This is a genomic window from Salmonirosea aquatica (genome assembly GCF_009296315.1).
Classification (GTDB): Bacteria; Bacteroidota; Bacteroidia; order Cytophagales; family Spirosomataceae; genus Salmonirosea; species Salmonirosea aquatica.
Genome location: NZ_WHLY01000002.1, coordinates 2,830,172 through 2,945,514, shown reverse-complemented (window position 1 = coordinate 2,945,514; position 115,343 = coordinate 2,830,172). Strand labels below are relative to the sequence as shown.

At 51.4% G+C, this 115,343-nt stretch carries 100 protein-coding genes, 1 tRNA gene and 4 pseudogenes (2 of these 105 running past the window's edge); 40 read left to right on the top strand and 65 right to left on the bottom strand.

Annotated elements, in window-relative coordinates; all coding sequences use genetic code 11:
• The 5 genes and pseudogenes from GBK04_RS13405 to GBK04_RS13385 form a co-directional block, all read left to right on the top strand.
• Nucleotides 1-1,036, top strand: a pseudogene (locus tag GBK04_RS13405) (serpin family protein); it begins 211 nt to the left of the window's first position.
• 83 nt (nt 1,037-1,119) lie between these two features.
• Nucleotides 1,120-1,554 (top strand): hypothetical protein, encoded by a 435-nt coding sequence (locus GBK04_RS13400; RefSeq protein ID WP_152760439.1) that lies wholly within the window; start codon nt 1,120-1,122, stop codon nt 1,552-1,554.
• 209 nt (nt 1,555-1,763) lie between these two features.
• Nucleotides 1,764-3,077: an LVIVD repeat-containing protein gene (locus GBK04_RS13395; RefSeq protein ID WP_152760437.1), complete on the top strand. Its 1,314-nt coding sequence runs from the start codon at nt 1,764-1,766 to the stop codon at nt 3,075-3,077.
• A gap of 5 nt (nt 3,078-3,082) precedes the next feature.
• A complete protein-coding gene (locus GBK04_RS13390) occupies nt 3,083-3,676 on the top strand; it encodes a hypothetical protein (RefSeq protein ID WP_152760435.1) in 594 nt (197 codons plus the stop codon).
• Nucleotides 3,677-3,688: 12 nt separating this feature from the next.
• Nucleotides 3,689-4,150: an META domain-containing protein gene (locus tag GBK04_RS13385; protein WP_152760433.1), complete on the top strand. Its 462-nt coding sequence runs from the start codon at nt 3,689-3,691 to the stop codon at nt 4,148-4,150.
• A 23-nt stretch (nt 4,151-4,173) separates the two neighbouring features.
• Here GBK04_RS13385 and GBK04_RS13380 read toward each other — a convergent pair whose 3' ends face one another.
• A complete protein-coding gene (locus tag GBK04_RS13380; RefSeq protein WP_152760431.1) occupies nt 4,174-5,319 on the bottom strand; it encodes a glycosyltransferase family protein in 1,146 nt (381 codons plus the stop codon).
• A gap of 2 nt (nt 5,320-5,321) precedes the next feature.
• The gene (locus GBK04_RS13375; protein ID WP_152760429.1) at nt 5,322-6,215 is read right to left on the bottom strand and encodes a UDP-2,3-diacylglucosamine diphosphatase; all 894 of its coding nucleotides are present in this window, start codon (nt 6,213-6,215) and stop codon (nt 5,322-5,324) included.
• A gap of 275 nt (nt 6,216-6,490) precedes the next feature.
• Here GBK04_RS13375 and GBK04_RS13370 point away from each other — a divergent pair, with 275 nt between their 5' ends.
• From GBK04_RS13370 to gatC, 3 genes are all read left to right on the top strand, one after another.
• Entirely contained in the window at nt 6,491-7,345 is an 855-nt protein-coding gene (locus GBK04_RS13370) for an SPFH domain-containing protein (RefSeq protein ID WP_152760427.1), read from the top strand.
• A gap of 2 nt (nt 7,346-7,347) precedes the next feature.
• A complete protein-coding gene (locus GBK04_RS13365) occupies nt 7,348-7,515 on the top strand; it encodes a type II toxin-antitoxin system antitoxin (RefSeq protein WP_152760425.1) in 168 nt (55 codons plus the stop codon).
• An 80-nt stretch (nt 7,516-7,595) separates the two neighbouring features.
• Nucleotides 7,596-7,883 carry an Asp-tRNA(Asn)/Glu-tRNA(Gln) amidotransferase subunit GatC gene (gene gatC, locus GBK04_RS13360; protein ID WP_152760423.1) on the top strand — a complete coding sequence of 96 codons (288 nt, stop codon included), beginning with the start codon at nt 7,596-7,598 and terminating at the stop codon, nt 7,881-7,883.
• Nucleotides 7,884-7,907: 24 nt separating this feature from the next.
• Here the strand turns inward: gatC and GBK04_RS13355 are convergent, their stop codons facing one another.
• From GBK04_RS13355 to ruvX, 3 genes are read right to left on the bottom strand one after another with little or no spacing between them, the layout of a single operon-like run.
• Nucleotides 7,908-8,735 carry an amidohydrolase gene (locus GBK04_RS13355; protein WP_373330957.1) on the bottom strand — a complete coding sequence of 276 codons (828 nt, stop codon included), beginning with the start codon at nt 8,733-8,735 and terminating at the stop codon, nt 7,908-7,910.
• A gap of 22 nt (nt 8,736-8,757) precedes the next feature.
• Nucleotides 8,758-9,336 (bottom strand): peptide deformylase, encoded by a 579-nt coding sequence (gene def / locus GBK04_RS13350; protein WP_152760419.1) that lies wholly within the window; start codon nt 9,334-9,336, stop codon nt 8,758-8,760.
• A 44-nt stretch (nt 9,337-9,380) separates the two neighbouring features.
• Complete coding sequence (gene ruvX, locus GBK04_RS13345) at nt 9,381-9,809, bottom strand: Holliday junction resolvase RuvX (protein WP_152760417.1); 429 nt, start codon at nt 9,807-9,809, stop codon at nt 9,381-9,383.
• Nucleotides 9,810-10,033: 224 nt separating this feature from the next.
• Here ruvX and recJ point away from each other — a divergent pair, with 224 nt between their 5' ends.
• Genes recJ through lptB form a run of 3 tightly spaced genes read left to right on the top strand, consistent with a single transcriptional unit; the run spans nt 10,034 to nt 13,034 of the window.
• The gene (recJ, locus tag GBK04_RS13340) at nt 10,034-11,770 is read left to right on the top strand and encodes a single-stranded-DNA-specific exonuclease RecJ (protein ID WP_152760415.1); all 1,737 of its coding nucleotides are present in this window, start codon (nt 10,034-10,036) and stop codon (nt 11,768-11,770) included.
• Nucleotides 11,752-12,306: a GNAT family N-acetyltransferase gene (locus tag GBK04_RS13335; protein WP_152760413.1), complete on the top strand. Its 555-nt coding sequence runs from the start codon at nt 11,752-11,754 to the stop codon at nt 12,304-12,306. Before recJ ends, GBK04_RS13335 begins: the two co-directional genes overlap by 19 nt.
• Entirely contained in the window at nt 12,303-13,034 is a 732-nt protein-coding gene (gene lptB / locus GBK04_RS13330) for an LPS export ABC transporter ATP-binding protein (protein WP_152760410.1), read from the top strand. The genes GBK04_RS13335 and lptB overlap by 4 nt, the downstream gene beginning before the upstream one ends.
• A gap of 54 nt (nt 13,035-13,088) precedes the next feature.
• Here the strand turns inward: lptB and GBK04_RS13325 are convergent, their stop codons facing one another.
• From GBK04_RS13325 to GBK04_RS13290, 8 genes and pseudogenes are all read right to left on the bottom strand, one after another.
• A complete protein-coding gene (locus GBK04_RS13325; protein WP_152760408.1) occupies nt 13,089-13,805 on the bottom strand; it encodes a hypothetical protein in 717 nt (238 codons plus the stop codon).
• Nucleotides 13,806-13,913: 108 nt separating this feature from the next.
• Complete coding sequence (locus GBK04_RS13320; protein ID WP_152760406.1) at nt 13,914-14,300, bottom strand: hypothetical protein; 387 nt, start codon at nt 14,298-14,300, stop codon at nt 13,914-13,916.
• A 22-nt stretch (nt 14,301-14,322) separates the two neighbouring features.
• Nucleotides 14,323-14,750: pseudogene (locus GBK04_RS31595) on the bottom strand (phosphatase PAP2 family protein).
• A gap of 1,065 nt (nt 14,751-15,815) precedes the next feature.
• Nucleotides 15,816-16,511, bottom strand: a complete 696-nt coding sequence (gene recO, locus GBK04_RS13310; protein WP_152760402.1) for a DNA repair protein RecO — start codon at nt 16,509-16,511, stop codon at nt 15,816-15,818.
• A gap of 78 nt (nt 16,512-16,589) precedes the next feature.
• Nucleotides 16,590-17,198, bottom strand: a complete 609-nt coding sequence (locus tag GBK04_RS13305; protein WP_373330956.1) for an arsenate-mycothiol transferase ArsC — start codon at nt 17,196-17,198, stop codon at nt 16,590-16,592.
• A gap of 26 nt (nt 17,199-17,224) precedes the next feature.
• A complete protein-coding gene (locus GBK04_RS13300; protein WP_152760400.1) occupies nt 17,225-18,124 on the bottom strand; it encodes an arsenite methyltransferase in 900 nt (299 codons plus the stop codon).
• A 62-nt stretch (nt 18,125-18,186) separates the two neighbouring features.
• Complete coding sequence (locus GBK04_RS13295) at nt 18,187-18,513, bottom strand: ArsR/SmtB family transcription factor (protein WP_152760398.1); 327 nt, start codon at nt 18,511-18,513, stop codon at nt 18,187-18,189.
• Nucleotides 18,514-18,654: 141 nt separating this feature from the next.
• Nucleotides 18,655-21,690: a WD40/YVTN/BNR-like repeat-containing protein gene (locus GBK04_RS13290; protein WP_152760395.1), complete on the bottom strand. Its 3,036-nt coding sequence runs from the start codon at nt 21,688-21,690 to the stop codon at nt 18,655-18,657.
• A 256-nt stretch (nt 21,691-21,946) separates the two neighbouring features.
• Here GBK04_RS13290 and GBK04_RS13285 point away from each other — a divergent pair, with 256 nt between their 5' ends.
• On the top strand, nt 21,947-24,433 hold the full coding sequence (locus GBK04_RS13285) for a TonB-dependent receptor domain-containing protein (RefSeq protein WP_152760393.1): 2,487 nt from the start codon (nt 21,947-21,949) through the stop codon (nt 24,431-24,433).
• 68 nt (nt 24,434-24,501) lie between these two features.
• Here GBK04_RS13285 and GBK04_RS13280 read toward each other — a convergent pair whose 3' ends face one another.
• From GBK04_RS13280 to GBK04_RS13265, 4 genes are all read right to left on the bottom strand, one after another.
• On the bottom strand, nt 24,502-24,906 hold the full coding sequence (locus GBK04_RS13280; RefSeq protein ID WP_152760391.1) for a hypothetical protein: 405 nt from the start codon (nt 24,904-24,906) through the stop codon (nt 24,502-24,504).
• A gap of 510 nt (nt 24,907-25,416) precedes the next feature.
• Nucleotides 25,417-26,784, bottom strand: a complete 1,368-nt coding sequence (locus GBK04_RS13275) for a methyltransferase RsmF C-terminal domain-like protein (protein WP_373330955.1) — start codon at nt 26,782-26,784, stop codon at nt 25,417-25,419.
• 76 nt (nt 26,785-26,860) lie between these two features.
• On the bottom strand, nt 26,861-28,456 hold the full coding sequence (locus tag GBK04_RS13270) for a M28 family peptidase (RefSeq protein WP_152760389.1): 1,596 nt from the start codon (nt 28,454-28,456) through the stop codon (nt 26,861-26,863).
• 156 nt (nt 28,457-28,612) lie between these two features.
• Entirely contained in the window at nt 28,613-28,906 is a 294-nt protein-coding gene (locus GBK04_RS13265; RefSeq protein ID WP_152760387.1) for a hypothetical protein, read from the bottom strand.
• Nucleotides 28,907-29,160: 254 nt separating this feature from the next.
• Between GBK04_RS13265 and GBK04_RS13260 the strand changes: the two genes are divergently transcribed.
• Complete coding sequence (locus GBK04_RS13260; RefSeq protein ID WP_152760385.1) at nt 29,161-30,651, top strand: SLC13 family permease; 1,491 nt, start codon at nt 29,161-29,163, stop codon at nt 30,649-30,651.
• A 10-nt stretch (nt 30,652-30,661) separates the two neighbouring features.
• On the opposite strand, the gene GBK04_RS13255 is transcribed toward GBK04_RS13260, so the two are convergent.
• A complete protein-coding gene (locus GBK04_RS13255; protein ID WP_152760382.1) occupies nt 30,662-31,045 on the bottom strand; it encodes an HNH endonuclease in 384 nt (127 codons plus the stop codon).
• A complete protein-coding gene (locus GBK04_RS13250) occupies nt 31,042-31,281 on the bottom strand; it encodes a hypothetical protein (RefSeq protein WP_152760381.1) in 240 nt (79 codons plus the stop codon). The genes GBK04_RS13255 and GBK04_RS13250 overlap by 4 nt, the downstream gene beginning before the upstream one ends.
• Nucleotides 31,282-31,544: 263 nt before the next feature.
• Here GBK04_RS13250 and GBK04_RS13245 point away from each other — a divergent pair, with 263 nt between their 5' ends.
• Both GBK04_RS13245 and typA read left to right on the top strand, forming a co-directional pair.
• Nucleotides 31,545-32,420: a bifunctional transcriptional activator/DNA repair enzyme AdaA gene (locus GBK04_RS13245; protein ID WP_152760379.1), complete on the top strand. Its 876-nt coding sequence runs from the start codon at nt 31,545-31,547 to the stop codon at nt 32,418-32,420.
• A 247-nt stretch (nt 32,421-32,667) separates the two neighbouring features.
• Nucleotides 32,668-34,482, top strand: coding sequence for a translational GTPase TypA (typA, locus tag GBK04_RS13240; protein WP_152760377.1), 1,815 nt, complete (start codon nt 32,668-32,670; stop codon nt 34,480-34,482).
• Between the two features lie 59 nt (nt 34,483-34,541).
• Here typA and GBK04_RS13235 read toward each other — a convergent pair whose 3' ends face one another.
• Nucleotides 34,542-34,982 carry an NUDIX domain-containing protein gene (locus tag GBK04_RS13235; RefSeq protein ID WP_152760375.1) on the bottom strand — a complete coding sequence of 147 codons (441 nt, stop codon included), beginning with the start codon at nt 34,980-34,982 and terminating at the stop codon, nt 34,542-34,544.
• A 195-nt stretch (nt 34,983-35,177) separates the two neighbouring features.
• On the opposite strand from GBK04_RS13235, the gene GBK04_RS13230 reads away from it, so the two are divergent.
• The gene (locus tag GBK04_RS13230) at nt 35,178-35,930 is read left to right on the top strand and encodes a ThuA domain-containing protein (protein ID WP_152760373.1); all 753 of its coding nucleotides are present in this window, start codon (nt 35,178-35,180) and stop codon (nt 35,928-35,930) included.
• On the opposite strand, the gene lpcA is transcribed toward GBK04_RS13230, so the two are convergent.
• Entirely contained in the window at nt 35,931-36,512 is a 582-nt protein-coding gene (gene lpcA / locus GBK04_RS13225) for a D-sedoheptulose 7-phosphate isomerase (RefSeq protein ID WP_152760371.1), read from the bottom strand. It lies immediately after the preceding gene.
• A gap of 130 nt (nt 36,513-36,642) precedes the next feature.
• Here lpcA and GBK04_RS13220 point away from each other — a divergent pair, with 130 nt between their 5' ends.
• Entirely contained in the window at nt 36,643-37,452 is an 810-nt protein-coding gene (locus tag GBK04_RS13220; RefSeq protein WP_373330954.1) for a polysaccharide deacetylase family protein, read from the top strand.
• Here the strand turns inward: GBK04_RS13220 and GBK04_RS13215 are convergent.
• Entirely contained in the window at nt 37,449-38,564 is a 1,116-nt protein-coding gene (locus GBK04_RS13215; RefSeq protein ID WP_152760367.1) for an acyltransferase family protein, read from the bottom strand. The two genes, GBK04_RS13220 and GBK04_RS13215, sit on opposite strands and share 4 nt — an antisense overlap.
• Nucleotides 38,565-38,608: 44 nt before the next feature.
• On the opposite strand from GBK04_RS13215, the gene GBK04_RS13210 reads away from it, so the two are divergent.
• On the top strand, nt 38,609-39,859 hold the full coding sequence (locus GBK04_RS13210) for a hypothetical protein (protein WP_152760365.1): 1,251 nt from the start codon (nt 38,609-38,611) through the stop codon (nt 39,857-39,859).
• A gap of 18 nt (nt 39,860-39,877) precedes the next feature.
• Nucleotides 39,878-41,899 carry a T9SS type A sorting domain-containing protein gene (locus tag GBK04_RS13205; RefSeq protein WP_152760363.1) on the top strand — a complete coding sequence of 674 codons (2,022 nt, stop codon included), beginning with the start codon at nt 39,878-39,880 and terminating at the stop codon, nt 41,897-41,899.
• Nucleotides 41,900-41,964: 65 nt separating this feature from the next.
• On the opposite strand, the gene GBK04_RS13200 is transcribed toward GBK04_RS13205, so the two are convergent.
• A complete protein-coding gene (locus tag GBK04_RS13200) occupies nt 41,965-42,675 on the bottom strand; it encodes a glycosyltransferase family 2 protein (protein ID WP_152760361.1) in 711 nt (236 codons plus the stop codon).
• 102 nt (nt 42,676-42,777) lie between these two features.
• Nucleotides 42,778-44,499 (bottom strand): hypothetical protein, encoded by a 1,722-nt coding sequence (locus GBK04_RS13195; RefSeq protein ID WP_152760359.1) that lies wholly within the window; start codon nt 44,497-44,499, stop codon nt 42,778-42,780.
• Nucleotides 44,500-44,648: 149 nt separating this feature from the next.
• On the opposite strand from GBK04_RS13195, the gene upp reads away from it, so the two are divergent.
• Both upp and GBK04_RS13185 read left to right on the top strand, forming a co-directional pair.
• Nucleotides 44,649-45,293, top strand: a complete 645-nt coding sequence (gene upp / locus GBK04_RS13190; RefSeq protein ID WP_152760357.1) for a uracil phosphoribosyltransferase — start codon at nt 44,649-44,651, stop codon at nt 45,291-45,293.
• Nucleotides 45,294-45,457: 164 nt separating this feature from the next.
• A complete protein-coding gene (locus tag GBK04_RS13185) occupies nt 45,458-45,955 on the top strand; it encodes a pyridoxamine 5'-phosphate oxidase family protein (RefSeq protein WP_373330953.1) in 498 nt (165 codons plus the stop codon).
• A 142-nt stretch (nt 45,956-46,097) separates the two neighbouring features.
• Here the strand turns inward: GBK04_RS13185 and GBK04_RS13180 are convergent.
• Nucleotides 46,098-48,478 (bottom strand): annotated as a pseudogene (locus tag GBK04_RS13180) (M1 family metallopeptidase).
• A 45-nt stretch (nt 48,479-48,523) separates the two neighbouring features.
• Nucleotides 48,524-49,150: a HupE/UreJ family protein gene (locus GBK04_RS13175; RefSeq protein WP_152760355.1), complete on the bottom strand. Its 627-nt coding sequence runs from the start codon at nt 49,148-49,150 to the stop codon at nt 48,524-48,526.
• A 221-nt stretch (nt 49,151-49,371) separates the two neighbouring features.
• Here GBK04_RS13175 and GBK04_RS13170 point away from each other — a divergent pair, with 221 nt between their 5' ends.
• Nucleotides 49,372-50,343 (top strand): zinc-dependent alcohol dehydrogenase family protein, encoded by a 972-nt coding sequence (locus GBK04_RS13170; RefSeq protein ID WP_152760353.1) that lies wholly within the window; start codon nt 49,372-49,374, stop codon nt 50,341-50,343.
• Between the two features lie 40 nt (nt 50,344-50,383).
• Here the strand turns inward: GBK04_RS13170 and GBK04_RS13165 are convergent, their stop codons facing one another.
• The 8 genes from GBK04_RS13165 to GBK04_RS13130 all read right to left on the bottom strand — a co-directional run bounded on the left by GBK04_RS13165 (nt 50,384) and on the right by GBK04_RS13130 (nt 61,592).
• Nucleotides 50,384-51,748, bottom strand: a complete 1,365-nt coding sequence (locus tag GBK04_RS13165) for a dipeptidase (protein ID WP_152760351.1) — start codon at nt 51,746-51,748, stop codon at nt 50,384-50,386.
• 172 nt (nt 51,749-51,920) lie between these two features.
• Nucleotides 51,921-52,571: a glycerol-3-phosphate 1-O-acyltransferase PlsY gene (gene plsY, locus GBK04_RS13160; protein WP_152760348.1), complete on the bottom strand. Its 651-nt coding sequence runs from the start codon at nt 52,569-52,571 to the stop codon at nt 51,921-51,923.
• A 133-nt stretch (nt 52,572-52,704) separates the two neighbouring features.
• Nucleotides 52,705-55,110 carry a hypothetical protein gene (locus tag GBK04_RS13155; protein ID WP_152760346.1) on the bottom strand — a complete coding sequence of 802 codons (2,406 nt, stop codon included), beginning with the start codon at nt 55,108-55,110 and terminating at the stop codon, nt 52,705-52,707.
• Nucleotides 55,062-57,404, bottom strand: a complete 2,343-nt coding sequence (locus GBK04_RS13150) for a hypothetical protein (RefSeq protein ID WP_152760344.1) — start codon at nt 57,402-57,404, stop codon at nt 55,062-55,064. Before GBK04_RS13150 ends, GBK04_RS13155 begins: the two co-directional genes overlap by 49 nt.
• An 86-nt stretch (nt 57,405-57,490) precedes the next feature.
• Complete coding sequence (prmA, locus tag GBK04_RS13145) at nt 57,491-58,321, bottom strand: 50S ribosomal protein L11 methyltransferase (protein WP_152760342.1); 831 nt, start codon at nt 58,319-58,321, stop codon at nt 57,491-57,493.
• 136 nt (nt 58,322-58,457) lie between these two features.
• The gene (locus GBK04_RS13140) at nt 58,458-59,711 is read right to left on the bottom strand and encodes an OmpA family protein (RefSeq protein WP_152760340.1); all 1,254 of its coding nucleotides are present in this window, start codon (nt 59,709-59,711) and stop codon (nt 58,458-58,460) included.
• 99 nt (nt 59,712-59,810) lie between these two features.
• Nucleotides 59,811-60,560: a DUF5672 family protein gene (locus GBK04_RS13135; RefSeq protein ID WP_373330952.1), complete on the bottom strand. Its 750-nt coding sequence runs from the start codon at nt 60,558-60,560 to the stop codon at nt 59,811-59,813.
• Between the two features lie 54 nt (nt 60,561-60,614).
• Nucleotides 60,615-61,592, bottom strand: coding sequence for a glycosyltransferase family 2 protein (locus GBK04_RS13130; protein ID WP_152760336.1), 978 nt, complete (start codon nt 61,590-61,592; stop codon nt 60,615-60,617).
• Between the two features lie 337 nt (nt 61,593-61,929).
• Between GBK04_RS13130 and GBK04_RS13125 the strand changes: the two genes are divergently transcribed.
• From GBK04_RS13125 to GBK04_RS30615, 4 genes are read left to right on the top strand one after another with little or no spacing between them, the layout of a single operon-like run.
• A complete protein-coding gene (locus tag GBK04_RS13125) occupies nt 61,930-62,478 on the top strand; it encodes a hypothetical protein (RefSeq protein WP_152760334.1) in 549 nt (182 codons plus the stop codon).
• A gap of 49 nt (nt 62,479-62,527) precedes the next feature.
• Nucleotides 62,528-63,325, top strand: coding sequence for a cysteine hydrolase family protein (locus tag GBK04_RS13120; protein WP_152760331.1), 798 nt, complete (start codon nt 62,528-62,530; stop codon nt 63,323-63,325).
• 41 nt (nt 63,326-63,366) lie between these two features.
• Nucleotides 63,367-63,666 (top strand): SDR family NAD(P)-dependent oxidoreductase, encoded by a 300-nt coding sequence (locus tag GBK04_RS30620; RefSeq protein WP_373330951.1) that lies wholly within the window; start codon nt 63,367-63,369, stop codon nt 63,664-63,666.
• A 32-nt stretch (nt 63,667-63,698) separates the two neighbouring features.
• The gene (locus tag GBK04_RS30615) at nt 63,699-64,127 is read left to right on the top strand and encodes an SDR family oxidoreductase (RefSeq protein ID WP_373330950.1); all 429 of its coding nucleotides are present in this window, start codon (nt 63,699-63,701) and stop codon (nt 64,125-64,127) included.
• A gap of 69 nt (nt 64,128-64,196) precedes the next feature.
• Here GBK04_RS30615 and GBK04_RS13110 read toward each other — a convergent pair whose 3' ends face one another.
• The 3 genes from GBK04_RS13110 to GBK04_RS13100 all read right to left on the bottom strand — a co-directional run bounded on the left by GBK04_RS13110 (nt 64,197) and on the right by GBK04_RS13100 (nt 66,292).
• Entirely contained in the window at nt 64,197-64,556 is a 360-nt protein-coding gene (locus GBK04_RS13110) for a DUF6970 domain-containing protein (RefSeq protein ID WP_373330949.1), read from the bottom strand.
• A gap of 81 nt (nt 64,557-64,637) precedes the next feature.
• On the bottom strand, nt 64,638-65,909 hold the full coding sequence (locus GBK04_RS13105; RefSeq protein ID WP_152760327.1) for an alpha/beta hydrolase family protein: 1,272 nt from the start codon (nt 65,907-65,909) through the stop codon (nt 64,638-64,640).
• Nucleotides 65,910-65,971: 62 nt separating this feature from the next.
• On the bottom strand, nt 65,972-66,292 hold the full coding sequence (locus tag GBK04_RS13100; RefSeq protein ID WP_152760325.1) for a hypothetical protein: 321 nt from the start codon (nt 66,290-66,292) through the stop codon (nt 65,972-65,974).
• A 231-nt stretch (nt 66,293-66,523) separates the two neighbouring features.
• Here GBK04_RS13100 and GBK04_RS13095 point away from each other — a divergent pair, with 231 nt between their 5' ends.
• Nucleotides 66,524-67,342: a transglutaminase domain-containing protein gene (locus GBK04_RS13095; protein WP_152760323.1), complete on the top strand. Its 819-nt coding sequence runs from the start codon at nt 66,524-66,526 to the stop codon at nt 67,340-67,342.
• Between the two features lie 87 nt (nt 67,343-67,429).
• Here the strand turns inward: GBK04_RS13095 and accC are convergent, their stop codons facing one another.
• From accC to GBK04_RS13050, 9 genes and pseudogenes are all read right to left on the bottom strand, one after another.
• The gene (gene accC, locus GBK04_RS13090) at nt 67,430-68,773 is read right to left on the bottom strand and encodes an acetyl-CoA carboxylase biotin carboxylase subunit (protein WP_152760321.1); all 1,344 of its coding nucleotides are present in this window, start codon (nt 68,771-68,773) and stop codon (nt 67,430-67,432) included.
• Between the two features lie 18 nt (nt 68,774-68,791).
• Nucleotides 68,792-69,268, bottom strand: coding sequence for an acetyl-CoA carboxylase biotin carboxyl carrier protein (accB, locus tag GBK04_RS13085; RefSeq protein ID WP_152760320.1), 477 nt, complete (start codon nt 69,266-69,268; stop codon nt 68,792-68,794).
• Nucleotides 69,269-69,311: 43 nt separating this feature from the next.
• Nucleotides 69,312-69,878 carry an elongation factor P gene (gene efp / locus GBK04_RS13080; protein WP_152760317.1) on the bottom strand — a complete coding sequence of 189 codons (567 nt, stop codon included), beginning with the start codon at nt 69,876-69,878 and terminating at the stop codon, nt 69,312-69,314.
• 209 nt (nt 69,879-70,087) lie between these two features.
• Nucleotides 70,088-71,077 carry a beta-ketoacyl-ACP synthase III gene (locus GBK04_RS13075; RefSeq protein ID WP_152760315.1) on the bottom strand — a complete coding sequence of 330 codons (990 nt, stop codon included), beginning with the start codon at nt 71,075-71,077 and terminating at the stop codon, nt 70,088-70,090.
• Between the two features lie 25 nt (nt 71,078-71,102).
• Nucleotides 71,103-72,019 (bottom strand): annotated as a pseudogene (gene plsX, locus GBK04_RS13070) (phosphate acyltransferase PlsX).
• Nucleotides 72,020-72,171: 152 nt separating this feature from the next.
• The gene (gene rpmF, locus GBK04_RS13065) at nt 72,172-72,366 is read right to left on the bottom strand and encodes a 50S ribosomal protein L32 (RefSeq protein WP_152760313.1); all 195 of its coding nucleotides are present in this window, start codon (nt 72,364-72,366) and stop codon (nt 72,172-72,174) included.
• A gap of 41 nt (nt 72,367-72,407) precedes the next feature.
• Entirely contained in the window at nt 72,408-72,983 is a 576-nt protein-coding gene (locus tag GBK04_RS13060) for a YceD family protein (RefSeq protein ID WP_373330948.1), read from the bottom strand.
• 77 nt (nt 72,984-73,060) lie between these two features.
• The gene (locus GBK04_RS13055) at nt 73,061-73,696 is read right to left on the bottom strand and encodes an acetyltransferase (RefSeq protein ID WP_152760311.1); all 636 of its coding nucleotides are present in this window, start codon (nt 73,694-73,696) and stop codon (nt 73,061-73,063) included.
• A 95-nt stretch (nt 73,697-73,791) separates the two neighbouring features.
• Nucleotides 73,792-74,451: a hypothetical protein gene (locus GBK04_RS13050; RefSeq protein ID WP_152760309.1), complete on the bottom strand. Its 660-nt coding sequence runs from the start codon at nt 74,449-74,451 to the stop codon at nt 73,792-73,794.
• 116 nt (nt 74,452-74,567) lie between these two features.
• Between GBK04_RS13050 and GBK04_RS13045 the strand changes: the two genes are divergently transcribed.
• The 3 genes from GBK04_RS13045 (at nt 74,568) to GBK04_RS13035 (ending at nt 78,785) form a co-directional block, all read left to right on the top strand.
• The gene (locus GBK04_RS13045; protein ID WP_152760307.1) at nt 74,568-76,049 is read left to right on the top strand and encodes a M61 family metallopeptidase; all 1,482 of its coding nucleotides are present in this window, start codon (nt 74,568-74,570) and stop codon (nt 76,047-76,049) included.
• Between the two features lie 50 nt (nt 76,050-76,099).
• Nucleotides 76,100-77,605, top strand: coding sequence for a bifunctional metallophosphatase/5'-nucleotidase (locus GBK04_RS13040; protein ID WP_152760305.1), 1,506 nt, complete (start codon nt 76,100-76,102; stop codon nt 77,603-77,605).
• Between the two features lie 94 nt (nt 77,606-77,699).
• Nucleotides 77,700-78,785, top strand: a complete 1,086-nt coding sequence (locus GBK04_RS13035) for a glycoside hydrolase family 130 protein (protein ID WP_373330947.1) — start codon at nt 77,700-77,702, stop codon at nt 78,783-78,785.
• 101 nt (nt 78,786-78,886) lie between these two features.
• Here GBK04_RS13035 and GBK04_RS13030 read toward each other — a convergent pair whose 3' ends face one another.
• Both GBK04_RS13030 and GBK04_RS13025 read right to left on the bottom strand, forming a co-directional pair.
• Nucleotides 78,887-79,273, bottom strand: a complete 387-nt coding sequence (locus tag GBK04_RS13030; protein ID WP_152760301.1) for a T9SS type A sorting domain-containing protein — start codon at nt 79,271-79,273, stop codon at nt 78,887-78,889.
• A gap of 902 nt (nt 79,274-80,175) precedes the next feature.
• On the bottom strand, nt 80,176-82,635 hold the full coding sequence (locus GBK04_RS13025; RefSeq protein WP_152760299.1) for a bifunctional YncE family protein/alkaline phosphatase family protein: 2,460 nt from the start codon (nt 82,633-82,635) through the stop codon (nt 80,176-80,178).
• Nucleotides 82,636-82,816: 181 nt separating this feature from the next.
• On the opposite strand from GBK04_RS13025, the gene GBK04_RS13020 reads away from it, so the two are divergent.
• Nucleotides 82,817-83,797, top strand: coding sequence for a pyruvate dehydrogenase complex E1 component subunit beta (locus tag GBK04_RS13020; RefSeq protein ID WP_152760297.1), 981 nt, complete (start codon nt 82,817-82,819; stop codon nt 83,795-83,797).
• A gap of 144 nt (nt 83,798-83,941) precedes the next feature.
• Here GBK04_RS13020 and GBK04_RS13015 read toward each other — a convergent pair whose 3' ends face one another.
• Nucleotides 83,942-84,460, bottom strand: a complete 519-nt coding sequence (locus GBK04_RS13015; protein WP_152760295.1) for a Dps family protein — start codon at nt 84,458-84,460, stop codon at nt 83,942-83,944.
• 114 nt (nt 84,461-84,574) lie between these two features.
• Between GBK04_RS13015 and GBK04_RS13010 the strand changes: the two genes are divergently transcribed.
• Both GBK04_RS13010 and GBK04_RS13005 read left to right on the top strand, forming a co-directional pair.
• The gene (locus GBK04_RS13010; protein ID WP_152760293.1) at nt 84,575-86,083 is read left to right on the top strand and encodes an ATP-binding cassette domain-containing protein; all 1,509 of its coding nucleotides are present in this window, start codon (nt 84,575-84,577) and stop codon (nt 86,081-86,083) included.
• Between the two features lie 186 nt (nt 86,084-86,269).
• Nucleotides 86,270-86,602 (top strand): hypothetical protein, encoded by a 333-nt coding sequence (locus tag GBK04_RS13005; protein WP_152760292.1) that lies wholly within the window; start codon nt 86,270-86,272, stop codon nt 86,600-86,602.
• 8 nt (nt 86,603-86,610) lie between these two features.
• On the opposite strand, the gene GBK04_RS13000 is transcribed toward GBK04_RS13005, so the two are convergent.
• From GBK04_RS13000 to ubiE, 11 genes are all read right to left on the bottom strand, one after another.
• The gene (locus tag GBK04_RS13000; RefSeq protein ID WP_152760290.1) at nt 86,611-87,804 is read right to left on the bottom strand and encodes a 4Fe-4S binding protein; all 1,194 of its coding nucleotides are present in this window, start codon (nt 87,802-87,804) and stop codon (nt 86,611-86,613) included.
• Nucleotides 87,805-87,837: 33 nt separating this feature from the next.
• Nucleotides 87,838-88,455 (bottom strand): thioredoxin family protein, encoded by a 618-nt coding sequence (locus GBK04_RS12995; RefSeq protein WP_152760288.1) that lies wholly within the window; start codon nt 88,453-88,455, stop codon nt 87,838-87,840.
• 46 nt (nt 88,456-88,501) lie between these two features.
• Nucleotides 88,502-88,951, bottom strand: a complete 450-nt coding sequence (locus GBK04_RS12990) for a methylglyoxal synthase (protein WP_152760286.1) — start codon at nt 88,949-88,951, stop codon at nt 88,502-88,504.
• A gap of 171 nt (nt 88,952-89,122) precedes the next feature.
• The gene (locus tag GBK04_RS12985) at nt 89,123-90,346 is read right to left on the bottom strand and encodes a glycosyltransferase family 4 protein (protein ID WP_152760284.1); all 1,224 of its coding nucleotides are present in this window, start codon (nt 90,344-90,346) and stop codon (nt 89,123-89,125) included.
• A 30-nt stretch (nt 90,347-90,376) separates the two neighbouring features.
• Complete coding sequence (locus tag GBK04_RS12980) at nt 90,377-92,308, bottom strand: heparinase II/III family protein (protein WP_373330946.1); 1,932 nt, start codon at nt 92,306-92,308, stop codon at nt 90,377-90,379.
• A gap of 56 nt (nt 92,309-92,364) precedes the next feature.
• A complete protein-coding gene (locus GBK04_RS12975) occupies nt 92,365-94,485 on the bottom strand; it encodes a bi-domain-containing oxidoreductase (RefSeq protein WP_152760282.1) in 2,121 nt (706 codons plus the stop codon).
• A 5-nt stretch (nt 94,486-94,490) separates the two neighbouring features.
• Complete coding sequence (locus GBK04_RS12970; RefSeq protein WP_373330945.1) at nt 94,491-98,378, bottom strand: Eco57I restriction-modification methylase domain-containing protein; 3,888 nt, start codon at nt 98,376-98,378, stop codon at nt 94,491-94,493.
• Nucleotides 98,369-101,785 (bottom strand): helicase-related protein, encoded by a 3,417-nt coding sequence (locus tag GBK04_RS12965; protein WP_152760280.1) that lies wholly within the window; start codon nt 101,783-101,785, stop codon nt 98,369-98,371. Before GBK04_RS12965 ends, GBK04_RS12970 begins: the two co-directional genes overlap by 10 nt.
• 209 nt (nt 101,786-101,994) lie before the next feature.
• Nucleotides 101,995-102,069, bottom strand: a tRNA-Val gene (locus GBK04_RS12960).
• A gap of 110 nt (nt 102,070-102,179) precedes the next feature.
• Nucleotides 102,180-102,917 carry a type IX secretion/gliding motility protein PorT/SprT gene (gene porT, locus GBK04_RS12955; RefSeq protein WP_152760279.1) on the bottom strand — a complete coding sequence of 246 codons (738 nt, stop codon included), beginning with the start codon at nt 102,915-102,917 and terminating at the stop codon, nt 102,180-102,182.
• Nucleotides 102,866-103,588 (bottom strand): bifunctional demethylmenaquinone methyltransferase/2-methoxy-6-polyprenyl-1,4-benzoquinol methylase UbiE, encoded by a 723-nt coding sequence (gene ubiE, locus GBK04_RS12950; RefSeq protein WP_152760277.1) that lies wholly within the window; start codon nt 103,586-103,588, stop codon nt 102,866-102,868. Before ubiE ends, porT begins: the two co-directional genes overlap by 52 nt.
• A 164-nt stretch (nt 103,589-103,752) precedes the next feature.
• Between ubiE and GBK04_RS12945 the strand changes: the two genes are divergently transcribed.
• Nucleotides 103,753-104,958: a thrombospondin type 3 repeat-containing protein gene (locus GBK04_RS12945; protein WP_373330943.1), complete on the top strand. Its 1,206-nt coding sequence runs from the start codon at nt 103,753-103,755 to the stop codon at nt 104,956-104,958.
• Between the two features lie 184 nt (nt 104,959-105,142).
• On the opposite strand, the gene GBK04_RS12940 is transcribed toward GBK04_RS12945, so the two are convergent.
• Nucleotides 105,143-105,871: an IS5 family transposase gene (locus GBK04_RS12940; RefSeq protein ID WP_373330942.1), complete on the bottom strand. Its 729-nt coding sequence runs from the start codon at nt 105,869-105,871 to the stop codon at nt 105,143-105,145.
• 93 nt (nt 105,872-105,964) lie between these two features.
• Nucleotides 105,965-107,857, bottom strand: a complete 1,893-nt coding sequence (locus tag GBK04_RS12935) for an amidophosphoribosyltransferase (RefSeq protein ID WP_152760275.1) — start codon at nt 107,855-107,857, stop codon at nt 105,965-105,967.
• 341 nt (nt 107,858-108,198) lie between these two features.
• Here GBK04_RS12935 and GBK04_RS12930 point away from each other — a divergent pair, with 341 nt between their 5' ends.
• Together GBK04_RS12930 and GBK04_RS12925 are read left to right on the top strand one after the other, a co-directional pair.
• Entirely contained in the window at nt 108,199-109,077 is an 879-nt protein-coding gene (locus GBK04_RS12930) for a TraB/GumN family protein (protein ID WP_152760273.1), read from the top strand.
• A gap of 116 nt (nt 109,078-109,193) precedes the next feature.
• The gene (locus tag GBK04_RS12925; protein WP_152760271.1) at nt 109,194-109,739 is read left to right on the top strand and encodes a DUF2911 domain-containing protein; all 546 of its coding nucleotides are present in this window, start codon (nt 109,194-109,196) and stop codon (nt 109,737-109,739) included.
• A 58-nt stretch (nt 109,740-109,797) separates the two neighbouring features.
• Here GBK04_RS12925 and GBK04_RS12920 read toward each other — a convergent pair whose 3' ends face one another.
• The gene (locus GBK04_RS12920) at nt 109,798-110,490 is read right to left on the bottom strand and encodes a response regulator transcription factor (protein WP_152760269.1); all 693 of its coding nucleotides are present in this window, start codon (nt 110,488-110,490) and stop codon (nt 109,798-109,800) included.
• A 55-nt stretch (nt 110,491-110,545) separates the two neighbouring features.
• Complete coding sequence (locus GBK04_RS12915) at nt 110,546-111,790, bottom strand: sensor histidine kinase (protein WP_152760267.1); 1,245 nt, start codon at nt 111,788-111,790, stop codon at nt 110,546-110,548.
• A 227-nt stretch (nt 111,791-112,017) separates the two neighbouring features.
• Here GBK04_RS12915 and GBK04_RS12910 point away from each other — a divergent pair, with 227 nt between their 5' ends.
• Nucleotides 112,018-112,416, top strand: a complete 399-nt coding sequence (locus GBK04_RS12910; protein WP_152760265.1) for a DUF1573 domain-containing protein — start codon at nt 112,018-112,020, stop codon at nt 112,414-112,416.
• Between the two features lie 113 nt (nt 112,417-112,529).
• Here the strand turns inward: GBK04_RS12910 and GBK04_RS12905 are convergent, their stop codons facing one another.
• Nucleotides 112,530-112,751, bottom strand: coding sequence for a hypothetical protein (locus GBK04_RS12905; protein WP_152760263.1), 222 nt, complete (start codon nt 112,749-112,751; stop codon nt 112,530-112,532).
• A 173-nt stretch (nt 112,752-112,924) separates the two neighbouring features.
• Here GBK04_RS12905 and GBK04_RS12900 point away from each other — a divergent pair, with 173 nt between their 5' ends.
• The 3 genes from GBK04_RS12900 to gcvP all read left to right on the top strand — a co-directional run.
• Nucleotides 112,925-114,181, top strand: a complete 1,257-nt coding sequence (locus GBK04_RS12900; protein WP_152760261.1) for a metallophosphoesterase — start codon at nt 112,925-112,927, stop codon at nt 114,179-114,181.
• Between the two features lie 132 nt (nt 114,182-114,313).
• Complete coding sequence (locus GBK04_RS12895) at nt 114,314-114,550, top strand: hypothetical protein (protein WP_152760259.1); 237 nt, start codon at nt 114,314-114,316, stop codon at nt 114,548-114,550.
• 217 nt (nt 114,551-114,767) lie between these two features.
• Nucleotides 114,768-115,343, top strand: the 5' portion of a protein-coding gene (gene gcvP / locus GBK04_RS12890; RefSeq protein WP_152760257.1) for an aminomethyl-transferring glycine dehydrogenase. Its footprint extends 2,307 nt past the window's final position; the window shows 576 of its 2,883 coding nt (coding positions 1-576); it begins with the start codon at nt 114,768-114,770; the stop codon falls past the right edge of the window.

Sequence of the window (115,343 nt, the reverse complement as noted above, 5' to 3'; positions counted from 1 at the left end):
CTGCCACTGAAAATGTCTTTGCGTCGCCCCTGAGCCTGCACATGGCCTTAGGCATGTTACTGAACGGCGCCGAAGGCGAAACCGCCCAGCAAATCGCCAAAGCGCTGAAAACAGAAGGCGTCGCCCAGGCCGACCTTAACCAGGCGTATCAGGCCCTGATCGAAGGCCTGCCTAAGGCCGATCCCAACGTACAACTGGGGCTGGCCAATTCAATCTGGTCCCGTAATACTTTTAAGGTCGAGGATAATTTCCTGAATGTGTTGCGGCAGTCTTTTCAGGCCGAGGTAGGGGGCTGGATTTTAACGATCCCGGCGCCAAAGACAAAATAAACGCCTGGGCCAGTGACCAGACTAACGGGAAAATCAAAAAAGTGATTGATGAGATCAAGCCCAGCGACGTACTCTTCCTGATGAACGCGCTCTATTTCAAAGGCGACTGGAAGTACCAATTCGATCCTAAGAAAACCAGCGACGCACCTTTCCGCCTCGCCGATGACGGTGAGAAAACGGTGAAAATGATGCGTGTGAAGGAGAACTTCAAGGTAGCGCAGCAAAACGACTTCGCGGCTGTACAGCTCCCCTATGCCAACGGCCAGTTCAATCTGACTTTGCTGATTCCCAGTGAGCAGTCGAGTGTGGAAAAAGTAATCAACGGCCTGGACGCCACGGCCTGGACTAATCTACAGGGTACCCTGAAGGAGCAAAAGGTTGACGTGGGACTACCCCGCTTCACGCTTGATTATGAGATTAAGCTCAATGATATTCTGAAGGCGATGGGCATGTCCCAGGCTTTCACCGATGCCGCCCAGCTCGGCAAGATCAACCCCAACGCATCCCTATTCGTCAGTTTTGTAAAGCAGAATACCTATCTGGGTATCGATGAAAAGGGCACCGAAGCTGCTGCTGTTACCTCCATTGGGGTAGACGTAACTTCGGCCGGCCCTGATCCCTACGTCTGCGACCGCCCCTTTGTACTGCTAATCAGTGAAAACACCTCCAAAACGATCCTGTTTATGGGCAGGATTATGAATCCTTAAATTAAAATTTGAGTGGGTAGGTAAGAATTTTTTACTAAGCACTCCACACATTTTTCTATTCAATTCCAATTAACTTTTTAGTCATGAAAAATCTGCAAAAGTACTTCGTCCTCACCATGGCGGCAGCCGCCCTGATGCTTACCAGCTGCGAAAAACACGACAGCGTGAATGCCATAGATACCCAGCTCACCGGTACCTGGAAACTCGACGCTATCATCTATGGCCTCTCGCAGATACGGGTGGAAGGCGACAGCCTTCCCTACACCGAAACCCTGACCTACCAAGCTGGCGGGGACTACACCATTAGCCGCGACGGCAAGCTGGTGGAGGCGGGTGAAGCCTATACCGGAAAAAACACATCGGGCTTGGCAGCTGACAAGGCCATATTTTACAAAAAAGACAATACCTATCAAACCTATGAAATTACCGAAAACCGATTGTCCATGTACCAGCGGGCGGATCAGGGTTCGGTGATAGCCGACGGATCAACCTATGAGTACGTCAGGGTAGGTCAATAGATACAACGGCAGGTCCAACGGCCTGCTTACAATTACAAGCGTCAGTGATTGCTCTGACGTTTCGGGGTGCGTTATCGTCCGAGAGCCTTGCTTTCGGACGATTTTTTTTTGTTTTCTTCCAACCCTTTGGTCACAGGTTGGATCATTACCCTACTTACAAACTACCTATACCTACCTGATTGTCTAGCAATGCCTAAACTTTTACACCCATGAAAACAGTCTTACGTACTTTCATCATTGCCCTGCTCGCTCTGACCGTATGGTCCTGCAACGACAACTGCACCGAAACCCGTGTCCGGCAACAATTCACGCCCGTTACGCTCTCCCTGCTCGAAATTCGCAACGACCTGAAAACCGAAGCACCGCGTGCTTTGGAACATCCGGGCAAAATTTACGTCAAGGATAAGTACCTTTTTATCAATGAAGTGAAGGAAGGAATCCACATCATCGACAACAGCGACCCGACTAGTCCGCGCGCGGTGGCCTTCGTCAATATTCCCGGCAACGGCGACGTGGCCGTACGCGGTAACATCCTCTATGCCGATAGCTACTCGGATCTGGTGGCCCTGGATATTTCCGATCCTAAGAATCCAAAAGAAGTAGGCCGGATTGGAGAAGTATTCCTGAGCGGCCAGTTCGAGGGTGGGTCATGGAACTATAATCCGTCCATTCGGGCCATTAACGCCCAGGACGTCACCTACATCACTGAAACCATCCAAACCAATTGCGAAGACAACCCAACTGTTCCCGGTGGCTGGTGGGGCGGCTGGGGCTGGCAGACGCTGGCCTTCGCCGATGCTGCCTTCAACCGTAGTGGCGGAAGCACGGCCTCGGCACCCGGTGGTGGTGGCAACGGACAAGCAGGCTCGATGGCTCGCTTCGCCCTGTACGATCAGTACCTTTACACCGTAGGACAAAATGAGCTGCACCTTTTCGACATATCCACCCCATCCAAGCCTGCCGACTTCTCCACCATCAATCTGGGTTGGGGCATCGAAACTATTTTTCCGTATAAAGACAAACTGTTCATCGGTTCCAGCACGGGCATGTTCATCTACGACAACAGCAACCCTGCCAAGCCTCAGCAGTTGTCCACATTCCAGCACGGCCGTGCCTGCGATCCGGTCGTCGTGCATGATAACGTGGCCTATGTGACCCTGCGTACGGGCACTGCCTGCGGCGGCGGGCAGAATCAGCTCGACTTGGTGGATATCAGTGACCTGACACGCCCGCAACTGATCAAGAGCTACCAGATGGAAAATCCGCACGGGCTGGGCATCGACTTCCCTACCCTCTACCTTTGCGAGGGCAAGTACGGCCTGAAAGTATTCAATGCCCAGGATCCATTCAGCGTGGACGGTCATTTGATCACGCACTTCAAGGATATGGATGCCTACGATGTGATTCCTTTGGGAAAAACACTGCTCATGATCGGTAAAGACGGCTTGTACCAGTTCGACGCCAGTGATCCGAAACAATTACGGCAGCTGAGCAAGATTCCCGTGGGTCAGCCCTTAATCTAATAGCCATGAAAAAGTTATTGACGATTATAGTACTGGCGCTGGGGGTACCTTTTGCTCATGCCCAGGAGGGTACCTTCAAAAAGCATTACCTCAATCATACCGAAGTAGGCATCATGCTCGGGCGCGTCAAGTACGACCCTTACGCCGGACAGGGGGGTACCTCACAGAATATCAGCGAGAACCGGACCAATCTGACTTTGCAGCTTTTCAATGGCATACAATACACGTCTCGGCTGGGGCTAGGCATCATCACTGGCCTGGACTGGTACAATTCCGCCCTGGTCAATCCGGTGGGCCTGGGGCTGCGGTACGATTTGGCGGGTAAGAAAAATACCCGACTGTACGCCAGCGCCGATGCCGGGTATGGCTTCACCTGGTTTCATCAGAATTCCGATGGCTTCGACACGCAGGGCGGACTGATGCTCAATCCGGGCCTGGGCCTGCGCGTGGGCAAACCCAATGGGGCAGCTTTTACGCTCTCATTTTCGTACAAGCATCAGGACGTAACCGTGGATAAGCCGTTGTTCGTTGATCAAACCTCCCGCGTGGAGGATCGGAATTATAATCGGCTGTTGGTACGAATGGGCATAAGTTTTTAATATGAATTGATTATGAGAGGATTGACATCGGTATTGTTATCTTTTTTATTGTTGGGGTTTGTGGGCTGCGAAAAGAAAGACGTATTGCCCGAACCAGCCGCGTGTGGTACCTTACCTACCCTCGAAGGTATCTGGCGCTTACGAGCCTATCAGAAACCAAGCGATGGTACCTCTGAAACCGATCCCGACCCCAAAGGCCGGGGCGTGGTGCTGACCTTCACCGAGGAAGGTAACGCTGTTCGATTCGAAGGCCACACGGTGGCTAATACCGTAAGCGGAGGGTATCAGAAAAGCGACTCCTGCCGCCTGGAGCAAGGTACCTTTGGTGGTACCAAAGTAGCCGAGCCCACGGAATTCAGTAGCAGGGCCTGGGTAGCCATGAACGGCGCGGAAGCCTACGGGCGCACGACTGACAACCTGTTCATTTACTTCAATAGTAAATCGGAAGTAATGATTTTTGACCGGCAACATTAATTTATGCTACCTCAGATAGTAGTCTAAAACGCTGTCTGAGGTAGCAATTCCCCTAAACCAGGCGCAAAAGTTTCTTTGTTTTTCACGCGCGCGACCGCTTCCAGATGCTTCACAAAAAGCCGGTCGCTTTCCTGACACCACGCCTGAAACTCCACTTTCGGACTTTGGAAGTAAGGCAGGAAATCGGTAAGCACGGACAGATCGAACGTGCGGGACGAAGCTCCGGCACCAGATAAAACTCCGTCGATGGCATTGCACGCTTGCTCAAAATGCTTAGGAACGGGTACCATCAGCACGGGCTTACCCAGGTACATCGCCTCGCATACCGATTCAAAGCCCGCCGTGGTGACCAAAGCTTTGCACGACGCCATCATGCGCAGGTACTTGGGGCCATTGAGCCGGTGAAATGTAAGCGTATCGTCAATACGCTGTTCTTCAGGGGCGTCGGAATTGTCCCAAAAACAGTGTAGACATAGTTCGGGATGCTGCTCGTGCCAGGCCACAATTTGGCGGCTCAGGCTCGGATGGGTCATGTATACTAGGGCAAAACCTTCATCCGTAGGTTCCGATTTCTTCATTTCCCGCCGCAGCAGAGGGGGTACCATTGTAAGTCCGTATTCGGTTTCCCGGGCAAAACAGCGGAACGAGAGGGCCAGTTTCTGAGTGGCGCCAAGGGCTGTCAAACGGGTATTGAAATTAACGATCTGGCGCGCCAGCCAGCTATTTTTAGGAAAAGGAAACTGCGGATGCAGTAACAGGTACTGATGCGCTACGCACACCATAGGTACCTCGGGTCGATATACGAATTTATAAAGACCGCCCAGTACTTCATAAAAATTTACGATCAAATCCGGCTGAATGGCTTCTACCTGTTCATGAATTTCGCGCAGGCTAGCCATATAGGCCGACGCTCGCATCAAATGCGTTCGGATAGTCCTACCCACACAGATACTACCCTTATTACCATTGTACAGCAAATTGGGACTTAGAAACGGGTGGACTGGCGCCTGAATCTGCTCCAAGAAAAAAGCGGGTATTTCGCGACCACGGGCTTGGCCTACCAGCACCGCCGCTACCTCATGTCCGGCGCTGTGCAGGATTTGGCGCAGCGAAACCGCCTGCGTGAGATGCCCCCGGCCTTCGCCCTGAACGATGAAAAGGACTTTCATGGTCAATTGATTTTCCGGATGGGATGGCTTTCTTCAATGGGATTCTGGCGCGCCGATTTTATGGATGAAAAGGCAACCTGACGCTCGCGGCGACCAAAGAACTCCGATACCGCAACCTCCTCGTTGCTTTCGCTGCTCTCGCCTGCCTGGTTTGATTCATTATAGTATAACAGACTCCAATTGCCCTCAAAGTCTTCGACCAGTGCGCTCAGCGACTCTACCCAATCCCCCGAGTTCATGTAGGTGATACCGTCGATAGTGCGGATGGCGGGCTGGTGGATGTGTCCGCAGATAATGCCGTCGCAGTCGCGCGAGCGGGCAAGTTCGGTGAGCTTTTCCTCAAAATCAGAAATATAGCTGACCGCCATTTTCACGCGCTGCTTGATTTTCTGTGAGAGCGAAAAGTAAGGTAGCCCACGCCAGGCCCGATAATTATTGTACAGTTTGTTGAGCCACAATAGAAAGGTATAACCCACATCACCCAGATAGGCCAGCCATTTGAAGCCCGTCGTGACGGAGTCGAACACATCGCCGTGGGTAATGTAAAACTTCTTATCACCCGATTTGAGAATATAGTCCTTACGAATCTGAAACTGCTTTCCCAATCGGAGTGGCATGATCTGATCCAGAAAATCGTCGTGATTTCCCCGCAGGTAGATCACCCGGGTATGGTGATCGTCCATCATTTTCAGCATGGTTTTGAAGAAAGCCGTATGCCTGCGTTTCCATGCGCCGTATTTCTTTAGCTGCCAGCCATCAATGATATCGCCGTTCAGAATAAGTTTTTTACACTTATACTGTTTGAGGAAGTTAGTGACCTCACGGGCTTTCGAACCGCTTGTTCCCAAGTGCAGGTCGGATATGACAATGGTCCGGAATTCAGTCTGTATTTTCATAGTACAAAGAAGCCCCGCACATATTACCTGATCATTATTGCTTTATCATATGTATATGAAGTTTACTCTACTCGGTAAAGTGCTCCGTAACAATTCATTAACATAAGCCTACACGAATTTTTCGCTAGTCGATCCTTTTTTATCGCCTCCTGTTTCCATTTATCCCTCCCCCTTTCTCTCATTGATCCTTTTTTCCCATTCCTCCCAATTTCCTTACCTAATACCCCTTAATCTGCTAGGTTTGTGATATCATTTTACTATCAACCCTGTCAATCATGAAAGAGAAAGAATTACGTTCGATGTCGGGCTATCTGCTGTTTGCAATCGGCCTGCTCATGCTGGGTGGCGGTGTGGTATACGCCATTTCCGGCTCAGTTTTCCCTGGTGGCCTCATCGCCTTCGTCGGCCTGATTATTCTGATCGGCCTCTCGGTCATCAATCCCAATGAGGCCATCGTCACCACATTTTTTGGCGATTACATGGGTACCATGCGTCAGAATGGTCTGCGGTGGGTCAATCCGCTGTTCCGGCGGCGCAAGATTAGCCTGCGGGCCCGCAACCTCAACGGCCAGAAGCTTAAAGTAAATGACAAACTCGGCAACCCCATCGACATCGCCGCCGTGGTGGTATGGCGCGTGGGCGATACCGCCAAAGCCTATTTTGAAGTGGATGACTACATGAAATTCGTAGAAATCCAATCCGAAGCGGCCGTGCGTCATCTGGCGGGCATATACGCTTATGACACCATGGACGATGAAATACCCGACGAAGTGACATTACGCGACGGCAGCGGCAAAATCAACGAAATGCTGGAAGGCGAACTCACCGAGCGCCTCAGCCGCGCTGGCGTGGAGGTACTCGAAGCCCGTATCAGTCACCTGGCCTATGCCTCCGAAATCGCCGGGGCCATGCTACAACGGCAGCAGGCGAGCGCCGTAGTGGCCGCGCGGCGGCAAATTGTCGATGGCGCTGTGGGTATGGTGGATATGGCCCTGGCCCAGTTGGCCGAAAAAGGTATCGTACAGCTGGACGAAGAGCGCAAAGCTGCCATGGTAAGCAATCTATTGGTAGTTTTGTGCAGCGACAAGGCGGCGGCTCCCATCGTGAACGCCGGAACTCTGTATCCCTAAGTATGGCGGAGAAGAAAGCATTTGTGTTACGGGTAAGCCCTGAGCTGCTCAAGGAATTGGAAGCCTGGGCACAGGAAGACTTTCGCAGCGTCAATGGGCAGATCGAGTTTCTGCTCAGTGACGCCCTGCGAAAGCGTCGGCGTACGCGGGGAAAAGATGGGGAGAAATGAGAGCCTGACGACTCGTGGGCCTTTCTCCCTGCCTTAAAAATGGTATCTTTGCGCCTTGGAGAAAATATTGACTCTGACCCATGAAAATCGACCACGAAGCATTACAGAAAATTGCCCACCTGGCCCGCCTGGAAGTAAAACCTGAGGAAGAAGCGGCGTTGCTGACTAGCATGGAAAGTGTGCTAACCTGGATGGAGCAGCTTAATGAACTGGATACCGAAGGTGTAGAACCCCTCACGCACGTAACCGACGCGGTCAACAACTGGCGTGAAGATGTGGCTAGCAATACGCTTTCACGGGAAGAGGGCTTGAGCAATGCGCCCAGCCACGATGATACCTACATCAAGGTACCCAAGGTAATCGAGTAGTGAGGTGAGGTACCCTGGGTACTTTCATTGTCCAACCAGGGAAAAATCATCAGCATCGAGATGAGCCGGAAAGCGCTGCCGGTATTTTTCCAGCGGCTCTTTGGCCAGATGCACCACTTTCTCGCTTTCGGCTTCGCCCAGGTCGGTGCTCACTTCGCCCAGGAAATCCACGACGATTGAACCTCCCCGATGGTCAATGCCGTTGCCGTCAGTTCCGATACGGTTTACGCCCACCACATAGCACAAATTCTCGATGGCTCTGGCGCGCAGCAAAGTATTCCAGGCATAGGATCGGGCAGCTGGCCAGTTGGCCACATACAAAAGCAGGTCGTAGAGGTTTTGGCTGTTTTGCCGGCTCCAAACCGGAAACCTCAGATCATAACATACCAGCGGGCAAATCCGCCAACCTTTCCAGTCGACGATCAGGCGCTGACTACCTGCTTTAAAAACTTCGTGCTCGGCACCCATGCGGAAAAGATGCCGCTTGTCGTAAACCTCATAGGTACCATCGGGCCGCACACAGAGTAGCCGGTTGTAGTAGGTACCCTCTTCTTTGACCTGGAAACTCCCGATCACCAGGGCTTGGGTCTGGGCAGCGATGAGTTTCATCCAGCGCGTGGTTGTGGTGTTCATCACTTCGGCCAGCGCGGGAGCATCCATACTGAATCCCGTTGAAAACATCTCGGGCAGCACAATCACATCGGCCGCCTCGGAGAGGGAAGCCAGCTTTTCTTCCAGCACCGCCAGATTGGCCGTTACATCTTCCCAGACCAGATCGGTCTGAATCAGAGCGACAGAAAGATTGGAGAAATGCTCGTCCTTTTCCAAAGCATTTACAAGTACCAAGTTCAAAAAAATCTTTAAATCAAAAGGGCTACTTGCGGCTATAGAATCGCATGCGGTAGTCCACATCTACGATGCCCTTGGCGATGTCGTTGAGCTTACGCTTGAGGAGTTGTTTTTTGAGCGTGGGCAGGTAGTCCGTAAAAAGCTTTCCTTCCAGATGGTCGTACTCGTGCTGAATAATGCGCGCGGCGGTACCTTCATACTCTTCCTCGTGTTCGTTCCAGTCGAGGTCGCGGTACCTGATCCGTAATTTTTCGGGCCGGAACACATCGCCCCGAATCCCAGGAATACTCAGGCAGCCTTCTTCAAAAGACCATTCCTCGCCCTCCTCCTGTAGGATCTGCGGATTGATGAACATTTTCTTGAATCCTTCCAGCGACGGGTCTTTGTCCTCTTCTTCCTCACCCTCATTCATCGCAGTGCCATCCACCACAAACACGCGAAGGTTCAACCCTACCTGCGGAGCAGCCAGTCCCACGCCCGACGCATCGTACATGGTTTCGAACATGTCCTCCGACAGTTTTTTCAGATCCACTTCGTCTTTTTCAATCGGCCTCGTTACTTTCCTCAGAATAGGGTCACCGTAGGCCACTATGGGGTAAATCATTGTCAATTAACTATATATGAAAAAATCGCTTCGTAACAGGTGCATTACCGTAACGGATTCAGACGCTGACTTTCCATGTACGACTGTAGGATAATAGTAGCGCTCACTTTGTCAAGATTTCCCTTTTCTCGGCGTTCGCTCTTCTTGCTGCCCCCCGCAATCATGGCTTGCAGTGCCATTGAGGAGGTAAACCGCTCGTCATGCGCGTGGATGGGAATATCAGGAAAGGTACCTTCCAGTTTTTTTATGAACGTCCTGACGGGCTGCGTGTTGTGCGTATCGGAGCTGTCCAGCCGGCTCGGCATCCCAATCACGATGGCTTCGACTTCTTCCCGGCCGATGTAATTTTTCAGGTAGTCCAGCAACAGATGCGTCCGCACCGTTTCCAGCGCCGTCGCAATAATCTGCAGCGGATCTGTTACGGCCAGGCCGGTTCGTTTGGTACCATAATCGATCGCCAGGAGTCGGGGCATGTGTTAATTTTGAGTGATGGAATGAGTGAATGATAGAATATTTGCAGTCAGATTCTATCCACTCATTCAAAATTGGAAAATGCAAAGATAGTTGCTTTCGTTTGCTTTTGGCAACAGTTACGTACCTGAACAGGAATCGATTCCCTGATGTTAAAGTTTCTTAATACGTTCGCCGGCCTGCCGGCTTTATCCCACAGACTGGCCTTTTCCCTATCTTTGCCCTCATGATTGAAAAACGCTGGATACCTGTCGCCGAACCTACTTCCGAACAGCGGGCCACTGCCGTGGATCTGGCCGCCCAACTCAACGTCAGTCCGTTTCTGGCCACGTTGCTGGTGCAGCGCGGTGTGGGTGATTTCGAAGCGGCGCGGAGTTTCTTCCGACCCGATCTGTCATCCCTGCACGATCCTTTCCTGATGCGGGACATGGACAAAGCTGTGGAACGCCTCACCTCGGCGATGGCGGCGGGCGAGAAAATACTGGTATATGGCGATTATGACGTGGATGGTACCACGTCGGTGACGATGTTCTATGGCTTTCTGCGTACTTTGTACGACCAGCTCGACTACTATATTCCCGACCGCTACACCGAAGGCTACGGGATATCCACCCAAGGCATCGACTGGGCAAAGGAAAACGGTTTCACCCTGATCGTGGCCCTGGATTGTGGCATCAAGTCAGTAGATAAGGTAGCCTATGCCAACACCCTGGGTGTCGATTTCATCATCTGCGACCACCATCGTCCCGGTGAGGTACTACCCGCCGCGGCCGCCGTCCTGGACCCCAAGCGCGACGACTGCGCTTACCCTTATAAGGGACTCACCGGCTGCGGGGTAGGTTTCAAATTGCTGCATGCTTTTTGTTTGCAAAACGGCCTGGATCTGGAGGTACTTTACCCCTACCTGGATTTACTGGTGGTGAGTATTGCCTCCGACATTGTACCTGTTACGGGCGAAAACCGGGTGCTGGCTTATTACGGCCTGCAGCGGCTGAACACCTCGCCCCGCGCTGGTTTGAAAGCCCTGATCCAGATCGCTGGCCTCCGCAATGTGCTGGATATTACGAATGTGGTATTTGGCCTGGGGCCGCGCATCAATGCCGCCGGGCGCATCAAGCATGCCCGGGAGGCTGTACGGCTGTTGTTGTGTGAGAATGAGGAGGAAGCGGGCGAATTTGCCACGCAAATTAACAAGCATAACGCCGACCGACGCAAGTTCGACACCAGCATTACCGATGAAGCCCTTTCCATGATCCAGCAGGATGCCTGGATTTCGGGCGCCAAAAGTACCGTCCTCTATAAAGAAGACTGGCATAAAGGCGTCATCGGGATTGTGGCGAGCCGTTGCATCGAGCATTTTCACCGCCCTACCATCATCCTCACCAAATCCAACGGCAAAGCGGCCGGATCGGCCCGTTCGGTGCCGGGGTTCGATGTGTATGAGGCCATCGAGGAGTGTTCCGAGCTATTAGAACAGTTTGGCGGACATACTTTCGCCGCGGGCATGACTCTCCCTATCGAAAACATCGAAGCCTTCCGACAGCGTTTTGACAAAATCGTGAGCAGTCGCATCTTGCCGGAACAGCTCACGCCCATGATCGGGGTGGACATGGAAATCGAACTGGAGGAAATTTCCTGGAAATTTTACCGGGTACTTAAACAGATGAGCCCGTTCGGGCCGGGTAATATGACGCCCGTTTTTGTGAGTCGACAGGTGCACATTGCCAAAAAACCGACGATCATGAAAGAAAAGCACATCAAGTTCGAGGTATATCAGGGCCAGTCTCCGGCCTTCACAGTGATTGCCTTCGGTATGGCGCACATTTACCCCGACCTGATGAATGGCCAGCCTTTCGATATATGCTATCACCTTGATGAGAATACCTTTCGGGAGAAGACCACGTTACAGTTCATGCTGAAGGACATAAAGTTTGGAGAGCCTACATGGAAACAGAGCAACTAAAGCCCGTGGGTGTCGGGGAACGCCTGGAAAGGATTCGGGTTGGGGATGCCGACGCCTTATCGGCGCTTTGTCTTGAAATATATCCTCAATATTACCTGCATCTCTGGCACGACAATGGAGCATGGTACCAGCACATGCGCTATAGCCCGGCGGCACTGGCCCGCGAATTAGCCGATGCGCAAACGGAATTTTATTGGATCAAAAAAGAGGGGTACCCTGTAGGGTACCTTAAGATAAATCTTTACGCCCGGCCGGATGTAGATGCCCTACCCGGCGCTGGTCTGGAAATCGAGCGGATCTACCTGCTCAGAGCCTACGCCGGTATGGGCCTGGGGCAAGGCGCCATGGCCTGGGCGGAAGCAGTGGCCCGGTGGCTTGGACGTGACTATGCCTTTCTGTATACAATGGACAGCAGCGACGCCCGTTGGTTTTACGAGAAAATAGGGTACGAAAAAAGAGGAGAAACGCGTTTGGCTTTTGAAAAAATGAAGCCGGAGTACCGGGGCATGTACCTGATGATAAAAGAGCTACGATGATACTAAGAACCGAGAATCTGGTTAAGAAATACGGCGCAAGGCTAGTCAACGACAACGTCAGCTACCAGGTGGAGCAGGGCGAAATCGTGGGGCTTCTGGGGCCCAACGGAGCCGGCAAAACGACCTCTTTTTACATGGCCGTAGGGTTGGTGAAGCCTAACAGTGGCCACGTGTACCTCGACGACCGCGACATTACCCGGCTGCCTATGTACAAGCGGGCCCGGCTTGGCCTGGGGTACCTGGCGCAGGAAGCCTCTGTGTTCCGGCAGTTGACGGTAGAGGAAAATATCAAGGCGGTGCTGGAAATGTCGGACCTTCCCCGGCAGGATCAGAAACAGAAAGTAGAGGAACTCATCGAAGAATTCAGCCTGGAACACGTGCGCAAAAACAAAGGCATGGTTCTATCCGGCGGGGAGCGTCGCCGCACCGAAATCGCCCGGGCTTTGGCTGTCGATCCTAAGTTTATTTTGCTCGACGAACCCTTTGCGGGCGTAGACCCCATTGCCGTGGAGGATATTCAGACGATCGTGGCCAAGCTCAAGCACCGCAACATCGGTATCCTGATTACCGACCACAACGTGAACGAAACCCTTTCCATCACCGATCGGGCGTACCTTTTATTCGAAGGAAAAATACTGAAACAGGGTACCGCCGAAGAACTTGCCGAGGACGAGGTGGTTCGGCGGGTGTACCTGGGACAAAGTTTTGAATTGAAACGAAAGGTTTGAAAAGAATGATGAGTGATGAAGGATTATCTGCTCATTACTCATCATTCTTTTCATTCACTGAATCTTCTGCCACACTTCGTGTATGGGATCGCCTTTGCTGCTTTTTCCGGCGTGATCCCAGCGGCCATCTTTCAGCGCCCAATCGAAGGTAAGGTCGGTACCTACGCGATAATTATCGCGCGAGAAGAATTCGATGTGCTCGGTATACTTCCCGTTTTTAATGTCGTAGGTACCCCCGCCCGTACCATAAAAGCCTTTTACCGCCGGATCGATCGCCGCCCATTGAAAGCGGGTACCTGATAGGATTTTTAACGTTTTGCGGGTACCGGTCTGATGAATTTCCATCATGTCGCCCGTACCGTCTTTAGCCCGCCCCGTAATATGCCACGTTCCGGCCATCGGCACGTTTTCGGCGTCGTCCACCAGCATCCACACCAGCTCCTCATCTTCGCCCCTTAAGGTCAAGATCTTATCTTTCCGTACAATGGTATAGACTACCGGGGTGTTGATCTTGGCTGTGTCGTCGGTGTTGAATTCCGTCAGGTAGGTCATTTGGTCGCCGTCCATCGTAAAAGATCCGCCTTCGGTACGGTCGAAATATTTGTTGAGAACACTATACGAAGCTATCATCAGGTAGTTGTCAGCCACAATCATCATGGCAGTGCTATTGTTGGGCTGTTGCGACCGCCACGCTCCTTTGATGGACTGAGCTTTTACGGTGGAAAAAAGGAGAATAGCGGTTAGGAAAAAAGGTATTATTATCTTTTTCATGATGAATAGCGTTATGACGATTTTTGATTACGCTAAGGTACTCAAAAATCGTTCCAGCGGCCCGGCAGCTTACTCGCACTCAGCCATCTGGTAGCTAGTGGTGGCTAATTACTCACAAATTTCTCCTACCTTTTTGGCTAAGGCCTGATCAAAGGCCTCCCGCTGCTCCACAGTTTTGTAGCGCACATCAAACAAACTGTCCATGACATACGTCAGCCGCGTGGCCAGTTCGCCCGTCCGCCGGGTCAGGGATTCTTTCAGTGAATCCTCTTCTATTTTCTGCTTTTCGGTAAGGGTACGGTTGGCTTTCATCAAAGAATCCCCACGCAACCGAAATTCATTCGCCGCCTGGAAACGTTCTTCCTTTAACTGCCGCGCCTGGCATTCCAAGTCAGCCATCAAGGCTACGTCCTGTTCCTGCACCTTGCTCTTATCACAACCCGCGAAAACAAACCCGAAGGCCAAAGCCATCAGGAGACGCTGTACCCTTTTCAATTTACCAGTTTTTGTTTTCAACTTATTTTACGTTTTGCGGCCATTTGATTGCATTCAACACGTTGTCCCCCAGACCACGGCCTAACTGTAAGCCCAGCTGATTGTCCATGTTATAATGGATTCCACCGTAAAGCCGGGAGTCAGCGCACTCTTCCGACATTTGTTTGAAATTGTTGAACTTCCGCACCGAGAAGCCGTGCTGTAATTGCGACCGGTCCGTGAACGGGTACACGCCGTCGCCGTTGGTGAACAACTTGATGAACACCCGCTCGCCCACAGCGGCTTCGGTCGCGTGACCTGAGGTGTAGGCCGGGAAGGGGGGGTACCTATGACGGTTTTGAAGGCCGGATCAATGTACTTTTGGATGTAGCTGACCGGACGAATCAGGTTGAAATCGTACTTGACCTTCCAGCAGGTGATGAACGCGTCGTTTTCGGCTACACCCAGCATGCCGTAACCCACGGCCGATTTTTCGAGCGTCGCACCGGTTTCTTCCAGCAATTGGGTCAGAATATTGAACGTGTGGCCCGTAGGGGTACAGGTAGCAAAGGGATCATCGGCCCAGAAACGCGCGATTTCCTGCTCTTCCGCTGACTTTCTGCTTACAATGGTATACACCTGCATCGCGGCTTTGTAAAAATCCGACTGCGAACTGGTGGAAAAAGCAATGGGACTGACCGGAGCCGCAAACGCCATGTTAGAGGCTAGCATGGGGCGGCATTTTTTCCAGTGCGGACTCATGGGCGTCAGGTTATTGGCATCGGTGGGTACCCATTTGCCATCACCCGTCACGGGTATGTAGGGCTTTGAGAATGGGTTGAGGTAGGCCTCATGCCCTCCGTCTTCTTTGGAATACTCAAAAATGGCCAATGCTATATCCTTGCCCAACTGTTGCGACAAATTTGCGACGAGCTTACTAGCCGCATCCGGAGCAAATTGAGTATGGTACCCCGCCTCTTTTTCATTGATGGTTGTAAGGTTTTTCTCGCTCAGGTTCTTGCCAAACTGCAGGCGCATCATTTCGGCGACAGCGGCATTGGCAACGATACCCCAATGGTACCGGATGCTCAGGGCATCCGCCTGGGGCATGTCGGCAGGCGACAGGCCATTGAGTTGGCCCGCCAGTGACTTGGCATTCGGGATTCCACGGTACACCGCTTCGTAGGTAGTAATACCTGTATAGCCAAACGCCCGGGCCGCCTGGGGCGGTAGAAAACCCGGGGTTTCCTTCACAACCCGGCATTCCAGCTTGAACCAGTCGCGCAGGAAGTCGGCCGAATAATCGGAAGCCAGATTGGTTGCGGGTGAGTTGGGGATAATCTCTTCTTGGGGAGTACAGGCCCATACCAGGGCCATCAGCATCAGGAGGATGGATATTTTTTTCATCTTTGTGTGTGCTCTTTTTGATTCTAAAAAAAGAGTAGTAGAGCAATAATTATACCGAATTTTATTTCAAATCATTCCTTTTTTGCCTAAAAAATCACCTGATTGACAGTCTCCTATCGTTCAAAACAGCTAACTAAGCACCTCATGTAACACATCCAGTGACTTAATATCACCGAGTGAATCGAGATGGATTTTATAAAAAAACAGCAGCATGTTCAGCAGCGACAGACGTCTGGGCCGATCAAGCGCTACAGGTACTCCGAAGGGCGCCGACAACCATATCTGCAACGCAGTACGCTGAATGGCATCCGGTGACGCCGGATAATGGTTGGCCCGTAGTTCGTTGGTCAGGTCGGCCGAGGTTTCCATGCCAAAGCCCAGATAGAACGACAGTTGCACGAGGGTATGGATATGAAAATTCTCGTAGCCGCTCTCAGCGTTGTCGAGGTACCCGATGGCGTCTTCCAGAAACTCGAAAAGAGGCATATTCTCTTCTTCTTCCCGCAGCGATTTGCTCAGTATTTCGGTCAGGAAAAGCGCCAAGCTGGATTTCACAACCTCGAACGGTAGGCTGTGAAAGGGTACCCGGCACTTGATTTCCGAGATCCGGTGCAACGTGTCGGTTTTGTTTTTATGATATACCACCAGGTCCAGTAGCGTCAGCGGCTGAAACAAGGCAATGCGGTTGGCTTTGGAGCGACTGCTCCGGACGCCATTTACGATGTAGCTCTGAATCCCAAATGCCTCGGTATAGATTTTGGCAATAATGGATGACTCCCGGTAGCGGATATAACTCAGGGCAATACCTCGGGTTTTGTGGAGCATCAGGTAAATCTTTTATTCCTGCAAAAATACAAAAACCTCCTGACAATTCAGGAGGTTTCAGGTAGTTACTTGCAGTGGCTATATCTTCGAGAACAGGTACTTCATCTCGGTCGCGATTTGTCGGCAGCGCGCGTCGTAGGTGCTCGTTTCGGCCGGGGTACCATCCGATTCCTTAGGATCAGTATAGGTAATGGCAAAGCGCTTTTCGGCTCCGGGAATGTAGGGGCAATTCTCGTCGGCGTGACTGCATGTCATGAGTGCCGCGAAGCTTTGATCGGGATTGGGATGCTGATCATACACTTTTGAAAAAGCGATTACGGGCGGTAGCGCCTCATCGAAAAGGATTTTGTACGTAGGATTCTCCCCTTCGCTGGATCTGATGATTACAAATCCGGCCCGTTTCAGAGCGGCTACGGTTCGGGGGTTGCAGGCCGTGGCTTCGGTTCCGCCCGAAAAAGCCCGGATGCCCGGAATGTCGTAATGAGCCGCCGCTGCCTGCGCCCACACCTGCCCCAGATGACTGCGCCGCGAATTGTGCGTACAGATGAACATTAGGCTGACCGGCTCAGATCGTGCCGACTTGCCCGCGATATAATTTCGGAGTTCGGTCAGTACGGTTTGACGATCCTTCGGGATGGTACCTATGTTCAGGGATTCCAGGTAGGCCCTAATTTCGGAAAACAGCACCCTATTGAACAAGTTTTAAAGTATAATTAGCAGCATCCACTTCCCGGCTCACAGCAGGCCGCGTCGTTGGATACGATTGATGGGTTCAGCATCTCAAAGGTACCCTTCCTGGCCCCACCCGGCTTGCTGGCAAAGAGCGTAATACTTTCAATATTTGCCGTTCCGTTACGGAAATCCGCAATTTCTGCCGCCGACAGGTACTGGCTTAGGATATCATCAGGAATAAAAATGGCTTTTTGCTTCTGAATCGTTAGATTCTCAAAACCCGCTTCGGCGGCAAGGGCCAGGTACTCTTCTTTCGGGATGGCGCCCGTCACGCAGCCCGCGTACAGCTCGGCGGCCTGGCGCAGGTTGTCGGGCAGGGTACCATTGAGCAAGATATCGGAAATGCTAAAATGACCCCCTGGCTTCAGGACCCGGGCTATTTCCTTGAACACCTGCCGCTTGTTGGGTACCAGGTTCAACACACAATTGCTTACGACCACATCGGCTACTTTGTCATTCACCGGCATATTCTCAATGTCGCCCTGCCGGAACTCCACATTGTTAAAACCCCGTACTTCGGCATTCTTACGGGCGCGGGCGATCATTTCTTCCGTAAAATCGATGCCGATCACCTTGCCTTCGGCGCCGGTTTCGTGCCGGGCCACGAAGCAATCGTTGCCCGCACCTGATCCCAGGTCAATCACCACATCGCCTTTTCTTATTTGGGCAAATTGGGTAGGCAGTCCGCAACCCAGTCCTAGATCGGCCTCCGCCGTGTAGCCTTCTACTTGTGTGTAGTCGTCCGTCATGATGTTATAGACTTCCTGTGATACGGGTCCGGCCCCACAGCACGAGGCGGCATTGAGGGTCGGGTCTTGGCTAGCAATTTCGGCGTATTTCTTGCGGACAATTTCTTTGAGTTCCTGTTCGGTCGTTTCCATGGATTTATTGGTTTAGATGAGAAGTTATTATTGTAATATTACGATAGATTCAGGCAAAAAAATTAGCAGCAGGTAGCTGGCTTCAGGGTACTTAACAAACTCTCAAACGTTTGCTTGGCTTCTTCCCACACTACTTCATTGATACAGTAGCAGACGCGTGGCGGATCGATTTCACCCTTAATAATGCCAATGCGCTTCAGTTCTTTCAAATGCTGCGATACCGTGGCCTGCGACAAGGGCAGCTCATCTACCAGGTCGCCACACACGCAGGCTTTCTTCTCGGCCAGCAACCGCAGAATCGCCACCCGCGCCGGATGCGCGAATGCCTTAGCCAGTTGGGCCGTGCGGTTTTCCTGGGTAGTGAATTCTTCGGTTTTGGTGGCTCCCATGGCTAAGTAAATCTCTTTTGATTCGCCAAAAGTAGTGAAAGTTTTTATTAATCGTAATATTACGATTAATATTTTATAAAAAACGCAGATGGCTAGTTCCATTGCGGCAATGGAACTAGCCATCTGCGTTGAGACAAGGCCTTACTTCACCTCCTCCATTCCCAGCTCTTCTTCCCTATACTCCTCCCATTCTCCGGGGGTAGAAGGGATACTTTGGGTAACAATGCCGCGCCGTGAGGGGCGTTTTTCCGGGGCCTTCACGGTGAATGGCTTTTCGGTTTTGGTACCATCGGCGGTCATGATGACGACCTTATACTTGCCGGGCTGGATGTACAGATTTTTGTCTTCCGCTACCTCCAATTTGATTTCTTTTTCCTCCTTCTTTTTAGTCTCGTTGAGATACTGCTCATATCCCGCCTTACTATCGGCTTTCACCGTCTGATTCCAGGTTATGTAGTTGAGGCCCGCTTCGCTGGTGTCGGTGAGAGTAGCGAGTGTGAGCCCCTTGTCGGTTTGAATTTCGATGGTCGATTTTCCGGCGGCTTTGGTGTAAAACGGAATCTCATTCTTCAAGGGCTCCGGCTCTTCGTATTTCCGTATCCGGCCCCAGCGCTCATTATAAGTTATAGGGTCAAGGTTAAAGGCATACACGGGCTTTTGCCGCAGGCTATCGGCCAGTTGCTGCACCAGGCTCACATCGGCCACGTAGATGGAGCGACCATGGGTACCTACCACCAATTCCTTGTCGCGCGGATGTACCAGCAAATCGTGCACCGCCACGGCGGGCAGCCCGCCCGACATCCGCATGAACGAGGTACCTTTATCCAATGAAATATACACACCATGGTCGGTACCTACGTAGAGAATGTTGGCATTCACGGGATCTTCCTTCACGACGTTAATCGGCTCGGCGGGCAGGTCGGTGCCGATGGTTTTCCAGGTTTGGCCGTAGTCGGTCGAAGCGTAGAGGTAGGGCTGGAAGTTGTCATTCCGATAGCCATTGAGCGATACGTATACGGTACCTTCGTCGTGGGCAGAAGCCGTCACGCGGCTTACCCACAGATTCTGCGGCAGGGCATCCGAGATTTTGGTCCAGGTGTAGCCGGCGTCTTTTGATACCCACACCAGCCCGTCGTCACTACCGGCATAAATCAGGCCGAAGCGTTTAGGCGATTCGTCGATTGTGGCTAGGGTACCGAAGGGTACATCGCCTTCCTTGCCTCCCTTCGTAAGGTCATCCGAGAGTGTTTCAAAGGTTTCGCCCTTGTCAAGGCTGCGGTGGAATTTGTTCGAGCCGAAGTATACGATGTCCTGGTTGTGCCTTGACAGGTGGATGGGTGCCTGCCAGTTGAAGCGCAACTTGGGATCGCCGATTTCGCGGGGCATGGCCAGCCGTTTCATGCTGCCGAAGCCGCTCTTATTTTTATCGAGCCGGAAGTAGGTACCGAACTGAAAACCCGTGTACACGGTATTGTTGTCGCGCCAGTCGACCTGTACCTGCATGCCGTCGCCGCCCATGATGGATTTCCACTCGGGAAGAGGCGCGTTTTCGCGCGGTTTGGAAGTACCTGTCCACACGCCGTTGTCCTGCAAGCCGCCGTACACATTGTAGGGCTTTTCCATATCTACGGCAATGGCATAAAACTGTCCCAGTGGCTCCGAGTTCAGGTGCGACCAATGCTTGCCCCGGTCGTAGGTAACGTTCACTCCGCCATCGTTACCATTGATCATGTGGTCGGGATTGTTGGGATTGATCCAGAGGGCATGGTGGTCGGAGTGAACATTTTCCTTATCCACGCTCTTCCAGCTTTTGCCGCCATCTTCCGACAGAAGGATAGGTACCCCAAACGTGACCAGTACCTTAGGATCGCTGGGGGCGACAAAAATCTGCCCAAAATAATAGCCATAGGTATAGACCAAATCGAGAGGCTCATCATGGGTTTTCTGCCAGGATTTGCCTCCGTCGTCTGTTCTATAAATTTCGGCACCTTTCACGGCAGCCGAAATCACATCATCGTTGGCACCACCCACAAAATCGTAGATATCCTTTACCTGCAGCTTGCCGCTGCCGAGGTCTTTTTTGAGTTGGGCGGCGGAGTTTTTGGTCGGAAAATTCGATTTGTCCAGAAACTCATTGATGACCAGATCCGACAATTTCATGAAATCCTCCACCTTCATATCCTTCAACTGCTTTACCGTCAGCCCCTCCTCTTCCTTCTTATCCTCGGGCTTGCGTTTGTCCTGATTATCCACGAAGGCGTACATAATGTTAGGATCGCGGGGATAGACTGTAAGCCCGATGCGCCCTACGCCCTCGCCCTGCGGCAGGCCACTGGCCGGGGTACTCAGCAATTGCCAGGTACTACCGCCATCGGTCGACTGGTAGATGCCCGACGTTTTGCCCCCTTCCACAAAATTCCAGGCGCTGCGCTCTTTGTACCACATCGAGGCAAAAAGTACATTGGGATTGGTCGGGTGAATGTCGAGGTCAATGGCACCAGTGTTGTTGTCTATAAAGAGCGTTTTGGTCCAGGTTTTACCGCCATCGGTAGTTTTATATACGCCCCGTTCGCTATTCGGGCTATACAGATGGCCTACGGCCGCTACCCATACCGTGTTAGGGTCGGTGGGGTGTAGAATCACCTGTCCGATGTGGTGGGTGTCTTCCAGACCCATGTGTTGCCACGTTTTGCCCCCATTGGTCGACTTGTACACGCCATCACCCGCGTAGGACGAGCGGCTCGAATTGTTCTCGCCGGTACCTACCCAGATGGTTTGGCCGTTGGTTTTCCAGTCAACGGCCATGTCGCCGATGGTCATAGTGGATTCATGATCGAAGAGCGGCGTGAAGCTCATGCCGTTGTTTTCGGTTTTCCACAGCCCTCCCGACGCGTAGGCTACAAAAAATTGGGTGGGGTTGGCATCGTTCACGTCCAGGTCCACCACTCGTCCGCTCATATCCGTCGGCCCAATGGCCCGGAACTTCACATTATTGACCAGCGAAGCGGCAGCCAGCTTCTCGCGCTGCTGGTATCCTGCCGTACGCGCCGCGGCCGAAGTAGGTTCGATGCTGGCTTCGGTGGGGGTAATCGAGGTACCTTTCTTCTTTTTCTGCGCAAAGGTACCTAGGGGAATACCCACAAAAAGTAACAGAGTGTAGCATAGTATTTTTTTCATAGTGAGCCGATTAGCCAGGTAGGTTAAAAAATGTTGTTACGACAAAAATAGGAAAGCGCATTCAATAACAGGTGTATAATTTTTAAAACATACTGGGGCATTAGCCCCACACCCTATTCACTATGAAAACGGCCTATCTCGCCGGAGCGGATATGGAACAGATGTTTTGCATGTAAAGACATTAATTGCAAAAATTCAAAAATGTTGCTTCCATTTCCAGGCCGAATCCCGGATAATTATTTACCTACCACAACTCATGAAGTCATTACCAATCCTCTGCTTATCAGCACTTTTCACTCTTCTACTTTCTGTCAGTCACGCACAAACTCCGGCGCTGACGGTTTCCGAAACTAGCCCGACTACTACCTCCGGCACTGTCACAGGTACCCTGGTATACGAAAAAGAAGGTCAAAAGCTACCCGTTCAGTTCGGGAGCGTTGCGCTATTCCGCACCGCCGATTCGACGGCAGCGGGCGGAGTAATCAGCGATGAGAAGGGTACCTTCAAGCTTACCAATGTTACCCCGGGCCTATACTATATTTTGATTCAATCGCTGGGTTTTAAAGATTTTTCCGAAAAGAACATTATCCTGACCGCCGACAAGCCCAGTCTGGATTTGGGAACTGTACTTATGACCCAAACTGCCCGCGAGCTGAATACTGTGACTGTCACCGGGCAAAAGGAACTCATTGAGTACTCGCTGGACCGGAAGATTATCAACGTGGATAAATTACCTACTACCCTCGGCGGTAGTGCGCTGGATATTATGCAGAACGTACCCTCCGTGACGGTGGATATCGACGGCAACCTGAGTTTGCGGGGAAGTGAGAATGTGATTATTCTGGTGGATGGCAAGCCTTCGGGTTTGACGGGCATGGACCGGCAGGCGGTGCTGGATCAGATTCCGGCCAGTAGCATCGAATCCATCGAGGTCATTACCAATCCTTCTTCCAAGTTTGACGCCGATGGCGCAGCGGGTATCCTGAACATTATCCTTAAGAAAGAAAAAGCCGACGGCTTCAACGGCAGTGCAGATCTGAACATCGGGACGCGGGATAAGTACAATGCTTCCGTGAATCTGAACAATCGCATCAACAAGCTCAATACCTTCATGAGCTACAATTTCCGTGATCGTACCCGGTTTACCTACCGCGACAATGACCGGGATAATTTCAACAACGAAACGCTGAGGTACCTCGAGCAGCGCCAGGACGGTACCAGCCGCGATGTGAATCATAACCTGCGCTTCGGATTCGATTGGGAAGCTACCAAGCAATTCCAGGTGAGCGGATCGATTCTGTATCGCCCCGAATACGACCGCGACCGCGATGTGGCTCGCTATCGCTACCAAAATACGGGCCGCGAACTGACCCAAACCATCAACCGTACTACCGACGAGGAAGAAGTGGGAGGCGGCCTCGATTACGTGCTGGGGCTGCGGAAGAAATTTGATAAAGAAGGTAGGTTGCTGACTTTCGACGCGACACTTTCTACCTCAAAAAGCAACCAGTTATCGCTCTTCAACCAAACCACTACCGATGCCCTGGCCAGTGAAGTAACGGATGATTTATACCAGCGCAACACCCGCGAGAACAAGGATCGCGTGGCGGTCATGCAACTGGACTTTGTAGAGCCGCTGGCTAACAAAGCCAAACTCGAAACGGGCCTGAAGTACACCAACCGTTTGCTGGACGGAGATTTTCAGTTCGAAAATCGCTACGGCGACTCTCCTACCTGGATCTACGATCCCCGCTTGTCCAATCGTTTTATCTACGACGAACACACCAGCGCGGCCTACGCTAATTTTGGGCAGGAATTATCAAAATGGAGCTACCAGTTTGGCCTGCGCCTGGAAAACACCGACCTCACCACCGAACAACGCACCACCGGCGAGGTAGCTACGCAGAACTATACCTACCTGTTCCCCAGCGCCTTTCTGAATTACGAGCTCAACAAAGCCCAGAAAATGCAGGTCAATTATACCCGCCGGATCAACCGTCCCTGGACGCGGGCGCTGAATCCGTTTGTGGATATTTCGGACCCGCTGAACATCCGTTTTGGTAATCCCAATCTGCGCCCCGAGCTGATCAATTCGTTCGAACTGAGCCATTTGTGGTACGGCAAAAGTACCTCTCTTACTTCCACGGCCTTTTACCGCGCCACCACCGACAACGTAACCCGATACCGCCGCCTGCGCGACGATGGCGTTACCGAGCAAACTTACCTCAACCTGGCGCGTTCGTACTCCTACGGTCTGGAGTTTGTGCTGAATCAGGACATTACCCGCTGGTGGAAAGCCAACGGTAACTTCTCCTACTACATGTCTACCATCAAAGGTGACCCTGGGGTACCCGATGTGCTGACCCAAAGCAACCGAAGCTGGACGGCTCGGATCAACTCCAATATGACCATCGCGAAGGGTTTTGACAGCCAGGTAAGTATCAACTACCGCTCACCGTTCATTATTCCGCAGGGCGAAATCCAGAGCTTTTTCAATGTGGATGTTGGGGTAAAGAAAGAAGTACTGAAAGGTCGCGGAGCCATTAGCTTGCGCGTAAGTGATATATTTAATACGCTGCGTTTCCGGATCAATACCTACGGCGAAGGTTTTACGAGCTATACTTCCGCTAAACGCGAGTCGCGCATTGCCTTCCTGGGCTTTACTTACCGCTTCGGCAAGCAGGCGCAGCAATTGCAAAAAGAGCGGGAAGAACGCGATAGCGGCATGGATGAAGACTATTGAGTTTTTATTCGTACATGTTCATTCCGATCCGATGAGGCTATTCATTATGAATAGCCTCGTTTTCATTTTCAACGAATCTTGACAAACCCATAATGACAGCCTTCGAAACAGGGCGGGGCGATGTGCATCGTATCGCCTTCGATGCGGAGAGTTGATTTGAAACCATCCGTGTCCTTTCCATACAATTCCAGCTTTACCTGATCACCTTCCGATATGATACGGTACCTGGGCCGATTGAAATTGCTCAGGGCGTCACCCTGACCGGACAATTTGCCGTTGCGCATGATAGTCAGGCTCTGCAAGGGTATAGCCGGAATCGGAAGTACATACCATTGGTAGCCCGTCGAGCCTCCTACCTCGAACAGCCGCCAGGTACCCACGAGGCTGCGTTCATAGGGGCGAAGTTCCTTATCGGCGCAACCCAATAAGCAAGTAAGGAAAATAAGGGTGGCTAGGAATTGAAGCTTTTTCATTTTTCAGCGAATCTTGACAAAGGCAAAGTGGCAGCCTTCGATGCAGGGCGGGTAGACAGTCAGCGTATCACCTTGAAATTTAATAAGATAGTAGGATTCATCATTATCCTTTTTTTTGCTCTTTGTCCATAGGAGAAGTCCCTTTTCCGTGGAATCAACCCTGAATCGATTGGCATTTTCAAAAAAATAAAACAAAGCACCTTTACTATCACCTACCTTATAAATCTGACCATCCGAGGTGAAAGTCAGGCTCTGTAGTGGGTTTGCGGGGATAGGTACTGTGTAGTAACCTGATCCGGGGGAACCTCCCCTTTCGAATAGCCGCCATTCTCCAACAATCCCGTAGCCATTCTTGGGGCCGATTTCATTGGAACACCCAATCAGCAAACATAAGAAAAGGACTTTGCTCAAAAAGTGAATCGCTTTCATCCGTACACTGGTTTGTAGGTAGGGATACGCTACAAGCCAGAATGGTTGGAAAGGTGCGGAAAATAGCAGAAAGACGAACTTTCAAATCTCCCGAATATCCATCCGAATCCGCCAGTCTTTGGGTAGGTAGTTATTTACCCGGTTGCCCAGATTTTTCATCCAGCCCAGATTCAAGCCCTGATGCTGCGCCAGCAGCCAGCCTTTGGGTGCCTCGGAAAGTACAATGTTTTCCTTTTTCAAAAAATGCAGAGCAGTATCCCGATTCAGTTCTAGGGCGGGAAGGTCGGGCGCAATCGCTGTGCTCATGGCCAAATCCTGCGCGGGAATGAATTCTTTGCCTTTGAACAACCCCAACTCACGCAGCCATACCCCTTGCGGCAGCGCGGCATCCAGAAATAGCAAATCTTCCTTCAATTCCCGAGGTGCGCCCAGTACCGTATCGTCGGGGCGCTGGACAAAAAAGAAATCGGAATCCTCAGCAAGCCAGTCCGCCAGGGCGGCTTCTTCGCGTTTGTGCAGCGATTTGGATTTCAATTTATCCATATACCGCGCCGCTTTTCCTTGGAAAGGTACCCCTCGGGTCTGGCGGAAGGCCGCAAAATAAAAGCCCTCGCCCCGAAGCCGGTGGGGGTAGCACTGGTACCCGTAGTTGCGGGCGCTGAGGCCCCACTCGGCGGGTAGGTTCACGGGTTGGTGCGTTAGTCTTTGATTTTCAACTAGCCATTGGGCATTCTGGTCGTTTTCAAGTTCATTGTAGGTGCAGGTACTGTACAGCAGCAAACCACCCGGCGCGACTAGCTTCACAGCCGCCGACAGAATGCGTCGCTGCCGCGCCGAACAGAGTTGCACATGCTCGGGTGACCATTCGTGCACGGCATCGGGATCTTTACGGAATAGCCCTTCGCCCGAGCAGGGTGCATCCACCAGCACGACATCAAAAAAGCCGTTAAGTTTAGAGAAGGCTTCTGGATCGTAGCTACACGTAAAGGTGTCGGGATGGCCCCAACGGGCCAGGTTATCTTTGAGTACGTTCACGCGGCCGCGAATCACTTCGTTGGCGAGCAACAGACTGCCCGGTGGCATCCACGAAGCCAGCAGGGTACTTTTGCCGCCTGGCGCCGCGCACAAATCCAGAATACGGAGGGGGTACTTGGAAGGTACTAGCTGGGTCAGTACCTCGTGCAGCACCATGGACGATGCCTCCTGCACGTAGTAGCCACCCGCGTGAAAAACCGGGTCGAGCGTGAATACAGGTCGCTCGGGCATGTAATACCCATCCGGATGCCAGGGTACCTTCGCTAGCTCCGAAGCATCGTAGCCGGGCTTATCAGGATTCAGCCGGATGCTGACAGGCGGCTCCGTCGACAGGGTTTCGGCAAATAAAGAAAAACCGGCTCCCAACTGAGTTTTCATGGACTCGCTGAAAGCCGGGGGAAGATGATCGGTCAAGAGTTAATGAATTAAAAATCAATGAATGCCTGAGTGGCAAGGTACCTACCCTACTTTGCCACTCAGTGCTTTGAATCTATTGTTTGTTGCTATCTACCTTGATCCGTTCCTCGCGATTGGCCAGTTGCCAGGCGGTGTAGAACACCAGTTTTACGATGGGTGCCTGCTTGTCGAACATGATTTTTTCCACGTCGTCGCCGGGGCGGTGATAATCTTCGTGCACCCCCGTGAAATAGAAAATAATGGGTACTCCCTTCTTGGCAAAATTGTAGTGATCCGACCGGTAGTAGAAGCGGTTGGGATCTTTGGGGTCGTTGTAGGTATAGTCGAGTTTGTAGCCAATGTGCTCGGCGTTGGCCGCTTCGCTGATCGCGTGCAACTCCGAGGATAATTTGTCCGAACCGATCACATACACGTACTTCGGATCGTTGGCGTGTTCCTTGTCGACCCGACCAATCATATCGATGTTCAGGTCAGCTACGGTATTGGCTAGGGGCAGCAGCGGATTCTCGGCGTAGTATTCCGAGCCAAACAGTCCTTTTTCTTCGCCCGTCACGTTCAGAAACAGAATACTGCGGCGGGGGCCGTTGCCCTCGGCTTTGGCCTTACTGAATGCCTCGGCCAGTTCCAGCAGTGATACCGTACCCGAGCCATCGTCATCGGCACCGTTGTTGATCTGTCCGTCGGCCGAGATGCCAATGTGATCCAGGTGGGCCGAAATCACCACGATTTCGTCTTTCTTGTCGGTACCTTCCAATAATCCGGCTACGTTTTCGGTTTGGATGATTTCGCTGTTACGTTCGACTTTGAGCGCAACCTGACCGCCAGGTACCTTGGCTACGCTCTTTTCTTTTTTCGTAATCTCTTCCCGCAGATCGTTTAGCTTGCGCGTGGTAGTATTGAGCAAAGCTGCACCTAGCTCCGACGAAACCGTAAACACGGCCATATTGCTGAGCGATTCCTGAATGGGCTTCATGCTCATGGCGTTCAACCGGCGCGACATCACCGAGCGTTGCCGTACCAGCTGCTCAAATTCTTTCCCTTCTTTCTCCGAAATCATGAACACATATTTCGCACCTTTCGCCAGGGCCGTAGCGGCCTTTTTTTGCCAGGCCTGGGGCCCGCTCCAGCTCGACCGCTGGTCGTTGTCATTGACCAGATAGATACCCTTGGCGCCCTGCGGCTCGCCCTGCCATATGACGACCGCCTTATCCTTGACATCCAGATTTTTGTAGTCGTTGTACAGGGTGGCCTCAATGCCGTAGCCCGCAAAAACGGTAGGTACTGTTACCTCACCCTGCGTGGACAGTAGGCCATTCAGATAAAAATCCTGGTTGAAGTTGTAGGTCTTACCATCGGCTTTCACGTATACCTCTCCCCAGGTTTTGCGGTAGAGGTTGTATTTCTGAAAATAACTTTCGGTACCGTCAGCTTCGGTCGCGGCGGGCGCCAGGCCATACTGTTTGAAATGCCCGGCCACGTAATCGGCGGCTTTCTTCTGACCGGGCGAGCCCGTGTCGCGCCCTTCCAGACTATCAGAAGCAATGATGAGCAGGTGTTTTTTAAGGTCGGCCGGCGTGATGGTTTCGGCATATTTAGTGGCCGTGGTCGATTCCTGTGCCTGCGTCAGGGTAGCCGTCATGAGCAGACCGCCCAAAAGATATTTATTCATTGAAAAGGGATTGATTTTTAGCTAGAATACCAACGAAAAAAAGATTTACTTCATTCGTTTGTATGACAAATAAAGTAAATCTATGGGGAACGATACAGTCGGAGACTGGAACTATTTATTACCACCGGTTGCAAACCGGCGGTAGCTGTAGGGCCTTTATCTCCACAGTTCCCGCCTGACACTTTCTACAAGTACGGTATCTTTTTTGACCCGTAATGAAAAACGCTTGTCAAACGCTGCTCCATTTGTAAAGTACCCAAATCGAAACGTCCTGGTTTGAGTGGCTTCGGTCAATTTGAGCTCATAGCTACCCTCTGAATCGGGCAGCGATTTGAACCGAACGCTTTGCTGATAAGTGTTACCTGCGCTAAGATTCTCTTTCTCTACCAACAGTCGAGAGGTCGGGAAACCAGCGGCCACCACCTGCACTTTGGAAAGTTCTGCGTTCATTTCGTTGTGTATTTCGAATACCATTGACTTTTCTTCCTCGGTTTTGCAACCTGAGATGTTCAGAAATAGGATGGCTAGCACTGTCCTGTATAGATTATTTTTCCTCATGAGGTTGTGGTATCTAAATTTCAAAAATATAAATGACTTATCAGAAAACCTACCGATTCTAGCATTGGCTTTTCCAACCCAGGAAAAGCCAAACGATTAGAAACTTCATCCCGATGGCTTATTGACTACAAATCCTTCTCCTACTGATGACCCTCTCCCAACGAATCGGTTTCTGGGGCGGCCTGCTGGTCGCCTTTCTTGTTGTAATTATGCCCACGCCGGAGGGCATGGCGGTACCTGCTCAGCGGGCGGTGGCGGTCACGCTGCTGATGGCCATCTGGTGGTTGACCGAAGCCATTCCGATTTACGCCACGGCCTTTGTGCCGATGGCTCTGTTCCCACTACTGGGTGTGCTGGAAACCGATGTGGTAGCCGAAAGCTACGGTCACAATTATGTGATCATGCTGCTGTGTGGATTTTTCATCGCGAAGGTAATCGAGTTGCAGCAACTACACCGGCGTATGGCCCTGATCGTCCTCAACTACCTGGGTACCAATCAGCAGCGTATTATATTGAGTTTCATGCTGGTGTCCGCGTTTTTATCCATGTGGATCGCTAACGTCGCCGTGGTCCTGCTCATGCTACCCATTGCGACGGCGGTCATTGCCAAAACCGAAGAAAGCCACGGAGAAACGACGTCAAAGTTCGGGCTGGCCCTTATGCTCGCTACGGCCTACGCGTGTAGCATCGGCGGTACGGGTACGCTGATCGGTACGCCAGTCAACATGGTGTTTGCCGGTATCGTGGGGGAGCTATTTCCTGCGGCTCCCGAAATCAACTTCTTCACCTGGCTCAAAATCGGCCTTCCGATCGTGGTCGTGTTTATTCCGGTGATCTGGCTCTATATCATACGGTACTTCAAAATTCCCGCCAATCTACTGATCGACACCCGTGCCTTTAAATACGAACTGGCCTCCCTGGGCCCCATGACCGACGGGGAGAAGAAAGCCCTGGGCGTATTTCTGTTCACGGCCCTGGGCTGGATATTCCGTAGCGATTTTGATTTCGATTCGTTTCGGGTACCAGGCTGGGGTACCTGGCTGGGTGTCGGCGATTACGTGCACGATGCTACGGTAGCAGTAGTGGGAGCGCTTTCGCTCTTTGTGCTGACTAACAAGAATACTGGAAAACCCCTGCTTACCTGGAAAGAAGCTTCGTCAGTACCCTGGGGTATCGTCATCATTGTCGGGGGCGGCTACGCCATTGCCCGCAGTTTTCAGGCTACCGGCCTGGCTGGCTGGATCGGGCAGCAGATGGATTTTATTGGTTCCTACTCTCCGCTGATGATTTTGCTCATCGTGACTACCTTCATCGTCTTTCTAACGGAGATCAATTCCAACACCGCCACGGCCAATATTTTCCTACCCGTGCTGGCGGCAGTAGCCGTAGCGGCCCGGATCAATCCGCTCTTTCTGATGATCCCGGCCACGTTTGCCTGTTCGTTCGCTTTCATGATGCCCTCGGGTACGGGTACCAACACCGTGATTTTTGCCAGCGGCAAGGTATCCATTCCCGAAATGGCCAAATGCGGATTATGGCTGAACTTCATTTCGGTGGTACTGCTCACCGCGTTGCTATATTTTGTGGTGATTCCGATTCTGGGACTGGAAATGACGCTGCCGACTTGGGTGAAGTGATCAATGTGACTTAACTACGTTCTATAATTCGCTCAATTTCATTCATTTTCAACACTTTTATGGTTGCTTCACCAATGGTCGTTTTTGCATAGAGCCTGCCCGACTCAACACTAAAATGTTCATTCCAGCTATCTAGCCTGGGGTTGAAAAGTCGGATAAAAATTTGTTGGGGCAGTAAAATCGTACCTACATCACTGCTTTTATTGACATTGCACGGAAAGCAGGCTAGTGCCAGGTTATCCAGTAATGTTTGGCCACCATGTTTGCGGCTAACGATATGGTCTATCTGAAAGGGATAAAATGCATCGTCTTGGTGAATTTGACAGTACTCGCAACGAAAGCCGGCTCGCACAGCTACTTCCTGCCTGATCGCATCGGCAATGTACCGACTCATCCGTTCACTTGGGATTTGGCCTTTTTCTTGGCTACCCGCATCAAATGTTCTACCATCAGGTACTGCTCAAGCTCATGCATTTCATCGTCACTCAACAAGCCACTACGCTTTTTCTCAACGAGTAGCTCCAAACGCTGCTGTCCTGCCAGCGATGGCTTGTAAGCCAGAATATCCTCCGGTCTTGGAATGGAAGTAATGAAATCTATAACTTCATCAAAAACTCGATAGGTAACCATAAGTATGACGTCTTTTATTCAAAAATACTAACAATTATTCGTAAAGCAGCTAGTAGAGGGTCCTATTTAGCGATGAAGGCTTAGCTGTTGAATTTCGTGGCAATCCCGATTCTGGGATTGGAAATGACACTGCCGGCTTGGATCTAGTCGCGGTTATTGGCTGAGGCTTTGTAATTTTCACATAAAAAATCCTATTTCAGAAAACCGCAATATTCGGATTGCACCCTCTTTCCTTCCAAGGTACCTTTGAATAAAAAATAACTATGGAAGAGCAAGCTAACGCCGCCCAAGACTACCAGCGCATCGAAAAAGCCATCCGGTTTATCGAAGAAAACTACCGAACCCAACCTGCCCTACGCCAAATCGCCGACCACGTCGGCCTTTCGGAATATTATTTTCAGCGGTTGTTCACGCGTTGGGCGGGTACCAGTCCACAGCGGTTTATGAGATACCTCACCAAAGAATACGCCAAGCAGCAGTTGGCTACTTCATCAAACCTGCTGGATGCTACTTATGAGGCCGGACTATCCAGCCCGAGCCGCTTGCACGACTTGTTTGTGACCTACGAAGCCATGACGCCCGCCGAATTCCGGGCGCTGGGTGCGGGCGTAACCCTGCGTTATGGTATCCACGAGACGCCCTTTGGAACGTGCCTGATCGCGGTGACAGAACGGGGCATTACCGATCTGCGCTTCCTGGATGAAGGTTCAAGTGCTGACTCTTTGCTCGTCCAGTTGCAATCTGAATGGCCACAGGCTTCTTGTGTTAATGATGAAGCAGGTACCTTACCTTACATTGAACAGCTATTTTCCACTGCGACTTCCAGAAACACTCCTCTGCCACTGGTATTACGGGGTACCAATTTTCAGATCAAAGTGTGGGAAGCCCTGTTGCGGATTCCAACGGGACGGCTCGTAAGCTACGACGATGTGGCACGCGCCATCGGGCAACCCACGGCTTCGCGCGCGGTGGGTACGGCCATCGGTAGCAACCGCATTGCGTACCTGATTCCGTGCCATAGGGTACTCCAAAAGTCCGGCGGGCTGGGTGGGTATCGCTGGGGTACCACCCGCAAGCAGGCCATGTTGGCGCGGGAAGCGGGTAGCGTTCCAGCTCTTGGGCAGGTCGAGTTGTTTTGAAATAGTTGGTCAGAGCTCCTAAATAGGTAGACAAACAACTATCCCATTCAACAATTCAATCACATTTTTGCACTTCTTCGATACAGATGAACGTTTTTGCAGTGTTTACGATTAATTAATTGTAAAAAACTGTTATTCAGTTAAAAAGTCCGTACTTTTGCGGCTTATTTTCCGGGGAATAAAGATCGAATGTGCTTTCTTTTTCTCTGTGGGCTGAAAAATTCATCTGTTGACTAAGAAAAAAGAAATGCAATCCATTCGTAACATCGCTATTATTGCGCACGTTGACCACGGCAAAACGACCCTGGTCGACAAAATCATCCACGCCTCCAAGCTTTTTCGCGAGAATCAGGAATTCGATGATCTGATCCTCGACAACAACGATCTCGAGCGCGAGCGCGGGATTACCATCACGTCCAAAAACGTGTCGGTTCGCTACAAAGATGTAAAAATCAACGTAATCGATACACCGGGCCACGCCGACTTTGGCGGTGAGGTAGAGCGCGTACTGAAAATGGCCGACGGCGTACTGCTGCTGGTTGATGCTTTCGAAGGCCCCATGCCACAAACCCGCTTCGTGCTGGGCAAAGCCCTGGAACTGGGCCTGAAGCCCATCGTGGTGGTCAATAAGGTAGACAAGGAAAACTGCCGCCCCGAAGAAGTACAGGAAAGCGTATTCGACCTGATGTTCAATCTCGGAGGTACCGAAGAACAACTCGACTTCGTGACCGTATACGGTTCCTCCAAGCAAGGCTGGATGGGCCCCGACTGGCAGCACCCGACGGGCGACATCACATTCCTGCTCGATACCATTATCGAGCAAATCCCCCCCGCTCCGATGAACGAGGGTACCCCTCAGATGCAAATCACCTCGCTGGACTACAATGCTTTTGTGGGCCGGATCGCCATTGGCCGGGTACTACGGGGTACCTTGAAGGAAGGTGCGCAGGTATCGCTTTGCAAAGCCGACGGCGTGATCAAGAAAGTAAAAATAAAGGAATTGCAAACCTTCGAAGGTCTGGGCCGTCAGAAGGCGAGCGAGGTAGGTGCGGGTGATATTTGTGCGGTAACGGGCATCGACGATTTCGAAATCGGTGATACCATCGCTGACCTCGAGAATCCCGAAGCGCTGCCCCGTATCGCGGTAGATGAACCGACGATGAACATGCTCTTCACGATCAATAATTCTCCGTTCTTCGGGAAAGAAGGCAAGTTCGTGACTTCACGCCACCTCCGCGACCGCCTGATGAAGGAAACTGAGAAAAACCTGGCCCTCCGCGTAGAGCAGGCGGGTAGTGAAGACAAATTCCTGGTCTATGGCCGGGGTATCCTGCACTTATCTGTACTGATCGAAACCATGCGCCGCGAGGGCTACGAGTTGCAGGTAGGTCAGCCGCAGGTACTTTTCAAAGAGGACGAAAACGGACAGCGCCTCGAACCCATTGAAACGATGGTGGTGGATGTACCCGAAACGACGGCGGGCAAAGTCATCGAACTGGCTACCCAACGCAAAGGCGAACTGCTGGTGATGGAGCCCAAAGGCGATTTGCAGCATCTGGAATTCGAGATTCCGTCTCGGGGCTTGATTGGCCTGCGCTCCAATGTACTTACCGCCACCCAGGGTGAAGCCGTACTGACCCACCGTTTCAAGAGCTTTGAGCCCTATCGCGGACCTATCGCCGGGCGGAATAGTGGTTCCATTATTTCCAAAGGTACCGGCATGGCCACCGGCTATACGATTGATAAATTGCAGGATCGCGGTCGTTTCTTCGTGGAGCCGGGTGAGGAAATCTACGGTGGTCAAGTGGTAGGCGAACATAACCGTCCTAACGACATCGTGGTAAACCTTCAGGAGGCCAAGAAGCTGACCAACATGCGTGCCTCTGGCTCGGACGACGGGTTGCGCATCGCTCCCAAGATCAACTTCTCGCTGGAAGAATGTATGGAATATATCCAGAAGGACGAGTACCTGGAAGTAACGCCCCAGAGTATCCGAATGCGGAAGATCTATCTGGAAGAAACCGATCGCAAGCGCAACGCTGCCAAATTAGAAATGGCTTAATAGGCAATTGGTTTTTGACTTTAACGCCGTCAGGGTTTTGAAACCCTGACGGCGTTTTTTTATTCTACGTAGGGCTGATCGATTTTGCCCAGATACACCCCACGCAGCATTCCTTCCAGATACGCCCTGACCGCTTGACCTACGTTTGGATACAGGTGTTTCGTATCAAGCTCATTTATTGAAAGCCATTCGATGCTTACGGCACTGGTATGTTCAGGATTGAGCTGGGGTAAGCCAGCCACCATGTGAACGATGAAAACCGCATGGAGCGCATCCTTACGCTCATCGCCCCCAATCACCTCACCACAGAGTACCAACTGATCCACTTCGGTTTCTATGCCCAGCTCTTCCCGCAGTTCCCGGATGATTACCTCCGAAAGACTCTCGCCGGGATCGGGATTACCGCCGGGTAGGGCGTACACGTCCGCTCCGCCGTAGCGGTATTTCATAGTCAGCACGCAATTGCGTTCAATAATGAGGGCACAGGGTCTTACTCGCATCGACGTTTGATTAAGTAACAGTGGGAACAATAGGGTACCCACCGCATGGGGCAAGTTAACGACCTTTTGTCAGGTTTCTTTTCACTTATAAAAACAAAGTCGTTCTACCGGCTCATGGCCTCAGGCAAAGAGTAGAGTCGAATCTATCTTTCCTTTGACTCATTGAATTTGTCTCTACCTAAAATTTCGATTCTAATGAAAAGAATTTCTCTCCTATTATGTCTGCTGGTTCTGCTCGCCCCCAGTACCCAAGCCGCTCCGGATGGCCCGGGAAAAGGCACGGCACCGGCAGCAGATGCCATTCTGGTTTTTTCAAAGACTGCGGGCTTCCGTCACAAATCCATCGGTGCGGGCAAAGTGGCCCTGATGAAGCTGGGCGCCGAAAACCGTTTTCGGGTGGATACTACCGAAGACGCTTCGGTATTTACGGCCGCTAATCTCAAACAGTACAAGACGGTGGTTTTTCTAAGTACCACCGGCGACATCCTAAACCCGGAACAGCAGACGGCCTTCGAAGAGTACATCCGGGGTGGCGGCGGGTTCCTGGGTATCCATGCAGCGGCTGATACCGAATACGATTGGCCCTGGTACAACAAACTGGTCGGCGCTTATTTCCTGAGCCATCCCAAGCAGCAGAATGTGGATATCATCGTATGGAATCAGGTCGACCCTACTACCAGTTTCCTGCCCAGCCGCTGGCGGCGATTTGACGAGCTTTACAACTACAAGAGCATTCAGCCCGGTATTACGGTGCTGGCCACGCTGGACGAAAATAGCTACGAGGGCGGTAAGAACGGCCCGATGCACCCCTTCATGTGGAAGCACGAGTTTGAAGGAGGCCGCGCCTACTACACGGGCGGCGGGCATACCGACGAGTCCTATGTGGAGCCGCTGTTTGTGAAGCACTTGCTGGAAGCCCTCAAATGGACCATGAAGCGTACCAAGTAGCTACAAGACCATCTTCTCGATCAGCAGCATGAAAATGTGAATGACCTTGATATGAATCTCCTGTATGCGATCCGCGTATCCGAAATGGGGTACGCGGATTTCTACATCCGCCAGACCAGCCAATTTTCCCCCATCCTTGCCCGACAGAATCACCACTTTCATGCCCTTGCTACGGGCGGCTTCCACCGCCCGGATAATATTGGCCGAATTACCACTCGTACTGAGTCCCAGTAGCACGTCGCCGGGCTGCCCCAACCCTTCCACAAAGCGCGAGAATACGTATTCGTACCCAAAATCGTTACTCACGCAGCTCAAATGGCTCGGGTCCGAAATGGCAATAGCCGGTAAGGCGCGGCGGTTGTCCCGGTATCGACCTGTAAGTTCCTCGGCAAAGTGCATGGCGTCGCAATGCGAGCCCCCGTTACCGCAGGAAATAATTTTATGGTTATCGTTAATAGCCCCGGCCATCAGCGTGGCCGCGCGTTCAATGGCTTTGCCGTTCGCGGGATCGCTCAGAAAATCAGCCAGCACGCGCTGGGCTTCGGTCAGTTCCTGCTGGATGAGAGATTGGTAGGTAGGCATTCTAAAAAGCGGGATTGGATTTAAGTAATTGGGCGGATGTGGCGTTCTGTAATAAAGGGGGTACCTGTCCTGCAATTTAATGGAAAGGAAACAACATTTTTCAGTACCTGGGCATCCGGCCATGACAAGTATGAGGGAAATAATCCGTTTTGCACACTTTCTTGTCCTTTTTTTTTTCGTGTTGGGTTGTGATTCCTCTCGTGATTCCACCAGGCGTCAGGGTGGGGTGGCCCTTTCTTTCGATGATCATTTTATTGAAGAATGGTACCAGTTCGCTCCTGTCCTTGCAAGGTACCATGCCAAAGCCACTTTTTTCTTAAGCTGTCCTACCCCGCTTTCCCAAAAAGAAGTAGCCATGCTGCGTACTTTACAGCAGGCCGGCCACGAAGTGGGCTACCACGGTACCATCCACGGCAATGCTACGCTGCTGCTTCGGAATGAGGGAGCAGAGGGGTACCTAAATACCGAAATACGTCCGGGGCTGGAATACCTCCGGGCCGCAGGCTTCAACCCCACCTCCTATGCCCACCCCGGGGGTAACCATACGGCCAGGGCCGACTCCGTTCTGCTGGCTCAGGGCTTCACCATCCTCAGGGATGTAGCCAAAGCCGAGCGGTCGATCTACGGACTACCACTCTACCATATTCCGCCCAAGTACCATCCGTTCGTATATTATTCTGCTGGAAGTGGTCCCGGCGTCGATGCACTTTTGATTGATGCCGAGGCGAACATAAGCCGGAATGAGATCCGGGAGGCTCTGGTGAAGGCTCGGGACACAGGTACTGTCCTGATGCTTTTCGGACACAAGCCCCTGCATTCTGCGCCAAAACCGGATGAATACGGCTTTCAGATATCATTCATGCGCTATTTGGTCGAACAGGCCGATAGCCTGGGGCTGCGGTTCTATACCATGTCCGAATTACCCGCCTTACCCCGCTAGCGCCCGAACCGTTCATCTTTATAGCGCAACAAAGGTCTTTCCAGGTACTCGTACGAGGCTGCCGCCACTCCAATGGAAAGTACCACGACCGAAACATACAATAGCCCGTTGTATGCCCATTGGTTCAGGCTTGTTCTGAAATTTTCAAGGACATTCAGCACACCTACCATGACCACTACGTGATACAGGTACAGTCCGTACGAAATTTTGCCGCTGTAATTCATAAACCAACCTCTGATGTTGATAATGCTCTTGGGATTGGTGGCCAGATTGAGAATAATATAGCCGAAAAGCAGAGAATATATCTCCATAAAACCCGGAAAGTGAATCCCCGACAGGAGCAATAGTGCCGTTGACACATACACTCCGATTTGTAATTCTTTGCGATACAGTACGTCCAGAATAGGGCGAATGTCATTGAAAGCCAGATAAGCGCAAAAGCCGCCCACGGCCATGATCTGAATCCGGAACTGCCCCAGGAAGGTACCGATGATTGTCAGGGGCTCTGCCTGAGCGGGCGACAGCCACAGAATGCTGATAGCCAACAGACCCGACGTGAGCAGCAGGAAAACCACAAGGATAATAATCCAATTACGGGGGTACTTGATGAGCCAGGGCCATAAATAGTAGAACTGTTCCTCAACCCCGATGCTCCATGCCTGAGCGCACCAGTAGGGCAAGTCGTACAGGACAAAGGCGTAGTTGGGTAATACCAGAAGCAGGAAAAACAATCGCGCGCCATAATGCGTGAAAACGTTTTCGTTCGCACCGGGATAGGCGAACAGCGAAAGGTAGGGTAGCACAAAATACGACAGTCCTACGATCAGAAAATAGGTGGGCCAGATTCTGAACACCCGGCGCAGGTAGAAGCGCCGGGTGTCAATGTTGCCATAATGGCCCTTTTCCTGCAACAAGAGGTAGGTGATCAGAAAGCCGCTGAGGACGAAGAACAGTCCGACGCCCAGCCTGCCGATGTGCTTTATCAGGTCGAGGTGATAGATATTGGGGATGCCAAGTGCTTCCTTGGCCTGCTCAATATGGTGGAATAGTACCATAAGTGCCGCAATACTCCGAATACCATTGAGGTTGGGTAATATTTTCTTCGAATGCATGGGCAATTCAAATGGCGAAATCCCAAAATTACCTAATTTCGCACATGGCTGTCAAAAATTCTTTTTTTCAAGACCTACCTTCCCGAAAATTAATCGCTACTGCAGGAGCCGTATTCATTTTCGCTCTTGTCTATATCTACAAAAATCAATTCCATTTCGAGATCTACCAGGACGAGATCCACTATTACGCTACTGCGCTCAGGTTCAGCGAACAACCAATTCCTTCGGTAGAACTCCTCAAAACCTTTAATGAACTGAACACTCCCCTCCCCTTCATTCTGGGTGGCTGGGTGGTCAACCTGCTGGGTGATGATATCAGGTACCTTCGCCTGCTCAATTTTCTGCTGAGTTTCATCATTATCCTTCTTTTTATCTGGTCAAGTCCCAACCACTCCCGTCGCTTCTGGCTTTGCCTGTTCGGGTTACTCGTATTCCCGAATTACTATTTATGTAGCGTCCATTACTACACGGACATCATTCCGATGCTTGCCGTACTTCTGGGTGTAATCATGTACCTTAAAAAACAGCATTGGGTAGCTTGTCTATATTTCATTGCGGCCATTTGTTCGAGGCAGTATGCTTTGGCATTTCCCGCGGCGATCTTCCTGTACGAATGCTACCTTGTTTACAATCAAGCCGAAAATTCGAAAAGCGCTATTCTGAAGGCATTGGGCCATGCTACCTTGTATCCTTACGCCCTGGCTTGCCTTAGTCTACTACCCTGGATGCTTTTGTGGGGCGGGGCGGCCCCTGCCGAGGAAATGCGCCGCCAACAATATAATACCGCCGTACTCTACAACGGGGGTTTCGTACTGTATGCCTCGGCGATTTTGGCTTTTTACTACCTCCTGCTCGAAACGGCATTCACCCGGAGCTGGAATTATTATACAGACTACCCTCGGAGGTACCCCAAACTGTTCATCGGGCTGGTGTTGCTCGTGCTGATGTTGGTCTTTTTCTTTCCTGCCCGGCAAACCCACAACAGCTATTTCGACTGGCCCTACCTGGGATATTTCGACCGTCTTTTGGAAATAATGGGCATTACCGGTATTTTTAAGCAACTGGTATTTGGCTCCCTGATGTTGGCTACCCTGATGCGCTTCCTGTCACCGGCCATGAGCCTGACTGGATTCGTGGTGGTGGTTAATTTGCTATTATTGGGCAAAGCGCAATTGTCATGGGACAAGTACATCATGCCCACCATTATGGTACTGTGGTTCCTGGCTCTGTTTGATCAGTACTGGAGTTTGGGTACCTATCGGTTGCATGACCAAAAAACAGATTCACCCGCCTAACCTACGTATCGGCATTTCATGGGAAAGAACTTTTACAAAATCGGGATGGCGGTACTACTGGCCTGTACTGCCCTCGAGGGCAACGCCCAGCGCTTCTTCAGTGTAGTATTCGACCAACTCCCCCGGAATTTCCAGCTTTACGCCCGCAATGAGTCCAATGAGGCAGCCATACCCATTTCGGGGGGTATCGAGCTCGCCGGATGGAGCCACATGTCGGTGGTGACCTTCCGGAACGGTCAGCGTATCTCGTACCAGCGATCAGGCATTCAGTATGCTACCGGCAGTGCAAAGGGTACCTTTTCAATGGCACCCCAGATCAAGGCTGAACTCGCGGAATATTCATTCGAGGTATACGCTAACAAAAATGCCACAGATTCGGTCCTGATCGTGCGCCGTGACGATGTCGTGGCCGGCGACTTTTACGTCATCAATGGTCAGTCCAACGCGCTGGCCGTGGGCGGATCGAACTTTTCGAGCGAATATTGCCGTACCATTGGCCGCATTCCCGACAACAGTCCTGCCTACTCTCCCGCCGATACTCTCTGGATCAGGTCGGGTTATTCTTTCCCTAATGTAGGTATCTGGGGCATCGAGCTTCAGAAGATGATTATGGAAAAATACGGCATTCCTACCTGTGTGCTCAACGGCTCGATTCCCGGCACCCGAATCAGTGAGCACCTGCTCAGTCAGCCCAATACCCCGGCTACAATCTACGACTTACTCCGGCAGCGCATTACCCTCTCGGGTGCTCAGCGTATTCGTGCCTTTTTCTGGTTACAGGGTGAAGACGATGCGCTTTCAGGTCCCGATGGCTTCGATGGCTACGATCAGAAATTCGACCAGCTTCACCGCATGTGGCAGAGGGATTACCCGATGGTTGAAAACTTCGTGGTAATGCAGATCAATATTCTGTTCAATCGGTACTACAAAGCGGGTGCTCTGCGCGACTTTCAGCGACGTACCGGGGAGCTTTATCCCAAAACCCTGAATTTTGCTACCGTCGGCCTACCCTATTACGATGGGGTACACTACGAGCGGGAGGGGTACCTGGCCCTGGCCAAGCAGCTGTTCGGTTTTATTTCTCCGCTCTTCTATGGTACCCCCGAAGATCCCAACCGGAAATCGCCCACTATTCGAAAAGTGTTCTACACTTCGCCCGATAAGAAAGCCATCACCTTAGTGTTTGATGAAGGTCAGAAAATGATGTGGCCTCAGGATACGCTGGTAGCCGATCGCAACGGAGTGATGAAAAAGCTGGGGGGAAGTTCGTGGTTTTTCCTGGATGGCAATGAGGCCCAGGCAGCTCCCATTGCTTCCTACGAAGTTCAGGATAACCGGATTGAGCTTAAACTAACGTCCGCCGTAACCGCCCGTACCCTCAACTATCTACCCGCTTATACCAATGTGGATGTATTCCCCATCTTTCCCGGCCCGTTTCTGAAGAATAAAAACGGCTTGACGGCTTTCTCTTTCCACGAGGCAGCCATTGCCGATCCCCTGGCCATTGCCGGCTTTAAAAGTGAACCCCAGGCCACGGGTGGTGGAACGACTGTCGGACTAAGTTGGCAGCCCGTGGCAGCCGACGGAATAAAATATCAATTGGAAAGGAAAAAGACGGGCGAAGGGAATTTCAGCAAGGTAGCTCAGTACGATGAAAAGTCGGTGTCTTTCGTGGATAAAGGTGTTGAACCCAATACCTCCTATACCTACCGGGTCAAAGCGGTAGGTACTACTTCGGAATCGCCCTTCGTGGAATTGGAAGTCAGAACAGAAACTATACTGACTCTGTTTCCGCCGCAAGTCCTGTCGTGGACTGCTTTTCCCAACCCTACCCGAAACTTCGTGGTCGTCCGTTTCGAAGCGCCCGTATCGGGCCGTCTCTCCCTGTTCGACCTGAACGGAATTCTCCGGCTCAGCAGCGATCTAACACAGACTGTTGAAACCACACTTTCTCTAGCCAGTCTAGCTCCGGGAAAGTATATCCTGGTATTCCACAATGGGCAGGGGGAGCGTAGTTCGGCTCAACTCGTGGTTGAGTAGGGATTTAACCCAAGCCCACCATGTACCTGGCCGAAATCACTTGGCACGATTGGCCGCCATCGGTGCTATCGGAAGAGATTGTATTTCAGGATGCAGTAAATGGCTCTGAATCCGTCGCGCCAGTTGATTTTCTTTCCTTCGTCGTAGGTCCTGCCATAGTAGGAAATGCCCACTTCGTAGATTCTGATTTTGGGAATCTGTGCAATCTTTGCCGTCACTTCGGGCTCGAAACCAAACCGTTTTTCTTCCAGCCTGACGTTTTTTATGATTTCTGCCCGGAATAATTTGTAACAGGTTTCCATGTCGGTGAGGTTCAGGTTGGTGAGCATATTGCTCAGGAATGTCAGGAAATTGTTACCGATTGTATGCCAAAAAAACAATATTCTGTGCGGATTTCCGCCCATGAACCTTGACCCGTATACCACATCCGCGTAGCCTTCGAAAATGGGCCTCAACAGTAAATTATATTCTTGCGGATCATATTCCAGATCGGCATCCTGCACAATAATCAGATCACCGCTCGCTTCCCGGATGCCCGTGTGCAGAGCCGCCCCCTTACCCTTGTTCACCTCATGCCTGAAATATTTGACATCAAGCGCGGGATACTGCCGGAAAAAGTCCATAACGATACTACCCGTAGAATCGGTGGAACAGTCATCGACAAGAATGATTTCTTTTTCAATGGGATAAACGAAAGATATCTCATTTAATCTTTCCAGTACGCTGCGAATGGTAGCTTGCTCGTTGAAAGCAGGTATGAGTACAGAGAGTTTCATGGGGCGGGAAATTTAAGCTGTGTTTGATTGTGTAACCGAAATCTAGGTATGGCTGAAGTCGACAAGCGGCTTTGAGAGGTGTACGCCACAAGGAAGGAAAAATCAAAAAGTCTGCTGTCGGTAGGGCATATTATACCGAAGCGCAATGGAGGACAGGCGGGTTTTCTGCTGTATTTTATAACGCGGCGTTTCTTCGCGGCGGCTCAGCAAACGGCCCTCTATGAACAGATTGTGGAATAGCATGTAGGAAACGCGCAGATCGGCAAATCGGGTGTATAGGGGTACCCCCTGAGCGATGCGGTTTCCGAAGTCACTCACGCGGGTTTCATAATCCAGCAACAGGTTTCCGCCCCAGTTGTTGCCATCATAATCTACCCCCTGTTTAGTCCACATCAGGGTACCATAAGCCGTCAGGCGAGGGGTGATTTTATAACGGAGAATCCCCAGAAACTCCCGAAAATTGGCCCCCAGCGGGTGAGCAAGCGGCTGCCGAAAGTGGGTGTAGTCCCGCCCGCCGTCACGGTGCGTATAGGTGTAGGGACGGGCCACATTGTACTCCCCCTGAAGATCGAGATTGGCTATTCCAAAGGCATCCACGTACTTAAATCCTAACTGCGCGCCGTATTTCTTGGTCCATGACCCCCGGTTGCTGAAGTAGTACTTGGTCAGAAACTCATCCATCATAAACTGCCCGTAAATGGATGCGCGCCGGGCTACTAGCCAACGGAAATCCACTCCCAGAAATGCATTGTCCTCACTACCCAGATAAGACTCCACAAAACGGTAGAAAATGATCGGATTCAGGTAATTGAGGTCGTACCCGCCGCCGGTACTGTCGCGACTGAACACCTCCGCTTCAAATATCCCGATGTTGAAACGGTCGGAAAGATTGACACTGAGGTGATGCATGGCCGTGTATTTCTTAGCCCTCAACAGATCCCTTCCCCTGAAATTCTGGTGGTTGATCATGCTCGACCATAGGTTGGTATACAGGAACTTACCCAAGTGTGTGTCGATGCGTAGGAAGAGATAGGGGCTGCTGTTGTCCGAAAGAATCATGGAACGGTAACCACTACCCACAAAATTGCGGTCGTGGCCAAACTGCACATTAATACTTTTCAGCGGGCGGAACGTGATGTAGCCCCGGGCCGAAAGAAAATCCAATCCTTTGCCGCCGAGGGGTTTGGCCAATCCCTCACCCGGTGTGCCATATCGGCCGATGTAATTGCGGACGTATTTAGGGAAAATGCCCTGATTGTCGGAGACATAGGTATAAAATCCCAGCTTCTGATTAATCATACCACGTATTTCCACGCCGCGTCCCGTGAACCACAGTGCCTGGTCGGTGTTGTTTTCCTTGCCTACATAGTTGTTGGTTGTAAAATTCACGTGCAGATCCACGTCATCCGTTTGCAGGCTATACAGATCGGCGGGATAGTTGAAAAAAGTCCGGCGTTTGGGGCGGGGAGGCTTCGTGATAGACCCCACCCTGGATAGGCTGAGCGCGGCACTGTCCAGAGCCAAAGTAGACGATGTGACCCACTCCCGGCTGTCCTGGCGTAAGTATTCGATCGTAGTGCGGTCCACGTAGGTAAGGCCCACACTACCTTCTTGGGCAATACTGTCGGTCAGGGCTACTACCGCTCGACGTTCGAAGGGTTTCATATTGGTGTGGAACCCTTCGGTAAATTTGCCCCTTTTTATTTCAAGCCGATCGATGAGGTGGTAGTAATCGTCATTGAGGGGAATGAAGGTACTCTGGCCTAAGGAGTTGGAAATCGCTAGGATTATGAGGAAACCACAAATCATTCCAATACGGGTCATTCGAGTCATATAGACGGTCATTTTATGACTTTTTACTACTGAAATAGCCCGCATAGAGATTGACGGTGGTGATCAATTCGGTTTAAAAGTGCCAAATTAGCCAAACCATTCGTATAATCGTAACTGTTTTTTCCAAAACCTCCCGTACCATGTTCATTCTCTCCCACACCCCTTCCATCGCCGATCGCTTTCTGACTGAACTCCGCGACACTTCGCTACAAACTGACCGGATGCGTTTCCGACGAAACATTGAGCGTGTAGGCGAGGTTTTGGCCTACGAAATATCCAAGACATTGACCTACAGGCATGAAACAATTCATACCCCGTTAGGCCCCGCCCGGGGTACCTTACTCGATCAGCCCCTTGTGCTGGCTACTATCCTGAGGGCCAGTTTGCCTTTCCATCAGGGATTTCTCCACCTTTTCGACCAGGCCGAAAATGCTTTTGTCGGCGCCTACCGCGGGCCACATGCACAGGACGACACTTTTCAGGTGGAGATGGACTACATTGCCAGCCCCAGCCTACAGGATAAGACGCTTATCCTGATGGACCCCATGCTGGCGACCGGACGGTCATTGGAAAAAGTGTACCAGGCACTGTTACAGTTTGGTACTCCGGCCCAAGTCCACGTGGCCGCGGTGATCGCCAGTCCCGAAGGTGTTGCCCACATCCAAGACCGGATGCCTGAATGCCGGCTGTGGCTGGGCACGGTGGACAGCCACCTCAATGAGCATTTCTACATTGTGCCCGGCCTGGGCGATGCAGGTGACCTGGCATTTGGGCCTAAAGAGTAATGCATTCAGGCCCGATTAGGTTTGGATGGGTACATTTTTCAACACTGCGAGCAGGTTTTATTTTACGTATAGGCAATGTCCTACCTATGGACAATTTTACTTTCTGGCATCATTTTGTTAGGTGAAAGGGGACATAAACACTTTTTCCTTAAACTTTTAACGACATGAAAACCGAAGAAATGGCCCACGAACTGACTAAGGTCCAGGAGATAATTGATTCCATTGAGGTAGGTATGCTGACCACTATGCAAGATGACGGTGATCACCGCAGCCGCCCGATGCAAACCCAGAAACTCGATGCCGACGGCTGTCTTTGGTTCCTGACCAGCCGCAGTTCGCACAAGACGGAAGAGTTGCAGAAGCATCCTAATGTGAACGTAGCATACGCCGATACCGACGCCCAGTCCTATGTATCGGTAGTAGGTACGGCATCCCTTGTGGACGACCCCGCCGTGAAAGAAGAATTGTGGAGCCCGATTGCTAAAGCCTGGTTTCCCAAGGGCCTGGAAGATCCCGATCTGACCGTGTTAAAAGTAAAAATCAGGGAAGCCGAATACTGGGACAGCAGTTCTTCAAAAATGGTGCAAGCCTACCATATTGCCAAAGCCCTCGTTACAGGTACCCAGGACGACGAAGGCGATCATGGCAAAGTGACTCTGTAAGTCGGCTATATAACCCAATAGGACATGCCCGTTATATTTCCACAAAAAGCCCTGTATCTATCATACAGGGCTTTTTTATACAGCAAATCCAAAGGTTCCTTTGACCCCCTAAGGACGTAGAAAGCTCATACTCCTTTTAGCGTCACCTATTCCCACTGCCACTACCTAGCTTCGCGGCGCCGGTCTGCTTTTGCTCAGCCTGCATGGGGTTCAGAGGACGTTGGTACTGCTGCTGCTTGTATATCTGGAAGCGGGTAGGCTTGGGCACCGGAGGAAAGGAATTGTCCTCCGTATCAATGTCCGCAATTTCCTGGTAGGGGTCCAGCGTCCACTGTTTTACCTTCTTTTTGGTAGATATGACCTTCTGAATGCTCTGATCGTTGAAGCGCCAGATTTCAGCCGGGAAGCGGGCTATCGAGTCTGTGCCATCTTCAAACTCCATACGCACGATCACGGGCATTACCAGTCCGCCTTTGTTTTTCACACTTAGGGTATAGAAATTCGTATTCGACTGCACCAGATCACGCTCTTCGGGCGACAGGCTCGCCAGGTAATCGTCGTACTTCTTGCGATCCTGGGGTGTGACTTTGAATTGGTCGTAGCGGTTGTAGAAATCGGCCATTGATGAATCCTGCGCCACGACGGTCTGATCCTTGGTCAGCGCGTCGCGTTGCTTACTGATCGTATTGGCCTTCCGGGCGGCTTCTTCGCGCGCCAGTGCTTTCTCGATTTCGGGATTCTGCGTATCCACGCTAAACCAATCCACGCTCACTAGCGCCTGATCCACGGGTTCTACCCCATAAAACCAACCTTTCCAGAACCAGTCGAGGTCTACGCCCGAAGCATCTTCCATCGTACGGAAGAAGTCGGCGGGCGTAGGGCTTTTGAATTTCCAGCGGTTGGCGTACTCTTTGAACGCATAGTCGAACAGCTCACGGCCCATGATGGTTTCGCGCAGGATGTTCAGCCCGGCGGCGGGCTTGGCGTAGGCATTGGGTCCCAGGCCAATCACGTTATCCGACGACGTCATGATGGGTGAAAGTACGTCTTTGCTCGATGCCATGTAGTCGGTAATGCTCTGCGCTTCGCCCCGGCGGGTAGGGTAGTTGTAGTCCCACTCTTTCTCGGCCAGGTACTGGCAGAAGGTATTGAGTCCTTCATCCATCCACGTCCACTGTCGCTCGTCGGAGTTCACGATCATGGGGAAGAAGTTGTGACCTACCTCGTGGATAATGACGCCGATCATGCCGTATTTGGTACCCTCGCTGTAGGTACCGTCCGGTTCGGGCCGGCCGCCGTTGAAGGAAATCATGGGGTACTCCATGCCACCGCCTGCGGTAGCATGGCACGAAATGGCCACCGGGTAGGGGTACTCGAACGTTCGGTTGCCGTACGATCGCAGAGTATGTTCCACCGCGCGGGTCGAATACTGCTCCCATAAAGGATTGCCCTCTTTGGGATAGAACGACATGGACCAAATCTTACGGCCATTGCCGTACACATCGGTTTTCATGGCATCCCAGATAAACTTGCGGCTGCTGGCAAAGGCAAAGTCACGTACATTGTCGGCCTTGTATATCCAAGTTTTCTTGCCCGTAGGCTTGGTTTTCTCGTTTTCTATGGCCTCCGCCTGCGTCACGATAATGACAGGCGTAGTAGCGTTCTCAGCATCTTTCAAGCGTTTCTTCTGATCACTGGTCAGTACCTGATTGTAGTTCTGGCATTCTCCTGAGGCGCCCAGGATGTGGTCGTCGGGTACGGTGATGGCCACCTTGTAGTTTCCAAAAATGAGCGAGAATTCACCCTGACCCAGAAACTGCTTGTGATTCCAGCCGTAAACATCATCATAGGGGCCAGGCGTGGAAACCAGTGCGCGATGAAGTAATTATAGTTACCGTCTTTTTCGTAGAATTCGTAGCCACTACGTCCATAGTACTCGGTGATGTAGTAGTTCCAGTCTATGCTGAACACAAAGTTTGTGTTGGGCTTCATCGCGGTAGGTAGGTCGATACGCATCATGGTACCATTGATTACATGGTGCAGCGCTTTACCCGCCTTATCCTTTACGGCAGTGATGTTGTAGCCATACTGTTTTTTCGGATCGAGGCTCGACCCGCGTCCGGCGTTCATCGCCTGTAGCTGCCGGGTACTCATCCCCTTTTCGCTGATGGTACCTGTCCGGGTCAGTCCGCCCACAGCATCCTTCTCGAATAGGTTCTGGTCCAATTGCATCCAGATGTAGGTCAGGTCATCAGGCGAATTGTTGAAAAACGTAATCACCTCTGAGCCGATAATGCGCTGATTTTCGTCGTCGAGCTCCGCCTTGATGTCGTAGTCAGCGCGCTGTTGCCAGTACTCCTTGCCGGGCGCTCCCGAGGCAGTCCGGTAGGTGTTGGGGGTAGGTAGGGCGGTGCCCATTTGCTCAAAGGTCGTATTGGCCTTGTAGTTGTTGGGGTTTGCGTTTTGTGCCCGCACGCCCCACGCCGCCAGAAAAGCGACCGCCAGGAAGAGTAATTGTTTCATGAAGTTTACTGAATTTAGATTGGGTTAAGTTTCAATTTGAAAAAGTTATTGTTGGAATCCTCCCGAGATTATTTCCTTGAAAAGCGCATTATTGATGATCAATGACAAGGCCATGCCCGCAATGATTCCTGAAAGTATAAAATTCCACGTGCGCTTGGGTACCCGGGCCAAGTCTATTACACAAAACGCCAGTATTAGCGCAATCAGCACAATCAATAGCTGTCCTAGTTCAAGCCCTACATTGAAGGCCAGCAACGGCTGAAAAATGCCCGATTCATCGCCCAGCAGACTTCGCAGGTAGCTCGAAAATCCCAGGCCGTGGATCAGTCCAAAACCCAGCGCCAGGGGGTAGCGCAGGGGGGAGCTTTTTTCCTGGGTGACCAGCGTCGTTTTCGGGATGCGGTGAAACATATTGACAATAGCCGTGATTAATATGGTTATGGGAATCAAAAACTCGATGACATCCGGCCGGAACGATATGATTTGCAACGTGGCCAGAGCCAGCGTCAGGGAATGGCCCAGCGTGAAGGCCGTCACCAGAATCAGTACCTTTTTCCAGTCGCGCAAGGTATAGATGGCGCAGAGGGCCACGACAAACAAAATATGGTCATATCCGTTGGGGTCAGCAATGTGTTCAAATCCTAATTGGAGGTAAGCCTGGAACTCAGTCATGTAAAGGGGTCAATTGTTGCCAACGGCCTTTGGCTGTCAGCCATTTTCTCTATTATATTTTCAAGCGTGCTACCTTGCAGCGCTTTTTCATTCTTCAAACTTTAAAGGTAGAAAAGACTTTCCAAAGTCCCTACCTTACCAACTATTGGCAAAGCAATTGCAACCCAAGGTCTAATTTTTTCGGGAAAAAGTTAAATTTATCATGTACCTATTGACATCCTATGAAAACCATCCAGTTCGAAAAGATCGGCAAACCGGCCGAAATATTGCAATCTGTCCAAAAACCTACCCCTCAACCGGTAGCCGATGAGGTTTTGATCAAAATCATCGCCAGTCCTATCAACCCCTCCGATCTTTCCTTTGTGCAGGGGCGGTACGGTATCCGGCCGCAGCTCCCCTCAGGGGCGGGATTTGAGGGAGTAGGCGTAGTGGAAGCTGTGGGTGAAGGGGTACGGCTACCCGTGGGAAGTCGGGTGAGTTTTACGGGGGTAGGTAGCTGGGGGGAATACCTGGTCGTGAATCAGAAAGCCACTATCCCACTCCCTGAATCTATTCCGAACGAAATAGCGGCCCAACTCTTTGTGAACCCCTTTACAGCCTGGGCCATGGTGGAGGAGTCGGGCGTACAAGCCGGGGAATGGCTTATGATTACCGCCTGCGGCTCAGCCTACGGGAAGCTGGTAACTCAGCTATGTCACAAAAAAGGGATCAAGACCATAGGTACCGTGCGCCACGACGACCTGAATGACGATTTGAAAAAACTGGGACTGAACCAAGTCGTCAATACCGAAACGGAAAACCTACCCGCGCGCGTCCGCGAAATTACGGGTGGTCAGGGCGTGAAGTGCGTGCTGGACTCCGTAGGCGGCGCCACCACCGAAGCGGCTATGAAGTGCGTGGCGCAGGGCGGTAAAATACTGGTTTTTGGATTGCTGAGTCAGCAGAATCCACGCCTCGATGTAGGCCTGATGATTTTCAAAGAAATCACCATCAAAGGTTTTTGGCTACCACAATGGATGAGTGAGGCCGATTCCCAAACCCGCGCACAGGTCGCCCAGCAGGTAATCGGCTGGCTGGCGAGCGGCGAAGTAGAGCTTCCTGTGGAAGCTACCTACGGTCTGGACGAAATAGCCAGGGCCGTCGAACATGCTGACGCACCGGGCAGGTGGGGAAAAATTTTGGTAAAACCCTGACACCTAACTCAAAACCGAGAATGCATAATGAACTATACCCTCACTCCTTTTTCAATTCCGCATAATGCTTGAAAAATAGAGGAATCGTCTCGATACCCTTGAAATAGTTAAAAAGGCCGTAGCTTTCGTTGGGTGAGTGCAGGGCGTCGATATCCAGGCCGAAACCCATCAGGATGCTCTTTCGCCCCAATTCCTGCTCGAATAAGGCTACAATAGGAATGCTACCGCCACCGCGCGTAGGAATGGGCTTCTTACCGAACGACTCTTCCATCGCCAGCGAGGCTGCTTCGTACTCGACCGAGTCAGTGGGATTGACATAGGGTAAACCACCATGATGGGGCTTCACGCTCACTTTCACCGAGGGTGGAGCAATGGAAAGGAAGTGCTTTGTGAATTTCTCTTCAATTTCTTTGTCGGTTTGGTTAGGTACCAGCCGCATGGATATTTTGGCGTGAGCTTTGGAGGGTAGCACGGTTTTGGCCCCTTCGCCCATGTACCCGCCCCAAATACCATTTACATCCAGGGTAGGTCGGATGGAGGTACGCTCAATGGTTGTGTACCCCGCTTCGCCTGCCACATCCTCAATGAGCAGGTCACGCTTGTACTCTTGCAAATCAAAGGGTGCTTCATTCATGGCTTGGCGCTCAGCCTCGGTAAGTTCTTCTACCTTGTCGTAAAAGCCGGGAATAGTGATATGGCCGTTTTCATCATGGAGTGATGCAATCATCTCACACAGTACATTGATTGGATTGGCCACAGCTCCACCGTACACGCCCGAATGCAAGTCACGGTTGGCGCCGACTACTTCCACTTCTAAGTAAGTAAGGCCGCGCAAACCTACCTCGATGGAGGGTACATCGTTGGCGATGATGCTGGTGTCCGAAATTAGGATAGTGTCGCAGGCCAGCATGTCACGATGCGTTTTCACGAACTCACCCAGATGATCGGAACCTACCTCCTCCTCTCCCTCGATCATGATCTTTACATTGCAGGTGAGCGTCCGGGTAGCCAACATGAGTTCCAGTGCCTTGATGTGCATAAAGAACTGTCCTTTGTCATCACAGGCCCCGCGCGCGTAGATGCGGTCGTTTTTAATGACTGGTTCGAAAGGTGGTGAATCCCACAATTCATACGGATCGGCGGGTTGCACATCATAGTGCCCGTAAATCAGCACTGTGGGCGCGGCGGGATTGATGATCTTTTCACCGTACACGATAGGATGACCCGGAGTCTCGAAAATTTTGACCCAATCGGCTCCGGCATCCTCAATGCTCTGACGGACAAATTCGGCCGCCCGGCGTACGTCGTCCTTGAATTTGGAGTCAGCGCTCACCGAAGGGATGCGAAGCAGTTCGAAGAGCTCACCCAGGAACCGTTCTTTATTACTTTCCAGATAAGTTTGCATATTGTTTGGATTGAGATTTGATGCATGAGACGGGCCCGGTAAAGGTACCCCTCACAACAAAACTAACCATTAACGGGAGGTGTCCCAAATCTGGCGACCTGTGAATAAAAAAGAGTCTCCCGAACCAGCATTCGGGAGACTCCTGCAAAATATCATATCGGTCAGATAGCATTCAGACTTGTCGCTTGGACTCGCCGAATAGGTCTACCCGGTTTTCATTACCTTTCAACAACCGCACTATGTTCTTCTGATGGGTGATGACTACCAAAATAAACATGACAAAACCGAAGGCTACCAATAGGGGATCGGGCTGTCCGAAAACACCCAGCAGCGAAAACACCGGAAAAGCCAAAGTAGCCAGTATGGAGCTAAGGGACACGAACTGCGAAGCCAGGAGAGTGAGAATGAAAATGGTGATGCACACCAGAGCCAGTTCGCCATGTACCGCCAGTACCATGCCCAGCAGGGTAGCCACTCCTTTGCCGCCTTTGAATCTGACAAATACGGGAAAAATATGACCCACAATCGCAATCAGTCCAAATACGATTTTATAGGTAAGCAGTTGATCTTCTCCTATCTCGTTAAAATAGTACAAAAGCAAGGCCAGGCAGGTGGCCGTCCATCCCTTCAGGACATCGATCAACATGACAATCGTTCCTGCCCTTTTTCCTAAAATCCGAAACGTATTGGTAGCACCGGCATTACCGCTACCATGCTGCCGTACATCCACCCCAAAGTAGCCGATGCCGTACCAAACTGATGTGGGAATAGAACCTAACAAATAAGCTCCAGTGAAAGTAATGAGAAATAAGCCGAAAGTCATTTTGTATTATTTCAAGAAGTAAACCCAGGTTGCGCACAAAAATACAATTCAAAATCAATTAACCAAGACAAATCGGTCACTTAAATGTTTTTTGTGTTAATAAAGAAAAAAATTGTACGCAAAATAGTTCATCTCAAAAACCTTCGGCGGCTTCGGCTTTCTTTTTCTCCACTTTTTTCTTGGCTTCCTTTTTAGCGGCCGCTGCTTTGGCCAGCATGGCTTTTTTAAGCGCAGGTTGATAAAAGTCCGAGAAGCGATCCAGGAACATAGCTTTTTCCTCAAAACCTAGGGGGATCAATTCCATGTCCTTAGTCTTCGCATTTTTTGATTTAGCCAAAATCTGGTCGTTAAAGTTCACGTCCGACGACACAATGCCCAGTTGGTTTTGAGCGTAATCCATGTAGTACCACACATCGGGCGACAGTTCCAGGTACAGGCCGAACTCATCCCCCGCATCCGTACGGCGCAATTCAAATACCCCTTCCATCTGCGCATTGATATCGCTGCGGCCCAGATTGGACATTCCGATTTTTCCCAACGAGAAATACGCCCCGTGCGTATCCGACCAGCGAAGGTTGACATTGGAAAGTACCATCGACGCATCCAGGTCAGAAGAAGCCTCAAAAAGCGGCTTATACCCAGCAGCCGTCTTGGTGGCGTACTCATCCGCCGCCTTCGACCCGATCAGGGCAGCCAGCTTGGTATTCAGGCGATCAGGATCATCTTCGGCGGGGTCGCTGTTCTGCTCGTCAAGGTTGGTCTGCACGATTTTGGCAGCCAGATCCGTCGTGATGGCCGACAAAACGGGTAAGTGGAACAGTAGCATCGTGTTCAGGTCGTAACGGGCGCTGTCCACCTGGATATTAACCAGCCCCGAGGCACGGATCAGATCCGAGGCCGTGATCTTGAGCGGTCCGGCAAAAGCAGCTACCCCTTTCTTATCATCAAATGTAAAAGCATTGGCTTCGTTGATCAGTCCGTCTGAACCCGGCGGGGGCATAATCCGAAACATCTGGCCTTCTTCATCATAACTCAGGTTTCCCTGCGCGGTAAAAATATCCTGGTCACGCTCGGTAAATTTGGGCGATAGGAAACTCATGTACATCCCTCCTCCCGATCGGTAGTGGAGGCCGGCAAACAAGGGCTCTTCTATCTCGTTTTTAAGGTTTTTATTAACCTTGATCGTTATCGCCCCCGTCGAATCGGCGCTGCTTTCTTTCATGGTAATCCAGGAACTCGACAAGTCGGGCCGCGGCTTGAGCATAGGCCGTACCAAGCCATCCAGTTGCAGGGTAGGTTCGTAGGCGATCAGATTGACGCTACCCTTGTATTGCATGCGGGGAGCCAGCATAAATTTGTCCTCTTCCCGTACCTCAGCACGGGCGGTAGTATACAGCATACCTACCGGCGCTTCGGAGAGGGTACCTTTCTTCGTTTTCCGGGATGCATCGGCCACCTGTGGCCCAGCCTCGCGTAGTTCGAAGTTCTCCATCTTGATGTTGAAGGTATCCTTCCGCGAGGTCACATATTGGTAGGTTGCCGACCCCTCGAAACGATTGCGCGACACGATGTGGATGTTGGCGTTTTTGAGGCGATGTGAGCTGTTGAGCGTATCGATCTCGATGCGTGCATTTTTGAAGTCCGCCATCTCACCGTTCTTCCGCACACTGACCACTCCCTTGTCAGGAATTATTTTCACGTCAGCAGTACGAATGTAGGGTACCCCGCTGATGTTGAGCGTCATTTTTTCGATTTCGTAGAGGGCGGCGGAGCCGTTAAAGGCCAACCCTTCCTGCTCGGGGGCGGTGGCCGCAAAGGTGGAGTTGGCCACATCACCCTTCATGGCGATGGTTTTGTTGGCAATGTTCCAGCGGGCTTTGTTGATAGACGTGCGGTAGGAGGCATAGGGAAATTCCATGGCGGAAGTATCAGTCCCAAAACCTGAGCCGGTAGTCGACAGGTCCGCGAAATTCTTGGCAATGTTGAAATCCACATTTACGTTTTTTCCCAAAAGAATGGGTCGAAACGACTTCTCCTGCCCGGCGGTCAAAGTGAATTGCGCTTTATTAGCCACGAAACCTTCCTTGTTGAATTTGATATCCTCAGAAATCAGCTCCGAGTCCTTTCGTTTCAATACGCCATGGCCAAACAACCCCGCTGAACGCAGCAGTAACCCACCTTCCAATTGCGTAGTACCGGCATAAAAGTTAAATGAGTTGCCTTGGGTGACGATGAACATGCTATCTACTTTCGGGAACCAGCGCAGGGAGTAATTTTTTAACTCCACCTTGGGAAAGTACCCCTTGCCCAGGGTAGCTTCCTTGATCGTTGCCTCACTGCCGGAAGCAATAAGGGAATCCGTGGTGAGCAGCATTTCCTCCGCCGGAATGGTGGCGGCCAGGTGGCTAAGTACCCCCACCGAGCGTAACCCCTTATTGTCCATCACCAACGGTTCGGTGAGTTTGAGGTTCGAATTGCTCTGATACAGTTTCAGCGGAACAGACGATTTGTACTCAAATCCCAGTGAGTTGTCGTCCATGCTTTTGAGCGTGGTTTTGATGGGGGTAGGATACCATCCGAATTAAAGGTACCTACGAACACGACATCACGCTTGTCCAGGCTATCGAAATCCAGTTTTGGGATTTTGAAGAAAACCTCCCGATTGTACGTCAGATTTTTCCGCTCGGGCTGGTCAAAATAGACCGTCATGCCCTCGGGAATCACGATCCGTGGTGACTTTCCACCCTTCTGACGCCCGGATTTGTTCTTGGGGTCGCTGAGGAAAAAAGTGCCGCCTTTTTCATACTTCACGTGGCCACCCACTTCATTGCTCATACCCTTAGCGTACTTTTCCTGGGGCGTGTAGGTGATGGAATCCACCTGGTTGAGACTGACAAAAAACTGATCGTAATCGAATTTGAGGCCCGAGCCGGTAAAGCGAAAATTAGCCGATTTCAACTGTCCGTTCAATGTAAAATCGCGCCCCCGCCCAATCACGACTTTTTTATCCGAAGGTATGGCCACAATTTTCAGTGAATCGCTTACCACAAATCGCTCTACTCCCCGCACCGTCATTAAGGTGTCCTTAAGCGAAATGGTAGCGTTGGCGAGTTCGCTATTAGCCTCAAATTGGGAGATTATCTGAAAATTATCGTAATCGCTCTTGTCCACACTAGCCAGTATGTACATGACACCCTTACGAGATAGCCGGTACTGGTCGGCCAGGGGATCGCTGATAAAATAACCGTCAAGCGAAAGCCTTTCCAGCGCATTCCGCATGATGGTGGCATCCTGCCGGTACTGATTGGCCAGATCGTAGGGCGAGAACGACTGTACTTTTTTGGTTTGGACGTAGTTGGCCGCCATCAGCAATGGCTGGAATCCCAGCTCCTCGGCAATGCCGGAAAAACGCTGCTTCCGGAAATAATCGAAGGATTCGAGCCGCACGGGAAGCTCTTTCTTGCCCACAATCATATAAAACTCCACCTGCTCTTTGGGGAAATCCCATCGCATGGCTTCCGCCCAGATATTCATTTTATGGTACCCATCCACATAAGGCAGGCTGGCATAAGGCGTGTTGTCGGCCCGTTCGAGTCGTAATTGCCCGGCATCATCACTGTACCGGAAGCGTACCCCCGGATGGTACAGCGAATCACTTCCCAAAGGCAGGGATAGCTCGGCGACCTGCGCCGCTACTGTAGAATCGGTCATCGTGAAACGGCGGCTGGCCATCCGGAAGGCGGGCTTATCGTTGTAAGTCACATAAAGTTGGGCCGGTTCATTACTGAGGGACGTACTGTACACCGTAGTACCCACCAGACTGAAGCCCCCTTTATAGAGTACGCTCTTACGGCTGTTGCGCAGCACCGCGTCATTTCTTTGGGATACAAAACGAGGGTAAGTGGATGGCTTTCCAGCGGGGCGACGGGTAGGCTTAAATTCAAAAACGCCCCGCACGGGCTTTTCCAGGCGGGATTCGTTATGCAGCGTGACGTTCTCGATGTTCAGCCTCGGATTAACCGCGTTGAAGGTGTAGTCGCCCAAATCCACATAAATGGACGGATCGCCCGCCAGCGACCAATCGAACTTACCGCCTTTACCCACAAAGGTACCCGCACGGAGTGAGACCGCCCCCGTACTGGGCCCGAAAACAGCAGAATCTCCACCAGAAACCATCGCAAAGGAGGCGTCCTTCAAGTCGACCAAGGCTCCCGTCAGGACAGGGAGTGGTTCAGATGGGGCCTTAACGAGCGTCGCGGTATCGGATGGGGTATCCCAGCCGTCATTGGCTGGCGCCGCTGCCTGGGGAGCGTCCTTATCGGGCTGGGAATCATCGAAACGGAACCGGTAGCTCCCTGCCACTACATACAGTTTGTTATAATTGGAGTTATAAAGCTGATGTTTATCCAGCAACAACTGCATGGATTCCAACACTTTCTGCAACACCTTACCATCATAGAGTTCGCTGGCGCGGTCGAGTGTGGCCAGAAAACCGTTCACATCGGCTTCAGGCTGGATGACCAGAGTGCGAAAATTGTGCATGAGGAGGTTGAAAACGGGCCCGACCTTCTGGCCTTTCTCCACCAATCGGCGCATTATTTTCACGAACTGCGCCTGCTGGGACGCCGAAGGTGCACTCATCCAGATGCTATCCAACTCCTGCGCGGTTTTGGCATAGAGCGGATTGCGGCTGCTTTCCATCACCTTTTTGACCTCAGTAATGAAGGTACCCGGGTCTTCCGAGAATTTCAGGCTCTGGGCGTGTAGGGTACCTATTCCCACACAGACCAGAAGGAAAAGCGTCAGGCGGGCAAAGGTATTAGTAAGTCTCATGTAAGATCGGTCTAGTTTATGTTTGTCTTGGCGCTTTTGTAACGCGCCCCTCAAAGATTCACGGCCCAGATGTGAATCACCCCTCATCACTTTTCAAAAACCACCATAGCCCACTGGTTTCGGGTGTTCATGCGCTGGAACGTCAGTCCCTGCGCTTCCGCACAGCGGATGATATCCGGGGCATCGGTTTCATAGAATCCGCTCACCACCAACCAGCCCCCAGGCAAAAGGTACTGCACATAGCGGGGGATTTCGTTCAATAGAATATTACGGTTGATATTGGCCAGAATGCCGCCGAAGCGCCGCGCTGCAGGTACCTCGGCGATGGTACCCTGGAATACCTCCGCTGGTTCGGTGACTTCATTTAACGAAAAATTTTCCTGCGTATTTTCCACCGCCCACTCGTCGATATCAAACGCCAGCAGCGCCGCTGCCCCCAGCCTGCGGGCCAGAATGGCCAGGATGCCCGTACCACAACCGACATCCAGTACGTCGACCCCCGTGTGGGGCAGGCTGAGTTGTTCGTTCATCACCAGCCAGGTAGTTTCGTGGTGGCCCGTGCCGAACGACATCTTAGGGGTGATGAGTAATTCGTGCTCAAAACGAGCGTCCGGCTCATGAAACAGCGCCCGTACCCGGATCGCCTCTCCTACCTCGATGGGCTCATACCCCCGCTCCCACTCCTCGTTCCAGTTCTTTTTCTCTAACGCTTGCCAAGAATACCCTATTGCTGTGATAGCCTGATATTTGACCAGCAGTTCCCGTAGGCTTTTTTCATCAAAATCAGTTTCTACGATGTAGGCATCGAGGCCCTCGTCGGTTTCTACGAATGATTCAAAGCCAAGCTCGGCCAGCTCGGCCATAAAGATCTCGGTAAAGTCGGGCGAAAGGGTCAGTTTTAATTTGAGGTAGTTCAAAGCAGTTGCCAATTAATAATGGTTTCTATAAAAAACAAAGATAAGTAAAGCACCAACGAAAGCGGGGTACCTTGATGAAAGGTACCCCGCTTCCTGGCCTGTATTCCGAAAACCTGACAACCCTTGGGCTGAATGGCTAAATCTGAGTCACTACAAATTCTACCCGGCGGTTTTTCTGGCGCTCTGCCTCGGAGTTACCCTTTCCTACCGGACGGGTAGGACCGTAGCCTTTAGCTTCCAGTCGCTGGGCGTCGATGCCTTTCTTGATGAGGTAATCCCGCACGGCGTTCGCCCGATTGCGCGAGAGTTCGACGTTTTTGTCAAAATCGCCCAGATTGTCCGTATGTCCTTCGATCCGGATTTTCATGGACGGATTTTCGCGTAGCATACCCACCAGAGCATTCAACTCATCGAACGACTCGGGTAATAACTCGTATTCGGAGGTCGCAAAATATATTTTTTCCAACGTTATGCTCGCGCCCTCGGCCAGCGGAGTCAGGTAGAAATCATAGGTCAAAGGGTTTTTTCCAGCCGAATCAGCCGGGCTCACGACCATACTCGTGCTGAGGTACCCTTTGGCCGCCGCCCCTACGGAATAGCGTCCGCTCCCATTCAGGCCCAGACGGTACTTGCCCGAAGAGGTACCTACCCGCATGGAGTCGCCTTGGTCTACGTACTGCAACTGTGCCGGAATCGGTTTGCGGGTTTTGGCATCGTAGACGGTTCCCATTAAGCCCACAATTTCCGGGGCGGTGATAGTGACGTCTTCGGGTACCTTGTCCAGCAGCGGGGGTTCCTGAAGCGGAGGCCGCTGGATGGGTACATCTTCTTTGGGCTCTTCTTTAGGGATTGATTTTTTCGGAGGAGAGGATGGGGGTACCCTGGGCTCAGAGCGGGGCGACCTGGGATTCTTGATGTGGATGCCGTAGAAATTCCAAAATTCATAGTTTTCTTCTCTTAGGTCTATATCGGCATTGCGGCCTTCGTAGAGATCAAAAACCTCGATGCCTGGATCGAGCCGTTCGTAATAGAGACGAAAATTCACCACCTCGCCGGGCAGTACGGACTTTTTCTCGGGAGTAACCGGAATTCCTTCCGCTTTGATGAACCGATACCGTCGGCTGGTGTCGCCGGGCCTGTACAAACGACTTTTCGGGTCGATCTGGATAGTATAGTTGGATAGGCCGAAAGGGTTGAAAAGGGTGGCTCTTCCTGGTTGCCCATACTGCATATCGACGATGGTATACTGCTCGGAAAGCGTCACCCGGACAATACTGACCCGGCGGCTATAGCGCTCTTCTACATAAGGACGGTCGGTGATTTGTGCTTGGGCCGTTCCCAGGCTTAGGCCGAGGACCAGCAGCCAAGCAGAAAACGGTAAAATTCGCATGGCTTTTGTTCTAAAAAGGTACGGTGCTATAACACCGCAAAAACGCCAAACCGTGCCGTTTAGTGTGTTAATTTTTGTTAAAGGGGTGAAAATCAGCCGTCAGATTTTAATAAATTCCTGCCAGAATTCGGGGGCATAGCGTTCCCAGGCGTGGCAGCCGAAAGGTAACGCATGGTGGGTAAGTTCGTAGCTCGCCGCCGGGCTTTTCTCGAAGGAAAACCGCAGCGCCTGCTGCCAGGTAGGTAGCCGGATGAACAGTTTCATGGGGATAAGCCGGGTGGCTTCAAGCGAAAACAGCATGTCCTCGTTGCCCCGCCAGGCCGGATAGAATCGGCGGTAGATGTTCAGATACCGGATCAATCCCCGCACCCGCCGCAGCGACAGGCCGCCGTTGAAAACGATTCGGTGAGTAGTGAGGGTATGCGCGAATTCATGCTCAGCCCCGGCAGGAAGGGCGTCAAATGCTTCCTGATGCACCGTAGGAGCTCCGATATAATCCAATTTCTGAGCACACCAATACGGTAGCTCGTCACGGAAAACATAGGCATCTAGCTGATGGATGAGTACGTAATCGTATTCAATAAAACGCTGGTAGAAATCCGGCGAAGTGAGTAGTTGGTTGTAGCTATCGGTACCGGTGAAAAAGTGATCGGGAAAAGATTGCGTGCGGAGCAAAGGAAAAGCATTTACAATCGAAGTAACATCCAGTCCCTGTGGCTTGACAAGAAGGATTGGGTAATCGCCCAGCACCCGAAGGCACTGGGAAAGAGAGGCCCGCTCGGCCAGGCTTAACGCCGTTTGATAGAGCGGTACCAAAACAGCCACTGAAGGTGGGGTAGGCATATTCATTTAAAACGGCCTTGTTGGTTTCGAGGAGTACGAAGGTAGATGAAATCCATCCTTTTACTCAAAAATATCCCCCAAAGCCGGTAACCACCAATCCCTGCTACTGAACTTATAGCGGCCCGCTACCACTTCTTTCAACACAGGAATCAACCTTGGAAAGCGATTATCAGGTAGGCTGGCCCGGCGTTCAAAATGTTTTTGACGCAGATATAATTTTATCAGCTTCTCGCGGGGAATGTAGGGCAGCTCGCGCAGAAGCATGTATATTTTATGGATGTCGTCGGCCTTTTGGCGGATTGGAGCCAGTTTTTCTGCCCGATCACGTGAAAGACGATCCTTGAGACGAACGGGCTCCATCCGACTGCCAAAACCTACCTGCTGGCTGGCGTGCATCCGGTAATAAACGAGCGGTTCTGCGATGAACTGAATCTTTCCTTCCAGACTCAACGCCAGGGCAATCCAGGCATCGTGGATCAACTTGGGGATGTGCATGGGAAAAGGCCTGAGGTGCGCAAGAGTCGATCGGCGCAGGGCCAGCGTGGCACCCGTCACCACAAATCCCCCGAACAAAATTTCGTGTGCCTTGCCTGCTTTCCAAAGCTGTTGCGAGCTTTCGTTGAACTCCACCTCCTGCCAGATCGTGGATTGGGTAGGTTCAGAGAAGCCATCGATGATTTGGGCATTGGAAAACACGGCGTCTACATCAGGGTGCTCCTGTAGGTACCCTACCTGCTTCGCGACTTTGTCGGCACGCCATATATCATCCTGGTCGCACAGAAACAGGATATCACCCTGGCAGAGGGAAAGGCATTTCTCAAAGTTCCTGGTAGAGCCCAGGTTCGTTGTATTTTGAAAAATACGGACCGGGAAAGGGGAGTCATCCGAAAACCGTCGCAGGATTTCCAATGTTCTGTCGCTTGAGCCGTCGTCACACACCACTAGTTCGTGTACCGGAATCGACTGGCCTACTATGCTCTCCAACTGTTCGGGCAAATATTTCTCCCCGTTATAGGTACAGAGGGCTACTGAAATCATTCGTCAAATCTAGGCGGCTCCTAACGGATCCTGTTTAGTTAAAAACTCAATAAAACGCCAAGAAGGCGTGTTTGAGGGGATTAGTATATTTTCTCTTTTCTATTAGGAAAGCCGATGGATTCCACTTTCCGGAGCGTAACCTAAGGGCCAAAGTCAGGATTATAACCTTATAAGGGCGTATACTGTTGACGGAAGACTACCAACGTCTTTGGAAATGTCGTTTTATTTCCTGTTTTTTCTCACAAAACGTATTTCCGGGCAACCGCCTCCCAGCCAATGGACGGTAAAATTACGGGCTTTTTACTTTTTTATATGTCTTGTTAAAATTAAAACTGAAATGGCCCTACCCGATCTCCTGAAAAAGGCAATCGTACAAATGTCCGTCCAGGAAAAAGATAAGCTCCTGTTACGCCTGGTAACCAAGGATCCTCTTTTGGTAGATCGGTTGCATTTTGAGTTGATCGAAGATTCCAGTACCCTTCCGGAACGACGCGAGGTTATCCGGGAAAGAATTATGAAAATAGCCCAGATGAATCAATATTCGCCCGGCTGGATCATGATGGACATGCGCTCGCTCAGCGGCGATATCACCCACCACGTAAAAATCACGAAGGACAAGTACGGGGAAATAGAATTGAACGTGGCGATGTTGAACGCCTTTTTTGAACACCATGCCGAACAACTTCGTAGTTATACCTCGCGCTCGGATAAGTGCGCCCTGTATATTGCCAAAAAAACACAGACGGTACTCAGGCTTCTGGACAAGCTAAACGAGGATTATTACGTAGACTTTGTGGATGATGTAAATCAACTGCTTGGCTTCGTGCACACGATGTGCTCGCATCCCTATGCCCGTCAACTGGAATTGCCCAGGGAGTGGCCATGATATCCTTTCACAAAAGCCCGATCGAACACTAGCCGAATCTGTACCTGCTATGAACTCTGATAAAAAAATAACCCTCCTGATTATTGATGCCCAGTTCGATTTCTGCGCCCCCCAGGGTGCGCTGTACGTGCCGGGTGCCGAACAGGATGTGGAGCGGTTGGTTGCCTTGATTAGCCGGGCGTCTGAGCAGATCGGGCACATTGTGGCTACCCTCGACACGCATCAGGTTTTGGACATTGCCCATCCCGGCTTTTGGAAAAACACCGCCGGGCAAAGCCCCGAGCCCTTCACGCCTATAAGTTCAGCCGATGTAGAAAACGGAACATGGGTACCCCGTTTCGATGTCAATTATGCCCGCCAGTACGTACATTCATTGGAAGAACAGGATGAATTTCAGCATTTTATCTGGCCCGAGCACTGCCTGGCCGGTACGCATGGTGCGGCTTTGGTTGATTCCGTGGCGCGCGCTCTTCGTGAGTGGTCGCATCGCTCCCAGCGCAACTACCAGACGGTAACAAAAGGAGAACATCCGCTGGCAGAACACTTTGGGGTGTTCCGGGCCCAGATTCCGGTACCTGGTAGCCCTAAGACTGAACTCAACCAGCACCTGCTTGACGAACTGGCTCAAAATGACGAAATCTGGATCGCGGGAGAGGCTCGCTCACACTGCGTAGCAACAAGCTTACGGCAAATTATGAAGTACGCACCCTCCTTGGTTCCCAAAGTAATAATGCTCACCGATTGCATGTCCGATGTTACAGGACTTGGGTACCTGGCCGATCCCATTTACGCTGAGGCACGAAAGTTAGGAGTCAGGTTTACTACTTCGGTTGAGTTAATGCCCTAGTCTGTGTCAGTTTATTGGTATTCTTCAAACCCACCTACCTCATGCCCCGCTTTACCGATCAAGTTGTACTCATCACAGGCGCCGGTTCGGGCATTGGCCGGGCAACGGCTTTGTACTTCGCCCGGGAAGGGGCCCAGGTGATCGTTTCCGACATCAATGAATCGAGCGGACAGCAAACCACCTCGTTCATCAAGGCCGAGGCAGGCCGCGCGTCGTTCATTCTGTGTGATGTAGCCAGGCCCGAACAGATAGCCAGTCTGGTGCAACAGGTGGTTTCTGAATATGGACATCTGGATATTGCAATTAACAATGCCGGCATTGGGGTACCCTGTCGAAGGTAGCGGAGGTACCTGTGGAGGAATATCGCAAAATTATGGCCATCAATCTGGACGGCGTTTTTTTTGGGATGCAACACCAGATCAGGCAGATGCTCACACAGGCAGGCGGTGGCCGAATTGTCAATGTAGCTTCGGTAGCCGGTTTGCGGGCTTTGCCCAACAGTGCGGTCTATACCGCCACCAAACATGCCGTCGTAGGTCTGACCAAGGCGGCGGCGATGGAGTATGCCCGCAAGAATATCCGCATCAACGCGATCTGCCCTGTATTTACGCGCTCCGCGCTTGTAGATCAACTTTTTGCTTTGGCTCCGGATTACGAGCAGAAACTGGTGAAGAATATTCCTTTAGGCCGCTACGGCGAACCCGAAGACATAGCCCAGGCCATTTTGTGGCTGTGTGATCCCGCCAATTCGTTCGTGACGGGCCTGGCGCTACCGCTGGATGGCGGCATGATGGCTGGTTGAACGAATGGAGCCACTTTCCACCATAGTAGACATGTAGAATTGAATAACCTATTCGCCATTAAGTATCTTCTACATTCTCAAATCCTCCCAGATTAATTTTTCATTTGAGCGGGAAGTAAAGAAATCAGGACATTTTCCATCACCTGTGCCACTAATTCCTCCATCCGGCGAACAGATTATGTTACATTCCCCATCCATCAATATACTTGGTATGTCACAGCATCTTTGAGGAATGTAGTAGACTACTTTCCCTTTATACAAGTAGCTAAATACCTTAGCTGGCGGATTCCAGATCGGGTCATCCTTTATACCTTCAATAGTACGTTCTATACAATCGGGGGTACCTTTGGGCACTCCGTCTTTTTCGCAACCAATCAAAAATAAAACAATGATTATCAGAATACTATATTTTGTTTTCATACGAATCATCCCTTACAGATTTTGCTATTTGTATCAAGATCCACTTGCTGCACGAAATGGTTGGAATCACGCTTGCTACGCATAGTAGGATTATTTCCGTTTGAAATGGAAATCCGCGAAATTCATAAACTTGTCCCAATCGTAAAGTAATATATCGTGCTTGCCGTTACGCATGTGATAGCCCGTCCAGGTCTTCTGACCAACGGGTACCTCTACTTCGGGCGGAATCGGCGTGGTAAGAGTAGAACGGCCATACAGAGCATAAACCGGACCCGCGTGGTAGAGACTGAGGTACTCTCCTTTCGGATCGGACCATTGGTCCTCGGAAGCACTGGCTACGTACACCGGGCGCGGGGCCATGATTGCGATCAATTCATGAAAATCTACGGGCAAGTCATTCTCCCGGTCGTTGTACTGCTTGTAATTTCCGGCAAACCAGTGCGGAAAGCTAGTGTTGATCCGCTTGATCTGCTCACCATACTGACGGCGGGTGATGGCTGCCCCACCTTCGCCCGAGTCATTGGAGATGACAAGTGCAAAACGCGGGTCCTGGGCCCCTGCCCACAAGGCGGCCTTACCCAGGCGGGAATGCCCCATAACGGCCACTCGTTTTTTGTCGACATCCTGGTCTGTTTCCAGGTAGTCCATCGCCCGGCTCAATCCCCACGCCCAAGTACCAATAGCTCCCCATTCGTCCGGACTGGGTACTGTCTGTCCTTTATTATAAAATAATGAATGGATGCTTTCGTCGAAGCTATCGGCCCGGTCGGGTTGCAGATCGCCATAGTATACTGTGGCCAGTCCATAACCCCGCGCCAGAATTTCCTCTACGGGCCAGCGCCGGGCCCGAGCACCACGGTTGGCTTCGGTAGCCTGATTATTTATAAGGCCGGGATCTTTCCAGTCGGGTACCCAGCGTTTGGTGATTAAGATACCCGGATCGGCATGAATGGATTGGTTGCCCGAAAAATTCAGCCCCAGAAAAACCGGTACGGGTTTCTGAGCGGCATTGGGTGTATACAGTAAAATGTCCATGTAGTGCTGCCTGTCGTCCGTAAAGTACGCCCTGATCTGCTTGCGGGTTGCCAAACTGTTCAGGGCCTGGCGATCGGTTGAGACAGTTTCAAAGTGGATGCGTAACTTCTTCGTAGGCGTTTTTCCATAGACCTGTTCGGCAAAAAGAGCCAAAATCTCGGGGCGGCGCTGCGCTTCCCATTCTTTGACCGTCCTGACCTTTTTGCCCGCCTGAGTCACCATCAGTTCGGGTAATGTATAGGGGGGTACCTTGCTTTCATCATACTGTGCCAATGCCAGCAAAGACTGCGCAATAAAAAAAACGGATAGCAGGAGATTGTTTTTCATACCGCTAAAAGTCGGCAGATTGCAATCTCCTACTATCCGTACCTTACCAATTTTTACCGCAATTACCTGGGTCCGTAGGAACGGCCGCGACTTGAATTGCCGCGGTAGTTACGGTTGCTACGTACCCCGTTTCCGCGCGACTCATAATTTTGGCGCGCGTTATTCGGCGCCTTACGGTAATACCGCGGCTGAGGATTGCGGTAAACCACGCGGGGAGCAGGCCGAACTACCACGACCCGTGGTGAACGGGCGTAGCCGTAACCATACCCATAGGTACCCCCATAATAAGGGCGGGGCGGATAAGATGAATAAGTACAGCCTGATATCGTGACCAGGAACAGCAGCAATACCAGCGGAACGAAACCAATTTTTATCTTTTTCATAGCTTTCTTTCTTTAATATAATTAAATACTACTATACTAACGATTTATAGACAATCCGAGTGCCGTATTCCCCTATTTCCTATGTATTTTCGCAAGTTTTCAGGCCAATAAACGTTCCCCTGAAAGGCTTGGGAATGGTTTTTATATACGGATGTACGTGCCGCCAAATTTATTCTTATTTTTAGTTGATCAACGCTTGGTTTTTTTTGATAAAACATAATTCCCATATCTATGAAAATGAAAGGAAAGTGCGTTTTTACGTACCAGATCGAGTACCCAACGCCCGTTTCCATGATGCTGCGGCCCCGTCGGGAAGGTTCACAGTCTGTTTATAAGGAAGGTTTCGAGATAGAGCCTTCGGTGCATTTCACTGAGTTTACTGACAATTACGGAAACTCTTGCCAGCGGGCTACCTTACCCCCTGGCACCGTCGTAATTACCTCACAAGTTGAGGTGGATGTGCTGGAAACCCCGCCCCTACCCGATCCAAGGCCGGCTTTCGTACCCATCGAAGAACTCCCCGATGATGCTATGCTGTATATTTTGCCGAGCCGTTACTGCCAATCGGACCTTAGCGAAATCCACAAGCTGGCGTTAGAAATTGTCCAGGATCTCACACCTGGCTATGAGCAGGTGGAAGCTATCCGGACCTGGGTGCATCAGAATATTGAGTATAAGTATGGGGTAACTAATTCTAATACGACCGCCCTCGACCTGGCGAATAATCGCACAGGGGTTTGCCGCGATTTTACACACCTGGTCATCGCCCTCTGCCGCAGCCTCAATATTCCTACCCGCATGACGGTGGGGTACCTTGACAAACTCGAAATCACTGATTTGCATGCGTGGGTTGAAGCCTACCTGGGCGACCAGTGGTACACCTTCGATTCAGTGCAGGATCATACGCATGGGTACCGCATCGAGATTGGCCACGGGCGCGATGCCGCCGACGTAGCCATGGTTACCCAATTTGGCTCGATGGACTTAAAGTCGCTGGATGTGGAGACCGAACTTTTGGAAGAAGAAGGCGCCGTAGCTCAGAATGCCTGAGTCGGCATGCTTACTGTCCCTAAATAAAACCGGCCCGCACTCCAAGGAGCGCGGGCCGGTTTTGTGTTAATCCTGACAGAAAAATACCTACAAATCACTAAAATCGAAACTTTCCAAAAACTTCGTGGTGAAGTTCCCCGAGCGGAAACCCTCATCGTCCATGAGCTTGATGTGGAAAGGAATGGTCGTCTTGATACCTTCAATCACAAACTCCTGTAGTGCCCGCTTCATGCGCGTAATAACCTCGGCGCGCGATTGCCCACTCACGATGAGTTTAGCAATCATGGAGTCGTAATTGGGCGGAATGGTATAGCCACTGTACACATGGCTATCGATCCTGACGCCATGCCCACCGGGAAAGTGTAAGTTGGTGATCTTGCCCGGGCTGGGCCGAAAGCTATTGGCAGGATCTTCCGCATTGATACGACATTCCATCGCAAAGAGCTTGGGCGTATAGTTACGGCCCGAAATGGGTTCTCCGGCAGCCACTTTAATCTGTTCTTTAATCAAATCGAAATCCGTCACTTCTTCGGTTATGGGGTGTTCCACCTGAATCCGGGTGTTCATCTCCATGAAGAAGAAATTGCCATGCTTATCCACCAGAAACTCCACCGTGCCCGCACCTTCGTAGCCGATGGCCTGCGCGCCTTTGATGGCCGCCTCACCCATTTTCTCCCGGAGTTCGGGGGTAATGGCAGGGGAAGGCGTTTCCTCAACCAGTTTCTGATGCCGCCGCTGAATGGAGCAATCGCGTTCCGATAGGTGGCATACCTTACCATACTGATCGCCAATAATCTGAATTTCGATATGGCGAGGCTCTTCCACGAATTTTTCCAGATAGAGGCCGTCGTTTCCGAAAGCCGCGCCGGATTCCTGACGGGCATCATTCCAGGCTTTTTCAAATTCCGCTTCCTTAGTAACGATGCGCATGCCGCGTCCGCCACCACCGGCTGTGGCTTTCAAAATAACCGGATAGCCCATATCGGCCGCTAAGACCTTGCCTTCCTCTATGGATTCCAGAAGCCCCTCAGAGCCAGGAATGACGGGTACCTCCGCATCCCGCATGGTGGCTTTGGCCGTGGCCTTGTCCCCCATGCCGTTGATCTGCTCAGCGGTGGCCCCAATGAACTTGATTCCGTAGTCGGCACAAATCTGGGAAAACTCGGAATTTTCTGACAAAAAGCCATAGCCAGGGTGGATGGCATCAGCGCCGGTCACTTCGGCCGCTGAGATGATATTCTGAATACTAAGGTACGAGAGGCGGCTCGCGGGGGGACCAATGCACACGGCCTCGTCGGCAAAGCGTACATGGAGACTATCGCGGTCCGCCGTAGAATAAACCGCTACGGTTTTGATGCCCATTTCGCGACAGGTACGGATAATCCGCAGGGCGATCTCTCCCCGGTTGGCAATGAGTATTTTTTTAAACATAGGGTTTATTTAGAAAAGTCAGACAGGTTCGACCAGGAAAAGGGGTTGATCGAACTCGACCGGGGTAGCATTTTCAACCAGTACCTTGACGATGCGTCCCGCCACTTCTGATTCTATTTCGTTGAACAGCTTCATGGCCTCGATGATACAAACCGGCTTCCCGGGCTTGATTTCGTCGCCAATATTCACCAGCGCCGGGGTTTCAGGACTGGAGGCACGGTAGAAGGTACCAATCATGGGCGACTTAATGGTTATGTAATGGGCTTCGGCATCCACTGCCGCAGGAGTTGAGGGTGGGGTCTGCGTAGCAGCGGGGGCCGAAGCTTGAGGCGCTGCCGGAGCAGAGGCCGGTATAGCAACGGGGGCCGGAGCGGCCGCAGGACCAGTGCCGTACCGCTTCACCTTGATCTTTAATTCGGAGGTTTCGATATTTACTTCATCCAGCCCAGATTGAGCGATGAAATCGATGAGTTTCTGGATTTCTTTGGTTTCCATAGGTTGGCGTTGATGGTTCGGGAGACAAAGGGTACTTGATAGTCTAGGATTTGACTCGTTCCACGTAATCATACGTGCGGGTGTCTATTCTCAGGACATCATCCTGCTCGATAAACAAAGGTACGGTAATACTGGCGCCCGTCTCTACTTCCACTGATTTCTTGGGAGAGTTGGCGGTATCACCCTTGATGCCGGGCTCGGCATAGGTGACTCTCAACTCCACAAAGGCAGGCAACTCGCAGGTAAGGGGAGCATCGTTCTCCGTATTAATCAATATTTCCACCTCTTGCCCCTCCTTCATCAAATCGGCCCCCGTAACGATTTTCTCATCCAGGAGTATCTGCTCGAAGTTTTCGGTATTCATGAAATTATAGCCTACTTCGTCTTTGTACAAAAACTGAAATTTCTGGCGTTCTACTCGCACCGGCGTAATGCTGGCCCCGGAGTTAAAGGTGTTGTCGAGCACTTTCCCCGAAGTGAGGCTCCTCATTTTGGTACGTACAAAAGCGTTGCCTTTGCCCGGTTTTACATGCTGGAATTCGATGATTTGGAACAGATCGTTGTTGTATTCGATTACTAGCCCGTTGCGGATTTCCGAAGTTGATGCCATTTTTAATTAGTTGAAACCGGGTCGCCGGTACGGTTGAAAGTTGTAAGCCGGAAGTGAAGCTATCCTAATAATGTACGTAATGGAATTGTTAATTCTAATAATCCTTACTGACAACTGATTAACTTTGATTTAATTAATTGTATATTGAAATACTTTCAAAATTTTATATACAGAGCAACTATCGAACGTGTTTACACTTCTCTTTCTCCTTAGTAAGCCCATTTTACATAAGCAGTCCCCCAGGTAAAACCTCCGCCAAAGGCAGCCAAAATCAGATTATCGCCTTTGTTGAGCTGCGACTCGTAGTCCCATAGGCAAAGCGGAATAGTAGCTGCCGTGGTATTGCCGTACTTATGAATATTGAGCATCACTTTATCCATACCCACGCCCATGCGATTGGCAGTGGCTTCTATGATGCGCTTATTGGCCTGGTGAGGTACCAGCCACGCCACATCGTCACCGGCCAAGCCGTTTTTCTCCATGATTTCAGCCGAAATATCGGCCATCTTTTTCACGGCAAACTTGAATACCTGTTGTCCGTCCTGGTATACGTAATGCAGGCGCTGGTCAATGGTTTCATGGGTGGGTGGGTACCGGCTGCCGCCCGCTTTCTGATTGAGGTAGGGCTGACCTGACCCATCCGACCGAATGATCGAATCCAGCAGACCATATCCCTCGTCGTTGGGTTCAAGCAGTACCGCCCCTGCTCCATCGCCGAATAGCACACAGGTAGTGCGGTCTGTGTAGTCCACAATAGCTGACATTTTATCAGCTCCTACGATGATCACCTTACGGTATTTCCCGGTCTCAATAAACTGAGAACCCATGGTCAGCGCGTATAGAAATCCCGAACATGCCGCCTGCACGTCGAAACTACCTACGTCGCGGATACCCGCCATTTCACAAATCAGATTGGCCGTGCAGGGAAACAGAAAATCGGGGGTAGTGGTAGCGCAAATCAACAAGTCAATTTCTTCGGGACGGGTATTGGTCTTGGCCAAAAGACCTTTTACTGCCTCAGCGCCCATATGAGAACTCCCCTTACCTTCTCCCTTCAGAATTCTCCTTTCCTTGATGCCCGTCCTGCTGAAAATCCATTCGTCGTTGGTGTCAACCATCTTTTCAAGTTCGGCGTTAGTGAGGACGTACTCAGGTACGTAGCCAAATACGCCGGTGATGGCAGCTTTCGAGTGGGTCATATTATCGGTTTCTTGGTTTTCCAACTCAGGCAAGGGCCTGGGCAATATGTATGTATGCGTTGGCCTCGACCTGCTTGCAAGCCCAGGAAATCATATTTTTGATAGCCAGCGGGGAAGACATACCGTGGGCAATCATCACGTTACCGTTCACCCCCACGATTGGGCTACCCCCCACTCCCTCATAATTGGTGCGGGCGATAAACTCGTCAGTAATACCGCGGTTTTTCGTGATTTCGTAGAGGGACTCCCCCATTTTGAAAAGGATATTTCCTGTAAAACCATCCGTCACAATTACATCGGCCTTGCCCACAAAGAGGTCTTTGCCCTCTATATTCCCCACAAAGTTGATCTTTTTGTTGTCTTTCAGCAATTGATAAGCCGCCTGGGCTACCAGAGAACCCTTCTGCTCCTCTTCTCCAATGTTCATCAGAGCCACCCGGGGGCGGTCGATTTGAAAGGTATATTGTGCGAAAAGGGAGCCTATTTCTCCGAATTGGCCCAGTACATCAGGCTTGCAGTCGGCGTTGGCCCCAATGTCGAGCATAATCGCGAATTGGCCGTTGGTCTGCGGTACGAAGCCCGCAATGGCAGGGCGCAGGATCCCTCGATAGCCCGGATGCTGAAAAGCGCTCCTACATGCATGGCACCGGTGTTGCCGGCGCTACAAAAAATGTCGACTTTTTTCTCTTTTAAAAGCTTAAACCCAACTCCAATACTGGAATTGGGTTTCTGGGAAAGCGCCTTGGTAGGGTGCTCGCTCATTTCTATTACATCGTCGGCCTGAACGATTTCCACCGAGGATGATTCAAAACCATGAAGATCAAATATTTCACGGATACTATTTTCCCGTCCGATCAGCACAATTTGTGTACCGGCAAGCAGATCGGGAGCCGCCATGATAACACCCTCTACGATCGCTCGCGGGGCAAAATCTCCCCCCATAGCATCTACTGCAATTTTCATTTACACACTTTTTGTTGACTGAAAAATGGAAAACGTGGGTGTAAAATTAGCAGTTGCGACGTAGTAAAAAAGAATTTCGCAACAACTTTTACCAAGCTGTTGCGAAATCGATACGCATGTACACTGGGGAACTAGACCGTTTTCGCGTAATCCTCGATCATGAGTTTGCCCTTGTAATAGAGGTTGCCTTCATATACATGAGCATGGTGCGAACGGTGGATTTCACCCGTAGTGGGATCAACAGATAACTGCTTTCCAGTTAGTTTGTCGTGAGTCCGGCGCTTATCGCGACGCGTAGTCGAATGTCTTCGTTTGGGATGTGCCATTATGTTCGGTTATCTAGTAATTGCTGTTCGTAATTGTATGCTTATTTCTGTTTCAGTTTATTCAATGCTTCCCATCGCGGGTCCACTCTGCCATCCTCCGTTTCCGGATCCTCACTTTTGCTGCCTTCCGAGCTGTAGACCAGCGTTTCGGAGTCGGTTTCGTCCTCATTCCCCCCGGATTGCTGACGCAGGTCAGGATGGATCTTTTTCATGGGAAGGGCTAGGGCAATCAGTTCGAAAATATAGCCGGCTACGTTGATGCGTGTCCGGTTGCGGTTAATGATGGCAATTTCCTCCGTCAGTTCCTCATCATGGTCGCCGAACTTCAGTATGATCTTCCCTTCGGTGTCGACGGGTTCCTCAAAAACCTCCAGCGACCGGTCGCAGGTCAATTCGGCAGTCCCGCGGATTATGAACCGGAGCTGAATCATGGTTGTGGATTTGTCCAATACAAGATGTACCTTAAAATCCCCTTTCTGAATCAGTTCCTGGGACATTTGCTCGAAGAACTCAGATCCCAGCTCATAATAGAATTCGTATGATTTGTCTTCCAAACCATAGATGTCTAGGTTATATCGGCTCTGCTCTTTCACGTCGTTCTGCAAAAAGGACTGCAAAGATAAAATCTTTTTGGATTAATTAAAAAAGCTGGCTGTGAATTTCTTGGAGCACAGACTACTAGGCTAATCTAAATTCAGGGCATAGGCTGGGCGGGATTCCCAAAAACCGTAGCCTTGGCCGGCACATCCGCAATCACCAGCGAACCCGCCCCTACCCGGGCATTTTTACCGATATGAATCCCGGCGACAACAGTTGCCCCGGGTCCGATAAAGGCCCCTTCTCCGACGGTTACACGGTCGTTCAGGACAACGCCCGGCCCAATATTGACGAAATCGCCGATTTCGACAAACGATTCTACTAAGGTACCGGATTGAATATGGACGTGGTGACCTACATTCACCTGAGGCCCAAGCACTACGCGGGCACCAACGAAATTGCCGTGGCCCAACGTGGCCATGCCCGATACCACCGCTGTGTCATGAATGGCATTGACCGGCATAGTTTTACGCCGCTCATTGAGCATTTGGGCCAATTGTTTGCGAACGGAGTGTTCGCCGATCGCTACGAATGCCTCGCATTTGGGGCCGATGAGTTTAAGAAAGCCCCCATCGTCCGTATCGCCCAGCACACTTACGGTACCGATCTCAGTACCATGCAGTTCTTTGTTGTCGTCTAAAAAACCGTAAACGACCACGCCATTGCGTTGAAAAATATCGAGCGCCTGACGGCCCGTAGCTCCGGCGCCAAAAATAAGTATCGGATTTTCCATGGTTTAATTTTGAATGGGTGAATGAGTGATTCAATGACTATCTAATTCCTGCCTTTACCGCGCGACAGGTCAATCGAATGCTCATTCAAAAATGATTAAAGAAACGTAACCCGAAACACGAACGGACTCGAATAAGGTGAAATGTTCTGGCCGTTAAAGGGGTTGAGTTGGTTTTGATACCTCAAATTATATAGTAAGGTCATGTGAACACCACGCGTGAAGGGTCCGCCCAATGGCTGGGTATAGGCACCGCCGATCAGGGGCGAACCGATCCACTTGCGCACATAGCGGCGGTCTACGCTGTCAAAATACTCCACATTCAGCCCCTCATACTCCGCCTGAAGCGTCACCATCGGCAAAAGGGAATACATCAGGAAGGTACGTCCTCCGTAGTAATTGCTGTTAACATTGAAACGCTTGGAATGAAGCCACATGTAGGTCACGCCCACGCCCCCGACGAGCTTGTCGGTAAGGTTGAGCCCGGCCATTGGCGACAGGTTGATGTTCGTCACCGTGCCAAAACCCAATCCGAAACTTCCGCCCAGCCGCAGGCGGTCCAATAGGGGCAAGGGTACCTCGGATTGGGGCTTTGCCATGGGCTTTCTACCTTCTCCTTCCGGAATCTCGATGGTGGTCTGCCGGGGTTGCTGCCGGACGGTGTCTTTCTCGTAGTATCCGGTATTCTGGGCCAAAACCGTCGAATATACCCCCGAAAGTGCTAAAATTGCCATCAGGACCGGAAGAAACCTTTTCATATCGAAAACGATTGTTATTTTTACTAATGGGTAGTAACGAAACATCTCGTGCCTTTGGTTCGCGAAAGGCGTGATCTTTACTTGTCGCGATCCACCTTAACCCTATCCTCGAATCCATGCATTACCGCATCAGCGTTCCTGATCCCGTTGCCCGATTTCTCGAAATCGTGTATACCCTACCTACCCACACAAGTACACATATCGACCTGCAAATGCCGGCCTGGCGTCCGGGTCGTTACGAAATCCAGAACTTTGCGAAGAACGTTCAAAAGCTAGAGGTACAGGGCGGCTCTGGCGCTCGTCTTCAGGTGCACAAAATCACCAAGGACCGTTGGCGGGTAGCCACGGCCCATGAGGCTACAATCCACGTCGTATACAGGTACTACGCAGTGATCCAGAACGCCGGCAGCAGCTACGTGGATGAGGACTTATGGTACCTGAACTTTATCAATTTTGCCCTTTGTGCGGATGGCTACCTTAACCAGCCGTGTACCGTAGAACTCGACTTGCCCGCCGGTTTCCGGATTGCCTGTGGCATGCCCCCTACCACGCAGCCCACAATTCTACAGGCCAGCGATTATTATCAGCTTGTAGACAGCCCGCTGCTGGCTTCGGCCACGCTTCATCACGAGACGTACCAGGAAGAAGGTACCCTGTTCCATGTTTGGATGCACGGAAACCTACATCCCAATTGGAAGCGCATCCGCACCGATTTCGCGCGTTTCTCCCGCGAGCAGATCGCGACCATGGGGGAGCTTCCGGTACCTGAATACCATTTTATCAATCTGATTTTACCCACCGCCTTTTATCATGGCGTCGAGCATCACAACTCCACCATGATCGTACTGGGGCCCGACGATGAAGGCGAAGGACTATATACTGACTTGCTCGGCGTAAGCTCACACGAGCTTTTCCACGCCTGGAACATCATCCGCATCCGTCCCAAAGAATTGCTTCCCTACGATTTTACAAAGGAAAATTACTTCACCACCTGCTTCGTAGCTGAGGGATGCACCACTTACTATGGCGATCTTTTCCTGCGGCGGGCGGGGGTGTTCGATGATGCCGCCTATGTCAAGGAGCTGCAGGTGTACATGAAGCGGCATTTCGAAAGTAGCCGCCATGCCACGCAATCGTTGTTGGAGTCGTCGTGGGATTTGTGGCTGGACGGGTACGAAAAGGGCATTCCTGATCGGAAAGTGTCGGTTTATCATAAAGGTGCCTTGGTAGCTTTGATTCTGGACCTGTACCTGCGTAAAAAATTCGACCACGCCCGCTCGCTCGATGATGTCATGCGCCTGCTGTGGCAACGTTTTGGTAAGCCTTTCGTGGGGTACAGCTATGAGGATTACCGCGCCATTGTGGTGGAGGTAGCCGGAGAACCACTCGACTGGTACTGGGAAGAGTGCATCGAAGGAACCACACCCCTGGAAAATCGTTTGAACGAACACCTGGCCTTCGTAGGCCTGCAAATGACTACATTCAGCAATGGCAACGTCCAGCTGAACGTACTGGACGACACCCGCGCGGCGCGGCAATGGGAACGTTGGCTGGCTTCGGTTCAGGTTTTTTCCAATGCTGAAAACGACGACAATTAACCTCCGTTCAGATCGGCAGGTACCCCCCACTTTTAATAAGTATTATTAAAATGCTCGACCTTTTTTTTTACCGTTCGACCGCACTTCGATGGTTGCTGGTCCTGGCCATTACGGCAGGCTGTCAGTCGGGCCGTACGGTCACATTCCTTCAAACCAATGATGTGTACGAGATTGCCCCGCTCGACAACGGTCATTCGGCCGGACTGGCGCGGGTAGCTTATCTGAACAAAACATTAAAAAAGAAAAACCCCAAGGGTACCTATTTCGTACTGGCGGGCGATTTCATAAGTCCGTCGGTGATCGGTACCCTACGCCATAACGGCGAGCGTATTCAGGGAAAACAGATGGTGGATGTCCTCAACCAGGCCGGGCTGGACCTGGTTACCTTTGGCAATCACGAATTTGATTATGACGATGAATCGCCTACGGTACTCAACCAGCGCATCGAGGAATCAAAGTTCCGATGGGTGATTGCCAACCTGCAGCGCCGGGAAGGCGACAAAACGGTACCTTTCAGCAAAGACGGCGCCAATTTTCCCCCGTCCGTAATTCTGGACAACGGGAAGGTACGGGTAGGGCTGTTCGGCTTGTGCATTCCCGTTAGTAAGGATTTCGTGCAAGTGGCTGATCCCTTAGAGGCGGGGCGCCGCGAATACGAAGACCTCAAAAACCGCTGCGATGTGGTGGTAGCCCTCACGCACCTCGATGTGGCCGACGACCAGCGACTGGCCGAACAGGTACCGGGCCTGGCGCTGATCATGGGCGGCCACGACCACGACCACATGCAGCTTCAGGTGGGGAAGGTAGCCATTGCGAAGGCCGACGCCAATGCCAAAACAGTGTATATCCATCGCCTGCACTTCGACCGCAAAAACCGCCTCTTGAACCTGGAATCGGAATTGAAAACCATTGATGAGACCGTTCCTGAAGACCCCAAAACGGCCGCCGTTGTGGCTAAATGGCAGCAAATCGCCAATGAAAGTTTCCGAGACCTTGGCTTTGAACCTACTGAACTGGTCTACACAACCCCCGTACCCTGGGATGGCCGGGAGGCGACGGTTCGCCGCGAGCACGGGGCCCTCACCTCCACGATCGCCCAAAGCATGTTCCAGGCCTTTCCGGGCAGCGATCTCGCCGTGTTCAATGGGGGCTCGGTGCGGGTAGATGATGTACTCGAAGGGCCTATTACCCAGTACGACATTGTACGTATCCTACCCTTCGGCGGGGGTATTTCGCAAGTGAACATGACGGGCGATTTGTTACAGAAAGTGCTGGAAGCCGGACGACTCAGTCGGGGCAAGGGAGGCTTTCTACACCACGCCAATGCCCGCTACGACGATACTTCGCAAACCTGGTACATTGCTGATCAGGCCCTCAATTTGTCGGGTACGTATAAAGTCGTACTCCCCGATTTCCTGCTGACGGGCAAGGAATTTGGCCTGGGTTTCCTGGTTCCCGCCAATCCTGGGATCATTAAACCCATTGCCAAGCTGGACCAGGCTGATTCACGCACGGATATTCGGAAGGTTTTTATTGGGTACCTCAAGGGCTTGTAGTAGAAACCGAAGCGGAAATAGTACCTTACCAGAGCATCCTTACATCGAAAGTATTTCCATATTATTTGTCGCTCTTTAACCTAAACCTACCTTGATGAAATCCGTCAGCTTACTCCTACTCACCCTACTCCTATCCGTTCCGACTTATTGCCAATCCTGGCTCATTGGTCCCTTCCGCAAGCACAACGCGGCCAATCCCGTATTGACGCCCTTGACTACCAGTACTTTTGATGATCCGATCCGGAACGAAACCGTAACCTGGGAAGCTAAGGATGTGTTCAATCCAGCGGCCGTGGTGCGCAACGGGAAAATATACCTGATTTATCGCGCTGAGGATCTGGTGGGGAAATACAATGGTACCTCCCGCATCGGCCTGGCCACCAGCACCGATGGCGTGCATTTCAAGCGGATGCCCCAACCGGTACTGTACCCCGACAATGACTTTATGAAGAAATACGAGTGGGAAGGCGGCATCGAGGATCCGCGCGTCGTAGAAACCACTGACGGACAGTACGTGATGACTTACACAGCCTACGATGGAGACAAAGCCCGGCTCTGCGTTGCTACGTCGCCCGATTTGCAGCACTGGACCAAATACGGGCTGGCCTTCAACAATTTCATCCGCGGCGGGGGACAGGATTTATGGTCGAAGTCGGGTTCCATTGTGTGCCGACGGGTAGGTAGCAGGCTGGTTGCGACGAAGATCAGCGACAAATACTGGATGTACTGGGGCGATCAGCAGCAGCTTTTTGTGGCGGTGTCCGACGATCTGATCAACTGGTACCCCCTTACCAAAGGCGACAAAAGCCTGAAAACCGTGGCGGAGTACCGGCCGGGCAGTTTCGACTACCGCGTACTGGAACCCGGCCCACCCGCCCTACTTACACCAAAGGGTATCGTTTTGATTTATAATGGTATGAACGACGGCAAAAATGGAGATACCAACCTACCCGATGGTACCTATGCCGCCGGGCAATTCCTGTTCAGTAACGACGCGCCCGACCGCCTCATCGATCGATCCAAAAGCTATTTCATGAAGCCCGACCAGCCCTACGAGATCACCGGACAGGTCAACAACGTCACCTTCGTAGAGTCCATGGTACCTTACCGTGGACTTTGGTGGCTCTACTACGGGACGGCCGATTCTAAAATTGCTGTCACTTCGGCCCCCTTGAAATAAACGGCCTTCGAACAAAAAAATGGCCGCCCGGGTTGTCAATCCGGGCGGCCGCATTCTAATTTCGGGCAAGATCCTATTGATTTACCAGTCTGTTCTCCACCTTATTCGGCGCTGATCGGTGTCACGGTACGGGTAGTTTCCGTGGAGATCGTGAAGGGCTTCTCGATGTTACCGTTTCCGGATTCGATTACGAAGGCATATTTGCCGTCGGCCAGGTTCGACAAGTCGAACACTTTGGTATAGCTTTCGGTTTTCGAGGCGTACTCGCTGTACAGGGTTTCTCCCGTGGAACGCTTGATCGCAATGTATGAGCGGTTCGACAGGTTTTTTATCGTAAGCTTGAACTTCATATCCTTGAACGTTTCAACGCTCATGTCTACGGTTCCATCAGTACGTACTTCGGTCGAAGGATTAATGCTATTGGCGGTGGCCAGGTTCGCAGCGGATACTCCCATCCATACTGCGGCTACTAAAATGATTCTTTTCATGATGTTAATTTTTTTAAGGTACGACTACTACTTGATTGTATTTTTTTAATAATTTCTTAATCTTGCCCTGATCGGCTTATCCACTGTTAGAGATAAGCCTTTCTTTTTTCGTTTTGACTCTACAAACGTACTCTATGGGGCAATATCATGCAATAGGCTAGATTTTGATTTCGAAAGTTCATTGCACAGTCCTACGATAAACTTAGAATTGTACAACGTTTATATAAATAGTACAACAAGTCGTTTATTATTTGCTACGGTATATTTACTTAAAATTCAGAACTCAGATTGTATTATTCTTATATAAATCAATACTATGAGTCCTTTTGCAAGAAAGTCCAGTAAACTACTTAAATATTCTAGTACTCAACTACTTACCAAAAGACAATAAAAAAGGAGAATCAGCCTACGGAAAGCGGATTCTCCGCAATCAGAAGAATTATCTCTTAGCAACAGCTTCTGAATTTTAGCATCCAGCTATCAATTAGTTTAATCCAACTATATTTACAGTGGCTGATACCAAATCATTACATATGCAGGGGAAGAAAAACAGATACGCCCTTATTTCTATTTTAATCCTTAGTGTGCTGACTAACTGTAAGGAAAAAATTGAAATCACGGATGGACTCAGGAAAGTCTATTCCCGAGGTGTGTTAGCAGGAGAAATTGATGAGTGCCAGTACCGGGGGGATCTTGTGTATGTAGCGGGAGCCAATGCCTACGATGCCGGAAGCGCAGTCTTCAATAAAGAGGGGAATCCCATCGGTACCTGCAATTATGCCTGGGGGCCCATCGACTCCATATGCGGCCAACTGAAAGACTGCGAAGTAATTTATCGGGTCAAAGATCACATTTCAGGTCAGCCCCCAGTGGATAAAGTACGGGCTAGGGAAAAAATAGATTCAGTCGTCGTCAAAGTCCCCTTCCCCTTCTTCATCCTCAGGCTTGGCCCACACAAAGGTACTCCGGCGCGGGGCAGGCATAGGGCTATCGATTCCTTTGACCGCCTTCCACACGATCTCGCTGAATTCTACATCGTTGATTGCATCGGGTACAGTCAGGTTCAGTTCCCCTGAGCGGATGGAATGTTTGTTCACGGCTACGTTGCGCTGATCCAAAGGCACATTGTTTGCCCGGGCCGTATACAGCCTGGCGTCGGGCTGGGCTGTAAAGCTTCGCCAGAGCGGCGTGGCAGCGGCGTCGTACTGGCTCATGGGCGGCAGTGCCAGGATCAATTCCATGGTACGCAGCAGCGAGGTGGTACTGTACATGGTATGGTCCACGTAGTTGCGCTTCACATACGGCCCGATCACCAGCGCCACCGAGCGGTGTGCGTCGACATGGTCAGGACCATTCTGGGCATCGTCTTCCACCACGAATACGACCGATTCTTTCCAGATCGGGCTCTTGGACAAATGCTCCACAAACCTACCCAACGCCAGGTCGTTGTCGGCTACGGCCGCCTGCGGGGTAGGTGCCCCGATTCGCATGCCCGACGTATGGTCGTTAGAAATACGCACCGTGTTGAAATGTGGCACCGCGTTGGCCGCTACCAGCGCATCGAAATCCTTTTCCCAGGCCGCCTCACGATCCACATCCTTGTAGCTGAGGTCATAGCCGTGGTAGTTGGGGTCATAATGCCCTTCGAGTACCTTAAGATTAGGCTTACCCTGCGAAGTAAACTCTCCGTAGGTACGGTAGCTGACTCCTGCTCGTTGGCAGTAATCCCAGATAAAACCTTCTTTCGGATGGGCTACCTGGCGGGTACCTTCGTAGTCGTAGGTACCCCCACGCCCGCCGTAACTGGTGGGCCAGGTTTTTTCTACAAAATCCGTTGCATAGCCCGCCATCGACCAGTTGTGTCCGTCGGCGCTTACTTCGGCGTTGACGTAGAAATTGTCCAGCAGCACAAACTCCCGCGCCAGCGCATGATGATTCGGGGTATTGTTTTCGGGAAAAAGACACAGGCTAGCGTCGCCGTTGCCTTCGGACATATCGCCAAAAATCTGATCATAGGTGCGGTTCTCCTTAATGATATAAAATACATACTTGATGGGCGAAGGATCACCTACAGTACGGGGTATAGGGTTACCCTTCTGGCCTTCGCTCGTGCTTTCCCTTTCCTTAGTATAAGGGGTATTTTCGTACACCAATTGCGTGTAGCCAGCCAGCAAGTTATCATCGGGCTTGCTGATAATGGAAAGATTCCCCTGAAACAGACTCCCGATGTACTCGGCCTTAGCCCGCTCGGCGGCCGTCATGGTAGGTTGCGGTCCGCCGGGATTGGCTAGTGAAGTGAGCCCTTTGCCATTAGCGACGTAGATTTTTCCGTCCACTTCACGTACCGTAGTTGGGTACCAGCCTGTGGGAATAAGCCCCAGCGAACGACTTTCGCCCCGCTCCGACACATCAAAAACAGACAAACAGTTATTGTCGGCATTAGCGATATACAGCGTTTTTTCATCTTCCGAAAGCGCCAACCCGTTAGGGGTACTTCCGGCAGGCGCATCCGGGAAGAGTGAGGTAGTGAGTGTTTCGACCACCCGCCGGGCCGCTACCTCGATCACGGAGACTGTATTTTCGTTGCCATTGGCGACAAAAAGGTACCTGCCGTCCCGGGTCAGCACCATATCGTTGGGATGGCTGCCCACCGCTACACTGCCACTTGTCGTTCTTTTTTTCAAATCATAGAGCAATACTTTCTCCCCGCCCCATAGCGAAATGTAGAGCAACGACTTGTCTGGCGAAAGTACGCAGGTGTAGGCTTCGGCAGGTAAGTGCTCCCGGCGCAGTACCTGCCGTGTCACAGCATCGCAGGTGTAGAGGGCGCTGTCGTCTTTGGTCACCACGTAGAGGCGCTGGGCTTCGTCGTCCAGGCATAGGCCCGCTGGCGAAATGGACTGCTTGGGCCATGGCTCACCCAGCACGATTTGTCCGGTTTCGCTCAATTTTCCGTCTTTGTTCTGATAAATCCTCACCAGGTTGTCATTCCCTCCGGAAGCAAACAGTCCTTTCTCGTCGCCTGAAAAAGCCAGACCTACCCATGATTTCGGAATTGTGATTTCATCGGAAACCGTTTCATCCGCGCGGTTGATCAGGGTGATGCTCTGCGTGCCCTGTCCGTTGTTGGTAAAAGCCATCCACTTGCCCGAACTTGAAACGGCGACATTAAGCGGCAGATCGCCCAGGGATAGGCTTTTGCCGGGCGTAGTCAGCGACCAGCCGTTGGGTAGCATCACGCGCGTAGCACGCAGGGAATTGATAACGTCAGACTGGGTACCACTCTGGCCGGGTTTACAGCTACTTAGGCAAGCGAGTAAGAACAGAATTATGGAAATTTTGGGGAGAAAACATCTTTTCATCGGGGCGAAGTTTTGCTTTATACAGCTTAAAAGTAGCAAAAAGCAATCGCCTACCTCTTTACTATCCTGTTAACAATTTGAGAATTGAACCCCATTGCGTAGTTTTACGGGTACTTTGTCAGATGTTGAAACTGAATTTCTCACTCTCAACTCTCAACTTTCAACTTTCAATTAGGAAAAAATGCCAGAAATAGCGTTCAGAGATGCCATCAAAGAGGCGATGTCGGAAGAGATGCGTAGGGACGAAAAAGTGTTCCTGATGGGCGAAGAAGTAGCCGAGTACAATGGCGCCTATAAAGCCAGCCAGGGAATGCTGGACGAATTCGGCCCCAAGCGGGTGATCGATACACCCATCGCCGAGCTGGGTTTCGCGGGCATCGGGGTAGGTGCCGCTTCCAACGGACTGCGCCCGATCATCGAATTCATGACGTTCAACTTTTCGCTCGTCGCCATCGACCAAATCATCAATAGCGCAGCCAAGATGCTGTCCATGTCGGCGGGCCAGTATAATGTACCCATCGTGTTCCGGGGACCTACCGGTAACGCAGGACAACTGGGTGCGCAGCACTCTCAGAACTTCGAGAACTGGTATGCCAATACGCCTGGCCTTAAGGTGGTGGTTCCGGCCAATCCTCATGACGCCAAGGGTCTTCTCAAATCGTCCATCCGTGACAACGACCCTGTAATTTTCATGGAGTCGGAAGTGATGTATGGCGATAAAGGAGAGGTACCTTCAGAAGAGTACCTGATTCCGCTGGGCAAAGCCGAAGTGAAAAAAGAAGGCTCGGACGTGACAATCGTATCGTTCGGCAAGATGATTCCCCGCGTGGTACTACCTGCTATGGAAGAATTAGCCAAGAACGGTATCAACGCCGAACTCGTAGACCTGCGTACCGTCCGCCCGATCGACTACGCTACCGTAGTAGAATCCATTAAGAAAACCAACCGCTGCGTCATTGTGGAAGAAGCATGGCCCCTGGCTTCCATTTCTTCCGAACTGGCCTACCACATTCAACGCTACGCCTTCGACTACTTGGACGCTCCAGTCATGCGTATTACAAATCGCGATGTACCCCTGCCCTACGCCCCTACCCTGATCGAGGAGATTCTGCCTAATGTGAAGCGCACCCTTGATGCGGTCAATGCGGTGATGTATAAGTAGGGATAAATCTAGGAAAGTGTAACAAGGTCTAAGCTCGAAAGAGCGGATTAATAACAATCAAAAGCGGTCGGTTCCGGGATTAAAATCCTCAGAACCGACCGCTTTTTTGATTCACGGTTTTCGTTCGTGGCTGGCTAGGGGCAATTAAGAATTTTTCTTATTCCCATCCCGTGTGGTTTCAAAAAGGAACCAAATACGCCGCTCGGTTTCGTCAATATAAACTTCCAGCAGGCTCGCCGTAGCGACATCCTCGGCGTCATCGCACAGCTTGTGGGCAGCCCTCATGCTCTTGGCCATTTTTTTATTTTCTGTGATAAGCTCTTGGAGCATGGCCTGTGGAGCAACAAAGTCCTCATCGTTATCCTTCACGCTTTGCAATTGGGCAATGTGCCCTACCGAACGGATTGTATCGTAGCCCAATTTGCGCACGCGCTCGGCCAGCGGGTCAATCGTAGCCAGGATTTGAGCGGCCTGCTCGTCGAGTAACAGGTGGTAGTCACGGAAGTGGGTACCCGACATATGCCAGTGGAAATTCTTTGTTTTGATGTAGAGCGCAAAAGCGTCAGCAACTAGTCCGTTAACGGCCTCCGAAACTTTTTTACGGCCTTTCTCTTGTAGGTCAGAAGGGGTATCAAGGGCGGCAGGTGATTTTATAGCGTCCATAAGCAGGGTCTGTTAAAATAATAGTTTTGAATTAAGAAATGATCTAGTAAATAGTTCTAAAAACTGTGCCAAGGGCTAGTTTTGCCAAAACTTTGTTCACTAAACTCCTACAAAATGCCCCTTCTTTCCTTCGAGAATGTATCGGTCCGTAAATACGACACGCCTGTGCTATTCGGCCTTACCTGGCAAGTAAATCCCGGCGAGCAATGGGCTATTATAGGAGGTAACGGCTCCGGCAAAACCACCCTGCTGGAAACCATTGCCGGGCGTTGGGCCACTGCGCAGGGTCGATTACAGAAAAGGGGAGAGGTGGAGTTTGTCGCAAACGATTACTCGTTCAACCGTATTGCCCGCGCGGCGGCACAGTACTATCAGCAACGGTTTCAAGCCTATGAAGCTGCCCTGGCACCCACTGTGCGCGAGGTACTGACCGAGCAGATGAAGCCCGTAGGTACCGTAGATGAGAAGTCTGTACGGCTGGCAGAAAGTAGGGTACCCGAAGCCCGCCTGGAAGAAATAACCCATTTACTACAACTTACCGACTTGCTGGATCAGCCTTTTATTACGCTTTCCAATGGCGAAACACGTCGCATGCTGCTGGCCCGGTCGCTGGTCAAAGACCCGGACATCTTACTACTCGACCATCCCTTCGTGGGCCTTGACGTGCTTTCACGGGAGATTCTGCGCGAAGCACTGGCCGAACTGGCCCGCCAGGGTACCACGATTATCCTGGCCACCGCAGCTACTGAGATTCCTGACTGCATAACCCATGTTTTAATGCTGAAAAAAGGAAAAATTGAAAGGGTAGTTCCGATTGAAGAATGGAAGCAGGAATCCATTATTAATCCCCTCTCTGTCCGTCCATCTGTTGATTTAAGCATCAGAGGGTCCGATCTGCAATGGAATTGGCTGTCGGCTCTCCCGCAACCTACCTATGCGTACGCTTTCGATTTGAGAAACATCCGGGTCGTGTACGATGGAAAGGCCGTACTCGATCATGTAAACTGGCGGGTTAGAAAAGGGGAAAAATGGGCATTAACCGGGCCAAATGGCTCAGGAAAATCGACGCTCCTGAGTATACTGACTGCCGACCACCCCCAGCGCTTCGCCAATGATTACGATCTCTTCGATCAGAAAAGAGGTGGGAAAGGAGCTTCAATTTGGGATATAAAGCAGAAAATCGGACACCTTTCGCCGGAACTACATCTGTACTTTCCGGTGGAGACAACCGTATTCAAGGCCATTGCTTCCGGCTTTTACGACGCAACGGGGGTTTATTTCAAGAAATTGGATGAAGGCCAGATAGCTCGGGTGGAGCAATTGGCAGAATTGCTGGGGGTAGGTCAGGTCATGGAACGTCCCCTGCAAAAGTTATCGAAGGGTGAGCAGCGCCTTGTTTTACTGGCACGGGCCTTGGTGAAAAATCCTCCCCTGTTGATTCTGGACGAACCCTGCCAGGGACTGGATATCGGAGCCATTGAATATTTCAAATCGGTTGTAGATGCCGTCTGCGGCTCGGACGAACGTACCTTGATCTATGTATCGCACTATCCTCACGAAATTCCGACCTGTGTGAATAGGTACCTTCGGTTAGAGAAAGGGCAGGTAGTTGAGTTGAAATAACTTGAAAAGCAAAAAGGCCGGATTCTTGAGAGTCCGGCCTTTTCGTTGAATAAAACAACATACATAAAACGCCTGGTCACCTTGAAAAGTTTTGCCTTTGAAAAATAGTTCTATTATTTTTCACAAAAATTGACACAAATTGAGTTTTATGTCAAAACCTGGTGATTTATCCACAATTCGGCAAAAATGGCGGCTAAACAGCAAACCATATATGAATTAAGTATTGTACCTCTGATCAAGGCCAATCCGTTCGAAACGGCTCAGGAGTCTCTTACCTATTTTTCCAATCTGAAAAAAGCGCTGGATACGCTGCACACGGCTTTGGGTGCGCAGGGTTGGTCGGGGACGGTCAGCTATTCGAGTGTGTACCGAGGTTTGAAAAGTCGGGGCTGGTTCAGGCACATTTTCGTAGTGGAAGGAGTTCGGTATTTTGAATTAAAAATCACCACCCAAATTCTCAACCCCCACCTAACTACCCTGGGAATCGACGAAATGCCTACACCGCGCAAGCGCTACTAGGTACCCCTCTACTCTTCAGCAGGCTTAGCAGGACCACCACGTGGCTTCATCGTAGGTCGGAAAGCGGGTTTTGGTTTTAATTCAGCCAGAGGTTTTTCGGCCTGACTCGGGGAGTTTATTTTTTCCTCAGTCTGCACCGGCTTAGCTGCCGGCTTCATGGTAGGCTTGAAGACAGTTTTTTGTTTTTCGGTACCCTCCATTGTAGTGGGTTCTACTTTTCCGGTCGCCTCGGCACTAACCGCCTTATCAGTTGGCTTCATCGTGGGCCTGAAAGCCGGCTTCGGCCGTTCGGCCGGGACTCCCGACTCCTGAGGTTGATCGGCAGCATCCGGCTTAGGAGATGATGCGCCAGACGCCGGTTTCATAGAGGGTTTGAAAACAGGTTTCGGCTTGGGGGTTGAAGGTACCTCTGCGGCAGGCCCTTCCGTTTCAGGAGCTTTATCCGTTCTGGGTTTCATGGAGGGGCGGAAAGGCGGTCCGGATTTTTTGACCGGGGATTCCTGCTTTTCGGCTGTGGGTTCAACGGTTTCATCGCTTCCGGGCGGAATAGCCACGGGTGGTTTTGTAGGTCGGAAAGCCGGGCGTGGGGAAGCGGGTTTGGCCGTCGGCTCTGGCTTAGGTACTGCCTGGGCAGCGGCTTTCAACGCCTCCTTTTCTTTCTGGAATTGTTCGAGCAGTTGTTTTTTCTCATCAGCTTCCGCGGGCGTGAGGTTGCCGTACTCATACACCATGTCGCGGACGTCAAATTCGCTATAATCGAATGTCCTGGTCATGGTGAGGCACTCGGTGGGGCACACGGTGGTACACAGGCCACAGTAGCAGCACTTGGCCATGTCGATGTCGAACTTGGCCGCATACAGTCGGATGGGGGAGCCATCGGAAGCTTTGCCTACTTCTTCTATGGCCCGGATGGGCTCTATCTCAATACAGTCTACGGGACATACTTTGGCGCACTTGTCGCAGACGATGCAGTCGTCCATCTCGTTGTGCAATCGATACCTACCATTGTCGGGGATCGGGATGGTTTCGAGCGGGTACTGAATCGTGACCATGCCCTCAGTCTGTCCAAAAAAAGTATCCTTCCGAATATCACCCGGCATTCGGCGCTTGCGCGCCGCCCACAAATGTCCCGCCGTCAGGCCCAGGCCTTTCAGGGTGGTACGGATTCCGTCAGCGATGTTTTTGAAATAACTGTCTGCCATAGCTTCACACGACTATCCTACAAAAGTAGGGGATTATTGTACAATATTCCCCTGAAGCCGCCCAATCAGTTCCCGCTGAATTGATTCGGTTTTGTCCGTATTGTACCAGCGCTGAATTTCCTCCTGCAGTTCGGCATAGGGGCGATCGGGATTCTCCTTATAGGCCCAAACGATCTCCTGCAGAGCTTGCGGCCGTGGCCCCCAGGTAAATAACTCGGCACCATCAGCGCCCACGGCGATCAGTTTCGGAATGGACTTGCCACCCCGCGTCAGGTAGGCATCGATGATTTCGGGATGCTCATCGCGCAGCAACAATGTGAGCGTAATGTGGGGGTTGAATTGGGCTACCTTGGCGATGACAGGCAGCGACTGGGCGGCGTCGCCGCACCAAGCTTCGGTCAGTACGTACCAGGTCTGGGAGGCTTCAATCTGAAAAGCCAATTGCTGCAGGTCCTGGGCCAGATGTACCGTTTTGTCAAGCCGGCGCATACGGTACTGGTTCAGGCGCGTGTATTCAGTCAGTGCGGGGGATTGCTTGGGACCAGTGGTCCGTTTTTCGGCTACCATTCGATCCATGAGGGCCAGGTACTCGAGGTAGGTGTAGGTTTGGCGGATATTTTCAGAGGAGAATAGATTTTTTACAGATTTCATGCCGGGGCTTTTTTACCCAAGAAAACCTCCCCGTTTACGTTTCGGTTCATACCTTCCGCTTGATGTAGGTACTATAATCGGTCTGCCGGGCTTCGTAATCTTCAAACATCAAGTGCGAAGTGAGCAGAAAATCGGCGGTCGCCCGGTTGCAGGCCATTGGAATATTCCACACCACGCACAGGCGCAGCAGCGCCTTGATGTCAGGATCGTGAGGTTGGGCAGCCATGGGGTCCCAGAAAAATATGAGCATGTCGATCCGCTCCTCGGCGATCATCGCCCCGATCTGCTGATCGCCGCCCAGAGGCCCGCTGAGGAGCTTGGTAACGGACTGGTCCAGGATCTCTTCCAGCATTTTGCCGGTGGTACCCGTGCCATACAACTGATGCCTGGACAACGTCGTGCGGTTATAAAAGGCCCAATCCATCAGTTCGGGCTTCCGGTTGTCGTGGGCAACAATGGCGATACGTTTGCGGGAGAGGATTTTTCGAGAGTCCATGTTTCTTTGAATGACCGGGTTTCTGAGTGGCAAGCCGCTAAAGCACAAGGTACCCTTCAACAATTGGTTGATTCAGGCTTTCCGAAACAAAAATCACGTATTTTTCCAATAAAATTAAATCGGCCCTACCGCTTCTGTTTTAGACAGTATACTTTTGGGAAACATCCACCTCTAGGAAATCAGCGATAAATAACGCCGGGCCAGCACTTCCCGATCGAAATGCTGCCGCGCGTACCGGTAACCGTTTTCTCCCTGTTTTTTCAGCAAATCAGGATTTTCCAGGTAGTACCGAACCTTCTGCGCAAAATCATCCGGACTTTCCGGCTCCACAAACATGCCCGCGTCGGCGGCTTCCACCAACTCCCGCGACACGCCATCAATAGCCATCAGAACAGGTTTCTTGCACGAAAAGTAGTCAAAGGTCTTATTGGAATACACGGTCTTGAAAGTATCGACTTTTTTGAGCACCGAGGTACCCATGTCGGAAGCCAGGATGTACCGGAACACCTCCCGCTTGGGCACGGAATCTACAAACCGTACGTTGGTCAGGCCGCGTTGCCGGGCGTTGGCCATGAGCTCCTTCTTCTTCATGCCATCCCCGATAAGCAGGAAAAGTACCCGGGTGTCGCGCAGTCGTTCGGCGGCATCGAGTACCTGCACCAGATGGTTGGCCACACCGTGCGCTCCTACGTAGGTGATCACAAAATGCTGCCCCAAACCGTGCGCCCGCCGGAACTCCCCGGCATCGAAGGTACCCCTCAGCTCTTCGGAAAGCGCGAAGTCGGCTGCGTTGGGAATGAAAATGATTTTTTCGGCGGGAATATTCTTTTTAGTGATGAGGGCCTCCCGGAAAGCGGGCGTCAGAACATTGATCAGTCGGGCTTGCCTGTACACAAAACCCTCGAACCAATACGCGAATTTTATCACGAGCGTATTGGTTAGTACGCCCGTATCGATGGCCGATTCGGGCCACAAATCCCTTACTTCAAAAACGAAAGGGGTACGCTTCCACCGCGAAAGCACTAGGGCCGTAATACCCACAAACAGCGGGGGCGAGGTGACCACGATGACGTCGTAGGTACCCTTCGCCCTGCGTAGCCCGCCCCAAATACTCGAAAACGTAAAAGAAAAGTAGGCCCACAACCGACCCAAAAATCCGCTGTTGTAGCGATCTGATACATGGCAGCGAATCACACGGACCCCGTCACGGTTGGTACTTTGATGAAAATAATGGCCCTCGTAGCGCGACGATTCACTTCCCATGTAATGGACCATGCCCGCCAGCACGGTCACCTGATGTCCGGCTTCGATCCAGATGCGGCTCATTTCGTTCCAGCGGGAGCCTCCACCATCGTCATCTTCCAGGAAAAATTGGTGGATCAATAGGATACGCATGAGGCGAGTAATGGTCGTGTAACAGTTCTGCTACCTATTCGCAATGAGGCTAATTTCCGTTTTCAGGTACCTTCCTGGGGTACTGAATACCAGGCGGGGTACTCCTACCTTCTGGCCGTATTTCTCCGAGTACCAGCCCTCGGTTTCATCAGCAGTCAGTTCGACTCGCTGTTGATCGAAGGATTTGATTGAATAATTATCCAAAAAAGTAGCGCCCGGATGCCAGATCTGGTGCATAGGTACCTCGGCCGGCGCATGGTGCAGCCAGTCTTCCACCAGCCACCGGTTTTTGCCAGCCTGCTTGGTCACCCGGCGCCGGTGGGTGACGGGCTGGCCGCTCTGGTAGAAGCCCGTAAATTCCCCTTCAAAAATATACGCATTACTCTGAAACCAACCCGCCCGGCTTTCCTTGATCCAGTCGAACCAGATGAACCGGGGACCTCTACGCATCTGGTCGAAGGTACCCAGCATTACGGTGTTGTGGGAAGAGGTTCCCGCAAAGTAGCGCGTCCATTGTTCGTCGGTATTATATAGGTACGAGCCCGCATCACGCAGAATATTCTCACCGTTTTCCCAGATATCCAGGTGCAGGTTATCAGCCTGAAAAGGACGGTCGGTATAGTGGCCACAGCGCAGGAAGGTAAGGGTACCTCCATCGCGCAGCACATAGTAGCCGCCTTTATCAAAGGCGTAGGTACCATCGGGGACGTCTTCAGTCACTGGCGCTTTTGTTACCACAAGCCCAGGTTCGGAGGAATATTCCGAACGCCCCAACCCCAGCCAGTCGGCCTCCTCTTGCCAAATACCCGGAGGATACGGAGAGGCCTGGCCGAGTACCTGCGCGAGGGCATACAATTGGGGTCGGTAATCGCGGAAATGACATTCAGTCAGCGGAAAAAACAGCGCCCCATCGTTAGTGCCGTAGTTGGGCAGCCAGCCGGTAGTGGCATCCTGACACGTCAGCAGAAACTGAAGCGACTTGCGGGCGCGCTCGTATACCACCATGGTCCATTGCTCGCCGTTCAGGTGGGCTAGTTGGATACCCCAGGTCAGCAGCTGAACTACCACGCGATGGTAGTTCATCGAAAATTGCAGAAAGGTACCGTCCTCGTAAATCTGATAGGCTACCTCTTGCTCAAACCAACACTTACCCTTCGTTTTCCAACGCACACTTTCAGGAAAGAAAGGGTAAAGCAACCCCACAAGGTAAAGGGTCAAGGTTTCGGTAAGGGCGTGGTTGTTGCGGACGGCCCGGCGCGAAAACTGAATGTTTTCCTCCACATGCTGCATCTGTCGGTAGAGGCTTTGGACAATCCGGGCAAAGCGGGTTTCGGTGAGCGCAGAAGAATTTTTATAATAATGCAGAGCGAAGGTCCAGTTCAGCGTCCGCAGCGATATTTCCTGACTACACCGCCAGTTCGGACCTTGATTGACGGGATTTTCTGCGATCCAGCTCTCTATTTCTTCAAAAACCCGTTCGGACTGGTCTTTCTGAAAATGAAAATCATAGCGGATTAGGTCGTACAGAAACGCAAAGCGCGATTTTTCCCACACGTACTTGATATCGCCAGCTTTGGCCGAAAAATCAGGAATTTCGGTCCAATGCTTCGAGGCGTCGTAGCGGTAGCCTGTAGCAGGATTGGTGAGCCAGTCGGTAACTTCATAGACCTGCGCGCTGAAAAACGTGAGGGTACCCTGGTGAAGTGCCCGTACCCGGTTTTGCAAAGCATCGCTTTCGGCAAGAGGTAGGGCGGCAGGCGGTGAAAACGAAAAAAACCTACTCTCCTGGTTCTTCCAGGCATCCCGACTGATAAACGTCTGGCGGGGAGGATGGGTGGGAAAGCGTTTTTTCAATAAACCCGTACGGGTTTGTACGGCACGCCACGCCCGGAAGGACACGTATCGAAGCCCCATGTTTTGGGCCAATTGTAGGTAATTACCGAGTGCCATGGCAGATTTCATTCCTGGAAGAGGGGAAGTGAACACAGTCCGCTGACAAAGGTACGGTATTCAGGGTTTTATTTCACCCCTACCTCCACCCAGGCCTTCTGACGCAGGCTTTCAACCGCCGCCAGGGTAGCCCGGGTTGTGTTCAGTAGGTCGTCCAGCGGAATCGGGCTGGTTCCGCCCGCCCGTACCGAGTCCAGCAGCTGCCGGAACTGCTCGCGATGGCCTTTGTCCAAGGGGGTTTTCAATTTGGAAAAGCCCTTGAAGCCGTAGCCCGTGAGGGTACGGAAATTGTCCAGAATCAGCGTCCGATCCTGCGAATACACTTCCACCCGCTCTTTGGAATAGGCCTTACTGCCGTTGGCAAAGTAATTGATCACGCCCGTAGAACCGTTTTCGTATCGCAGCAAAATACTGGCATTATCAGTCGTTTCGGAAGGGTGGGTACCCAAGGCATTCATGCATACGGCAGACACGCGACTGCCGGTCAGGTAGGTAATCAGGTCGATGAAATGACAGGCCTCCCCCAGAATCCGCCCTCCGCCCACCGTACGGTCGTGCACCCACGAGTTGACGGGAATAAAGCCCGCGTTCATCGTTGCCACCACGTTCATGGGCGCGCTTCCAAGCAGGGCTTTCATCTTCCGGGCATGGGGTGAGAAACGACGATTGAAACCCACCGTCAGCGACAGAGCGGGGGTACCTTCCCTAAAAAAACGATCGATTTCAGCAAGTTCTTCTTCGTAAATGGCCAGCGGCTTTTCCACAAAAACGTGCTTTCCGTTCCGCAGTGCTTCCAGCGTAAGGCTTGCATGCTGGTGGTGGCGGGTAGTGATGAGCACCAGATCCACCTCGTCGTCGCGCAGAATTTCGCGGTAATCGGTGGTACTTTGGGCGATCCCGTGCTTCTGCGCCAGCGAGGTACCCGACAGGCCGTTAGCACTGGCGATGTACTTGATGTCCGCGCCTTTCAGCGCGGGCAGCAGGGTCATTTTGGTAAAATTCCCTGCACCAATGATCCCAACCACGCCCTTTCGCCCCGTAAAAGGTACCTCCTGGTGCCGGATGGTATACTTCACAGAAAGTTCTTCCGGGTACTCCAACAGCGATGCAATAGTGCGCGATGTTCCGATCTGGCCATAGATTTTATCGTACTCCGCCAGCGGTATCCTTTCGGTAATGTAGGGCTTCACATCCAGCAGTCCGGAGGCAAGAAGCTGGAGGATAGTCTGAAAGTTGCGGTTTTCTGTCCAGCGGACGTAAGGTAGGGGGTAGTCACGTCCTTTTTGCTCGTAGAGGTCGTCGTAGCGTCCCGGCCCGTAAGAACAGGAAACCTGAAATGTCAATTCTTTTTCATAGAATTCGGCCCGGCTGAGATCCAGTCCAACCACGCCGATCAGCACGATTTTTCCCCGCTTACGCGACATCTGTGCTGCTTGGGAAATAATGTCGTTGTTTTTAGCCGAAGCGGTAATAAGTACCCCATCCGCGCCAATTCCGCCCGTCAGCTCCATTACGAATTTCACCGGATCATCCCCCTGTGTCGGGTTGCAGGTCAAAATTCCCTTGCCGCGGGCCAGCTCCAGCTTGGCTTCGTCCAGATCCACTCCCACCACCCGGCAGCCGTTGATCCGCAGCAGTTCGGCCGTGAGTAAGCCAATCAGCCCCAGTCCGACGACCACCACGGTTTCGCCGAGGGTAGGGTTCAATAAACGGATTCCCTGCAGACCAATGGCTCCAATGACCGTAAAAGCGGCTTCATCGTCCGATACGGAGGCCGGGATAGGGGCTACCAGGTTACGGGGTACGCACACGATCTCAGCGTGCGGTCCGTTGCTGGCCACGCGGTCGCCGAGTTGGATATCGCTTACGTCTTCTCCTACCGCAATAACCCGGCCCACCTGGCAGTAGCCCAGAGGTATGGGCTGATCCAGTTTGTTCAGGACGGCTTCCATCGTAGGGCGCAAGCCGTCAGTTCGTACTTTATCCAACACTTTCTTAACCTGATCGGGCTGCTGCCGGGCTTTGTCCAGCAGGTTGGCTTTCCCAAATTCCACCAGCATGCGCTCAGTACCCAATGACACGAGGCTTCGGCGCGTCTGGATCAGGACACAACCGCGCCGTACCTGCGGGGCAGGTACCTCTTCCAGGGTAGTTTGTCCGGTTCTGAGGTTTTGGGTGATTTGTTTCATGGCATTCAGGAGCGCCGGTACTTCCCGATGGTTTTTTCGATGGCTTTAATCCCACTTTCCCAGTCCTCCGAGAAATCTACGTACTGGATGGCGTTGATTTCGGCAGGTAGTTTAGTAGGGTCATAATCGTTAAACTTGACGGGGATGATGTACACATCCGAGACCGAACGCTCGGCCTGACGGCGGGCGGCTTTCTTCAACTCCACCTGGAAAAACCCGCGCTTGCCCACCGACGACGCCGACAGGCACACGATCACGAACTCATGTTCTTTGAGGGCTACCTCGATTTTGTGCTCCCAGTTTTCGCCGGGCAATAGCTCGTAGTCGTCTTTCCAGACCCGGAAACCTTTGGCTGTTAAATCTTGGTAGAGTCGCTCGACCGAGACAGCGTCCTCGTGGGCGTAAGACATAAAAATAGTAGCAGGTTGCATGGCTTGCAGGCGATTAAATTCGGTGAGGGTTGCTTCCTTCTGGGCAGCGGCCACAAGCGGAAAAGTAGTAAGGATATAGGTAAATTCTTCCGCCGACAGGCCATAGAGCGTAGCCATGATGGCGTCTATTTCGGCTCGAAGCTGATTGCGCCAGGCTTCGTCAATGACGCCGCTTGTCACCGTCCAGGGCGTGGACATGACTTCCTCCCATAGGGCCGCATACTCCGGAGTGGTGCAAATGAGTTTTGCCGCCCGCTCTACCAATTCCTCGAACCACGGGTCTCCCGATTGGAGGCGGGGGACAGGGAGTTGGTATACGTAAAACATATTAATGTTAGCTGATACAATCTGTCGGGCATAGTAATCTACGATCAAGCTGTTTAGCAAAGTTGGAATAAGCAAAACTTCGGACTCTGAAAGCTCCGAATTACTTACCAATAAAGAATTACCACAGAATACATTTTTAGAAAGTGTCGTAGCAATAATTGTTCGAGAATCAGAACTTCGTGCCACAGCACGCAACGCTACACGGTAATTTTGATAGTTCAGCACCCGGCCCGAATCGTCGGCATTTCTTCCCAAAATCGAGCTTCGTCCTTCGGCTGTTTCGATATAATACCGACCTTCTTCCGACTTGCTGATGAACTGATTCATCATCTTTCCTTCAAAGAGTGGTAGCATTCCCGGCTTCTGCCCAGTTCGAAACAGATCGCTATCGTTGGTCATGTCAAATTCACGGGTCAGGGAAAAATTCCAGGTACTCTCCAGGTGTTCACCCAACGACGGGAATTTCAAGATTTTATCCGCGATGGTAAAGTCCATTTCGCGCCGTATTTCCATTACTGACAGCGATTCGAGCGATTGCCGCTTGACAAAATCCGTCGTGATTTCTATAAAGGTCTCGGGATTGTGCAGGAAAGAATCCAATTGGCCGGTACCGATCGCCTCGCGTGGATTAATGCGAAATGTGGCTTGAAATGAATTGGTATTTCCCCCTTTTTCAAATGATAAAAGAGTAAATGGAAACCTGTGATCAACATTATCAAAGATGAATTTTTCGTTAGCCAAACTGACCAACTGCTGCACCTTGGTTTTTGTAAATAAAAGCTGGCGAAGCTGCTTAGTGCCTAGGTCGGAGTAGATACCACTGGGAATAATAATACCACAGTACCCGCCGGGCTTCAGCAGGTTGTAACATTGCTCGGTAAAAAGCTTATAAAGGTTGGTGTCGGATCCCGCTTTCCGGCCATTGATGTATGAGATTTGATTGATGTACTGCGGACTGCTACGATAATACTGGCTCACGTGGGGGAAACGGCTCAGGTAATCGAGCCACGCCTGGCGTACCTCCATATCTTGAAGTAAGCTGTCTTTCTCTTTTACAAAATCCTGGATATCCATCTTTTTCTTGGTGACTAACTCGGAGTACTCCATAAAAAACTCCTTCGCATTGGGCTTGAACACCTCCCAGGGTGGGTTGGTAATGATGGCGTCAAAGCCGCCGCGCTGCACCATGATCTCGTCAAACTCGAACGACCAGTGGAAGGGAGTCAGGGCCTCAATATCGCTCTTTTTGAGTACCCGCTTCTTGACCTTGCCCACTTTTCCCTTTTGCGAGTCCCAGGTAGCTTCCTCGTACTTAATACCCAGCTTGTGCCACTCATACAGCGAAATAAGATTGAGTGTATCAATAGCAGTGTCGCGCTGTTGCTGAATACTGTCGCGCAGCGTCTGCAAGTCTTTGGTGAAGGTGGCGGTGCTTTTGTATGCCCGCACGGCAGCGGCTTTTTCCTGCACCAATTGTGAGTAGTTTTTATTAAAAAGGTCGTAGTTGTCAAACTGCTCGTCGTTGACCCGCAGCAACCCGACCAGCGAATTACCGGGCATGATGTTGAAGTCGATGTTGGGCAGTGGTTCGAGTTGGCTCACCTTTTCGGCCGAGGCTACCAGCGTAAGAAACAGCCGTAGCTTGGCGATTTCGGTGGCCTCCTCCATAATGTCTACGCCGTAAAGGTTATTGGTAATGATCTGCTTCTTAATGTAGTAGTTAACCGAAGGGTGCTCCCGCTCGATCTGCGCTTTCCAGGCCGTCAGACCGCTGTCGTTCAAGAACGGAATCCGACCCAATACACCCGCGTAGATATTAATAAGCGTTTTCATGGCCGCCACCAGAAACGCCCCGGAACCACAGGCCGGGTCGAGTAGCGACAAACCGGGCAGAATGGCACTTGGGCCCACCACCAACTTACGGCAGGTATCGGCATCGAGGCCCACGAGAAGTTCGGGAATATCGGCGTAGTGCTTGCGGCGCAGCTTCTGCGCAAGGGCATTAGGTACCTCGGCTGGTACTTCCGGGCCGTTGACTTCGTCCAGAATAAGTTTGTACACCGTCTGCTCGCAGAGGTACTCCGTTATTTCGGGCGGTGTGTAGTAAGCCCCGTAGGCTTTCTGGTTGATGTATTTCTCGAAAATGTACCCTAGCACGTCAGGGTTTATTTCGTTGTCGGGGTTGCCGGGCGTGTCGTCGAGCGTCCATGAGTACGCGTCAAACAGGCCGAAAAGATTAGCGAAGGCGTCGTCAGGAATCTGAATGGCCGCGCCATACTTCTGTTCGATCTTGTGGCGCAGAAATAGCCCACCATTGAGGTACTTCACCCGGCCAATAAGTGCGTTGGTTTCGTCGCTGCGCTCATTTTCTGGTACGGCAAAACCTTCAAAGAAGAGCTTTTCTAGGAAGAGGTTGTAGTATCGCCCTTCGCCGTGCTGCGCCTGTACCTCATCCAGTTTAGTGGCCAAGTACTGTACATTTCCTTTGTCAAGGAAATGCTTTTTTTGCAGGAAATAAATGAACATCAGCCGATTGAGCAGCACCGAGGCATACCAGCGGCGGTCGGTCTCGTCGGGGATGCCCTGGATCAATTCCAGAAATCGCAGGTGCTGCTGCTGATAATCGCGGTAGAATTTTTTGGTGACGGGCTTGACGTCGAGTGCCTTCTCAATCTTCCGGCTCACGTCCAGGATATTGACGTTACCCTCCTGATTCAGCTCGCTGATATCGACAAAGAGCGGGCTGAGTTTGGACAAAAACAAATCGCCGGGCTGTCCTTTAAGATAGAGGTGTTCGCGGGCGAATTCCTTCTTCCCTTCTCGTTTGAGCCACCGCCACACGCACTGGGTACGGGCTTTATCCACAAAAATCAGGATATGAACCAACTGCGTTTTCTGGGTATCCAACGAAATCTGGGCTCGTGTTGCGGTAGCTGGGATAGTACCGTCTGGTAGCGTGATCTCATATACAGCAGCTCCACCCAGATGGGCGATTTCGCGGCGGGTGTAAGCGGTGTCTTTGGCCGTGAGCGAGGTAGACCTGTCGTTGAGCGGGTTTCCCCAGCCGAGTTCTTCGCGGAATAGGGTCTGAAAATCTAGTTCTTGTAAAAGTCGGCGGGTTTTTTCTACGCGCATGGGGTGGTCGGTACGGATGAGTCGGCTTGGATGCCCAGAGAGCAGATGATTTGGGGTTGGCGGTAGGTGAGTTCTTCCTCGCGGATAATACACAGGCGGTCTTCTTCACGCAACGAAAGTACCAGCTTCGCCAAATCTGTATCGTTGATTCCCGTGCGGAGAGCGCGGTTGAGAGCATCTTTGGCCCACTCTTTCAGCGGATAGCGGTACAGCTCGTCCAGGGTATCTTTGAGGTCGTCCATCGTGAAGAGCGTATCCTCGTACTGCTTGGCGTAATCTTCCAGCCGCGTATAAAGGCGGTATTTGATGCTGGTTTTGCGTCCCAGGGTACCTCCGGTGCTGGCCTCTTCGCGCCGGATAAGGTCCACGCCTTGTTGTACCAAATCGTGGTGGTGTTCCAAGCGCGGCAGTCCAGGCGTGCCGGGAGCGCACTCGGCGGCCCGTAAAATGGCCAACTGCGACTGCGTGATGACGCTGCCCTTTTCGTCGAGCCAGGTCAGCACGTCATTGTCGTCCGGGGTGCGGGCATACACCACCACCCCGCTGCCGCTAATACCTTGATTGTCGTTGGTTTTGGTGGCATAGGTCACATTGGGCAGGTTCGGGATAGTCTTGAGAAGTGAGGGATCGCGATCCACGGCGTTTTTCCACACTTGGTATGCATACGACGACAAGTCCACCTCCGTGTCGGTGTCCTCATTGTCCAGCATCTTGGAATTTTCGTTGTAAAGATCGTGTAATACTACCTTGTCGCCCTCGAAAAACACCTCGTCGGTACCAACCACCTCGGCGTTTTCGGCCATGCGATTACGTAGCCTTTCCCGCAGGTTAATGATCTGCTCGATACCTTCTTCGGGCAAAAACGAATAGCAAAGAATGTTGTCCGACTGCTGACCGATCCGGTCTACCCGGCCAGCGCGCTGAATGAGACGAATGATGGCCCAGGGTAAATCGTAGTTCAGGATAATGTGGCTATCCTGCAAGTTATGCCCTTCACTGAGCCGATCGGTCGTCACTAGAATCCGTAACTCCTGGATTTTATTGGTTTTTGCCCCATTACTAACCGGACTGAACCGCCGTACTAGCAAAGAAGGGTCTTCGGTTTGGCCTGTTACGCAATCTATTGACCCTAAGTTCAACTGAGCTAGTTGGCGACACAGGTAGCGAGCGGTATCAGCAAACTGCGTGAAGATCAGTATTTTTTCGGTGCGATGCCTGGTACTACATAAGTCAGCCAGAGCCCGGAGCTGACGGTCCTGCGACGGATGCCAGTTGTCGTTTTTTTTCAGGATAGATAGTAGGGCCCTGGCGTCGTAAATCAGTGACGATTTCAATTCAGGCACAAAAAACTCGCTCCTGATCCAATTGAAGCGGGCGTAGTGACGGGGGCTACGGTAGCGCTCGTAAATACGCTGCGCTTTCTCGTAGTACTCCGCCTCGTCGGTCAACAGTGTAATGTCTTCGTCATCTTCGTCTTCGTCCGTCAGGTCGGGGTCGATCAGATCTGATAACTGTTGGCCGACGGGCAAAGGTAAACCATTGTCCAGCGCGTACAGAAAGACATAATTCCGAACGGCGTGGCGACATAAGGATAAAAGAAACGAATAGCCGCAACTTTCCAGCCGCTTGAAAAGGTTAGTCCGGCAGAAGCCCATTAGTCGCTGTCCGGCGTGAGACAAATTAGCCAGCAGCGCAGCTTCATCTACCGATGGGGTAACATGCTTGATAGGAAGTTCATAATTTCCCAGACCATATCGTGGCAGGTTCAGGGAGGTAATTATGGCCACTACTTCTGGGGAATATAGCCGGGCATACTGATCTGTGACATCTTCGGGGTCAAAGCCGTACTCCACTTTTTTCGAGAGCCGATCGGGGAAGTAAGAGCGGGAGCCATCCTTAAAGGTCAGATAGTATCGCTGCCGTTCCTCATCGTAAGTAGCGTAATTTTCTTTAACGAATGAACGCGTCCGGCGTACCATGTATAGCCGCATCAGTTCGCGCCAATCGTCGGGTTCCTCACTTTTCTCAAAGGCACGAATGCTCCTCTGGAACAATTCAGGAAACTTAGCGGCAAACTGCACTTCACCTCCGAGCGCTCGAATTAAGTTCTCTGGTGTAATGCCTAAATCTTGGTCGTCGGAAAGGAAAAGACGAAGCTGATTCGAGAGATCGAGGTAGGTTTTATTGTAGGGCGTGGCTGAAAGCAGAATAACACGACTTTCATTTTCCTCGATGTAAGAACGGATAGCCCGGAAGCGCTTGCCGTCGCTGTTTCTCAGGTTATGGCTCTCGTCAATAATAACCAGACGATAGCGGCGCAGATCTTTCAGCTTGGTTTGGGCTTGTTGAAGGGACATCACCAGCGCGTTGAGTTGGTACTGAATACGGTAGTTCTCCCACATCGTCACTAGCGTAGCCGGACAAATTACCAGCACCTCTGGGTAAGCGAATTCAACGGTTTTTGCCAAAGCAGTGGCTGTGATGGTTTTACCCAAACCCACTACATCGCCTAGCAGTACCCCGCCCCGCTTATGCAAGTGCTGAGCAGCGATCTGCACGGCTTTTTCCTGGAAATCCAGCAACTCACGCTGGAAGATCTTTGGGATAGAATACTGGTCGATGCCCGCCTGCGCCTCCCGTGACAAATGGTAGGCCATCTTGAGGTACACATGATAAGGCGACACCAACCGGTCGGATGCCCAGCTTTGTTCCAGTATTTCGATTAACTCCTGCGTAATGTCAAGCGAAAGGCGGTCGTCCCAGCGGTCGTTGAACCATTCAGCCAGCCGCCGGGTAGTATCTGGCTCGAAGATGTCCGTGTTCATTTCTGCCTGGTGTGTCAGGCCAGAAAGCGTGAGATTACTGCTTCCAAGGAAGCTATTGATTGTTTTGTCCGCCTGATAAGCTAGGTATAGCTTGGCATGAAGAAGTTGGCGTAAATACAGCTTGACAACGACCTTCTTGCTTTTTAGTTGCCGAACCAGTTGTCGTAAAATGTATTCATCGTAGGTGGTGGGTACACCTACGGTCAACTGTTGGCGGAGTTCTTCGGTAACCTTGCGCTTGATCCTGACTGCCGTTGTATTATCTGTTATTGCTTGTTTTAATAGTTCACTATTAACATTTCCCTGCTTTTCAAAATAATCACGGATAATATCGATGGGCATCTTCTGCATACCGATGATGAGACGGCAGTATCGAAACTCCTCATCGCCGTCTTCCTCTACATAACCACCATTCACGGTATCGACGGCCTCGGCAATCTCACGCCACCCCCTTAGATTAAAGTACCCAACGCAAAAATCAGCTCGCTCTGCTTGGATGACTAATTTTTCCAGCTCACTTCCTAACGAAGGTGTACTCAGATTATCAACGATCTGATGTGACTGTTTTTCAGCAATAACCATAGCTAGGATTGAATGAAAATAAGATTGTCCTTTTTAAGCATTCGGGCCTAACTTCGGAATGTTTTTTGAGAATCGGAAAGAATAAACGGTCTATTTATTGACAATGTCCTACCAACTATGAAGATTTGGATTTTTAGCGTACCTAGGATCTGTCAAAGACAAACAAAAAAGCCGCTAAATCGTATGATTTAGCGGCTTTTAAAGAAATGTGGGCCCTGAGGGATTCGAACCCCCGACCCCCTGCTTGTAAGGCAGGTGCTCTGAACCAGCTGAGCTAAGAGCCCCTACGTTTCCGTTTGGGATTGCAAATATGGGAGGGTGATTTTGGGTTTCCAACTATTTTCCTTAATTTTTTTAAAGAAAATAACAACCTCCTGACAATCAGTACCGGTTTCTATTCGAAATTGAGGTACAGGGTGACGGTATGCGTAGTAAGGCGGTTGAGACCAATGCTGGCCGAATTGTTGGCAGGTTGCAACATATTCACTAATCCGTGCGAGAATCGCAGTTCGGGGGCAAATTTGAAGAATTGGAAAAACTGCTCGAAACCTACCCCGTAGTCTACAGTGAAGTCGGAAGTACGGGTATCGAGCTGATTATTGACGCCGGCGTTACCCCGGCTACGCTTTACGTTGGTTTCGATGCCCAGCGTTACTCCCGCAATCATGTACATGCGGGTATTGACCCGGCGGGCTGACTTGTACTTAAGAAGCAACGGAATTTCAATCCAGGTCGATTCCCGGCTTTCAGTCTTCTCGGAGCCGGGGTAATTGAACTTGACCCGTCGCTCATACAGCGATATAGATGGTGTGGTACGGATGTCAAAATGATCAGTCAGGAACGCATTGACCGTAAAACCCATACGAAAAGCGCCCTGCGCGGGCGAGCTAATGGCAAAAGCAGAATCCGATTCCAGAAATTTATCGCTATGGCGAATGGTGAAACGCGTAACGGGCACTGCGAACAGAAAACCATAGTGAATGGGCTTGTCGTCGTAGAACTCCAGATGCCGCCGGACGTAGCCCGCTCCCTGTGCTTGTGCCTTATCGGCAGCGAAAAGACCCAAAAGTAAGAAAAGTACTATTTGTGGCCTAGGTAAATGGAACAGATTCCGAAGGTCAGTGGTATGCATTTGGTGTTAGTGAAACCCGCTTTTTCAAAAATGGTCAGAAAATCGTTACCGTCGGGAAAAGCCTGCACGGACTCAGGCAGGTAGGTATAGGCAGAACGGTCTTTGGAAACGATTTTGCCCACGGTGGGTAGTATATATTTGAAATAAAAATTATACACCTGCTTGAAGGGAAAGGCTTTGGGTTTGGAAAACTCCACCACGACGCAGGTACCCCCCGGGCGCATCACCCGCTGCATATCGGTCAGTCCGGCCAGCAGGTTCTCAAAGTTGCGCACTCCAAACGAAACGATGATGGCATCGAAATAATTGTCCGCAAAAGGCAGACTTTCCGAATCCCCCTGGCGCAGTTCGATGATATCCTGCTTACCGAGTTTCTGAATTTTTTGCCGCCCTACGGCCAGCATGCCCTCTGATATGTCCACACCTATGATTTTCTCGGGATTGAGCGCAAGCGCCTCAATGGCGAAGTCTCCCGTACCCGTAGCAATATCCAGAATATTCCTAGGTTTGGCCTTCTTGAGCAGTTTGATCGCCTTCTTGCGCCAGTAGATGTCAATCCCGCCACTCAGGAGGTGGTTTAGGAAATCGTATTTGGGGGAAATGTTATCGAACATTTCGGCGACCTGCTCGCGCTTGCTGTTTTCCCTGTCTTTGTACGGAACGACGCTCATAGGCTGGATTTTCTTGGAAACAAAGGGTAAAAGTAGGAGATATATCCGCTTTTTTAACTACGATCCTGCCGGAAAGTTCGCCTAGCGCGGTGATTTAATCATAGGATATAGCAAGGGTTCGGGTATAGGTTTTTATATTTGTTGACTTCCCAAACCACAGAACTATGAAAGCACGTTCACTTATTTTAGTTGGATGCATGATTTTGACCGCTCTGGTTATCCAAGCCCAAGGCCGGATCAGCATGCAAACTGCGGACTCGTCCTCGACCCAAACCCGCAACCTGACGGGCCGTGTGCTTTCTCCGTACTCAATTGCCGTCCGGGGCGGCTTGACACAGTTCTTTGGAGAGCTCAACCAGCAGGATATGAAGTTCGTGGCAGGCATCAGTTTGATGCAGGCTGTAACCCCATCCTTTTCGATGGGCCTGGACTTCACAGCCGGCAAGCTGGGGGGACAAAAAACTGATTTTTTTAACTCTTATTTTATCAATGAGTTCAACTCTGTCGAACTGCTGGCGCGTTGGGATTTGACCGAGCAATTCAGTCGCTACGTCGAAAGTAGCCCTATTCACCTGGGCGTATACGGCGGACTGGGGATTATGTATTTCAGCGCGGAAGCGTACGATCTTACCACCAATCAGCGGGTCCGTTTTACCAACAGCCCGGTCAGCGGCCGCACGCCGCTGTTCCTGCGTTGGGGGAATCCCAGTGGTAAGATAGGGGTAAGTAAGACCCACGAGCGCACAATTCCGCTGGGCTTGACGGTCAACTACCAATTGCCCAAAAACTGGCAGGTAGGGCTGGACTATAGGTTCTATTTTGCCCGGAACGATAAGCTTGACGCCACATCGGGCAACCGGCTCATTAATCCCGAAGAGTCTGCCTCTTACAGCGATACTCCGATGGATAAGTTCAGTTTTCTGGCTGTAACGCTATCGCACCGCTTTACCTATAAACCTCGTGATGCCGACAAGGACGGGGTTCCTGATGACCGTGACCGCTGCCCTGACACGCCGGGTAGTGCGAAATTCTTCGGCTGCCCCGATACTGACAACGACGGGATTCCCGATTATGTGGACCGCTGCCCTACCCTTGCGGGTCCTGTGGCTACCCGGGGGTGCCCTGATACCGACGGTGATGGTCTGGTAGATCGCTACGACGATTGTCCCACAGTAGCCGGAACCGTGAGAGGATGCCCCGACCGAGATGGCGACGGCGTACGCGACGATTACGACGGCTGTCCGGATGTAAAAGGCCTGATCCGCTTTGGCGGTTGCCCCGACACCGATGGCGACGGTATCCCCGATCATGTAGACAAATGCCCCACACAACCCGGAAAATACGAAAATGCTGGTTGCCCGGTCAAATGATGCTATAAATCGGGCAGATATATAAGGGAATAAACTTAATTTTAGCTGTCTAAAAAAAAGGGCGTCTCATAGTGAGACGCCCTTTTTTTATTTTGAATAATGTTAGAGCGTGTTTGGGAATTAAATTTGGTTTGCTACCTCGATTCGTTGCAACATGATCTGGATATTGGCTAGCATCAACCAACTAACCGAAGAAGATACTGTGTGCTCGTAATCCTTGACGATTCGACGGAAGAACGGGGTCGCCCGTGCGATTTGTCCACCCTATGCTCCGTTCCACGACCCACCGCTCGGCTACCGGCACGAAGCCCTGACTAGATTCGGGCCGGGAGGCTCGCTCGAAATCGACGCCCCACTTAGACAATTCGCACGCGAAAACGCCCCCGTAGGCTTGGTCGCCGAAGACCTTTTCAATCCGGTCGCCATACCACAAAATGCCGCTTACCAAAGGCAATGAGGCAGGGCCGTCAGCTTGGTTGGCCGAATGCACATCGGCGGCCCACAGCCGCCCGCCTGTGTCGACAAGCAACTGTCTTTTGCGGCCGTTGACCTTCTTGTGAGCGTCAAGGCCAGGGTCTGCACAGATCATAGGAGCCAGTTTAACACTCTGGCTGTCAATACAAAACACCGAGGGGTAGGCCTGGCGCCCCTGCCGTTTTCGGTCCAACTGGTTCAGCTCGCGGTTGATCCGCTCAAGCGTTCCATCGGCCTTCCAGCGGTCGAAATAGTAGTACACAGTTTGCCAGTGCGGATATTCCCCAGACAGATTTCGCCACTGACAGCCAGTACGCAAGAGCCACAGAATGGCGTTTATGACTTCGCGCAAGTCGCTTCTTCGTCTGCGATTGAGTGGTAAAAAGGGCGATATTGCAGCCCATTGAGAGTCGGTCAGTCTTTTGAACTGTTTGGTCATGTCTTTGCATTTTGGTCGATACAAAGATGACACGGCTCTCATTACTTCTCAATTCCCAAACACGTTCTTAACGGTCAATTCTTTACGATCAACTCAATAAGCCCTCACCAGTTTACCTTCGTGGAAATTGACATAGGCTTTGTTGACCACTTTGTTTCCGCCCGGCGTGGGGTAGTTACCGGTAAAGTACCAGTCGCCAATATGGTTGGGGCACGCTTTATGCAGGTTATCTACGGTCTGGAAAATAACTGACACGTCGGCCTTCAGGTCTTCAGGGCGAATTATCTCGGCGATCTTCTGAGAAATCTCATCGTCCGTAAAATGTTCGTACAGGGATTGCGCAAAATTGGTGGCGTGCCCGTTGCGAGAAGCCAGGTTGGCCGCGCATTGGGTATATACTTCTTCGCGCAGGTACCCCATGCCGCGCTCCTCGAGCAGCTCAATCATGGCCCGGAAAGCCACGAAATCTTTCATCTTCGACATATCGATCCCGTAGCAGTCGGGGAAGCGAATCTGGGGCGCCGACGATACAATCACGATTTTCTTGGGGCCCAGGCCATCCAGCATTTTCAGAATGCTCTTTTCCAGCGTAGTACCCCGCACAATGGAGTCGTCGATCACTACCACCGTATCGATCCCCTTACGCACTACCTCAAAAGTGGTATCGTATACACTCGACACCATATCGTCACGTAGGTTGTCGGCCGTGATGAAGGTGCGGGATTTGACATCCTTCGTCACCAGTTTTTCGATGCGCGGCCGGAAGGAAAGTACGCGATCGAGTTCTTCTTCGAACAAAATCCCCTCCATGATGGCCCGCTTGCGCTTCTTGGCCAGGTACTCTTCCAAGCCCTCGATCATGCCAAAAAACGAAGTTTCGGCGGTGTTGGGAATGTAGGAGAATATGGTGTTTTCAAGATCGTAGTCGATCTCCTTTAAAATCTGCGGAATCAGCAGTTTGCCCAGCTGCTTGCGCTCGTTATAAATATCCGGATCGGTACCCCGTGAGAAGTAGATGCGTTCAAAGCTGCACGAACGCTTGGGTAGCTGCGGCAGGATGGACATTTCGCTGTACTCACCTTCTTTGTTGATAATCAGCGCACTACCCGGCGTTACTTCCTGAATCTGGCTGTACTCTACGTCGAAAGCCGCCTTGATAGCCTGCTTTTCCGAAGCTACCACCACCACTTCGTCGTCGGCATAGTAGTAGGCAGGCCGAATACCCGCCGGATCACGCATCACGAAGGCCGCGCCGTGGCCGGTGAGCCCGCACATGGCGTAGCCGCCGTCGAAATCGCGGCAGGAGCGTTCGAGTACGCGCTGTAGATCAATGTTTTCCTCGATGATATCCGACAGCACGGGATTTTCCCAAATCCCCTTGAACCGGTCGAACACACGTTGGTTTTCTTCGTCCAGAAAATGGCCGATTTTTTCCATCACGGTCACGGTATCCACCTTCTCTTTGGGATGCTGACCCAGGGAAACGAGTTTGCCAAAAAGCTCATCCACATTGGTCATGTTGAAGTTTCCGGCCATCACCAGGTTGCGGCTGCGCCAGTTGCTTTGCCGAAGCATCGGGTGGCAGCTTTCGATTTCGTTGGCCCCGTGGGTACCATACCGAAGGTGTCCGAGCCACAGTTCCCCCGTAAAAGCCAGATTTTCCTGCAACCATTTGGCGTCGTAGGTCCGGTCTTTATGGTCTTTGAGGCCCTTCCTGAATTTCTTATGAATTTTTTGAAAAATATCGGCTACGGGCTGCGGCTCAATGGACCGGTAGCGGCTGATGTAGCGCTTGCCGGGGGGTACCTCGATCTTGATATTGGCAACCCCGGCCCCGTCCTGCCCCCGGTTGACCTGCTTCTGCATCATGACCGACAACTTGTGCACGGCGTAGAGCGGCGTCTCGTATTTGTCGATGTAGTGTTGGTAGGGCTTGCGCAAACGGATGAGCGCGATTCCGCACTCGTGTTTAATGGCATCGCTCATGGGAAGGTGAGAGTGTTTGGATTGGTGAATGTAAGAATGCTACTGATCGGGTAAACAATTTTCTTCATTCCGGCATTTCTGGCTGCTGCGTATATAGATTGATAGTCAGTCCGTTGCATTACCTAGCATCGGTTCGACACTACTTTAACCTTTCGATGGTTCATTTGGTTCGAGGGAGAAAGGACAAAAGTACGGATTCTTCGTGGCGAGTCGGGTCGGAGGTGGAGTAATTATTTTTAGGGTACCCCAACCGGGTACGGTAGAAATTCCAGAGAGTTTTAAGAAAGACGAAATGGTTTTGTCATAAGAAATGTTGGAGTGACAAACCTATTGATTTGAAAATGCCAAACCTGCACCTGAAACATCTGTTCATTCTAGTTATTATCCTGACCTCAGGTACCTCCCACGCCCAGTCTCCAAAGGAGGCCTCATTGCTGTGGAAAATCGAGGGAAAAGCTTTATCCGAGCCCTCCTACCTGTACGGTACCATCCATCTAATCTGTCCCAGCGACTTCACGCTGAGCGACACACTGAAAGGCTGCCTGCAACAAACCGAGCAGCTGACTCTGGAAATTGACATGGATGATCCGGGACTCATGATGGCGATGGCCAAAAGCATGGGCATGCCCGAAGGTGAGGAGCTGAAACAATTGCTGGATTCGACGGACTACGTGCGTCTGAATCGTTACTTCAAGGATTCAGTGGGCCTCAATATTGCTCCGTTCGAGCGGGCCAAACCCTTCATGCTGATGAGTATCCTGCTCAATCGGGTATTGGCCTGCCAGCCGCAGTCGTATGAACTTTCGCTGATGAGCCTGGCCAAAAAGCAAAATTCGGAGGTGGTAGGTCTGGAAACGGTGGAGGAACAAATGGCCGTTTTTGACTCCATTCCCTATGCTGATCAGGCCCGGATGCTGATCACGCTCATGGACAGCCTGCCACAGGCCCGGCGCGAGTTCGGAAAAATGGTGGAGGTATACAAAACCCAGGACATCGAGGGCTTGTATGATCTGACGCTGGCGAGTGAGTTCGATATGGAAAAGCATCAGGAGGTACTCCTCACTGACCGCAACAAACGCTGGATTCCGATTATCGAGAAGCAAGTAGCCCAAAAGCCTACCTTCATCGCCGTAGGCGCAGCCCATTTGGGGGGTGAGGAAGGGGTAATTGCATTGCTGAGAAAAGAGGGGTACCGCGTTTCACCGGTTTTCGGACGTTAGGAATCCGATCATGCATTTCCCTTTCTTTTTGACGCTTTCTCACTCCTTTTAAGACGCTTATCAAAAATCACTATCTTTGAAAAACCCTTTTTTAACCTTCCTATCCCTTCGCAATTATGAACAAGTTTCTGAAATGGGCCGCCATCATAATTGGCAGTCTGGCCATCCTCCTCTTTGTGGCCTTCAAATTCATGCAGTCCAACACCAAGAAAGCCAGCCCCGAGCAGACTGTCGCCCTCAAACAGGGGGGTAAGGATGTGACGGTGTTCTACTGCCGTCCCTACAAAAAAGGCCGGGAGATTTTCGGCGGATTGGTACCCTACGGCGAAGTGTGGCGCACCGGAGCCAACGAAGCCACGACGTTCACGACTAAAAACGAATTAGTCATTGGCGGCAAACTCCTGCCCGCCGGGGAATATACCCTGTGGACAATCCCCGAGCGGGACAAATGGACCGTCATTTTCAACAGCAAACAGTACGGCTGGGGCGTAAGTTTCGACGGTAAAGCCAGTCACGAGGCGGATGCCGATGTGCTGAAGGTGGAGGTACCCACGGAGGTGCTCAGTGTTCCTGTAGAGCAATTCACCATCTCCTTCAATGAGGCCGTGCCCGCCATGGAACTCGCCTGGGACCAAACCAAGGTAGCGGTACCTTTGAAGTAATTAGACAATGGACCGTTGCTAGTGAAAATGAGGAAATAGTAACTGTCCACTGAATTACCTACCAGCTGATTCGAAAGCCGACGCTGTGGACATTGTCGATGCGAATGGCGGGATCCCCGCTGAGGTACTTGCGCAGGCGCGAAATGAATACATCCAGGCTGCGCCCCATGAAGTAGTCGTCGTCGCCCCAGATTGCTTTCAGCAGATCCTCACGCCTGATTACCTCGTTGGGACGTTCGGCCAGGTACTGCATGACTTCTGCCTCCCGGAACGTGAGCGTATGCGTAGCACCGTTCAGCGATAGCGTCAGTTTTTGAAAATCGAACACGTACTTCCCTACGCGCTGCGGGACATCGACGGTCTCATCGTGCGCATGGGTACCCTTTTGGGAACGGCGCAGAAAGACCTCGATCCGCAGAATCAACTCCTGAATACTGAATGGCTTGGTGACGTAGTCATCGGCCCCCAGGCGAAGTCCGTGCAGGCGATCGTCGAGCAGGGCGCGGGCGGTCAAAAACAGAATGGGTACCTGCTGGTCAGCTTCCCGGATTTTCCCGGCCAGGGTAAAGCCGTCCATTTCGGGTAGCATGACATCCAGCACACAGATATCGAAGTGCTCCTTCCGAAAAGTATCCCAGCCTTCTTGCCCATTGGTGCAATGGACAATTTCGTACTCGTGGGCTTCCAGGTTATCCTTAGTAGCAAAGCCCAGATTGGGATCGTCTTCGACGTAGAGAATGCGAGGCTTCATTTATTTTGTGGAGAATTGACAGTGCTTTTTATCTGTGTTCCAAGCTGTAAAATAATCACTTTTTGGGGATAGACACCAGAAACTCGCTGCCCTGGCCGGGTTCGCTGTTCAGGTGTAGCTTCCAGCGATGAGCTTTTACGATCTGCCGCACGTAGCTCAGCCCGATGCCAAAACCCTTGACATTATGAACGTTGCCCGATGAAACCCGATAAAATTTTTCAAAGATTTTCTTCTGGTGTTCCGGCGCAATGCCAATCCCCAAATCCCGCACTGACAAAACCATCCGGTCGCCTTCGTCAAACGTGCTGACAGTCACTTTGGAATCTTTGGGCGAATATTTGAGTGCATTATCGATCAGGTTACTCACCAGATTGCTAAAATGCAGTCGATCGGCCTGGATGTAGGGAGCGGTAGCCCTTAGATTTAGCGTGATGCGGTCTTCATAAGGATGGGCGATGCGCTGAATCAGCTCGTGGGCATCCAGCCATTCCAGTTCCAGGGCCAATTTGTTGCGCTCGGCTTTGGCCATATTCAACACCATTTCCACCTGCCGCTGCAAGCGCAGAATCTCTTCCTCCACAATGCGTACGTAGCGGCTGTGGCGTTCGGGCTGGGTAGCAATGGCCGGGTTTTTAAGCACATCAGCCGCGATCCGGATCGTCGAAATAGGCGTTTGGAGTTCGTGGGTCATGTTGTTGATAAAATCCCGCTGTACTTCCGAAAGCTGTTTCTGCCGCAGAATGACAAAGAGCGCGTAGGAGAAAAAACTCACCGCAATCAGCACCAGCACCGACGACCAGATCCAGCCCTGCAAGTCGCCCGCCAGGTAGCTTTCCTGTGCGGGAAAGCGGATGCCGAAGTAGTAGGGGTACTTATCCGTCTTGATCCAGCCGGCCGTGGTTGTGGGTGCTTTGTCAGTATTGCGGGTACTGAGCAGCATGCCGTACCGCATCCGGTCAGTGGTGCAGTCGTAAATACCTACCTCGAAATCGGTGATGAGATCGTGTCGCCGGAACGACTCCCGGATGAACTGCTCGAGTACCTCGGGCTGGGTAGTAGCGTTGGTGTTGACCAGGAAATAATCCGGTGACAGCTGCTCCACGGGATTGACGCTCTGCATCACGCGGTTCATCTGGGCAAGTCGTTCGGCTACTTCCTGCAGGGCCACGTGGGCACGCTGGTTAAACTGCCGCTTGCGCAGGTCCAGCGTACGGTTTACCCAGTACATCTGCATGACCAGTACGCCTATAATCGAGAGGGCAGAGAGCGGTACGAGCCACCGTATGGTTCTTCGTGACAATGTATTTAGCGGAAAGTTGAGGGTTGAGCCAGAGTCACCTGGCACCGGAAGGAGCAATCTTCATCAACCCGTAAATATTGGATCAAAATTAGCTCATTTCCGGGTCATTTTGCCTTGTTAACACCCTGTTAACATTTGTTGGCGGTTCATTAACAAGCCCCCACAAAGGGATAATCTACTTTTGAACCGTTCTATTTTTCTTTCACCCAAAACCAAACCTACTTACCATGAAAACCAAAAACTACCTTTTCACCCTTCTGGCCTTGTGCGTAGCTACTGTTGTGATGGCCGGTACCCTGGCTTCTTTCAAATGGATCGAAACGGATCACGACTTTGGCAAGATTCCGCAGGGCAAACCCGTCACGGTGCAATTTCAATTCACCAACACGGGCAGCGAGCCACTCATTGTCAGTAAAGCGACGGGTTCATGCGGCTGTACAGGCGTAGAGTACCCCAAAGAGCCAATCCTACCCCGGCAAAGCGGTACGATCAAAGCTACTTTCAACGCGGCGGCCGTGGGGCCTTTCACCAAATCCGTCACCGTAGAATCCAACGCTGACACCGGACTGACCATCCTGCATTTCAAAGGTGAGGTAATTTCGTCAGAAAAAGCAGGAGGTAAATAGCTTTCAGATTAGCCATGAAAAGAAAGAAGCCAGCGGGATGATCCCGCTGGCTTCTTTCTTTTACGTCATAATACATTCCAAAAGAAATTTCATTACGTCACTCATGTAGGTAGTTAGTTCGGACTATCCAGCCCCCGAATCGCCTCATAATCGCTTTTCAGGCGCCCTACCTCGGTCGCCAGGAATTTCTGCAATTGCGCGTTGAAATCGACTTTGTCTTCTTCCGAAAGGGACGCATACAAATCTTTCAATTCCTGATTGATCGCCGCGCGCTCTTCACTGGAGGCCGCATTGATAGAGCGCATATGGTACCGTTTGAAATCGAATTCCGCCATGTAGTATGTTCATTTACAAAATTCAAAACTAGCCGTTTACAGGCACCAGGGCAACTTTTATCCCGCCACGACACCCTCTGTCCGTTCTTTACCAGACATTTGAACAAGAAAAAAGATTCCGGCGTTTATAGTAACATGCCGAAATCCGGCCCTGTATTTTATTCATCCGTTCAATGAATCGTTCGTTCTTTTTTCTAATTCTCACCTTCATATTCTTTGCCATCGACTGGTACGTCTGGCTGGCAGTTCGCACGGTCATTCGGTCATCGTCCCCGGTTACGCAGCGCTGGGTCACGGGCATCTACTGGGGCTTTTCGATCCTGACGCTGGGTGCCTACATTATTGTGCAGCTTCTACCCCCGGATGCCTTTAATAAAACGGTGCGCAATTTCGTCTTTGCGGGCATTGCCATTCCTTACTTTTCCAAGTTGTTTGCGGTACTTTTCCTGCTCGTGGACGACGTGCGCCGCCTGGTACAGTGGGCCATCAGTCTCTTTATCCCGCCGGTAGCACCAGCTCCCGCCGATTCGGCCATGCCGCGTATTCCGCGTTCGGAGTTTTTGTCCGCTACCGCTCTTATTGCGGGTGGCGGTCTGCTGGGTACCTTTGCCTATGGCATTATCTCGGGAGCGCACGATTACCGGATTCGACGGGTCAAGGTCGTTTTGAAAAATTTGCCCAAAGAGTTCGACGGTATCCGCATCGCGCAACTTTCGGATATCCACTCGGGTAGCTTTTTTAATAAAACGGCGGTAAAAGGGGGCGTGGAAATGCTCCTGAAAGAAAAGCCCGACATCGCTTTTTTCACCGGCGACCTCGTCAACGACCGGGCCTACGAAGTGAAAGATTATATCGACGTTTTTAGTAAAGTAAAAGCTCCGCTCGGGGTACATTCTATTTTCGGCAACCATGACTATGGCGATTACCAGCCCTTCGACAGTACCGCTGCCAAACGCAAAAACTTGCAGGACCTGGCCGCCGCCCATAAGGAAATGGGCTGGAATCTGATGCTCGACGAAAACCGGCCCATCCGCGTCGATGGAGCCGAAATTGGCCTGATCGGGATTCAGAACTGGGGCGCGGGCGGCTTCGCCAAGTATGGCGACCTGGCCAAAGCCTACCGGGGCGCGGAGGACTATCCGGTCAAGATTCTACTCTCGCACGACCCCAGCCACTGGCAGGCGCAGGTGCGACCCAATTTCAAAGACATCGACCTGGCCCTCGCGGGCCATACCCACGGGATGCAGTTTGGCATTGAGGTACCGGGCTTCAAATGGAGCCCGGTGCAGTACCGCTACAAGGAGTGGGCGGGACTATATACCGAAGAAAATCAGCACCTTTATGTGAACCGGGGTTTCGGGTACCTGGGGTACCCTGGTCGGGTCGGGATTCTGCCGGAAATTACGATATTGGAGTTGGTACGCGGGTAAAGAGAGGCACTGAGGCACAAAGTGGGGTACCCTGTCAATTCTGTCGCTTAATACCTTTGCCACTCATTAAAGAATAAAACTCCAATCAACTCGTTGCAATAGAAAGGCTTTGCTTCAACTACTTGAAAAATTATGAATAGAAAACTGATCATACTACTACTCTCGGGCTGGATGCTGGTGGGATTTGACATCGAAGCGGAAGCGCGCTCGATGGCTGCACCGGAAACTTCTACCCTCAAAACCGAAATGGGGCTTTTTGGCAAAAACAAGAAGAAGCGCCGGAAGTATAAAGGCTACAAGAAGCCCCGCAGCAAGAAAATCCTGGGAATTTTCAAGCGCAAGAGCGGATGCGGATGCCCGGGTACCTGAAACCATCGGCTATATAAAGTACTGAGCCTCGGAGAAATCCGGGGCTTATTTTTTTGTCAAACTTCTTTCAAAAACAAAATGTTACCTTCTTAATTATTTGTCTGGCAACTACCCCAAGGCAAATCAATACTTTCCCTATTTTTGTTTTTTTAAAATCAAACAGCGAACCGTTTCGGCGGGCCGGTCCAAAATCCAGCGTCCAGTATCTTACAAAAGCATGAAAATCAACCTCCAGTCCCGGGAAAAATTTGAAAACCGCCACCACGGCAAAAGCGAGCAGGAACTCAGCGAAATGCTGCAAACGCTGGGTGTAGCTACCCTCGATGAACTTATTGACCAAACCGTCCCCGCCGGCATCCGGCTGGATGAACCCCTGAAACTACTGCCCGCGCTGTCGGAGCAGGAATTTTTGCGGGGCTTCAAGCGGCTGGCGAGTGAAAACCAAATTTTCAAATCGTACATCGGGCAAGGCTACTACGACACCGTCACGCCGCCCGTGATCCTGCGGAATATCCTGGAAAATCCGGGCTGGTACACGGCCTACACGCCCTACCAGGCCGAAATCGCGCAGGGACGGCTTGAAATGCTACTCAATTTTCAGACCGTCGTCACCGACTTGACAGGCATGGAAATCGCCAATGCCTCGCTACTCGATGAAGCCACTGCCGCTGCCGAAGCGATGACGATGCTGTACGCTGCACGGCCCGCCAGCAAAAAACAAGCCGATACCTTTTTTGTGTCGGAACTCTGTCACCCCCAAACCATCGATTTGCTCTTTACCCGCGCTACCCCC

Bases quoted from the DNA above. Each gene is read 5' to 3' on its own strand.
- GBK04_RS13400 (WP_152760439.1), top strand. From the start codon at position 1,120: ATGAAAAATCTGCAAAAGTACTTCGTCCTCACCATGGCGGCAGCCGCC.
- GBK04_RS13395 (WP_152760437.1), top strand. From the start codon at position 1,764: ATGAAAACAGTCTTACGTACTTTCATCATTGCCCTGCTCGCTCTGACC.
- GBK04_RS13390 (WP_152760435.1), top strand. From the start codon at position 3,083: ATGAAAAAGTTATTGACGATTATAGTACTGGCGCTGGGGGTACCTTTT.
- GBK04_RS13385 (WP_152760433.1), top strand. From the start codon at position 3,689: ATGAGAGGATTGACATCGGTATTGTTATCTTTTTTATTGTTGGGGTTT.
- GBK04_RS13380 (WP_152760431.1), bottom strand. From the start codon at position 5,319: ATGAAAGTCCTTTTCATCGTTCAGGGCGAAGGCCGGGGGCATCTCACG.
- GBK04_RS13375 (WP_152760429.1), bottom strand. From the start codon at position 6,215: ATGAAAATACAGACTGAATTCCGGACCATTGTCATATCCGACCTGCAC.
- GBK04_RS13370 (WP_152760427.1), top strand. From the start codon at position 6,491: ATGAAAGAGAAAGAATTACGTTCGATGTCGGGCTATCTGCTGTTTGCA.
- GBK04_RS13365 (WP_152760425.1), top strand. From the start codon at position 7,348: ATGGCGGAGAAGAAAGCATTTGTGTTACGGGTAAGCCCTGAGCTGCTC.
- gatC (WP_152760423.1), top strand. From the start codon at position 7,596: ATGAAAATCGACCACGAAGCATTACAGAAAATTGCCCACCTGGCCCGC.
- def (WP_152760419.1), bottom strand. From the start codon at position 9,336: ATGATTTACCCCATAGTGGCCTACGGTGACCCTATTCTGAGGAAAGTA.
- ruvX (WP_152760417.1), bottom strand. From the start codon at position 9,809: ATGCCCCGACTCCTGGCGATCGATTATGGTACCAAACGAACCGGCCTG.
- recJ (WP_152760415.1), top strand. From the start codon at position 10,034: ATGATTGAAAAACGCTGGATACCTGTCGCCGAACCTACTTCCGAACAG.
- GBK04_RS13335 (WP_152760413.1), top strand. From the start codon at position 11,752: ATGGAAACAGAGCAACTAAAGCCCGTGGGTGTCGGGGAACGCCTGGAA.
- lptB (WP_152760410.1), top strand. From the start codon at position 12,303: ATGATACTAAGAACCGAGAATCTGGTTAAGAAATACGGCGCAAGGCTA.
- GBK04_RS13325 (WP_152760408.1), bottom strand. From the start codon at position 13,805: ATGAAAAAGATAATAATACCTTTTTTCCTAACCGCTATTCTCCTTTTT.
- recO (WP_152760402.1), bottom strand. From the start codon at position 16,511: ATGCTCCACAAAACCCGAGGTATTGCCCTGAGTTATATCCGCTACCGG.
- GBK04_RS13300 (WP_152760400.1), bottom strand. From the start codon at position 18,124: ATGGAAACGACCGAACAGGAACTCAAAGAAATTGTCCGCAAGAAATAC.
- GBK04_RS13295 (WP_152760398.1), bottom strand. From the start codon at position 18,513: ATGGGAGCCACCAAAACCGAAGAATTCACTACCCAGGAAAACCGCACG.
- GBK04_RS13290 (WP_152760395.1), bottom strand. From the start codon at position 21,690: ATGAAAAAAATACTATGCTACACTCTGTTACTTTTTGTGGGTATTCCC.
- GBK04_RS13285 (WP_152760393.1), top strand. From the start codon at position 21,947: ATGAAGTCATTACCAATCCTCTGCTTATCAGCACTTTTCACTCTTCTA.
- GBK04_RS13280 (WP_152760391.1), bottom strand. From the start codon at position 24,906: ATGAAAAAGCTTCAATTCCTAGCCACCCTTATTTTCCTTACTTGCTTA.
- GBK04_RS13270 (WP_152760389.1), bottom strand. From the start codon at position 28,456: ATGAATAAATATCTTTTGGGCGGTCTGCTCATGACGGCTACCCTGACG.
- GBK04_RS13265 (WP_152760387.1), bottom strand. From the start codon at position 28,906: ATGAACGCAGAACTTTCCAAAGTGCAGGTGGTGGCCGCTGGTTTCCCG.
- GBK04_RS13260 (WP_152760385.1), top strand. From the start codon at position 29,161: ATGACCCTCTCCCAACGAATCGGTTTCTGGGGCGGCCTGCTGGTCGCC.
- GBK04_RS13255 (WP_152760382.1), bottom strand. From the start codon at position 31,045: ATGAGTCGGTACATTGCCGATGCGATCAGGCAGGAAGTAGCTGTGCGA.
- GBK04_RS13250 (WP_152760381.1), bottom strand. From the start codon at position 31,281: ATGGTTACCTATCGAGTTTTTGATGAAGTTATAGATTTCATTACTTCC.
- GBK04_RS13245 (WP_152760379.1), top strand. From the start codon at position 31,545: ATGGAAGAGCAAGCTAACGCCGCCCAAGACTACCAGCGCATCGAAAAA.
- typA (WP_152760377.1), top strand. From the start codon at position 32,668: ATGCAATCCATTCGTAACATCGCTATTATTGCGCACGTTGACCACGGC.
- GBK04_RS13235 (WP_152760375.1), bottom strand. From the start codon at position 34,982: ATGCGAGTAAGACCCTGTGCCCTCATTATTGAACGCAATTGCGTGCTG.
- GBK04_RS13230 (WP_152760373.1), top strand. From the start codon at position 35,178: ATGAAAAGAATTTCTCTCCTATTATGTCTGCTGGTTCTGCTCGCCCCC.
- lpcA (WP_152760371.1), bottom strand. From the start codon at position 36,512: ATGCCTACCTACCAATCTCTCATCCAGCAGGAACTGACCGAAGCCCAG.
- GBK04_RS13220 (WP_373330954.1), top strand. From the start codon at position 36,643: ATGAGGGAAATAATCCGTTTTGCACACTTTCTTGTCCTTTTTTTTTTC.
- GBK04_RS13215 (WP_152760367.1), bottom strand. From the start codon at position 38,564: ATGCATTCGAAGAAAATATTACCCAACCTCAATGGTATTCGGAGTATT.
- GBK04_RS13210 (WP_152760365.1), top strand. From the start codon at position 38,609: ATGGCTGTCAAAAATTCTTTTTTTCAAGACCTACCTTCCCGAAAATTA.
- GBK04_RS13205 (WP_152760363.1), top strand. From the start codon at position 39,878: ATGGGAAAGAACTTTTACAAAATCGGGATGGCGGTACTACTGGCCTGT.
- GBK04_RS13200 (WP_152760361.1), bottom strand. From the start codon at position 42,675: ATGAAACTCTCTGTACTCATACCTGCTTTCAACGAGCAAGCTACCATT.
- GBK04_RS13195 (WP_152760359.1), bottom strand. From the start codon at position 44,499: ATGACCCGTATTGGAATGATTTGTGGTTTCCTCATAATCCTAGCGATT.
- upp (WP_152760357.1), top strand. From the start codon at position 44,649: ATGTTCATTCTCTCCCACACCCCTTCCATCGCCGATCGCTTTCTGACT.
- GBK04_RS13185 (WP_373330953.1), top strand. From the start codon at position 45,458: ATGAAAACCGAAGAAATGGCCCACGAACTGACTAAGGTCCAGGAGATA.
- GBK04_RS13175 (WP_152760355.1), bottom strand. From the start codon at position 49,150: ATGACTGAGTTCCAGGCTTACCTCCAATTAGGATTTGAACACATTGCT.
- GBK04_RS13170 (WP_152760353.1), top strand. From the start codon at position 49,372: ATGAAAACCATCCAGTTCGAAAAGATCGGCAAACCGGCCGAAATATTG.
- GBK04_RS13165 (WP_152760351.1), bottom strand. From the start codon at position 51,748: ATGCAAACTTATCTGGAAAGTAATAAAGAACGGTTCCTGGGTGAGCTC.
- plsY (WP_152760348.1), bottom strand. From the start codon at position 52,571: ATGACTTTCGGCTTATTTCTCATTACTTTCACTGGAGCTTATTTGTTA.
- GBK04_RS13155 (WP_152760346.1), bottom strand. From the start codon at position 55,110: ATGGACGACAACTCACTGGGATTTGAGTACAAATCGTCTGTTCCGCTG.
- GBK04_RS13150 (WP_152760344.1), bottom strand. From the start codon at position 57,404: ATGAGACTTACTAATACCTTTGCCCGCCTGACGCTTTTCCTTCTGGTC.
- GBK04_RS13140 (WP_152760340.1), bottom strand. From the start codon at position 59,711: ATGCGAATTTTACCGTTTTCTGCTTGGCTGCTGGTCCTCGGCCTAAGC.
- GBK04_RS13135 (WP_373330952.1), bottom strand. From the start codon at position 60,560: ATGAATATGCCTACCCCACCTTCAGTGGCTGTTTTGGTACCGCTCTAT.
- GBK04_RS13130 (WP_152760336.1), bottom strand. From the start codon at position 61,592: ATGATTTCAGTAGCCCTCTGTACCTATAACGGGGAGAAATATTTGCCC.
- GBK04_RS13125 (WP_152760334.1), top strand. From the start codon at position 61,930: ATGGCCCTACCCGATCTCCTGAAAAAGGCAATCGTACAAATGTCCGTC.
- GBK04_RS13120 (WP_152760331.1), top strand. From the start codon at position 62,528: ATGAACTCTGATAAAAAAATAACCCTCCTGATTATTGATGCCCAGTTC.
- GBK04_RS30620 (WP_373330951.1), top strand. From the start codon at position 63,367: ATGCCCCGCTTTACCGATCAAGTTGTACTCATCACAGGCGCCGGTTCG.
- GBK04_RS30615 (WP_373330950.1), top strand. From the start codon at position 63,699: ATGGCCATCAATCTGGACGGCGTTTTTTTTGGGATGCAACACCAGATC.
- GBK04_RS13110 (WP_373330949.1), bottom strand. From the start codon at position 64,556: ATGATTCGTATGAAAACAAAATATAGTATTCTGATAATCATTGTTTTA.
- GBK04_RS13105 (WP_152760327.1), bottom strand. From the start codon at position 65,909: ATGAAAAACAATCTCCTGCTATCCGTTTTTTTTATTGCGCAGTCTTTG.
- GBK04_RS13100 (WP_152760325.1), bottom strand. From the start codon at position 66,292: ATGAAAAAGATAAAAATTGGTTTCGTTCCGCTGGTATTGCTGCTGTTC.
- GBK04_RS13095 (WP_152760323.1), top strand. From the start codon at position 66,524: ATGAAAATGAAAGGAAAGTGCGTTTTTACGTACCAGATCGAGTACCCA.
- accC (WP_152760321.1), bottom strand. From the start codon at position 68,773: ATGTTTAAAAAAATACTCATTGCCAACCGGGGAGAGATCGCCCTGCGG.
- accB (WP_152760320.1), bottom strand. From the start codon at position 69,268: ATGGAAACCAAAGAAATCCAGAAACTCATCGATTTCATCGCTCAATCT.
- efp (WP_152760317.1), bottom strand. From the start codon at position 69,878: ATGGCATCAACTTCGGAAATCCGCAACGGGCTAGTAATCGAATACAAC.
- GBK04_RS13075 (WP_152760315.1), bottom strand. From the start codon at position 71,077: ATGACCCACTCGAAAGCTGCCATCACCGGCGTATTTGGCTACGTACCT.
- rpmF (WP_152760313.1), bottom strand. From the start codon at position 72,366: ATGGCACATCCCAAACGAAGACATTCGACTACGCGTCGCGATAAGCGC.
- GBK04_RS13055 (WP_152760311.1), bottom strand. From the start codon at position 73,696: ATGGAAAATCCGATACTTATTTTTGGCGCCGGAGCTACGGGCCGTCAG.
- GBK04_RS13050 (WP_152760309.1), bottom strand. From the start codon at position 74,451: ATGAAAAGGTTTCTTCCGGTCCTGATGGCAATTTTAGCACTTTCGGGG.
- GBK04_RS13045 (WP_152760307.1), top strand. From the start codon at position 74,568: ATGCATTACCGCATCAGCGTTCCTGATCCCGTTGCCCGATTTCTCGAA.
- GBK04_RS13040 (WP_152760305.1), top strand. From the start codon at position 76,100: ATGCTCGACCTTTTTTTTTACCGTTCGACCGCACTTCGATGGTTGCTG.
- GBK04_RS13035 (WP_373330947.1), top strand. From the start codon at position 77,700: ATGAAATCCGTCAGCTTACTCCTACTCACCCTACTCCTATCCGTTCCG.
- GBK04_RS13030 (WP_152760301.1), bottom strand. From the start codon at position 79,273: ATGAAAAGAATCATTTTAGTAGCCGCAGTATGGATGGGAGTATCCGCT.
- GBK04_RS13025 (WP_152760299.1), bottom strand. From the start codon at position 82,635: ATGAAAAGATGTTTTCTCCCCAAAATTTCCATAATTCTGTTCTTACTC.
- GBK04_RS13020 (WP_152760297.1), top strand. From the start codon at position 82,817: ATGCCAGAAATAGCGTTCAGAGATGCCATCAAAGAGGCGATGTCGGAA.
- GBK04_RS13015 (WP_152760295.1), bottom strand. From the start codon at position 84,460: ATGGACGCTATAAAATCACCTGCCGCCCTTGATACCCCTTCTGACCTA.
- GBK04_RS13010 (WP_152760293.1), top strand. From the start codon at position 84,575: ATGCCCCTTCTTTCCTTCGAGAATGTATCGGTCCGTAAATACGACACG.
- GBK04_RS13005 (WP_152760292.1), top strand. From the start codon at position 86,270: ATGGCGGCTAAACAGCAAACCATATATGAATTAAGTATTGTACCTCTG.
- GBK04_RS13000 (WP_152760290.1), bottom strand. From the start codon at position 87,804: ATGGCAGACAGTTATTTCAAAAACATCGCTGACGGAATCCGTACCACC.
- GBK04_RS12995 (WP_152760288.1), bottom strand. From the start codon at position 88,455: ATGAAATCTGTAAAAAATCTATTCTCCTCTGAAAATATCCGCCAAACC.
- GBK04_RS12990 (WP_152760286.1), bottom strand. From the start codon at position 88,951: ATGGACTCTCGAAAAATCCTCTCCCGCAAACGTATCGCCATTGTTGCC.
- GBK04_RS12985 (WP_152760284.1), bottom strand. From the start codon at position 90,346: ATGCGTATCCTATTGATCCACCAATTTTTCCTGGAAGATGACGATGGT.
- GBK04_RS12980 (WP_373330946.1), bottom strand. From the start codon at position 92,308: ATGAAATCTGCCATGGCACTCGGTAATTACCTACAATTGGCCCAAAAC.
- GBK04_RS12975 (WP_152760282.1), bottom strand. From the start codon at position 94,485: ATGAAACAAATCACCCAAAACCTCAGAACCGGACAAACTACCCTGGAA.
- GBK04_RS12970 (WP_373330945.1), bottom strand. From the start codon at position 98,378: ATGCGCGTAGAAAAAACCCGCCGACTTTTACAAGAACTAGATTTTCAG.
- GBK04_RS12965 (WP_152760280.1), bottom strand. From the start codon at position 101,785: ATGGTTATTGCTGAAAAACAGTCACATCAGATCGTTGATAATCTGAGT.
- porT (WP_152760279.1), bottom strand. From the start codon at position 102,917: ATGCATACCACTGACCTTCGGAATCTGTTCCATTTACCTAGGCCACAA.
- ubiE (WP_152760277.1), bottom strand. From the start codon at position 103,588: ATGAGCGTCGTTCCGTACAAAGACAGGGAAAACAGCAAGCGCGAGCAG.
- GBK04_RS12945 (WP_373330943.1), top strand. From the start codon at position 103,753: ATGAAAGCACGTTCACTTATTTTAGTTGGATGCATGATTTTGACCGCT.
- GBK04_RS12940 (WP_373330942.1), bottom strand. From the start codon at position 105,871: ATGACCAAACAGTTCAAAAGACTGACCGACTCTCAATGGGCTGCAATA.
- GBK04_RS12935 (WP_152760275.1), bottom strand. From the start codon at position 107,857: ATGAGCGATGCCATTAAACACGAGTGCGGAATCGCGCTCATCCGTTTG.
- GBK04_RS12930 (WP_152760273.1), top strand. From the start codon at position 108,199: ATGCCAAACCTGCACCTGAAACATCTGTTCATTCTAGTTATTATCCTG.
- GBK04_RS12925 (WP_152760271.1), top strand. From the start codon at position 109,194: ATGAACAAGTTTCTGAAATGGGCCGCCATCATAATTGGCAGTCTGGCC.
- GBK04_RS12920 (WP_152760269.1), bottom strand. From the start codon at position 110,490: ATGAAGCCTCGCATTCTCTACGTCGAAGACGATCCCAATCTGGGCTTT.
- GBK04_RS12910 (WP_152760265.1), top strand. From the start codon at position 112,018: ATGAAAACCAAAAACTACCTTTTCACCCTTCTGGCCTTGTGCGTAGCT.
- GBK04_RS12905 (WP_152760263.1), bottom strand. From the start codon at position 112,751: ATGGCGGAATTCGATTTCAAACGGTACCATATGCGCTCTATCAATGCG.
- GBK04_RS12900 (WP_152760261.1), top strand. From the start codon at position 112,925: ATGAATCGTTCGTTCTTTTTTCTAATTCTCACCTTCATATTCTTTGCC.
- GBK04_RS12895 (WP_152760259.1), top strand. From the start codon at position 114,314: ATGAATAGAAAACTGATCATACTACTACTCTCGGGCTGGATGCTGGTG.